The following is an 84,002-nucleotide window of genomic DNA, read 5'->3' as shown; positions in this document are numbered from 1 at the left end:
GGATCGGCGGCAGCTACGGCCTGACGCTGCTCGTCGTCGCCGTGTCCGGCATCGGCGTCGCCGCCTACCACCCGGAGGCCGCCCGCGTGGCACGGCAGGGGAGCCGCGGCCGCCACACCGCCCTGAGCCACGCCTGCGTCGACGTCTACCAAGGGGCCGTCGCCGCGCTCGTACCCTTCTTCGTGGCCGAGCGCGCCTACAGCTACGCCGCCGCGTCCGGCATCGTGCTCGCCGGATCGGCGGCAGCTACGGCCTGACGCTGCTCGTCGTCGCCGTGTCCGGCATCGGCGTCGCCGCCTACCACCCGGAGGCCGCCCGCGTGGCACGGCAGGCGAGCCGCGGCAGCCACACCGCCATGAGCTGGTTCTCCCTCGGCGGCAACCTCGGCTTCGCGACCGCGCCTTTGCTGACCGCCGCCATCGTCGCGACAGGCGGCCTGCGCGCCTCGCCGCTCCTGGTGGTTCCCGCCCTCGCCGGGGCGGCACTCTGCGTGGCCGCGCTGCGGAGCATCAGGGGCCGCGAGGCCGCCGCTCCCGAGAAGACGGTGCCGAGCCCCGTCCTCGCCGAGGACGACTGGCCGTCCTTCCTCAGGTTGTCCGGCGCCGTCGTCTGCCGCTCGGTCGTCTTCACCGGCCTCAGCACCTTCATCGCGCTGTACGTGCGCCAGCGCACCGGTGGTGGGCAAGTCGCGGGCACCGTAGCGCTGTTCGTCCTCTACCTCGGCGGCGCGATCGGCACGGTGGCGGGCGGGAGGCTCGCCGCCCGCCACGGACGCCTCCCGGTGGTGCGATGGTCGTACGCGCTGACGGTCCTCGCGGTGGCGGGCGTCGTACTCGCCCCAGGCCTGGCCTCAGGCCTGGCCTCAGGCCTGGCCCCTGGCCTCGCCCGATGGTCAGGCCTCACCCCGGAGCCGGTGCTGCTCCTCTTCGTGGCCCTCGCCTCGGCGGGTCTGTACGTGCCGTTCTCCCTGCACATCACCCTCGGCCAGGACTATCTGCCCCGCCGCATGGGCACTGCGAGCGGGGTCACCCTGGGCCTGACGGTGAGCATCGGCGGGCTCGTGAGTCCGCTCATCGGCACCCTCGCCGACGCCACCTCCCTGCGGACCGCGCTGGCGCCCCTGATCGCGCTGCCCGCCCTCGGCTGGCTCCTGCTGCGGACCCTGCGCGAGCCGAGCCAGCCGTAATCCAGCTGTTTTTCCTCACGCCTGAGGGGTTGTCAGTGCAATTTCACATTACTACGTTACGCATCACATGGTCCGACGGCGGCCATGTACGGTCCACCCGTGTTTCACCCAATCGCCGTTCTGCACAAGGCAGTTGACCGAGACGCAAGCCCCCACCTCCCCACACAGGAGCCATCGGTGTCCCAGCTACGTCCACGAAGAACCCTGCGCGGATCCGCGCTCGCCGGCGCGATAGCGGCGACCCTCTGCGTCACGGCCGTCCAGTACGGACACGCGGCCGCCCCCGCCCCCGCCCCGACCTCCAAGAGCACGGCCTCCCCGAACAGGGCCGCCGGGCCGAACCCCTTGGACGTGGTCGACCGCAGGGCGAAGGCCCCCGCCCCGGGCGCCTACAAGATCCCGGCGCCCGGCGGACTCGCGGGCGGCGGCGGCACGCCGGGCGCCCGCACTCCCAAGCCCGAGGACAGGGCGGCGACCGGAGCCAAGGGCACCCCCAAGGCCGCCCCCTGCACCCTCGACGGCGTCACCGGCCTCTCGCCCGAGCGGTTCGCCGACTTCCTCGCCGATCCGGCCGTCACCGCGGACGGCTGTCTGCGCACCCTCGTCTGGACCTGGGACCGGCGGCTCGCCCCTGTCATGTCGGACGCGCACGTCCAGGCCGTCTCCGGCCGCGTCACCCGGCTCGCGGCCGCCCACGACGGCAAGAACGGCAGCAACCTCCTGGAGATGCTCACGTATCTCCACGCCGTCGCCTACCAAGACTTCTCGCACGACGAGATCGACGTCACCGACGGCCCGACCGTCGACGCCATGCGCCGTGCCGTCGCCGCCTACGGCACGGCCCCCCGCACCTTCGACGTGACCCGCACCAACGCCGAGTCGCTGCGCGAGGCGCTCTACGCGGCGAGCGCACCCGGCCTGCGCCAGCACCAACTCCCACTGATCAAAAGGGTGCTGACCGTCATGGACGCCGCGCACCCCGAAACGGCGAAGGACGCCTCCTGGGCCGGATCCGCACTCGCCGCGCTCTCCCTGAGCTACCTCGGCGTGTACCCCGGCAACAAGGACACCGCCTTCCACGCCGCCGTCAAGGCCGACCCCTCCTACCGCGCCGCCTTCAAGGCCTTCGCGGGCCACACCCACCTCAAGGGCACCGCCAACGCCTGGGTGGTGCGCGACGCGCTGAGCGAGTACGGCAGGTTCGGCCAGATCGACGGGCTCCGGAGCGAGATCGTCTCCGGTCTCGGCGGCCTCGTCGGCGTCACCATCCGCAACTTCGGCGAGGGCAGCGCCCCTTGGTCCAAGGTCGCCCTCTGGCTCAACGAGTTCGAGGCCTGCGCGCCGTACAAGGTGTGCAAGGCGGACATCGAGCGCCGCCTCTTCCCGAGCACGTTCACCTACGACAAGGGCGGGATGAAGGTCCGCACGGCGCTCGACCGCAAGACCGTCGATCAGCTCTACTACGCGAGCAAGCAGGTCAAGGCGCAGTTCCACCGCGTCCTCGGCACCCAGGAGCCGCTGGCCGGCGACCCCAACACCGGTCTGACGACGGTCCTTTACGCCTCACGGGCCGACTACGAGAACTATCACCCGCTGCTCACCGGGATGGACACGAACAACGGCGGCGTCTACATCGAGCGCGGCGCGACCTTCTACACCTACCAGCGGCGCGTCCCGCAGGACTCGACGCTGACCCTGGAGGAGCTGTTCCGCCACGAGTACACGCACTACCTCAACGGCCGCTGGGCGGTCCCCGGCTTCTTCGGCGAGGGCCCCTGGTACGAGGGCGACCGGACCACCGCGATGGACGAGGGCACCGCGGAGTTCTTCGACGGCGCCACCCGCGACGACGGCATCAAGGTCCGCAAGTCGCTGGTCCAGGGCGTCATCGACGACACGGCGAACGGCGGCCCCCGGATGAGCGTCGACCAGATCCTGCACGCCACGTACGAAGGGGACGGCTTCCGCTTCTACGACTACGCGGGCACGTTCTTCGAGTTCCTGTGGACCGAACGCCCCTCGCTCATCAAGGAGATGTACGGGCATCTGCGCGCCGACGACCCGGCGGCCTTCGACGCCTGGCGCGACCGGCTCGGCAAGGACGGCGGGTTGCAGAGCGCGTACGACTCGTTCCTCGACAAGCAGATCGCGCGGGTCGACGAGCTGTTCGTCCCCGACACGAAGTACGTGCCGGTCAGCCGGCTGCGCGACACCACGGCCGCCCAGGTCCGCGGCTCCTTCAAGGCGACGACGGGCATCGCGCCCGAGTGCCGTTCCAACGGCGCCGCGCCGCGCCCGCGCTACACCTGCACGGGGCGGATCACGGCCCGTCTGAGTGCGGCCGGTGATCCCGACGCCGTCTTCAAGGACATGTCGGAGACGGTGGACTACTACCTGCTCGACCGGTCCCGGGCGGGCCACAACAACCTGGCGGACATGAACTGCTCGTTCGGGAAGGTGGACATCTGGTCCGACGGCCGCGGGGGCAGCGCGGACTTCGACTGCGAGGGCCCGCTGAGGGGCTGAGGCCGTAAGGGGGGGGGCGGCGCCCGGCCCGGGCCACGTGTCAGGCGCCGGCCCCCACCAGCAGCTCCGCCGCCGCGATCCCCGACACGCGGGTCGCGCCGTGCGTGATCAGATGGGCGGCACCGAGCGTGTCGCCCGCGGGCACGCCCATCTCGACGACCAGCGCGTCGGGGCGGCTGCGCAGGAGGCGGTGCAGGGTGTCGGCCATCCAGCGGTGGCGGGCCGCGTCGCGCACCACGACCACCAGGGCGCGCCCCGCCGCCGGGGCCAGCACCTCGCGCTCCAGGAGGTCGCAGGAGTGGGTGAGTTCGGGTTCCGTGAGGCGTACGGACGTCGTGCCCGGGCGCAGGGCGCGCAGGGGTTCGGCGATGCCCCAGGGAGTTCGGCCGTCGATGGCGAGGTTCATCCTCGGGGACAGCTCCACCACGTGGGGCGCCCCGGCCAGCGGCAGCGCCGTCTCGGAGCGGTACCGGACGCGGATCGCGCGGCGCGCCGCGACCAGACCGATGCCGGAGTCCCGCGCGTCGCGCGCCACGGACCGTGACCGCGCACCGGACCAGGCCGCGAAGTCGCGTACGCGGGCGCTCGCCGCGGCCAGCCGCTCCTCGGGGAGCGTGCCGTCGAGCACGGCCTTCACCAGGGCCGTGGCGAGCAGGTCGACCGTGTCCTCCCCGGCGCTCTCGCCCCCCACGCACACCGCGTCCACGCCGCCCGCGACCGCGCGGACCGTGGCGCCGTCGATGCCGTAGCGGTCGGTGACCGCACCCATCTCGATGCCGTCGGTGACCAGCAGCCCGTCGAAGCCCAGCTCCCCGCGCAGCAGGTCCACCAGGATGCGGCGGCTGAGGGTCGCCGGCAGGTCGGCGTCGTACGCGGGAGCCAGCAGATGCGCGGTCATCACCGCCCGGACGCCCGCCTCCATCGCCGCGATGAACGGCGGCAGCGCGGTGCGCGCGATCTCCTCCGCGGAGCCCCGCACCTGCGGAAGGCCGTAGTGCGAGTCGACGACCGTGTCACCGTGCCCGGGGAAGTGCTTGGCGCAGGCGGCGACGCCGGCCCCTTGCAGACCGCGGATCCAGGCGGCCGTGTGCCGGGAGACGAGATCGGTGCGGGAGCCGAACGAGCGTACGCCGATCACCGGGTTGAGGGGGTTGGAGTTCACGTCCGCGCTGGGCGCGAAGTTGAGGGAGACGCCCGCCGCGTGCAGATCGCGGCCGATGTCCTGGGCGACGCGCTCGGTCAGATCGATGTCGTCGACCGCGCCGAGGGCCAGATTGCCGGGACGCGACGAGCCCGTCCACGCCTCCAGCCGGGTCACGTCCCCCGCCTCCTCGTCGATGGCGACGATCAGATCGGGGTTCTCCGCGCGCAGGGCGGCGGTGAGCCGCGCGACCTGCTCGGGGCTCTGGATGTTGCGCGCGAACAATACGACGGAGCGCAGGCCCTCGGAGATCCTGCGGCGCACCCAGTCGGGGGCCGTGGCGCCCTCGAAGCCGGGCTGTAGCACGGAGTTGGCGAGGTGCTCCAGAGTCGGGTCACTGCTCGATGCCATGGCGCGACCTCCGAAGTTGCGGGTACGTGGGACCTGGCTCGCGGGTGCGCGGGCCGGGGCCCGTGGGGCGTGATGGGGTGAGCGGGGCTCCTGCTGATTGGTCCAGGCCAATCGGATAGTGGATATTGGCTCGTATCGATCGGGGCTGTCAAGAAGTGCGAACAGGCCGAGACGGGTGAATCCGACCCTGTGGCCGTCGAGTTGGGGAATGCTGGTGACTTCCGCTGATCGCAACCGGTGAGGGGCGAGGGCCATGCGCAGATACGAACTCGTCGGCAGGCGCGAGATCAGACTGGTCACCGATGTGGCGGTGCCGGACCCGGGGCCGCTGGAAGTGCTCGTCCGCGTCCACGCCTGCACCGTCTGCAACCGCAGCGACCTCGCCTACTTCCACTACCACGGGCTGCGCGAGCACTGCTCCCAGGGCTGCTTCGGTCACGAGATCGCCGGGGTCGTCGAGGCGACCGGCGCGGGCGTGAGCCGGGTCGTGCCCGGCCAGCGGGTCTTCGTACGGACGCCGCTCACCACCGGGTACGCCGATTTCGCGCTGGCCCGCGAGATCGCCGTGGGGGTGCTCCCCGACACCGTCCCCTTCGAGCAGGGCGCGATCCTGCAACTGCTGCCGCTCGCCGTGCACGCCACCCGCGGCATCCGCCTCGGCGACCGCGTCGCGATCGTCGGCCAGGGGCCCGTCGGCCAGCTGGCCCTGCGCGTGGCGCTGGCCCGCGGCGCCGCCGAGACCGTCGCCGTCGACCTCGACGACTGGCGCCTTGAGCGGTCGTCCGCCGCGGGCGCCGACGCGGTGCGCCGGGTGGACGGCAGCCGCGAGCAACTGGCCTCCGTCGGCGCAGACTTCGACGTCGCGATCGACGCGGTCGGCACCCCGACCACCCTCAACGCCTGCGTGGAACTCGTACGCCAGAACGGCCTCGTCGTCCTCCTCGGCACCCACCACATCGACACCCACGTCAGCGTCGACCTGGTCACCTGGGAGCGCAAGGGACTTCGGGTGCACAGCTCCGCCGAACCCGTCGACACCGCGCGAGCGGACGCGCTCGCCGTCGCCGAACGCCTCGCCCACCGCCGCGGCGCCGCCCTGCGTCTGGCCGACCTCCACACCCACACCTACCCCCTCGACGAACTCCCGAAGGCCCTGGAGCAGCTCTCCGCCAGCCGCGCCCTGTACCCCGACGGCGAGCGCGCCCCCTACGACGGGCCGCCCCGCGAGACGCTGAAGGTGGCGATCGTCCCGTGAACCCGCGTGATCGTCCCGTGCGCCCGGGCGGGCGTGGCCCCGGGTGAGGTGGGGCATCGCCGGTTACGGAGACGTCGTCACGCGCCGCGCGCTGCCCGCCCTGCGCGCGCTCGGCGAGGAGCCCGTGGCCCTGTGGGGCCGCGACCCGCAGCGCGCGGCGCGCGTCGCCGGGCGGTACGGCGTCGCCCGCTCGGGCACCGACCCGGACCTGCTGCTGACGGGCGTCGACGCCGTGTACGTCGCCACGCCCGTCGCGGGCCATGTGCCGCTCGCCCGAGCCGTCCTGGACGCCGGGCTCCCGGTCCTCGTCGAGAAGCCCCTCGCCGGGGGCCTCGGCACGGGCGGCACGCTCGACACGGGCGGACGGTGCGCGGGCGTGGCGTACTACCGCAGGCTCGCGCCCGCCGTACGGCGGCTGCGCGCGGAACTCACCGGCTGGACGCCCGAGCGGGCCCGGGTGCGGTTCCGGTGCGCCTTCGCGCCGGGCCCCCGCGATCCGATGCGGTGGCGCACCGACCCGGCCGTCTCGGGCGGCGGAGTACTCGCCGACGCGGGCAGCCACCGAATCGACCTGCTCCTCCACCTCTTCGGACGCCCGTACGAGGTGAGGGCGCGGCTCGGGGACCGCTTCCCCGCGGGCGCGGAGCGGCGGGCTGAACTCACCCTGCGCTGGCGGTCCGGGCTCCGGGCCCAGTGCCTCCTGGAGTGGGGCGGGGGCTCGCCGGTGGACCGCGTCGAGCTGACCGGAGGGGGCCGCGCCGTACTGCTGGACCCGCTCGACGAGGGGCGGCTCACGCGGTCGACCGGGCGCCAGCTCCTGCTGCCCCCGGCCCTCAATCCGCACCAGCCGCTGCTCGCCGACTTCGCGACGGCCGTCGAGGCCGGCGGGACACCGGTGTGCCCGGTGGCCGAGGCTCGCCTCGTCGACGACGTGATCGTGGCCGCGGAACGCTCGGACGCGGCGGGCGCCGAGCCGGTTCTGCTCTGCGGCTGAACGTCTCGCTTGTCGGGGTTCACGCTCCGTCGTCCGCCGACCAGGGCCGCAGCCAGCGCGGATCGGGAGTGTCGCCGCGGCGCACGAAACGCGCGTCTATCGAGAGCCGCATCGCGTCCGTCATGGTGTCCAGGGACGCGTGGATGATGTGCGGCACGTGCACCATCACGTCGCCCGCCGCGAAGTCCGCCCACAGCCAGCGGCGGCCCAGCGTGCGGGCGGTGAGTTCCAGGTCGTGGCAGATCTGGCGGCGGTCGCCCGGCCGGTCGGTGACCTCGCGCAGTGGGGCGTACTCCTCGCGCGGCAGCCGGTGGGAGCCCTCCAAATACACGAGCGCGCCCGTCCGCGGCGGGCAGTCGCCCACGGGGATCCACAGGGTGACGACGCCCGGCGAGCCCCGGTCCATGTAGTCGAAGTCGACATGGGCACGGGAGGCCCGGCGGGTGCCCCGGTGGAAGTGGCGCAGTATGCGGCGCGGAAGCATCCGCGCCTCGCCGCCGAGGAGTTGGGAGGCGAGCGCGGCGAGGGCCGGGTCGCCGACGAACCGGTCGAAGGCCGCGGAGCGCACGAACGCGTACGCCGGATGCCCCGCGACCCCGTACTCCGGAACGTGCGCGGGCACCTCACCGGAGAACACCCCGTCCTCGGGGGCGCTGCCCGCCGCGAGCAGGCCCGGCGGGAACAGTGCGAAGTACCGCCCGCGCAGCCGCAGGACCTCCGCCCGGTCGAGGAGCCCCGGCAGATACAGATAGCCGTCGGCGCGCAGCCGCGCGCGGAGCGCTGCCGGATCCCTCGGTGCCAGCAGGTCGGAGCTGGGGCGCAGCGGGCCGAAGAGGTCCGGTGTGAAGGGGACGGGTACGCCGTTCGACGACAGGTTCACGGGGGGTGTCCTTCGGTCAGTAGACGCCTTCCACCGCGTCGGCGGGCCCCTCGCCGCCCTCGGGGAACGGCCGCACGGCGGCCACCCCGTCCCAGGGGAACCACGGGTGCGGGCCGGTCCTGACCGCGCTGTCCCGCTCCAGGAGGTTCGGCAGGAAGAGGTCTTCGAGGAGGGTGGTGGCCCGGACGCGCCCGCGCTCACCGACGGCGACCTCGCGCCACGGGTCGGCCGGGTCGACGACCCGCAACACGGCGAAGGGCGGCGGCAGGTGGTAGGAGTGCCCGGCCCCGTCCGGCACACCGGGCGCCGCCCCCGCCGCCGCGTCGGCCTGGAGGGCGTGCCCGACCAGCGTGTTGCCGTAGGTGTCGATCCACCGCACACCCGCCAGGTGCTCCGCGCGCAGGAACTGCGCCTCGGCGGCGGTGCAGGAGGTCCCGCCCGTGCACACCGCCCGGACGCCGTAGGTGCGCAGGGGGCGCGGCAGCCGCATCGCCAGCTCCAGGAGCAGCCGCGAGGTGGTGAAGAGCAGCGAAGGACGCTCGGCGGCCAGCAGCACCAAGGTCTGGTCGATCAGGTGCGTGGTGTACGCGTCCGCCTCGCCGCCCGAGCGCAGCGCGGCCTTCACCCAGCGCGGATCGAAGTCGATGGCGTGCACGGCGCCCCGCCAGCTGTCCGCGAGCCCCGCCACGAAGTGCCCGTACGCGTGCGGGCCGCTCGGCGTCATGGCGAGCACGTCACCGCCCGCCACGCCGCGCGCCTCCAGCACGGTGCGGTAGATCTCCACGTCGTACGCGAGACGCGTGACGTTGACGATCCGGCAGGGCGTGCCGGTGGTGCCGCCGGTCTCGAAGACACGGAAGGGCCGGTCGCGGTAGCCGCGCGGGAGCAGGTCACGGGCGCGGGCGGTACGGAGTTCCGCCTTGTCGAAGAGGCCGAACAGTTCCAGCGCGGCGAAGCCGTCCACGTCCTTGACGGGGTCGAAGCCGAGCTTCTCGCGCCGGGCGGCCCAGAAGGGGCTCGCCGTCTCCGGTTCGAAGTGCCAGCGCATCATGCGGCGCGTCCAGGTGTCGAGGTCGGTCCCCAGCTCCGGGACGCGTCGGCGCAGCATGTCGGTCAGCGGGCCGAGGACAGTCGTCATGCGGGGGGCCTCACTTCGCTGGGCGGTGCACGAAAAGGGACTCGGCGGTGATGGTCCGCACCGCGTCGGGGGCCGCGTGGAGGACGGCGGCGCAGGGGAATAGAACCTCGTGACCGACCAGGGGATGACACGCGTACTCCTGAACGCACCCCCGGACGTGTTCGCGGACGCACTCCCGGACAGGTTCCTGGAGCAGGACGAGTCGGGGCAGCACGCAGGGAGACCCGTCCACCAGGGCGATCGGATCCCGGCGGGTGAGCATGCGGTCGCCGGGGCGCATACGGTCGTGGACCGAGCGCAGCGCGCGATGTGCCGCTTGCGGCTCGCGGAAGACGGTGAGCGGCCAGTCGGGGCCGCCGGGCGCCGGGGGGAGGGCATCGAGCGCGGCGGCGAGCGGGACCGCGAGGGCCGAACTCTGCTCGCGGTCCGCGCAGATGACGGTGCGTACGTTGGTGCAGAAGCGCCCGGAGTCGCCCGCGACCAGGGGCAGCAGCCAGGCCACGGCCTGCTCGACCGGCATGTCCGCGGGCACCAGGGCGCAGCCGCGGCCCGGGCCGTGCAGGGTGAGTGCCGGGGAGTCGCGGACCGACGCGGCGAGGTCGGCGCCGCCGTAGACGGTCTGCCGCTCGGTGCGCTTCAGCAGGCCGTGCAGCCCGCGCCGGTCGGTGGGGTAGAGGCCGATGCGGGCGGCGGGCCAGCCGACGGCGAGCAGGGCGGCGACGAGCCGGGCGGCGGAGTACGGCTCGCGTCGGCTCGGGCGCACCCAGACGGCTGCCGAGCGTTCGGCCTGGTCGAGTACGGAGTTCAGGCAGGTGAACGTGTTGCCGGGCAGCGATACGAGGGATAGCCGGCCGTCGGGGACCGGCGCCTCGCCCCGCTTCAGCAGGCCGTCGCGGAGCAGCCCGCACCACCGGTCCACCAGCGGGCCGGGCAGCCCCGCGGTCTCCCATACGAGCGCGCGGAAGTCGTCGGCGTCCTGCTCGCCGAGGCCGCCCACGAAGACACGGCCGCGGGCAAACAACTCCACCGCTGCCAGCAGCAGGTCGCGGCGGCCGACGAACGGGGGCAGCTCGGTGCGCGTGCCGTCCCACCAGTCGCGGTCGGCGTGGGAGACGATCTCCGGTACCAGCGCGAGGCCGTACGCGGAGCCTGCCGCGCCGGGCAGGGCGGCGGTGTCCAGCGATGTGCGCCACTCGCCCCTGCGAAACGCGGAGAGCACCGCCCTCACGACAGCTCGCTGCGGAGGGCGGCGACCACCCGGATCTGCTCGGCTTCCGTGAGGGACGGATACAGCGGCAGGGCGATGTGGTGACGGGCGAACCAGCGGGCCCGCTCGAACGGCCCGTCGGGGATGGCAGGTTGAACGTCCGCGCCGGTGAAGTACGCGTGGTCGCACAGCAGATGGTCGTAGACCTCACCGGCGAGGGACACCCCGTGCCGCTCCCGCAGGCGCTTCTTCAGGAGGGCGCGGTCGAACGGGCTGTCGGGGTCCAGATAGGCGAGGTACTTGTAGAAGTTGCCGCCCACCCCGGCGGGCACGGTGTGCGGCCGCATTCCCGGGATGTCGGCGAGCAGGGTGTCGTAGCGGGCGGCGAGTTCCCGGCGGGCCGCGAGGGTGTGGGCGAAGCGCTCCAGGTCCACCGTGCCGACGGCGGCGTGGAGTTCGCTCAGCCGCCAGTTGCCGCCGGGACGGTCGTGCAGCGTGGAGCCCGGGGCGCTCTTGCCGTGGTCGCGCCAGCGCCGCACCTGTTCCAGGTCGTCCGGCCGGGCGGACACCAGCCCGCCCTCGCCGCTGACCGCCACCTTGGTGGGGAAGAACGAGAAGGCGCCGAACCGTCCGAAGCTGCCTGCCGCACGTCCGTTCAGGGTGGCGCCGAAGGCGTGCGCGGCGTCCTCCACCACGGGTACGCCGCGCTCCCGGCAGTGTGCGAGGACCCCGTCGAGCGCCGGTGACACGATGCCGCCGATGTGCACCGGCAGCACGGCGGCCGTGTCGGGATAGCGGTCGAGGGCCGCGCGCAGGGCGTCCGGGTCCATGCCGAGCCCGTCCAGCTCGATCTCGACGAAGCGCACGGTGGCGCGGGCGCGCACCGTCGCCGCGGCCGTGGCGAAGAACGTGTTGACGGGCGTGAGCACGGTCCTGCCCGCCACCCCGATGATCCGCAGCGCGATCTCCAGGGCCGCCGAACCGGACGCCACGGCGGCCGTCCCCGTGCCGGTCCAGGCGCGGGACAGCTCCTCGAAGCGGGCGACCTGCGGGCCTTGGGTGAGGACGCCCGAGGCGAGGGCGGTGTCGACGCGGTCGAGTACGGCACGCCGCTCGGACACCTCGAAGTGGACGCGCTGGGCCGGGACGTCGGCGCGGGGCGGGCGGGGGGCCGACAGAGTGCGGGTGAAGAAGTCCGCCGTGTGGCCCACATGCGTGCCGTGCCCCATGGGGAGTTCATGGATCTCGACGGCAGCGGAGGCCTCGCCCGTCCCGTACGCCGATCGAACTCGGTCCGCCGCGGCGCGCGCGTCGGCCGGTTCGAGGGAGGGGTCGGCGGTGCCGTACTGGAGTTGGAGGGGCGCCGGGGCGTGTGCCGCGTAGAGGTCGGGCAGGTCGGCGTATTCGAGGATGCCGGGGAGTGCCGCTCCCTCGTGGCCGGTCAGCAGCCGCCCGTACAGGGCCGGGTAGCTGCCGAAGTGGCTCGCCGCGCAGAGCGGGAGGCCTTGGCGGGGAGTGAGGAGAGCGGTGTGCAGGGCGACGGCCGCGCCGAGGCTGTGGCCGAAGAGGCCGACGCGGCCGGGGTCGACGAGCGGATGTGCCGTGAGCGCGTCGAGCGCGCCCAGGGCGTCCCCGACGAGCGCGCCGAGCAGGGAGCGGCCGGTCAGCGCGAACGCGTGGGCGAGCAGGGTCCCTTCGTCCCGCCCGGCCCTGCGGTCGTCGTCGAGGCCGCCGCCGATGCCGTGGTCGAAGGAGAGCGTCACGAAGCCCGCGTGCGCCAGTTGCTCGGCGACATTGCGGTCCGGGTGGTCGGGCGGCACATCGCCGGTGAGCTGGTCCAGGCGGGCGTTCCTCCCGCCGATGACGAGGACGGCCGGGCCGGGGGAGCCGTCGGTGCGGGTATCGGCGGGGGCGAGGAGGGTGGCGTGGAAGGAGCCGCGTACGGGCGAGTCGAACGTCAGGTGTTCGCGGTGCAGTCCGTCGCGGACCGATGTGCCGGTGTCGGTGACGGTGAGGGGCGCTCGCTCGACGCGGGCCAACCGCTCGACGACGCGGCGGAGTTGACGGGTGCGCGAAGCGCGGTCCTCGAAGGTGTCGGCGTCGGTGGTGCGGCGCAGGGCGGGTTCGGCGGCGAGGAGCCGGCGGAGGTGACGTACTTGCATGGCGCGGTCCCGTCCCGGTCAGACGAAATCGCCGTGCAGGGTTGTGGGCACTTCCAGCGCGTACGCGTCGAGCGCCTCGTCCAGTGTGATCCGGCCGCGCTGGAGGAGTTCCAGGAGTTCGTTCTGCGGGCGGTAGAAACACGATTTGCACAGGTCGGTCCTGCGCGGGTTGGAGGCTTCCCAGGCGGCGCGCGGGCCGCCTTCGAGTACTTCGGCATATCCCTGTTCTACGACATTGCCGATGAGATAGCGGCTGTTGAGGTGCACCTGGGGGCACGGGTAGAGATTTCCGTCGGCGCCGACCGCTGTGACGAAACGGCTGTAGTGGCAGCGCTCGAATTCGCCCTCGACCTCGTCGATCTGGTCCATCGGGCCGCGGTCCAGCTTGGGCACCGAGACCTCGAAGGTGTCGGTGGAAAGAGCAGCGGCCCTGGTGAGCGACTCGGAGATCTCCGGCATCACCGATTCGATGGTGTCGTGGCCGAGCGCGCTGTAGAACTCCGGCTCGAAGCGCACGTAATGCGCTCCGGATTCCAGGGCGATATGGGCCGCCTGGAGAATCTCCCGGTAATTGCGGCGGGTGATCACGTAGTTGAAGCCGATGCGGAAGTCGGGGTCGGCCGCGCTCTCCCTGAGCCTGCCGACCGAGCCGACGAACCGCGAGAACGTCTGCTCCCGGTCCCGGGTGATGTCGTCGAAGGTCGCTTCCGTGCCCGCGTTCAGGCCGATGCGGACCCAGGTGTGGGTCTCGGCGACGCAGGAGGCGACGTCGGGGCGGCCGAGCCGCGAGCCGTTGGTGATCAGGCCGATCCGCAGCCCCGCGGCGTGCCCGGCCCGGCAGATGTCGGTATACCCCGGGTGGATGGTGCACTCGCCGCTGCCGCAGAAGGTCACGGCCCGGCCGTCGTTCGCGGCGAATGCGCGCAGCAGGGTGACCGCCTTGTCGGTGGCGATCGAGTCCTTGAACGAGAACAGGTCGTAGAACTGCTCTTCGTTGGGGGAGTGGAAGTTGCAGAAATGGCATCGCATATTGCAGGCGCCCATGATGCCGATCCGCATATGGACCGGCTTGATGTCCTGGCCCGCGACGAACCGGCGCAGTAACTCGCCGTGGGCCAGGACCTTCTGTGGTGAGTGCGCCTGATCAAGACTGACGATCGGCAGGCCTTCACGATTGTGGGGGGCCGCGCTCTTGAGGGCGCCATTGATGTCGCTGAGGTCACCGGCACCGAATGTGCTGTTCACGAACCCCCCACGCAAGGTCACTGTGCGCTTTCGCTGTTCGAGACGGTCCTTGCGACGTTAGGGAGCGCCGAGGTGACTGTCAACGGCACTGGACAACACCGGAGTCGGGGGTGTATTCGCCGCCGGCAGGCCGGGGCCGGACCGGGGTCGAGCAGCGGTCACGCCGGGGTCGCGTCCGCCAGGAACTCGGCGATCGAGGCCGAAAGGCCCTCCCTGCCCAGGCCGAGACCCGTGAGCGGACCCCTGCCGTGCTCGGTCTCGACCAGGGCCAGCAGGATGTGCTCGGTCCCGACGTGGTGGTGGCCGAGGCGCAGCGCTTCGCGGAAGGTCAGTTCGAGCACCTTGCGGGCCCCCGCGTCGTACGGTACAAGCTCGGGCACCTCGTCGGCCGTCGCGGGCAGCGCGTCCAGGGCCGCCCGGCGTACGTCTTCCAGGGCGACGCCCTGTGCCGTGATCGCCTTGGCGGCGAGGCCGTCCGGCTCGCTCAGCAGGCCCAGGACCAGGTGCTCGGTGCGGATCTCGTCGTGGTGGGCCGCCTTGGCTTCGTTGTGCGCGGCCATCACGACGTTCCTGGCCCGGGGGGTGAAGCGGCTGAAGCCCTGGTTCGGGTCGAGGTCGTTGGGCTCGTCCGGCTTCTTGGGCACGAACCGCTTCTGGGCGGCCTGGCGGGTGACGCCCATGCTCTTGCCGATGTCGGTCCAGGAGGCGCCCGAGCGGCGGGCCTGGTCCACGAAGTGGCCGATGAGGTGGTCGGCGACGTCACCCAGGTGATCGGCGGCGATGACCGCGTCGGAGAGCTGGTCGAGGGCGTCGGTGTGGACCTTCTTGATGGCGTCGATGAGGTCGTCGAGGCGGACCGTGGGCGAGGGTGTGGTGCGGTCTGCATGCGTCATGTGACAACCGTAGGTTGACAGTTGAGGGGACGTCAACCCTTGGTTGACACCGATGTGCAGGCTGAGGCTTCCCGCGACCCTGACGGCCCGAAAGGACCCGTAAGGAGCCCGTACGGAGTCCCTACGGAGGCCGTACGGAGCCCATACGGAGCCCATACGGAGGCCGCCCACACCCGAACACCCCCCCACTGTGGTGACCGCGACCATGGGGGGACCCGCCCCCTCCTCTCTAGCGTTCCGGGCATGACGAGCGAACACCCCGGCCCCGACAGCCCTTTGGTCCCGCGCGCCGCGCCCCCGCGTACCGACCGCGTGGACCTCACCGGGCGAACCGCCCTGGTGACCGGGGGCGGCAGCGGGATCGGCAGAGCGTGCGCCGAGGCGTTCGCCGCCGCGGGCGGCGTCGGCGGAGTGCCGCACGCCGTCGACCTCACCGCTGCCGACACCGTGCCCGCCCTGCCGTCCGCCGTCGACATCCTGGTCAACAGTGCGGGCACCCAGCACATCGCGCCCCTGGAGGACTTCCCGCCCGCCCGCTTCGAGCTGATCCAGCGGCTGATGGTCACCGCGCCCTTCCTGCTGCTCAGACACTGTCTGCCGCACATGTACCGGCACGGCTGGGGCCGCGTGGTGAACATCTCCAGCGTGCACGGCCTGCGGGCCAGCCCCTTCAAGTCCGCGTACGTCGCCGCCAAGCACGGCCTGGAGGGGCTGGGCAAGGTCGCCGCCCTGGAGGGCGCCGCGCACGGCATCCCGCCCGAGGACGTCGTCACGGACGTCCTGCTCGGCCGCTCCGCGATCAAGAGGCTCATCGAACCCGCCGAGGTCGCCGCCGTCGCCGTCTGGCTCTGCGGACCGCACACCGGCTACCTCACCGGCGCCTCCCTGCCCCTCGACGGCGGCTGGGGAGCGAGCTGAGCCCGCCGCGCCCCCGAGGAAAACCCTGGGACGCGCCCCCGCCCACGGTGGTTGAACGGCGGAACCACCGGCTCACCGCACCCCTGTCCGGCGAGCCGGGCCCCCATCGTCACATCCGGCCCGCGAGCCCCCGGCGCCCACCCCGGATCCCGACCCCGGACTCCAGGGTTTTCACGGTCGCCCCCGGGCCCGTACGGGTCCATGGTGGAGCCACGGTCGCGAAGCCGCGGCGGGCCCGGAACACCGGTACGGGGAGACACGGGGGAAAGGTACCGGTGGCCGGACGTACTACGGGGGTGTACGTCCGGACGGGCCGTCGGCGGACGGGGGGCGACCGTCGCGAGGGCGAGGGCGGGGGAGGGGGTGCCGGTGCGAGGCACCCCCGCTCGGGGCGCGGTGACATCCCGGACCCCACGGGTTCAGACCGCCGAGGCCTCCGTCGCCTCCGTCGCCCGCGCCAGCAACCGCACGAGCTGCGCCCTGCGATGCACACCGTCGAGCTTGCGGTAGATGTTGCTCAGGTGGAACTCCACCGTCTTGACGCTGAGGAAGAGCCGCTCCGCCACCTCGTGGTTGGTCAGGCCCCGCCCGACCACCAGCGCGACCTGCATCTCCTGCGGCGTCAGCCGCTCCAACGGGGCCCGCTCCGGGCGCACTTCGGTGCCGCCCGCCGCGTGCAGCTCGGCGGCCACGCGCGCCGCCCACCCCGTCGCCCCGAGCCGCTCGAACGTGGCGAGGGCCCGCTCCAGCAGGCGACGGGCCTCGCTGCGCCTGCCCTGCCTGCGCAGCTGCTCACCCCACGCGAACTCGGTGCGCCCCCGCTCGAAGGGCACGGGGCGCTCGGCGAGCAGCGCGAGGGAGCGCCGCATGTGGTGCTCGGCGGTGTCCGGTTCGAGCAGACCGCGGCAGCGCGCCGCGGCCCCCGCGGTGACCGGACGGTGCCCGCGCCCCGCCTCGTACTCCAGGACGTCGAGCACCTCGCGGGCCTCGGCGGTCATGTGCAGATGGACGTACGCGTCCGCGAGGTCCGCCGCCCACGTCAGATACAGGCCATCGCCCCGGCCGTGCGTGTGGGAGAACGCCCGCACCTCCTCCAGGCGGTGCACCGCCTCCTCGAAGCGGCCGAGGCCCAGCTCCAGGAGACCGAGCGCGCCGCGCGCCCGCGCCGCGTCCATCGGCAGCTCGGTGGCGGCCGCCCACTCCATGGCCTGCGCCGCGTGCCCCCGGCAGTCCGCCTCGCGGTGGAGCGCGGCCTCGGTCCTGGCGAGGGCGGCGAGCCCGCGCGGCACCTCGATGAGCCGCCCGGTGGCCTCCGCGAGCCGCACCGCCTCGTCGGCCTGCGCGAGCGAGGCGCTCCAGCGGCCCCGCCAGAACTCCACCACGGACAGCGTGCACAGCAGATGCGAGAGGAGACCCACCGCGCTGGAGGCGCGCGCGGTGTACGCGGCGCGGTCGAGCAGCCCGTGCGCCTCGTCGAGTTCCTCCGCCGCGAGGTGGCAGAGGCCGCCCACACCGGAGAGCGGATAGGGGAACGCCGGGTCGGGGGAGGCGAGGGGGCCCGCCAGCTCGCGCAGGAGCGAGCGGCCCGCGTCCGCGTCACCGCCGAGCAGCAGCACCAAGGTGCGCAGGAGCCGCACCGGCAGCAGCGTCTGGTGGGCGGAGTCGGCCAGTTCCATGGCCGCCGCGGAGCTGCCGCGGGCCGCGGTGAGGTCCCCGACCGCGAGTTCGGTGAGCGCGATGCCGCCGAGCATGACCGCGGCGAGCGCAGGGTCGACCTTCTCCGCCTCGTCGACCGCGGCCCGCAGCAGCTCGCGCGAGCGGGTCGGCTGCCCGCGCTGCACGTCGAGGTAGCAGCGCAGCTGGCGGATGTCGAGCCGAGTCCCGAGCTGTTCGGCGTGCTCCAGGGCGCGGTCCAGGATCGCGGCGGCCTCGTCGAGCGACCCGGCGGCCTGCGAGGCGCGGGCGGCGCACAGCAGCCGCTCCGCCTTGCGCTGTCCGGCGGGCGTGAACCGCGCGGCCCGCTCGTACAACCGGGAGGCCAGGGGATACGCCAGGGTGTCGGGCGCCCCGGCCGCCGCGTTCTCCAGGAGTGACGCCACATGTTCGTCCGGCTCCGCGCCCGAGGCGGCCAGATGCCACGCGTACTGCTCAAGGGCGGGTGCGGTGGCGCCTTGCAGGGAGCGGGCGATGGCGTGGTGGGCGCGGCGTCTGCGCACGGGGGTCGCGCCGTGGTAGACCGCCGAGCGGACCAGGGGGTGCCTAAAGGCGTATCCGTCCTGCTCCTCGACGACCAGGCCCGCCGCCTCGGCCGCCTCCAGCGACTCGTAGCTGAGGCCGTGCGCCCGCAGCGCCGCCTCGGTGCCGGCCAGCGGCCGCGTCCCGAGGACGGCGAGGAGCAGCATCGCGTCCTGTGCCTCCTGGGGCAGCCGGGCCACCGCGCTGCCGAACGTGTGGGCGAGGAGTGCACCGATCGGCAGGGGCGCCTGGGAGTCGCCGTCGTCGCCCGCGCCGCTCCCGGCGAGCAGGGCGGGCAACTCGATCAGGGCCAGGGGGTTGCCGCGCGCCTCCGCGAGGAGCCGGGTCGCCTCCCGTTCGGTCAGTTCGGCGGTGCCCTCCTCGGCGATCAGGCGGTGCGCGGACTCGGCGTCGAGGCCGCCGAGGGTCATGGTCTCCACGGAGGCGAGCCGGGACGCCGGCCCCGCCAGTTCGTCGCGCGAGGTGAAGAGGACGACGACGCCCTCGCGGCCGAGCCTGCGGGTGGCGAAGGCGAGGGCGTCCAGGGAGTACGGGTCGAGCCACTGCGCGTCGTCGACGGTGACGAGGACCGGGCCGTCCTCGGCGAGCGCGCCGAGCAGACTGAGCGTCCCCGCGGCCACCGCGAAACGGTCGTGAGCGCCGGCGGGGCCGAGCGCCAGCGCGCCGGTGAGCGCGGCGGCCTGGCGCTCCGGGATGCGGTCGAGGAAGTGCAGCACGGGCCGCAGCAGATCGGCGAGGCCCACATAGGGCAGGTCCGACTCGACCTCGACGCCCCGGGTGCCGAGCCGCAGCAGGTCGTGGGCCTGCCCGGCCACGTAGGTGACGAGGCTCGTCTTGCCGATCCCGGCCTCCCCGCGGATGAGCAGGGCGCCGCTCTCGCCCCCGCGTGCCTTGTCGATGAGGGCGAGAAGACGTGCGCATTCCAAGGAACGCCCCAGGAGCATGCGTTCAGCGTACCTGTGGCACCTGGCTTCGCGGAGGCGTGGAACGGGACGTATCTCGACCAGGAGCCGCGCCCAACACGTGGGAATACGCCCGTACTTGGCCCTGTCATCCGTCAGGCGCTGCCGCTAACCTCCGCGCATGATTCCCACGGTGGTCTGGGGCACCGGCAACGTGGGCCGCGCGGCCGTGCGTGCCGTCGCGGCCCATCCGGCGCTGACGCTCGCGGCGGTCGTCGTGCACAGCCCGGCCAAGGTCGGCCGCGACGCGGGCGAACTCGCCTTCCTGGGCCGGAGCTTGGGCGTGGCGGCGACCGACGACGCCGACGCGGTGCTCGCCGCCAGGCCGCGCGCGGTGGTGTACGCGGCCTCCGGCGACCTGCGCCCCGCCGAGGCACTCGACGATGTGGTCAAGGCGGTCCGCGCGGGGGCAGTAGTCGTCACGCCCGCCCTCTACCCCCTCTACGATTGGCGCGGCGCGCCCCCGGAGTTCAGGGACCCGGTCCTCGCGGCCGTCGCGGAGGGCGGCGGCTCACTCTTCGCCTCCGGGGTGGACCCCGGCTGGGCCAACGACGTACTGCCCCTGCTGCTCAGCGGGGTCGGCACCACCATCGACGCGATCCGCTGCCAGGAGATCTTCGACTACACCACGTACGACCAGGAGGGCTCGGTCCGCGACCTGATCGGCATGGGGCACCCGATGGAGTACGCGCCACCGATGCTCGCCCCCTCCGTCCCGACGATGGTGTGGGGCGGCCAGGTGCGCCTGATGGCGAGGGCGCTCGGCGCCGAACTCGCGGACATACGCGAGACGTTGGAGCGGCGCGCGCTCGACACGACGGTGAGCACGCGGACGATGGGGGAGTTCGCGGCGGGCACCCAGGGCGCCGTCCGCTTCGAGGTGCAGGGCGTCGTCGGGGGCGAACCCCGCATCGTCATCGAGCACATCACCCGCATCCACCCGTCCTGCGCGCCGGACTGGCCCTCCCCGCCCGGCGGCGGCGCAGGCGCCCACCGCGTCGTCGTCGAGGGCCGCCCCCGCATCGAGGTCACGGTCGAGGCCACCGACGAGGACGAGAACCGATCCGCGGGCGGCAACGCCACCGCCGTCGGCCGGCTGGTCAACGCCATCGACTGGCTCGTGGACGCCGGACCCGGCCTCTACGACGCGCTCGACGTCCCGCTGCGCCCGGCGGCGGGCCGGCTCGGAAGGAAGTGACCCATGGGTGAGGGCCCGCGCATCGACATCCCCGAGGGGCAGGACCCCATCGCGTACGTGTGGGGCGAGATGGTCCCCGAGATCGGCGCGGCGGCGTCCGGCTTCTCGCTCGCGGTGTACGCCCATACGACCCTCGGCCTGCGTGAGTTCGAGGCGGCGCGGCTGCGGATCGCCCAGATCAACGGATGCGTCTTCTGCCTCGACTGGCGCACCGAGCGCGACGGGCACAGGGTCGAGGAGGAGTTCGCCGACGCGGTGACCCGGTGGCGCACCACCGACGCCTTCGACGACCGCACGAGGCTGGCCGCGGAGTACGCCGAGCGGTACGCCCTGGACCACCACCACCTCGACGAGGAGTTCTGGACGCGGATGACCGCGCACTACAGTCAGGCCGAGATCGTGGAGCTGAGCATGAGCATCGGGTCGTGGCTGGCGTTCGGCCGGCTCAACCACGTGCTCGGCCTCGACACGGTGTGCGTGCTGCCCAAGCCCTGAGAGCACGCGGGTCGTGGCCCCTCACAGGTCGGCGTCGATGATCTTCTCGATGTTCCGTTCGGCGAGCGCCGTGATGGTCACGAACGGATTGACGCTGGTGTTGCCGGGGATCAGCGCGCCGTCGATGACGTAGAGCCCCGGATGGCCGTGCAGGCGGCCGTAGTTGTCGGTGGCCCTGTCGAGGACCGCGCCGCCCAGCGGGTGGTACGTGAGGTGGTCGCCCCAGGTCTTGTACGTGCCGAAGAGATCGGTGCGGTAGATCGTGCCCTCCTTGGCGTTGATCTTGTCGAAGATGGTCCTGGCGGCGTCGATGGAGGGTTGCTTCCAGGCGGTCTGCCAGTTCAGCTCCGCCCGGCCCGCCGCCGTGTTCCAGGAGAACTCGGCGCGGTGCGGGTTCTTGGTGATCGACAGATAGAACGACGCGTATGTCTCGATCCCGGTCGGCAGCGGCGCCACCTCGGCGAACGCGCCGCCCGCGGCCCAGTTGTCGATGCCGGCCGTGGGAATGGACGACTGGAGACTGCCGGTGGCGTCCCACATGTGGTTGGCGCGGCCGCACATCACGTTGCCGTTGTCTCCCCAGCCCCTGCCCACCTCGCCGTTGAGGCGGGGCAGCGCGCCGGTCGCCCTCAGCTTGACCAGGAGCTTGCTGGTGCCGACGCTGCCCGCCGCGAAGAAGACCTTGTCGGCCGTCATCTCCTTGGTGGCGACGGTGTCGCCACCGGTGTTGATCTGGTCGATGGTGACGGTGTAGCCGCCACCGGCCGCCGGTGTGACCGAAGTGACCTTGTGCAGCGGGGAGATGGTGACCCGGCCGGTCGCCCTCGCGCGGGCGAGATAGGTCTGTTGCAGCGTCTTCTTGCCGTGGTTGTTGCCGTAGAGGATCTCCCCGGCGAGCGCCGACCTGGTGGCAGTGCCCGCCTGCTCCCGCTTCATGTAGTCCCAGTCGTACACGTCGGGCACGAAGACGAACGGGAAGCCGGAGCGCTGCGCGTGCTTGCGGCCGACCCGGGCGTACTGGTAGCACTCGGCCGTCTCGAACCAGGCGGGGTCGATGGTGCTCACCCCGAGGGCTGCGTTGGCGCGCGGGTAGTAAGTGCCGTACATCTCGCCCGCGTTGACCGAGGGGAGCACGGCGGCGAAGTTCTCCCGCCGAGGCGTGACCGCCATGCCGCCGTTGACCAGCGAGCCGCCGCCGACGCCCCGGCCCTGGTAGACGGTGATGCCGCCGAACTCCTCGGCGTCCAGGATCCCCGTGTGGCGCGGCACGTCCTTGTCGAGCGGGAAACCGAGGAAGTTGCTCAGGGGCTGCTTGGTCCTGGTGCGCAGCCAGAAGGAACGGATGTCCGGGCGCGTGGTGTTGGCGAAGATCTTGCCGTCGGAGCCCGGGGTGTCCCAGGCCATGCCCATCTCGGCCATGTGCACGTCGACACCCGCCTCGGCGAGCCGCAGGGCGGCGACGGCGCCGCCGTAGCCGGTGCCGATCACCAGGGCGGGCACGCGGGCGCCGTCGAGGGCACGGGCCGGTGTGGCGTGGCCCGCGAGTGCGACGGCACCGAGAATGGAACTCGTTCCTGCCAGGAATCTTCGACGTGACAGGCCGTCAGATGTCTTGTTGTGCTGGGTCGTCGGGTCCATGTGACCTTCCTCACGTTTGGCTTAATCGCAACGAGTTCTACTGCCGCTTGCATGGGAAGTCACGTCATACCAAAAAGTAACTTCTGTCCGGTCCCCCACCCCTCATGGTGGACCCCCTACGGCACGCCCAGCTCACTCCGCAGCCGGTCCAGGAGCGCGCGGGCCGCCGGGCTCGCGGGGCCGTCCTTGCGCCAAGTCAGGGCGATGCGTCCGCGCGGGCGCGGGTCGGTGATGAGCAGGGTGCGCAGGCCCAGCCCCGTGGTCATGCCCGGGGGCAGCGCGGGCAGCACCGCCACGCCGAGCCCGCGCGCGGCGAGCCGGGTCAGGACGTCGGGGGAGGCCGCCTCGAAGGCGATGCGCGGCTTGAATCCCGCCGCGGCGCACGCCCCGTCGAGCACCCCGCGCAGACCGGTGCCGCGCGGCAGACTGATCAGCGGTCGGCCGGCCAGCTCGGCGAGCGGCACCTCGGTGCGGCCCACCGGGTGCAGGAGGGGATCGCCGGGAGCCACGGCCGCGACCAGCGGCTCGTCGACCACGATGTCCAGCGCCACGTCCGGCGGCGGCTCGTCCGCCGTCAGGCCGAGCAGCGCGATGTCCAGCTCGCCCCGCCGCACCGCGGTCAGCATCCGGTCGGAGGTGTCCTCCGTGAGGGAGATCTCCACCCGGGGGCGCGCGTCATGGAAGTCGGCGACCACGGACACCACGTCGAACTCCTGGGTGGCGGCGCCCGACACGAGCCCCAGGACGACCTGGCCGCGCAGCAGCCCCGCGAACTCGTCCGCCGTGCCCCGCGCTCCCTCGACGGCGGCGAGCGCGGCCCGCGCGTAGGGCAGCACCGCTCGGCCCACCTCCGTCGGGGTCACCGTCCGGCCGCCACGGTCCAGCAGCCGATGGCCCAACTCCCTCTCAAGCCGCTGTATTTGCGCGCTGACGCCGGGCTGCGCCACATGCAGCCGGGCGGCGGCACGGGTGAAGTTGGCCTCTTCGACCACGGCCACGAAGTACTGGAGTTGCCGGAGTTCCATAACCGACGATGCTAATGGCGAGAAGAAGAAGCTCTTGGACTTATCGCCGGGCCTTGATCACCCTGGACCCATGGGAAAGACGACCGGGAACGAGCGCCACATCCGCGCCGAGATCGCCGCAGAACGCCGCGAACTGGCCGACCTCTTCGACGGGTTGAGCCCCGCCCAGTGGGACGCCCCCTCGCTCTGCGCGGGCTGGCGCGTACGCGAGGTCGTCGCGCACATGTCCCTCGGCTTCCGCCGCTCCCTGCCCATGACGCTCCTCGACATCGTCAAGGCGGGCGGCAGCCTGCACCGCATGACGGACCGCCGCGCCCGCGCGGACGCCGCCGCCCTGCCGCCCGCCCGGCTCGCCGCATCCATACGGGACAACGCGCACCACCCCTGGACGCCCCCGGTCGGCGGATACACCTCCGCGCTGGCCCACGACGTGGTGCACGGCCTCGACGTCACCGTCGCCCTCGGCCTGGAGCGAGCAGTTCCCGCCGAGCGCCTGCGCATCCCCCTGGGTGCCGTCGACGCCAAGAGCCTCCGGTTCTTCGGGGCCGACCTCACGGGCGTCGCGCTGCACGCCGACGACCTCGACTGGTCGTACGGCAGCGGCATCCCCGTACGCGGCGCGGCGCAGGACCTGCTGCTCGTCGCGTTCGGCCGCAAGGTGCCGCCGGGCAGGCTGCGTGGCGAGGGGTGCGAGCGGTACCTCCTGAGGTGAACGAGAGGTATTTCGCGGCCGGTTGTCACAAACGGCCCTGTTGGATCCGTCATACATGCGACCTACTCTGGAGAGCGCCTGAAAGGGAGTCGCATGAGCGGAAGCATCGAGCGCACCGGGGCAAGCGGAGGACGAGGACGGCCAGGGCGCGGGGAGCGGGTCGCGGACTGGGCGGACGGGCGCCTTGGCATCAACACCCTGGCCAAGAGCCAGATGCGCAAGATCTTTCCGGATCACTGGTCGTTCATGTTCGGCGAGATCTGCCTCTACAGCTTTCTGATCCTGATCCTCACCGGCACCTATCTGACCCTGTTCTTCGAGCCGAGCATGGCCGAGGTCACCTACGACGGCCCCTATGTGCCGCTCAAGGGCCTCCAGGTGTCGAGGGCGTTCGAGTCCACGCTGGAGATCAGCCTGGAGGTGCGCGGCGGCCTGCTGATCCGGCAGATCCACCACTGGGCCGCGCTCGTCTTCGTCGCGGGCATGATGGTCCACATGATGCGGGTGTTCTTCACCGGCGCCTTCCGCAAGCCGCGCGAGGTCAACTGGCTCTTCGGCTGGACCCTGTTGATGCTCGCCATCATCACCGGCCTGACCGGGTACTCGCTCCCCGACGACCTGCTCTCGGGCACCGGCGTCCGCTTCGCGCACGGCGCGATCCTCTCGATCCCCGTCGTCGGGACCTACCTCGCGTTCTTCCTGTTCGGCGGGGAGTTCCCGGGCGAGGACATCGTGGCGCGGTTCTACCCGATCCACATCCTGCTGCTGCCGGGCATCATGCTCGGGCTGGTCGTCGCCCACCTGATCCTGGTCTTCTACCACAAGCACACCCAGTTCGCCGGGCCCGGAAAGACCGAGAAGAACGTGGTCGGCGCGCCGTTCCTGCCCATCTACATCGCCAAGGCGGGCGGCTTCTTCTTCCTCGTCTTCGGCGTACTCGCGATCATGGGCGCGGTCGCCTCCATCAACCCCGTCTGGGCCATCGGCCCCTACCGCCCCGATACGGTCTCCACCGGCGCCCAACCCGACTGGTACCTCGGCTTCTCCGAGGGGCTGATCCGGGTGATGCCCGCCTGGGAGATCAACATCTGGGGGCACACGCTCGCCCTCGGCGTCTTCATCCCGTTCGCGCTCTTCCCGCTGATCATGACGGCCATCGCGGTCTACCCGTTCGTCGAGGCCTGGGTCACCGGCGACAGGCGGGAGCACCACATCGCGGACCGGCCCCGCAACACACCGGTGCGCACCGGGTTCGGCGTCGCCTGGCTGACGCTGTACTTCGTGCTGCTGATCGGCGGCGGCAACGACATCGTCGCCACGCACTTCCACCTGTCGATCAACGTCATCACGTGGTTCGTGCGGATCGCCTTCTTCGTCGCGCCCGTCCTCGCCTTCGTCGTCACCCACCGGATCTGTCTCGGCCTCCAGCGCAGGGACCGCGAGAAGGTGCTCCACGGCCGCGAGACCGGCACCATCAAACGCCTGCCGCACGGCGAGTACGTCGAGATCCACGAGCCCCTGCCCCAGGCGGAGCTGTACCGCCTGACCGCCCACGAACAACCCCAGCCCTACGAGATCGGCCCCCTGGTCGACGCCAACGGCGTGGCCCGCAAGGTCCCCCGCTCCGAACGCCTGCGCTCACGCCTCTCCCGCGCCATGTACGGCCCCAAGGCGCAGGTGCCGAAGGCGACGGCGGAGGAGTACCTGGCGATCCAGCGGGGCGAGGGTGATCACCACTGACGGGGCAACTCGGTTAGCCTCACACGGTGATGGCATCCGAGAGCACCCCGAAGCTGCTGGCGATCAGCGACCTGCACGTCGCGTACGCGGAGAACAGGAAGTACGTCGAGACCATTCGGCCAGAGACGGACGGGGACTGGCTGATCGTCGCCGGTGACGTCGCCGAGCGCATGGCCGACATCGAGTGGGCGCTGAGCACGCTCGCCGGGCGGTTCGCCAAGGTGGTGTGGTCGCCCGGCAACCACGAGCTGTGGACGCCCAAGGACGACCCGGTCCAGCTGCGCGGCGAGGAGCGCTACCAGCACCTCGTCGCGCTCTGCCGCGAACTGGGCGTCGCCACTCCCGAGGACCCCTACCCCGTGTGGCGCGGCGCGGGCGGGCCCGTCACCGTGGCCCCGCTATTCCTCCTCTACGACTACAGCTTCCGCCCCGGCGGGACGCGGACCAAGGAGGAGGCCCTCGCGGTCGCGCACGAGGCGGGTGTCGTCTGCACCGACGAGTACTTCCTGCACCCCGACCCCTACGCCACCCGCGACGACTGGTCGCGGGCGCGCGTCAAGCTCACCGAGGAGCGCCTCGCCGAGCGGCCCGCCGGGATGCCCACCGTCCTCATCAACCACTGGCCCCTGCTGCGCGAGCCCACCCGCATCCTGCGCTACCCGGAGTTCGCCCTGTGGTGCGGCACCGAGCTGACCGCGGACTGGCACGTGAAGTACGACGCGGCGGCCGTCGTCTACGGCCATCTGCACATACCGCGCACGACCTGGCACGACGGCGTGCCGCACGTGGAGGCGTCCGTCGGGTACCCGCGCGAGTGGCGCAGGGACTTCCACCCCGACCCGCGGCTGCGGCAGATCCTGCCGGCGCCCGAGGAGCGCCAGGAGCGCTGAGGGCCGTTGTCAGTGCCTCCCCATAGAGTGAAATCACTCGGTAAGCCTGGGGAGAAGGAGCAGCAGCATGTCCGCCAACAGGATTCAGCACAAGGTGAATCACGTCGCGCTGGTAGTGGACTGTTCGGGTTCCATGCGTCCGCACGAGCATCAGCTCGTGCGCGTCGTGGACGAGTTCGTGGCGGGATTGAAGGCCGAATCGGACAGCCTCGGCCACGAGACCCGCATCAGCCTCTACTCATTCGACCACCGGGTGGAGAATTTGGTCTGGGACATGGACGTGAAGCACCTTCCGTCCATGCGCGGCCTGTACCAGGTGAACAATGGGGCGACGGCACTCATCGAGGCCTCACTGAAGTCCCTGGACGACCTGGGCCATATATGGGAGGAATACGGCGAGCACAGCTTCCTCCAGATCGTGGTGACGGACGGCGAGGAGAACGCCTCCGGCGGCGACCGGCGGCATGACGGCGACATGGCCATCCTCGGCCCCTGGCTCGACAGGATCGCGGCCAAGATGGGCGGGCTCCCCGGCCACTGGACCTCCGCGATCCTCGTCCCGAACTCCCTGGCCAAGCGCACCGCGCAGAACTACGGCTTCCCGGCCGGGAACATCGCCATCTGGGACGCGGACTCCCAGGAGGGCGTCGAGGAGGCCATCGGCACCGTGCGCGCCGCCGCCACCAGCTTCCTGCGGGCCCGCGAGAAGGGTGTGCGCGGCACAAAGAATCTGTTCGCCGTCGGCCAGGACATATCGATCGACGAGGTGCGGGCGAACCTGGAGCCGATTCCGGCGAACAAGTACCGGCTCCTGAAGGTCGACAAAGAGGCCGAGATCCGTCCCTTCGTCGACTCGCATCCGGGAGTGACGTACGAACGTGGCGCGTGCTATTACCAATTGGGCGCCCGTGCCCAGGTCCAGCCGAACAAGGAAGTCATCGTGGTGGAGAAGGACACCGACCGCGCCTATACCGGAGACGCGGCACGCAGCCTTCTGTTCGGTACGGGCATTCAGGGAACCGTCTCGGTGAAGGCGGGCAACAATCCCAAGCTGGAGGTCTATGTGCAGAGCCGCTCGGTGAACAGGAAACTCAAGCCGAATACGCGTCTGCTCATCATGCTCTGAGTTCCCAGGGGCACGGCCCGGTGCCTTCGCACCAGGCCGCCAGGTCCGCGCCGTTCACGCAGACTATTCCGCACTGCTGCGCGTATTCGAGGGCGGGGGCGGTGAAGTCGCTCGTGGTGACGAGCGCCGCCACGTCGGCGCCGTGGACGGTGAAGCACGTACCGCCGAAGCGCTGGAGGTCCTGTGAGCCGACCTTGTTGTCCTCGCCGTACCGCTTGCACTGGATGACGACCCGGCGCCCGTCGGGGGCCACCGCCAGGACGTCGGCGCCCAAGTCGCATGCCCCGCCCACCACATCGACGTCCCGGCACGCGTCCCGCGCGCACAGGTCCGCTATGGCCTGCTCGAAGGCGTCGGCGTCGAGGGCGGTGTAGTCGACGTAGTCGACCCGCGCCTCGGCAAGGACGGCTGTCGGCTCAAGGATCTCGGAAGCCTGCTCGGCCGCCTCGTCCAGAGCTTCGGCCGCGCGCCGCGCATACCTCGCCGCGGAGAAGCGGCGCCACCGGGAACGGCCAAGTAAGGCGGCGGCGAGGCCCACGGCGAGGAGTGAACCGATCCACAGGGGGCGGCTCTCGACCATGCGGGCCGCGGCGCGCGCCAGGAAGACCGCGCCGCACAGGACGACAGCCAGGAGAACGAAGAACAGGGCGGTCGCGCGCAGGTCGAAGCGCCGTTCCCGGTCCCTGCGTCGAAGGGGACGCGTGGGTACGGTCATGCCACTCCCTCACGATGAACGCCGGCGAAGATCACTCATCCACGCCTGCCCTAGATCGACATCGTTAAAAGAGCGGCCGAGCACGTGCGGGTGCGGGCACTCACCTTTCAAGGTCCTTGTGCGCCGTCTCCGGCAACCGCAGATACACCACCGACGACACGAGGCACAGCACGGCCACGTACACGGGGAACAGCCCGGGGGAGCCGATCTCCTTGAACAGGGTCCCCACGTACGGCGCCGTGCCGCCGAACAGCGCGACGGTCAGCGAGTACGGGAAGCCGATCCCGGCCGCGCGGACCCTCGCGGGGAACACCTCCGCGTTCACCGCCGCCGAGATCGACGTGAACCCGGTGAGCAGCACCATCCCGGCGCACTGCACGAGCAGCAGCGAAAGGAACGACCCCGAGAGGGACTTCAGCAGCGGCACGCTGAGGGCCGCGAAGCCGATGCCGAAGAACAAAAGCAGCGGCCTGCGCCCCACACGGTCCGAGAGCAGGCCGCCGAGCGGCTGGAGCAGGGCGAAGAACGCGAGCGAGAGCGTGCCCGCCAGCAGCGCCTGGCCCTTGCTGATGTCGGTGTTCAGCTCGGCGTACGTCGGCAGGTACGACGTCCACGTGTAGTAGGCGATGGTGCCGCCCGCGGTGATGCCGCAGATCAGCAGCGACTGGCGCGGATGCCGGCGCAGGGCGTCGAAGAGCCCGGGGCGTTCGCCCCGTTCGGCAGGGGGCTCATGTGTCTCGTACGCGCCCTGCCTGATCCAGAAGCCGGCCAGGCTGAGCAGCGCCCCGAGCAGGAAGGGCAGCCGCCAGCCCCAGCCGTCCATCTGTCCGTCGGAGAGGGTGGCGACCAGCAGTGCCGCGACGCCCGAGGCGGCCAGCTGGCCGGCGGTCGTGGAGACGTACTGGAAACTGGAGAACAGACCGCGTCGCCCCGGGCCCGCCGACTCCACGAGAAAGGTGGTCGACGCGGCGAACTCGCCGCCCACGGACAGCCCTTGGAGTAGCCGCGCCGCGACCAGCACCACCGGAGCGAGCACACCCACGGACGCGTAGGTCGGGGTCAGGCCGACCAGCAGACTGCTGGCGCCCATCAGCAGGATGGTGACGGTCAGCGCGCTCCGCCTGCCGCGCCGGTCGGCGACGGCGCCCATCAGCAGGCCGCCGACCGGCCGCATGAAGAAGCCGACGGCGAAGACGGCGAACGTGGAGAGCAGCGGCACCAGGGAGTTCCCGGCGCTCTTGGGGAAGACCTGGTCGGCGATGTAGGTGGCGAGGAAGGTGTACGCGTACCAGTCGTACCACTCCACGGCGTTGCCGACGGAGGCGGCGAGCAACTGCCGTACGGGGCGCCGCTCGCGATCGGGCTCGTGCGCGGGCTCATGGGCGGGGGAGCCGTCGGCCACCTGCTCGTCCTGCTGTGTCATGACCACGACCCTCCCCTGCTCGGCGGCGCCGCACACGTGGTGTCCGTCAGACGGACACGGCATCCCGGTACCGGCGCCGTCAGCCCTATCAGCCCTGTCAGCCGGTCGTCGGCTTGTACGCGTACACCGCCGTCGTCACCAGGCACGGCAGCGGCGGCACCACCTCGACGCGCAAGGTGCGGCGCACGGCGTCGTAGTCCACGCCCTCCGTCTCGAAAGTCCCGGCGCAGGCGCTGCGCCGCGGCGAGGCGAAGAGGGAGGTGACGCGGCCGGTCACGGGCCGCCCGTCGAGCGCGCGCTCCAGGTCGACCTGGAGCACCGGGCGGTCCTCGGGGAACAGCTCCTTGGACGCGTCGTTCGAGGCGCACACCAGCCGCGTGGCGGAGGCGAAGTCGCAGCCCTGGACGTCCCGCACGGGCTTGTCGAGCGTGATCTGCCCGGCCTGGGGGAGCGGCCCGCCGGTCGACGGCGTCGAGGGGTTGAGCAGCGGCGCGGGGAAGACCTGGAGGCGCTTCTGGTCGCCCCACTCGCCGGACACCAGCCAGCGCGCGTCCGGGGAGACGGCGGCGAAGGAGTTGTTGAGCTTCTCGCCCGCGTCGAGCTGATGCTCGTAGAGGTAGCGCTTCCCACCGGGGGTGGTGACCGCGAACATCTTCGACTTCGCGGCGTCGCCGCCCTGGTAGGCGTCGAAGGTGTGCCCGTCCGCGATGTCGGGGTCGCCGATGTGCCCCCAGCCCTTGGCGCGCAGGGCGAGCGGTATCGAGCCGAGCCCCCGGTGGAGGAGCCCGCCGTCCGCGCGGCTCGCGAGCCCCTGGCTGCCGGTGAGGGAGTTGACGTACGAGGTGCCGGACTCCTGCCAGCCGCCCGGCGGAGGGGCGGGCGCGGCCGCCGCGCCGCCGCCCGTCATCACCGCCAGAGCGACGGCACCGAACAGGGCGGTTGATGCCTCCCAAAGGGTCATCGGGGCGCTACCTCCGTGGGGGGTCGAAACGCTGCCGCGTCATCGTACGTAACGTGAGCCCCGGCGGTAACAGTCGATAACAGTCCGACAGAAGGCGGTTGAAGACGTGAAGCTGGCGATTCTCGGCGGGGGCGGTTTCCGCGTGCCGCTCGTGTACGGGGCCCTCCTCGGCGACCGTGCCGAGGGCCGTGTCACCGACGTCGTCCTGCACGACCTGGACGCCGCGCGGCTCGGCGCTGTCACCCGCGTCCTCGTCGAGCAGGCCGCGGGCGTCCCGGACGCGCCCCTCGTCACCGCGACCACCGACCTCGACGAAGCGCTGCGCGGCGCCGACTTCGTGTTCTCCGCGATCCGGGTCGGCGGCCTGGAGGGACGCGCGGCCGACGAGCGCGTCGCCCTCGCCGAAGGCGTCCTCGGCCAGGAGACGGTCGGCGCGGGCGGCATCGCGTACGGGCTGCGGACCGTGCCCGTCGCCGTGGACATCGCGCGCCGCGTCGCCCGGCTGGCCCCGGACGCCTGGGTCATCAACTTCACCAACCCCGCCGGCCTGGTCACCGAGGCGATGTCGCGCCACGTCGGCGACCGCGTCATCGGCATCTGCGACTCGCCCGTGGGCCTCGGCCGCAGGGTCGCGCAGGTGCTCGGCGGCGACCCCGACGAGGCCTTCATCGACTACGTGGGCCTCAACCACCTCGGCTGGCTGCGCGGCCTGCGCATCGCGGGCCGCGACGAACTGCCGCGCCTGCTCGCCGATCCCGGGCTCCTCGGCTCCTTCGAACAGGGCAGGCTCTTCGGCGCCGACTGGCTCCAGTCGCTCGGCGCGATCCCCAACGAATACCTGCACTACTACTACTTCAACCGCGAGACCGTACGCGCCTACCAGCAGGCGGAGCGGACCCGCGGCGCCTTCCTACACGACCAGCAGGCCCGCTTCTACGACAGCATGCGACAGCCGGCCACCCCCGCCCTCAGGACCTGGACCGACACGCTCGCCGAGCGCGAGGCGGCGTACATGGCGGAGAACAGGCAAGCGGCGGGCGTGGGGGAGCGGGCCGAGGAGGACCTGGAGTCCGGCGGGTACGAGAAGGTCGCCCTCGCGCTGATGCGGGCCATCGCGCGGGACGAGCGGGCGACGCTGATCCTCAACGTCCGCAACGGCACGACCCTCGCCGCCCTGGACGCGGACGCCGTCATCGAGGTGCCGTGCTCCGTCGACGCCAACGGCGCCCACCCCATGGCGGTGGACCCGCTGCCGGGCCACGCCACCGGCCTGGTGTGCTCCGTCAAGGCCGTCGAGCGCGAGGTGCTCGCCGCGGCCGACAGCGGATCGCGCGCCACCGCCGTCAAGGCGTTCGCGCTGCACCCGCTCGTCGACTCGGTGACGGTCGCACGGCGTCTGGTGGACGGCTACCGGGGTGTGCACCCCGGTCTGGCGTACCTGAGATGATCACGACATGAGTCCCGTCGTCTCCATCGGTGCCGCAGCCCGCCGCCCCTGCACGCTCGTCGTGTGCCGGGGCTGCTGCTGCGGCGACGCCCGCAAGAACCCCGGCATCGACCACGCCTGGCAGCTGGAGCGGCTGCGGTCGGCGGCGGCGGCCTCGCGCGGCCGGTTCGCGGTGCGCACCAGCGAGTGCCTCGGGCCGTGCGGCCAGGCCAACATCGTCGTCGTCCAGCCCTCGTACGAGGGGCGCAGGCGCGGCGGCCGCGCGGCCTGGGTCGGCTTCGTCACCGACGACGAGTCGCTGGAGCAGATACTCGCCTGGGCCGAGGCGGGCGGCCCCGGCCTCGCCGAGCCGTCACCGACGCTGGCGCTGCAACTGGTCGACCCCCGGGCCGTCTAGTCGCCTCCGGTCCGCGCCCTAGCCCGCGAGGACCTGGTCCAGGAAGCCGTGCAGGTTCTGGAGGGTCCTGGCGTTCTGCTCCTGCGGCGACAGGCTCTCCTCCAGGCGGCGCGCGAGCACCGTCGTCTTCTTTCCGCGTACGTAGAGGGAGCACGCCAGGTCCGCGCAGATGTACAGGCCCACCGAGTTGCCCTGGCGGCCCGCCGCTCCGGCCTTGGGGGCCACCAGCAGTGTGATGCCCGAGCCGGACTGCGGGGTCACGCAGACCGAGCAGATGCTGGACTTGAGCAGGCTCTTGCGCGGCCCGCTGGAGGCGCGCAGCGCGATGCCGACGGGCTTGCCGTCCCGCCACGTCACCGCGTAGCCGCGCTCGGGGGCCTTGGGGTCGCGCCAGCCCAGGAAGTCCAGGTCCTGCCAGGGGGTGTCGGCGAAGTCCGCCGGCAGCGTGAGCCTGCTCGCCTCGCCCTTGGAGCAGTTCACGAAAGAGGCGCGGATCTCTTTTTCACTGACGGGTTCCATGATCCGGAAGGTATCAACGGACAAACGGAACCGTCGTCCTATTTTTCCCTCAGCGCTCTGTAGAGCGCCCCGACCAGGTGGACGCTGCGCAGATCCTCACCGGACGTCCCGGCACCCACGCGGTTCATCGTGTACGCGTACGAGACGCGGTTCTCCGGGTCGGCGAAGGCGTACGACCCGCCGAGGCCGCCGTGCCCGAAGGCGCGCGGGTTGGGTCCCGCCTGCCCGTACTGGTTGAGCATGTAGCCGAGGCCCCACGGCCACCTCTCGGCGAGCGGCGTGACCACCCGCAGTACCAGGTCGGGCTCGTCGCCGCCGCTGTGCGGCGTGCGCAGCCGCTCCACCGTCTCGGCCGCGAGCAGCCCGCCGCCCGCCAACACCCCGTACACCGCGGCGAGTCCACGCGCGGTGGCGTGGCCGTTGGTGGCCGGGATCTCCGCACCGCGGTAGGCCGCGCCGTTCACGTCGTCGAGCGGCAGGTAGTCGAAGGCCAGCGTGGCCGGTGCCAGCGGGTGCTCGTCGAGACCGCCGACCGGGGGCGCGGGAGCCCCGCCGAGCGCCCGGCGCGAGCCGCCGAGGGTCGGTGCCATGTCCGCGCACCGCCCCTGCTCGCTCTCCGGCGTGCCGACGAAGACATCCGCGCCGAGCGGCCCGGTCACCTCGGAGCGCAGAAACGTGCCGAGCGAGACCCCGCTGACCCTCCGTACGAGTTCACCGACCAGGAAGCCGAACGTCACCGCGTGATAGCCCTGCGCGGTGCCCGGCCGCCACCACGGCGCGGTGTCCGCCAGCGCCCCGGTCACCTTCTCCCAGTCGTACACGGCACCCGGGCCCAAGGGCTCCCGGGGCGCGATCAGGCCGCTGCGGTGGCTCAGCAGCCACCGCACCGGAATGTCCGCCTTGCCCGCCGCGGCGAATCGGGGCCAGTACCGCGCGACCGGCGCGTCCAGGTCCAACTCGCCGCGCTCCACGAGCAGGTGGGCGCAGAGGGCCGTCATGCCCTTGGTCGTGGAGTACACGTTCACCAGCGTGTCGCGTTTCCAGGGGCGCGTGCCCGTCCGGTCGGCGTCACCGCCCCACAGGTCCACGACGCATGTGCCGTCGACCGTGGCCGCGACGGCCGCCCCCAGATCACCGCGCTCGGTGAAGTTCCGCTCGAACTCCTCGCGTACGCGCTCGAAACCGGGCGCGCAGCTGCCGTGGACGCGCACAGACATGGACTCTCCCAGGCGGTGAGACGAATCGGCGGAGCCCCCTCCCGTCCCCCCTCCCGCGTGGCTGCCCGCAGCATTTACCCCGCGGCACGACGAGCAAACCCCCACGCCAGGGCCGTCGGAGCGGTGTTCTTGTGTCCCGCCCACCAGAGGTTGGACTTCTCTTCACCCGCCGGTCACGATCCCTTCCGTATCGCTTGCTCCCCTTGGCACACTTCACCCGCTCGCGTCCCCCACACCACATGAGGTCGACACATTCATGACTGAACTCAACCGGCGCCGTTTCATGCAGCTGGCCGGCGGCACCGCGACCTACGCCGTGCTCAATCAGAGCATCGCCCGCGCCGCCTCCCTGCCCGCGAGGCGTGCCACCGGCACCATCGAGGACGTCGAGCACGTCGTGGTGCTGATGCAGGAGAACCGGTCGTTCGACCACTACTTCGGGACGCTGAAGGGCGTACGCGGCTTCGGTGACCCCCGCCCGGTGACGCTGCCGAACGGCAAGCCCGTCTGGAACCAGCCGAACGGCGGCAAGGAGGTGCTGCCCTTCCACCCGGACGCCGAGAACCTCGGCATGCAGTTCATCGCGGGCCTCGACCACGACTGGGCCGGCGGCCACAAGGCGTTCAACAACGGCAAGTACGACCAGTGGATCCCCGCCAAGTCCGAGCGGACGATGGCATATCTCACGCGCGACGACATACCGTTCCATTACGCGCTCGCCGACGCGTTCACCGTCTGTGACGACTATCACTGCTCGTTCATCGGGGCCACGGACCCCAACCGCTACTACATGCTCACCGGCCACGTCGGGAACGACGGCAAGGGCGGTGGCCCCGTCCTCGGCAACCAGGAGGCGGGCTACGACTGGACGACGTACGCCGAGCGCCTGGAGCAGGCGGGCGTCTCCTGGAAGGTGTACCAGGACATCGGCGACGGCCTGGACGCGGCGGGCCACTGGGGCTGGATCGACGACGCCTACCGGGGCAACTACGGCGACAACTCGCTGCTCTACTTCAACAAGTACCGGAGCGCCAAGCCCGGCGACCCGCTCTACGACAAGGCCCGCACCGGCACCAACGCCAAGGCGGGCGACGGCTACTTCGACCTCCTCACCGCCGACGTGAAGGCGGACCGGCTCCCGCAGGTCTCCTACATCGCCTGCCCGGAGGCCTTCACCGAGCACCCCAACTGGCCGGTGAACTACGGCGCCTGGTACATCGCGCAGGTCCTCGACGCGCTCACCTCCAACCCCGAGGTGTGGGCCAAGACCGCGCTGTTCATCACGTACGACGAGAACGACGGCTACTTCGACCACATCGTCCCGCCGTACGTGCCGAAGGACGCCGCGCAGGGCAAGTCCACCGTCGAGACCACCCTGGACTACTTCCCGGGCAACGCCTCCTACGCGGCCGGGCACTACGGCCTCGGGCAGCGCGTCCCGATGATCGTCGTCTCGCCGTGGAGCACCGGCGGGTTCGTGAACTCGGAGGTCTTCGACCACACGTCGATCATCCGGTTCATGGAGCGGCGCTTCGGCGTCAAGGAGCCGAACATCTCGCCGTGGCGCCGCGCGATCTGCGGCGATCTCACCTCCGCCTTCGACTTCGGCGGCAAGGACACCGACCCTGCAAAGCTGCCCGCCACCGCCGCGTACGAGCCGCCGGACAACAAGCGCCACCCCGACTACGTCCCCAAGGCGCCCACGAGGTCCACGCTGCCCAAGCAGGAGCGGGGAGCCCGCCCGGCGCGCCCCCTGCCGTACGTCCCGCTGGTGGACGGCAGCGCGGACGCGGCCGCCGGGAAGTTCACGCTGACGTTCGGCGGCGGTGACAAGGCGGGCGTCTGCTTCCACGTCCGCTCCGCCAACCGCACCGACGGCCCCTGGACGTACACCACCGCGGCGGGCAGGACGATCTCCGACACCTGGAACTCGGCGTACTCCAACGGCACGTACGACCTGTCGGTGTTCGGCCCGAACGGCTTCCTGCGCACCTTCAAGGGCCCCGGCAAGAAGGCGGGCCCGGAGGTCACCGCCCGGCACGACGGGACGACCGGCAACCTCAAGCTGACCCTGAGGAACGCGGGCAGCGCCGACGTGAACCTCACGCTGACCAACGCCTACGGCGGCACGCCCCAGACGTTCAAGGTCAGGGCGGGCGCCACCGTGTCGCACACCGTCGACCTGCGCTCGGCCAAGCGCTGGTACGACCTGACCGTGAAGTCCGACACCGACCCGGGCTTCCTGCGGCGGTTCGCCGGCCATGTGGAGACCGGCGCGGCGGGCGTGAGCGACCCGGCGATCATCACCGTCTGAGCGTCCGCGGGACCGCTGGGCGCGCGGCGGTCCACCACCCCGCAGGCTGGTACCCGGACCCCCAGGGCCACCCCCAGCAGCTCCGCTGGTGGGACGGCTCCCAGTGGACCCAGCAGACCCACCCGGCCCAGCAGGTCCCCACAAGCTGGAGATCCGCGACGCCTACGGTCAGCCGCGGATGATGCTGACCCGCCCGCGGAAGTTCATGAAGTCGCGGGTGATCGTCGAGCGCGCCGACGGGCAGCCGGTCGGCGAGATCGTCCAGCAGAACGTGATCGGCAAGATCAACTTCGCGATCGTGGCGGACGGCCGGCAGGTCGGCGCGATCAAGGCGGAGAACTGGCGTGCCTGGAACTTCGCGATCGTCGACCACGAGGACAACGAGGTCGCCCGGATCACGAAGACCTGGGAAGGCCTCGCCAAGACCATGTTCACCACCGCGGACAACTACGTCCTACAGATCCATTACCAGCTGCCCGAGCCGCTCCTGAGCCTCGTGGTGGCCACGGCCCTCACCGTCGACACCGCCCTGAAGGGCGCCACTGCTCAGGACCGGGACAGATGCAGCGTCGCCGGCTCCGCGGGGCGGCCGGGGATCGGCGTCAGGAACTCCGGCGCGGGGGCGGCCGCCGGGCCCCGCGGTGAGCGCGTCAGCACCACGACCCCGCAGGCCGCGAGCGCCGCGCCCGCCACCGCGAGGGAGATCCCGCCCGCGCCGCCCCGCAGCCGCTCGCCGAGCAGCGCCACACCGATGACCGAAGCCGCCACCGGGTTCGAGAGGGTCACCACGGCGAGTGGCGCGCCCAGACCGCCGCGGTAGGCGGTCTGCGAGAGCAGCAGGCCACCGGCGGCGAGCGCGGCGACCAGCAGCGCCACCACGACGACCTGCGGATCGAGCAGTGGCCCCGAACGGTCGGTCACGGCGACCGTCACGGTCTGCGTCAGCGCCGAGGCCACCCCGGAGGCGAAGCCGGACGCCGTCGCGTGCCGCAGCCCCGGCCGCGCGCCCGGCCGGGAGAGCACCCCGATGACCGCCGTCGTCGCGGCGGCCACGGCCAGCGCCTCGGGCACCGTCAGGGTGTCGTCCGGAGCCGGTCCCGAAGCGGTCAGGAGCAGCGCGCCGAGGCCGATGAGCGTGAGCCCGGTGCCGCGCCACTCCAGGCGCGTCACCCGGCGCCCCGCGAGCCGCGCGCCGAGCGGTACGGCGACGACGAGGGTGAGCGCCCCCAGCGGCTGGACCAGCGTGAGCGGCCCGTACTTCAGGGCGGCCACGTGCAGCAGGGCCGCGGCCGCGTTGAGCCCGACCGACGACCACCAGGTGCCGCTGCCGAGCATCCGCAGGACCCCGCTCTCCCCCTCGGCGACCCGCGAGGCGAGCCGCTCCTGGGCGACGGCGGCAGCGGCGTACGCACCCGCCGAGACGAGGGAGAGCACGACGGCGAGAAGCGTGGCGCTCACTGTCCGGCCCCCGAGACGGCCAGAGCGGGGGAGGGCACCTCCGGTGCCGGGCCGGGCCGGGGGTCCCCGGAGCGGCGTACCACCAGCGACCGGGCCGGACGCGGCAGCCGGATGACCGCGAGCGCGATACCGAGCAGCGCCGTGGCCGCGAGGGCGTCGAGCCAGTAGTGGTTCGCGGTGCCGACGATCACGAGCAGCGTCAGCAGCGGATGCAGCAGCCACAGCCAGCGCCACCGCGTCGAGGTCGCGACGATCATGCCGATGGCGAGCATCAGCGCCCAGCCGAAGTGCAGGGAGGGCATGGCCGCGAACTGGTTGGCCATGGTGTCGGTCGCGGGTTTGGCGGCGTAGACCGAGGGCCCGTACACCTGCGCCGTGTCCACGAGGTGCGCGGCGTCCAGCATCCGCGGCGGCGCGAGCGGAAAGCCGAGGTGCAGTACGAGCGCGGCGGCGGTCAGCGCGGCGAGGACCCGCCGCGTCCAGACGTAGTGCCGGGGCCGGCGCAGGTAGAGCCAGACGAGGAAGAGCAGCGTCGCCGGGAAGTGCACGGTCGCGTAGTAGGTGTTCGCGGCGTGGATCAGCGTGTCGCCGCTCAGCAGGGCGTCCTGCACGGTGCCCTCGCCGGGCAGGCGCAGCGTCCGCTCGGTGTCCCACACGCGGTGCGCGTTGCGGAACGCCTCGCCGGTGTGTCCGTTGGCGAGCTGCCTGCCGAATTTGTAGACGAGGAAGAGTCCTACGACGAGGAGTAGCTCGCGGACGAGGGGCGGTCGGGCAGATATGTCCGGCTTCCGGACGACGGTGGCGTCCGGCTCCCGGACGGTGATGTCCGGCTCCCGTTCGGCAGGCTCGGTTCGGGATTCCATCCCCCGGCCCCTTTGCGTGATGACTGGGTAGTGCGGTGTCGAGCGAGGATCACCCCGCTCATCGATACGCCAGTGTACCGATACGGCGGCGTACCGGTACACTGGCGTATCGAAGAGGGCTGATCGAGCCGATCCGGCCGCCGCACCGAGGGGAAGAGCCATGACGTCGACGTCGAGCCGCTCGAAGATCACGCCGGAGCGTGAGCAGGAGTTCTACGACGCCGTCCTCGACCAGCTCCGCGAGAGCGGTTACGAGGCTCTGACCATGGAGGGCGTGGCCGCCCGCACCCGGTGCAGCAAGTCCACGCTCTACCGCCAGTGGAAGACCAAGCCCCAGTTCGTGGCGGCCGCGCTGCGGGCCAACCGCTGTGTGCGGTTCGCGGGGATCGACACCGGCAGCCTCGCCGGGGACCTGCGCGAGGCCGCCAGGGCCGCGGGCGAGCAGTCGGGGCGGGACACGATGCTGGTCCAGGCGCTCAGCCACGCCGTCCTCCAGGACGTGGGCCTGCAACGGGTCCTGCGCGAGACGCTGGTCGAGCCGGAGCTACAGGCCATGGACGCGATCATCCGGCGGGGCGTCGAGCGCGGCGAGATCCCGGAGGGGCACCCGGCGGTGGAGTTCCTCACGGTGCAGCTGTTCGGCGTGCTGCGGGCGCGGCCGGTCCTGGAGGGCGCGCACGCCGACCAGGAGTATCTGACCCGCTTCGTCGAGGCCTGCGTGCTGCCCGCGCTCGGCCTCACCTGATCGTGGGCCCGAGTCGGTTGGATGACGCGACTCGGGCCTGCCCGCGCCGCACCGTGGGGACGGGGGCGGCGCGCACCCCCGGGCCGGACGGGGTTCCTCCTGAGCGGCGAGGAACCCCGCCCGGCCCCTAGGGCGTAGGCGATGCCTGTCCGGCTAGACGTCCTGCCCGGCTCCCGCGCCCCCGCTCGTGGAGCCCGCCTTGATGCCCTTCGCGATCTGGTCCAGGTAGGACGGCGAAGGGGCGTCGTCGTTGTCGTCGATGCCCATGCGGACGATGATGATCTCCGACTTGTCGGCGGGGGAGGGGAAGGCGAGCGATTCGACGTAACCGTCGTCGCTCTTCTCCGTGACGGCCTTCCAGCGGACGTGGTAGCCCTTCTGGCCCGCCACGGTGATGGACTTGGAGGCCAGCACCTTGTGCGAGGTGATACGGCCGTAGGTCTTGCCGCCGTACCCCTCCTTCGCGTTCTGCTTGATGTCCGCCTTGGCCGCCGCCTCGGGCGTCTTGGCGTCGATGTCGAGCTTCTTGGCGTTCTGGGAGTACGCGCTGCCGCGGGTGCACTGCTCCTGGGTGTTCCCGGGGCAGGGGATCGGGGCCGTCTGCACCCCCGCGCCGAACCTGGTGGGCCCGCCCCGCCAGCCGTCCGGTACGGGGATCTTGATGCCGTTCACCGAGTCGTTCGCGAAACCGGCCTCCTGACCAGGGTCCTCCGGGTCCTCCGAGCCGTCCGGCGACCGCGGCTCGTCGGGGGCCTCGGAGCCCTTCGGATTCTGCGGGGCGCCGCTCGACGGCTCCTTGGCCGCGGAGCCGTCCCCGCCTCCGTCGTCGTCCGCCGTCAGGGCGTACACGCCGCCGCCTATCCCGGCGAGGACGACGAGCACCACGCCGACGGCTATCGCGACGCGCAGACCGCGCCGGGGCGCGGGGGCCTGTCCCGGATGGGCCGGAAAGGCCGCCTGGGTCGGATACGTGTGCGTGCCCGCGGCCCGCACCTGATCCGTCCATACGTTCCCGTCCCACCAGCGCTCGGTGGGCGGACCGCCGGGGGTATGGCCGGGATCGGGGTACCAGCCTGGGGGAGTCATCTGCGTCATGGGCGCCAGAGTATGAGCCCCGCGTGAAAGCGGCATGAGAGGGGGCCGCCCCAAGGCGAACGATCCTCGCCGGCCTACCGCCCCCGGCTCCCATGGCCGTTGACGACCAGACGCGCCGGAGCGTCCCTCTCGGGGACCGTGTCGGGCCACCGCATACCCCGTCGCCCCGGTGTGATCGAGCCCAGCACGCTGGCGTGCCGCGCCCCCGTGCTCGTCGGGACCGTTCCCGGCAGGCCGTGCAGCGTCAGGAAGCCGAGGACCGCGAAGGCGTACGCCTCCTTCGCCACGGACGGCAGGCCCAGCTCGTCCGAGGTGCGTACCGGAGCCACGCCCCCCAACTCCTCCCGCAGGAAGGCCATCAGTACCGGATTGCGGGTGCCCCCGCCGGAGACGATGACCTCCGAGGCCCGCACCGAGCGGACGGCGTCGGCGGCCGTGCGGGCGGTGAGCCGGGTGAGCGTGGCGACGACGTCCTCGGTGGACAGCGCCTCGAACCCCTGCAACGCCGCCCGCAGATAGGGCAGATGGAAGAGTTCCTTGCCCGTCGTCTTCGGTGCCGGGAGCGCGTAGTACGGCTCGGCGAGGAGGCGGTCGAGGAGAGCTTCGTGGACCGTCCCCCGAGCGGCGATCCGGCCGTCCAGGTCGTAGGCGAGGCGACCGCCCGTCGCCTCGCCCACCGCGGCGTCGATCAGGGCGTTGGCGGGGCCCGTGTCGAAGGCCGTGCCGTCGGCGGCGGTGATGTTCGCGATGCCGCCGAGGTTCAGCGCGGCGGGGGCGCCGGGGCGGCCGCGCAGCCACATCCGGTCCACCAGGCTGACCAGGGGCGCGCCCTGGCCGCCCGCGGCGATGTCGCGTGGACGGAAGTCGGCGACCACCGGAAGGCCCGTCGCTTCGGCGATCCACGCGGGCTGGCCGATCTGAAGGGTGCCGCGCACCTGCCCGTCCGCCACCCAGTGGTAGACCGTCTGACCGTGCGAGGCCACCAACTCGGCCTCCCCGTCGCACAGTTCGCGGTCCGCCTCGACCGCGGCGGCGGCGAAGGCGCGGCCGATGGCGGTGTCCAGGCGGCAGACGTCGGCGAGCGTGGTGGTCGCGGGCGGCAGCGCGGCGGCGAGCGCGGCGCGCAGCCCTTCGTCGTAGCCACGGCTGATCAGCCCGAGGGGGGTGAGTGCCAGGCGGTCCCCGTCGAGGGTCAGATCGGCCGCGGCCGCGTCGATGGCGTCGTACGAGGTCCCTGACATGAGCCCGATCACGCGCACGTGGGGCCTCCTTCTCGGTCGGCGCACCAATGAGCTTGATCATCGCATCCCGTGGGAGGCGGGCGACGCGTCTTGTCCGAAAGCGGCACGGGGTGCAGCCGGGTAGCGGCCCCGCCCGGCCGGTGCGCCGCGCCTCCCGGGGCCACGGGACGCGCCCCCGACCGTGACCGAGGCGCGGGGCGCGTCTCCCGCGCGGGCCGTGCGCCGAGCGCCTGGCCTCTGCGCCGCCCGCCCGCCGTGCGTCGCGCGCCGCCTCTGGGCGGGGACGTGGGTGCCCCTCACTCCCATTCGGTCAGGACTTGCCCCCTCCACACCCCTGGGTCCCCCCACGCCCCGCGCAGCGCACGCGCCTTGGTGAGCCACAGGGAGAGGTCCAGTTCCGCGGTGTACCCGATCGCCCCGTGGAGCTGGAGAGCGGCGCGGGATGCCGCGTACGCCGTCTCGGTCGCCGCCACCTTGGCGGCGGCTATGTCACCCGGAGCCATCGTCACCGCGGCGCCCATCACCAAGGGCCTCGCGAACTCCAGCCCGACCAGGACGTCCGCGAGCCGGTGTTTGACGGCCTGGAACGCTCCGATCGGCGATCCGAACTGGGTGCGCTGCTTCACGTACGCCACCGTCCTGTCGAGCAGCGCGAACCCGACACCGAGCGCCTGCGCGGCGGTGGCCAGTGCGGCCCAGTCCGTCGCGTGCCGTGCCGCGGCGGTCACGGCGGGGCCCGCGGCGAGCAGTTCACCGCCGGGCAGCGGCGCGGCGAGGCGTCGCGCGGGGTCGAGGGACCGACGCACGCGCGCGTGCCCGGGGGCGAGCCGCAGCTCATCGCCCGCCACGGCCATGATCAGGCCCGCCTCCTGCGCGTCCAGCGCGTACGGCCCGCCGTGGGGCAGCGTCAGGGTCGCGCACGCCGCACCGGAAGCGAGCGCAGGCAGGAAGCGTTTGGCCGGTTCCGGCTCACCCAGCTCCGCCAGGCGGACGAGAAGTGCCTCCGCTGCCACCGTCTCCACCGCTGGACCCGGCACCGCGTGCCGCCCCAACTCCACGAAGGCGACAGTCGTTTCGACGGGCAGCGGGCCCACGCCCTCGTACGACGGCGGAACCGGCAGCGCGAAGACCCCCGCGTCCGCCAGCCGCGCCCACACCGCCCGCCCACGCGTGTAGTCACCGGTGCCCCACGCGCGCGTGGCCGCCACGGTGTCGGCCGCCGTCAGCATCGCGTCCAACGAGCGCGCGAACTCCCGCTGCTCGGCGTCGAGGAGAAACCTCATCAGCGGCGCCCCTTCGGCAGCCCGAGCAGGCGCTCGGCGATGATGTCGCGCTGGATCTCGTTGGTCCCGGCGTAGATGGGTCCGGCGAGCGAGAAGACGTACCCCTCCATCCAGTCCTGCCCCGCTGTGTCGCCTTCGGCCGGTGCGCCTTGGGCCGGTGCGCCTTGGGCCGGTTCGCCCTCGGCCAGTTCGCCCTCCGCACCCAGCAGGTCCAGTGCCGTCTCGTGGAGGGCGATGTCGTACTCCGACCAGAAGACCTTGTTGAGGCTGGACTCGGCGCCGATCCTCTCCCCGGCCGCGAAGCGCGACGCGCAGGCCCAGGTGAACAACTCGTAGGCGCGCGCCCCGATGACGGCGTCGGCGACCCGGTCGCGCAGCGCGGTGTCCGCCGGATCCGCCTCCGCCCGCCAGCGTCGCGCGAGACGGTCCGCGGAAGCGAGGAAGCGCCCGGGGGAGCGCAGCCTCAAGCCGCGCTCGTCGCCCGTGGTCGACATGGCGATCCGCCAGCCCTGGCCCGGCTCGCCGATGACGTCCTCGTCGGGTACGAAGACGTCGTCGAGGAAGAGTTCGGCGAAGGCTGGCTTGCCGTCCAGGCGGCCGACTGGGCGGACCGTCACCCCGTCCGTGTCGAGCGGGAACATCAGATAGGTGAGTCCTTGGTGCGGCTTGCCCGCGGCGCCGGAACCGGCCTCGCGGCGGGCCTCGTACCTGGCCTCGAACCCGGGCTCATACGGCGGCTCGTTGCGGAAGAGGCCGAACGCGCGGTCGGCGAAGGCGGCCCGTGACGACCAGGTCTTGTGTCCGTTCAGACGCCAACCGCCTTCCGTACGGCGGGCGGTGGAGCGCAGCGACGCCAGGTCGGACCCGGCCTCCGGCTCCGACCAGGCCTGCGCCCAGATCACCTCGCCGGTCGCCATGGCGGGCAGCACCCGCGCGCGCTGCTCGGCGGTGCCGAAGTCGAGAAGCGTCGGCGCGAGGAGACTGATGCCGTTCTGCGAGACCCGGGCCGGCGCCCCCGCCGCGTAGTACTCCTCCTCGAACACCAGCCACTTCACGAGGTCGACGCCCTGACCGCCGTACTCCTTCGGCCAGGACACCACCGACCAGCGGTCGGCCGCGAGCACGCGCTCCCACTCCCGGTGGGCCGCGAAACCCTCCTCGGTCTCCAGGGAGGGCAGCGGCACGGTCGGCACGTGCGCCGCGAGCCAGTCACGGGCCCGCCGCCGGAACTCCTCATCCTCGGCGTCGAAGTCGAGGTCCATCCACCCACCTCCCACGGCCCTTCCCTAACAAGTGTTTGGTAGATTACCTTGGGGGCATTCAAAGAGTCGAGGGTTGTCCGGAAGTCAGCAGAAGTCAGCCAGGAACCAGTACGTGCGCAGCACCCAGCAGGAGGGCCGCCCATGGACGCACCCGCTTGTCCGCCGGGACACGACCTGCTCGCGGGACGCACCGCCGTGATCACGGCGGCGGCCGGCGCGGGCATCGGCGGCGCCACCGCCCGCCGCTTCCTGGAGGAGGGCGCGCACGTCGTCATAGGTGACGCCCACCCGCGCCGCACCAAGGAGTCGGTGGCGGCGCTCGCCGGGGAGTTCGGCGCCGACCGGATCGACGGCGTCCCGTGCGACGTCACCGACGAGGCCCAGGTCCAGGGCCTGTTCGAGCTGGCGGAGCGGCGCCATGGCCATCTGGACATCGTGGTGAACAACGCCGGACTCGGCGGGACGGCCCGGCTCACCGAGATGACCGACGAGCAGTGGGACAAGGTCATCGACGTGACGCTGAACGGCACGTTCCGCTGCACGCGCGCAGCTCTGCGCCGCATGCGGGCGGACGACCGGGGGCACGGGCGCGGCGGCGTGATCGTGAACAACGCCTCGGTGCTCGGCTGGCGCGCCCAGGAGGGCCAGGCGCACTACGCCGCCGCGAAGGCCGGCGTCATGGCCCTCACCCGCTGCGCCGCGATCGAGGCCGCCCCGCACGGCATCCGGGTCAACGCGGTCGCGCCGAGCCTCGCCATGCACCCCCACCTCGCGAAGGTCACCTCCCCCGGGCTCCTGGAGGAACTCACCGCCCGCGAGGCGTTCGGGCGGTACGCGCAGCCGTGGGAGATAGCCACCGTCATCGTCTTCCTGGCCAGCGGCTACTCCTCGTACATGACGGGCGAGACGGTCTCGGTCAGCAGCCAGCACGCCTAGGCGGAGAATGACCGTGTGTCGAAACCGAAGCAGAGCACCAGCGAACAGCGGGGCACCAGCGCGTCCCAGCAGGGCGCCGACGAGCCGAAGCGGGCCGTCGGCAAGAAGAAGGCCCAGGTGAGCCCCTCGCCCGAGCGCCGCCGCGAACTCCTCGGCATCGCCGCCGACGTCTTCGCCGAGCAGGGGTACAACGCCACCACGGTCCGCAAGATCGCCGACGCCGCCGGCATGCTCGCCGGCAGCCTCTACTACCACTTCGATTCCAAGGAGTCGATGCTCGAAGAGATCCTGCGCACCTTCCTCACCGAGCTGTGGGACGGGTACGACACCGTGCTCCAGGCCCAGCTCGGGCCCCGCGAGACGCTGGAGGCGCTCGTCACCGAGTCCTTCCGGGAGATCGACCGGCACCGCGCCGCCGTCGCGATCTACCAGAAGGAGTCCAGGCACCTCGTCGCCCAGCGCCGCTTCCAGTATCTGTCCGACTCGCAGCAGCGCTTCGAGAAGGCCTGGCTCACCACGCTGGAGCGAGGCGTCGCGGAAGGCGTCTTCCGTGACGACCTGGACATCCGGCTCGCCTACCGCTTCGTGCGCGACACGGTCTGGGTCGCCGCGTCCTGGTACCGCCCCGGCGGCGGCCACAGCCCCGAGGAGATCGCCCGCCAGTACCTGTCGATGGTCCTGGACGGCATCTCCGTACGTCCGTAGAGCGGCGCGTCATCCCACGGCGCCCACGACCGAGGAGTACGCAGTCATGGCCGAGGCCTACATCGTCGAAGCGGTGCGCACCCCCGTCGGCAGGCGCGCGGGAGGGCTCTCCCGGGTCCACCCCGCCGACCTGGGCGCCCACGTCCTCAAGGCCCTCGTCGAGCGCGCCGGCATCGACCCCGCCGCCGTGGACGACGTGGTCTTCGGCTGCCTGGACGCGGTCGGCCCGCAGGCCGGTGACATCGCCCGCACCAGCTGGCTCGCCGCCGGACTCCCCGAAGAGGTGCCCGGCGTGACGATCGACCGCCAGTGCGGATCGTCCCAGCAGGCCGTGCACTTCGCGGCGCAGGGCGTCCTGTCCGGCACCCAGGACCTCGTCGTCGCGGGCGGCACCCAGAACATGTCGATGGTCCCCATCGCCTTCGCCTCCCGCCGGGCCGCCGAACCGCTCGGCCTCACCGAAGGCCCGTACGCGGGCAGCGAGGGCTGGCGCGCCCGCTATGGCGACCTGCCCGTGAACCAGTTCCACGGCGCGCAGCTGATCGCCGCCAAGTGGGGCACGACCCGCCGCGACATGGAGGGCTTCGCCCTGCGCTCCCACCAGCGGGCGATCCGCGCCATCGACGAGGGCCGCTTCGAGCGTGAACTCGTCGCGTACGGCGACGTGACGACCGACGAGGGCCCGCGCCGCGACACCACCCTGGAGAAGATGGCGGCCCTGCGGCCCGTCCTCGACGGCGGCACGATCACCGCCGCCTGCTCCTCGCAGGTCTCGGACGGCGCCGCCGCCCTGCTCCTCGCGAGCGAACGAGCCGTGCGGGACCACGGGTTGACGCCTCGCGCGCGTGTCCACCACCTCTCCGTGCGCGGCGAGGACCCCATCCGGATGCTCTCCGCGCCGATCCCCGCCACCGCGCACGCGCTCAAGAAGACCGGCATGAGCATCGACGACATCGACCTCGTCGAGATCAACGAAGCGTTCGCGGCGGTCGTCCTCGCCTGGCTGAAGGAGACCGGCGCCGATCCGGAAAAGGTCAACGTCAACGGCGGTGCCATCGCCCTCGGCCACCCCCTCGGCGCCACCGGCGCGAAGCTGATGACGACTCTCCTGCACGAACTGGAGCGCATCGGCGGCCGGTTCGGCCTCCAGACCATGTGCGAGGGCGGCGGGCAGGCGAACGTGACGATCATCGAGCGTCTCTGACCGCCCCTTCGGCCACCCTTCCGGCCCCCGCGGCGCACGGGAAGCGGACTCTCCCCAACCCCTTGTAGGACCACCTGCGCGGACCGCGCTCCACAGCGGCCCCGTCCCGGCTAGTCTCGACTTCTGTACGTCGATTGAGCGACCCCGGGAGGTAGCGCGATGACACAGGGACGGCCCGGCGGAACCTCCTGGGCCCCGCTGTGGGAGCGCGACGTCGAACTCGCCGCGGTGACCCAGGCCGTCGAGGAGCTGTGCGCGGACTCCACAAGCGGCGGAGGCCTGCTCGCCTTCAGCGGAGAGGCGGGCATCGGCAAGACCGCGCTGCTCGCCGAGGTGCGCCGTATCGCGGAGGCCCACAGCGCCACGGTCTGGTCCGCACGCGGGGGCGAGGCGGTCACCTCCGTCCCCTTCAACGTCGTACGCCAACTCCTCCAGCCCGAACTGGTCTCCCTCTCGACCGAAGCGGCCCGCGAGTACCTCGGCGACTGGTACGACATCGCGGGCCCGGCCCTCGGCATCGTCGAACCGGGCGGACGCCAGGCCGATCCGCAAGGCGTGTGCGACGGACTCGTCGCGGCGGTCTCCCGCCTCGCCCAGCTCGAATGGCCCCTCGTCCTGCTCATCGACGACGCGCACTGGGCCGACCAGGAGACGCTGCACTGGCTGGCCGCGTTCGCCCGGCGCCTGGACGAGTTGCCCGTCCTCGTCGTGATCGCCCACCGGCCCGGCGAGGCCAAGGAGGGCGGCGCGCGCCACCTCGCCTCGGTCACCGGCATGGCCCGCACCTTCACCGCCCTGCGCGCGCTCACCCCGGACGCCGCCGCGGGGCTGACCCGCGCCACGCTCGGCGAGCACGCCGACGCCCCCTTCTGCCGCGAGGTGTGGGCGGTCACCGGCGGCAACCCGTACGAGTCGGTCGAACTCCTCGCCAAGGTCCAGGACAGCGAACTGGAACCGGTCGAGAGTTCCGCGGACGCGCTGCGCGCCCTCAACCGCACGGCCAAGGGCCATGGACTGATCGCCCGCCTCGAAGACCTTGGTACGGACGTCACGCGCTTCGCCTGGGCGGCCGCCGTCCTCGGCACCTCCATCTCCCTCGACATGGCGACCCGGCTCGCCGGCATGCCCCGCGACACCGCAGAGGCATGCGCGGAACGCCTGTGCACCGCACGCATCCTGATCCGCGACGCGGAGGGCCTGGAGTTCGTCCACCCGCAGATCGCCAGCACCATCTACCGCTCGATCCCGGGGGCCACCCGCACCGCCCTGCACGGCGTCGCCGCCGCGGTCGTCACCCACGACGGCCGAAGTGCCGCCGAGGCCTCCCGGCACCTGCTGGAGGTCCACCCGGAGGACGACCCCGAACTGGTCGAGCAGTTGCGCCGCGCCGCCGCCGAACACCTCGCGGTCGGCGCGCCCGACGCGGCCCGCCGCTGTCTGGAGCGGGCCCTCAAGGAACCACCGCTGCCCGAGATCCACGCGCGCGTGCTCTACGAACTGGGCTGCGCCACCCTGCTCACCTCACCCGTCACCACCATCAGGCACCTGCGCGAGGCGCTGTCCATGCGCGGCCTCGACCAGGAGCTGCGCGTCGACGCGGTCTGCCGCCTCTCCCAGGCCCTCGTCCACAACGACCAGCTGGAGGAAGGCCTGCGGGCCATCGACGAGGAGGTGGAACGGCTCGACGAGGGACCCGCGCGGCTGCGCCTGCAAGCCGTGCACTACATGTGGGAGGGCATCCACGCGGGCGAGGAGGACTCGCCCGGACGGTCACGGCAGCTCGCCGCGCTCGCCGGCCCGCTCAGCGGCCGGGACAACTCCGAACGCGCCCTGCTGATCCTGCGCGCCTTCGACGCCATGACCCGCGGGGAGAACGCGGAACTGGTCGTCGAGCTGTGCGACCGCGCCCTCGTCAACGGCCGCCTCGCGCCGGGACTCGGCTGGACCGACACGGAATGGAGCTTCGAACTCCGCCTGATGCTCGGCGGTTCGTACGCCTTCGCGGACCGGCTCGACCGCGCCGAGAGCCTGTTCACCGAGGCCGTACGCGCGTACGAGACGGCGGGTTGGAGCGGTGGGCACCTCGCCCTCTCGCACGCCTTCCTCGGCTATGTGTACCGCAGGCGCGGGCGGCTGATCGACGCCGAGCGCTCCCTGCGCGAGAGCCTGCGCCTCGCCGACCGCGTCGGCCAGGGCCTGCCCATGCACTGGGAGGCTGCCAGCATGCTCGTCGACACACTGCTGGCGCGCGGGCACATCGACGAGGCGGGCGCGATCGCCGACCGCTACGGCTTCGCGCCGCCCTCCGCCTCCACGATCTACGTACCCGACGCGCCGTGCGTGCGCGGCAGGCTGCTGCTCGCCCTCGGGAACACGAGCGAGGGGCTTGCCGAGCTGGAATCCACGGCGAAGGCGTTGACCGCGCGCGACCAGTACAACACCGTGCTCGCGCCCTGGGCCTACGACCTCGCCCGCGCCCTGGCCCACGAGGACCCCGAGCGGGCCGCGCGCCTCGTCGCCGACGCCCGGATGCAGGCCGAGCGGTTCGGCACGGACACCGCGATCGGCGAGGCGCTGCGGTGTGCCGCCGCTCTGGAGACCGGGGCCCGCTCCGTCGCCCTCTACCGCCAGGCCGCCACCTATCTGGAGGCCTCGCCCTGCGCGTACGAACACGCGGTGGCCCGGGTCGAGTACGGCATCGCCGCGGATTCCGTGCCGGATCTGGAACGGGGGCTGGCTCTGGCGGTGAGCTGCGGGGCGGACGGCCTGGTCGCGCAGGCGCGGGGGCGCTTGTCGCTGGTACGGGGCTGAGACTGGCCGCGCCGCGCTTGTCGCTGGTACGGGGCTGAGGCTGGCCGCGCCGCGCTTGTCGCTGGTACGGGGCTGAGGCTGGCCGCGCCTTGTGCTGGGTCCGACCCCGGGCTCGGGGGTTGGCGCGGACGCCGCGGGGCTCCGCCCCGGACCCCGGTCCTCAATCGCCGGACGGGCTTATTCTTGGCTCCCCGGCCCTCCAGCTCGCCGGGCGGGATCAGTTGCGATTCACCGGTTCTGCATCGCCGGGCGGGCTCAATTTTGGTTCCCCGCTCCGACGCCGGACTGGCCCAACCTTGCGAGCCGCTCCCTCACCTCCTCCGCCTCCACCATCACCCGCTCCACCAGCTCCGCGCACGACGGAAGGTCCTCGATCAGGGCCGCTACCTGGCCCGATGCCATGACCCCCGCCTCCGGGCGGCCGTCTACCATCGCAGCCCTGAGCATCATCGGCGTGTTCGCCGCGAGGAGCATCTGGCTCCAGGTCAGGTCCTTGCCGTGCTTCATCGCGAGGCCGTCGCGCGCCATCCTCGTCCAGCCGAGACCGGAGACCTTCCGGAACGCCGCCGCATGCCGCACCGCCCGGGCCAGGGACGCGATCCGGCCCGACCTCTCCAGGGCGGCGACCAGCTCTGTACGCAGCATCCGGTGCGGGAGGCCGTCCACGCGCGTGGTGAGCGTGATGTCCTTGACGGAGGCCGCCAGATAGCGCGCCTTGACCGCGGCCGGCACCGGGGAGTCCGAGGTGAGCAGGAAACGCGTGCCCATCGCCACGCCCGCCGCGCCGTAGGCGAGAGCGGCGACCAGGCCGCGCCCGTCGTGAAACCCGCCCGCCGCGATCACCGGGATGTCCACCGCGTCGACGACCTGGGGCAGCAGGACCGTCGTCGCCACCTCGCCCGTGTGGCCACCGCCCTCACCGCCCTGCACGATCACCGCGTCCGCGCCCCACGCGGCGACCTTCTCCGCGTGCCGGCGCGCACCGATCGAGGGGATGACCACCACGCCCGCGTCCTTCAGCTCGTCGATCAACGCCTTCGACGGCGCCAGGGCGAAGGACGCGACCCGCACACCCTCGTCGACGATGATCCGGACACGGTCCCGCGCGTCCCCCGCGTCGGCCCGCAGGTTGACCCCGAACGGCGCGTCCGTACGGGACTTGACCTCACGGACGGCCGCGCGCAGCTGCTCGACCGTCATGGTCGCGGAGGCCAGGACGCCGAGCGCCCCCGCGCCCGCCGTGGCCGACACCAGGCGGGGCCCCGCCACCCAGCCCATGCCGGTCTGCACGATCGGATGCCGCACCCCGGCCAGCCGGGTCAGCGGGGTCTCGATGACGGGCGGGGTCGCCGTCACGCGCGCACCTCGCGCTCTCGCATGCCTCCCGGGTCCACCACGTCCCGTATCACCCGCAGCTCCTCGTCCGTCGGCTCGCGGGTGTGCGGGACGTCGCCCGCCGGAACGGCCAGGGCGAAACCGGTGGCTTCGCGTACCTGGCCGAGGGTGACGCCCGGGTGCAGGGACACCAGCCGCATCGCGTGATCGGGCGTAGCGAAGTCGAAGACCCCGAGGTCGGAGACGACGCGGCGCAGATCGTGGAAGCGGGTCGCCGAGGGGCCGGCCGCGGCCGCGCTGTCGTACCCGACGCCGCTGATCATGTCGACCTTCTCGACGAAGACCCGCGTCGAATGCCGCGGGATCCAGTAACTCACCGGGTTGTTGATCGTGTTGGCCGGGGCGCCGCGCACACCGAGCAGCTGCCGCCGGGGGCGCTCCCAGTCGCCGATGCACGAGATGTTCTGATTCCCGAAGCGGTCGATCTGGCTCGCGCCCATCATCACGTGCCGCCGCCCGCCCATCACCATCGTCAGATGCCTGCGGTACGGCAGCCAGCCCTCCGTCACGCTCGACGCGGAGCCGAGGGCCGGGACATCGCCGATGAGCAGCGCCTCGCCGTCCGTGAGCAACAGATCGGGGGAGAACGTCAGCTTGGCGAGGCGCGCGCCGATGGCCGGGATCGTGCCCATGGGGGACGCGAGGACCTCGCCGCCGCCCCGCCACGCCTCGGCGCAGGCGATCACGCAGTACTCGGCGCGGGTGACGGCCCGCCCCTTCGACGCGGGCGCAGCTCCGGTCGGCGTCATCGCTGCTCCTTGTGCCAGGCCTGGACGGCCAGTTGGTAGTCAAGCTCAGTACCGCCGAGGAAGCGGTCACGGAAGGCACCCCAAGCCTCGGGGTCGGCCGCGGCGGTGGCGTACGCCTTCTGGAAGGGCTCGTCGCGGTCGTAGTCGGGCACGCAGGAGGTGAAGTGCGCGCCCCTGGGTGTCTGTGTCACGCCCGTCACCGAGTGCCGTGAGATCAGCAGCGTCTGGGGCGCCGCGTGCTCGGCGAGCCCCCCGGCGGCGTCTACGAGCTGTTCGCACGAGACGTACGCGGTGTCGGAGGCCTCGCAGAACAGGTCGTCGAAGTAGGGGTCGGGGCCCAGATACTGGCCGTTGCCGAAGCGGTCGGCGCGGTTCATGTGCACCAGCGCCGCGTCCATCCGCAGGGCGGGCACCGCGACGAGCCGCTCCCCGTCCTCGTACGGCGAAGTGACCGTGCGCAGCCGGAGGTTGACCCGCAGGACGTCCGATCCGAGGCCCGCGCGGACGGGCAGGAAGGGCAGCCGCTGGGCGCCCGCGGTGAGGCCCTGCATGAACATCGCCTCGTCCAGCTCGACGAGTTCGAAGTCGCCACGCTCGCGTGCCGCCCTGAAATGCGGCTCCAGAGGGATCGAGTCGAGCGTCGTGAACGCCGTAACCAGCTTGCGGATCCGGCCCGCGGCGGCGAGCAGACCGACGTCCGGGCCGCCGTACGAGACGACGGTCAGGTCCGTGACGCCGGACCTCAGCAGGGCGCGCACCAGTGCCATCGGCTTGCGGCGCGAGCCCCAGCCGCCGATGCCGAGTGTCATCCCGCTCTCCAGGCGCCCCACGATCTCGTCGGGCGTCATCGCCTTGCCCGTCCGTGCCGAGTGCGTCATGCCCTGCCCTCCCCTTGGGGCCCGAAGCCCGCGCGGACGCGGTCGGCGAGACCGCTCAGGTTCGCCTCGAAGGTGAAGCCCTGCTCGAAGCGGTAGCTGCGGTGGACGTCGACCGGGTCGATGCCGTTGATCGCGGCCTTCGCCAAGCGCAGCAGGGAGCCGTCCTTGCGGGCGATCTCGCGTGCCAGCTCCAGGGCCGCCGCGGGCAGCTCCGGGCGGGGGACCACCTGCCACACCGAACCGTGCGCGTGCAGCTCGGCGGCCGTCACCGTGCGCGAGGTGTAGTACAGCGCGCGCATCAGGTGCTGCGGGACCAGGCGGGACAGGTGCGTGGCCGCGCCGAGCGCGCCCCGGTCCAGCTCGGGCAGGCCGAAGGTGGCGTCCTCGCTGGCCACGATCGCGTCCGCGTTCCCCACGAGGCCTATGCCGCCGCCCAGGCAGAAGCCGTGCACGGCGGCGACGACCGGCACCTCGCAGTCGTACACCGCGGAAAAGGCCGCGGCGCAGCCGCGGTTGGCGCCGATCAGCGCACTGTGGCCGCCCAGTGCGCCGTGGCCGCTGTCGCCGCGGATCTCCTTGATGTCCACGCCCGCGTTGAACCCCCGGCCCCCGGCGGCCAGCACCACACAGCGCGTGGCGGGATCGCGCCCCGCGGCGCGCACGGCGTCGGCCAGGTCGAACCACCCGCGCACGGGCAGGGCGTTGACAGGTGGGTGGTCGACGGTGACGACGGCCACGCCCTTGTCCGGGACGGAGGTGGAGACAGACATCAGCGGATCCGCTACCTTTCGACCACACGCCTTCAACCAAACATTTGTTAGTTGGAAAGGTAGCAGCGATGACTGACACCCGACAGGTGGTCGTCGTCACCGGCGGCACCCGCGGCGTCGGCGCCGGAATCGCCCGCGGCTTCCTCGCCGCCGGGGCGCGGGTCGTCGTCTGTGCCCGTAGGCCGCCCGACGAGCCGGTCGAAGCGGCGGGCGCCACCGCCGAGTTCCGTGCGCTCGACCTGCGGGACGCGGCAGCCGCCCCCGCCTTCTTCCGCGAAGTGGCCGCCGCCCACGGCACGGTGGACGTCCTTGTGAACAACGCGGGCGGCACGCCCTTCGGCCTCCTCGCCGGTACCGCCCCGGCCCGCCAGGCCAGGATCGTCGAACTGAACCTGCTCGCCCCGCTGTACGCCTCGCTCGCCGCGTACGACGTGATGCGCGCCCAGGAGACGGGCGGCAGCATCACGATGATCGGCAGCGTCAGCGGCACCCGGCCCTCGCCGGGCAGCGGGGCGTACGGCGCCGCGAAGGCGGGCCTGGAGAACCTCGCGCGGACCATGGCGGTCGAATGGGCCCCCGCCGTACGGGTCAATACGGTCGTCCTCGGCCTCGCCCGCACCGAGAGCGCCCATCTGCACTACGGCGACGACGAGGGCGTCGCGCGGGTCGCCCGTACGGTCCCGCTCGGCCGCCTCGCCGACCCCTCCGACGTCGCCGACGCCTGCGTCTTCCTCGCCTCCTGCCGCGCCCGCTACATCAGCGGCGCCGCACTGCACCTGCACGGCGGCGGCGAACGCCCCGCCTTCTTGGACGCCGCCTCCGCCAACCACTGAAGTCCCCCAGCTGAAGCCCACCGACCGAACTCCACCAAGGGAGTTGCCGTATGGCCGCAGACGCCACGTCAGCCGTTACACCGCCGCCCGCCCCTGCTGGGATCTGTGCGGGCCGCGTCGTGATCGTCACGGGCGCGGGCCGCGGTCTCGGCCGTGCTCACGCGCGCGCGTACGCGGCCGAGGGCGCCAAGGTCGTCGTCAACGACCTCGGTGTGGGACGGGACGGTTCCGGCGAGCCGGGCGGCCCCGGGGAACCCGGCGGACCCGCGCACGCCGTGGTCGAGGAGATCCGTGCCGCGGGCGGTGAGGCCGTCGCGCACGGCGGCGACATCGCGACACCCGAGGGCGCGGCCTCGCTGGTAAGGGCAGCCCTCGACACGTACGGCCGCCTGGACACACTCGTCAACAACGCGGGCTTCCTGCGCGACCGGATGCTGGTCAACCTCGACGAGGACGACTGGGACGCCGTCATGAGGGTTCACCTCAAGGGCCACTTCCTTCCCCTGAAGCATGCCTCGGGCCACTGGCGGGCCGAGGCGAAGGCCGGGCGCGTGCCGCACGCGTGCGTGGTCAACACCAGCTCGGGGGCGGGCCTCCTGGGGAGCGTCGGGCAGGGCAACTACAGCGCCGCCAAGGCCGGCATCCTCGGCCTCACCCTGGTCGCCGCCGCCGAACTGGCCTCCTACGGAGTGCGGGTGAACGCCATCGCCCCCACCGCCCGCACCCGTATGACGGAACAGACCTTCGCCGACGCGATGGCCGTTCCCGAACCCCGCGCCTTCGACGCGATGGCCCCGGAGAACGTCTCCCCGCTGGTCGTCTGGCTCGGCTCCGCCGCCTCCGAAGGCGTCACCGGCCGCGTCTTCGAGGTGGAAGCGGGCCGCATCACGGTCATGGAGGGCTGGCGCCCCGGCCCCACCGCGGACAAGGGCGCCCGCTGGACCCCGGCCGAGGCGGGCGAGGCGGCCCGAGGACTCCTCGCCGACGCGGAGCCACCGCGGCCGGTGTACGGGGCACGGTGAGCCGCGGCGGACCCTCACTCGGCCTCGGCGGCCGCGGCGAAGTGGGTACGCAGGGCCGCGGCTACGGCGGCCGGGCGTTCCGCGGGCGCCAAGTGGGAGGCGCCCGCCAGTTCCCTGAGGGACGCGCCCGGTACGGCGTCGGCGATCTCCCTGGCGTGGGCGGGCGGCGTCGCCGGATCCTCGCGGCCTGCGAGCACCAGCGTGGGCACGCCGATCGACGCCAGGGCGTCCCGCAGGTCGTACGCGGCCAGGGCGTCACAGCACGCGGCGTACGCGCCCGGATCGACGGCCAGGTGGTCCGCCACCAGGGCGGGCACTGTGAAGCCGGGGGTGAACCACCGTTGCGGCGCCGCCCGTGCGAGGTGGGACAGGCCCTCCCGGCGGACGGTCGCGGCCCGCTGCCGCCACGGTTCGGTGCCACCGAAGTGAGCCGAGGTGCAGACCGCCGCGAGGCGCGTCACGCGCTCGGGGTGGTGGGCGGCGAGGTGCAGTCCGACGGCGCCGCCGAGCGAGGCACCCGCATACGCGAAGCGGTCGATGCCGAGCGAGTCGGCCAGCGCCAGGACGAGCCCGGCGAGATCGGCGACCGTGGCACCGGGCCCGATCAGACCGGCGGGGGAGCGGCCGTGGCCGGGCAGGTCCCAGCGTACGACCCGGTGGGCGGCGGCGAGTTCGGGCGCGACCCCGTCCCACAGGGCGGTGGAGGTGCCGAGGGACGGGCCGAGGAGGAGCGGGGGAGCGCTCTGCGGACCCTCGGCGGTGTGGTGCGGCAGCTTGCCGGTCGTGTCGGTGGTCAACGTCGCTCCAGGGCGCGGTCGGTGAGGGCGGCGGCGGAGCCGGTGTAGTGGGCGGGGTCGGTGAGTTCGGTGAGGTCCACGTCCTTCAGGCCGGGCTCTTCCGTGAGGACCTGCGCGAGTGTGCGCCCCTCGGCGCGAACACGCCGGGCCGCGTCGGTCAGGAGCCGCCGCGCGCGGGCGCGGCCGAGCAGCGGCGTCAGCTCGGCGGCGAGCCGCTCGGAGACGATCAGCCCCCCGGTGAGATCGAGGTGGGCGCGCATGGCCTGCGGATGGACGCGCAGATTCTCGGCCATCTCGGCCGCGTCCCGGGCGGCGCCGCCGGTCAGGCGGAGCAGGTCGCGCAGTGGCTCCCACTCGGCGTGCCAGGCGCCCGCGGGCCGCTCGTCCTCGGCGGCCAGCGAGCCGTGCAGGGTCGCCGCGAGGGCGGGCGCGCGGCGCGCGGCGGCGGCGATGAGGGTGGCGCGGACCGGGTTCGCCTTGTGGGGCATCGCGGAGGAGCCGCCCCCCGATCCTTCCGACAGCTCGGCGATCTCGGTACGGGAGAGCGTGAGGACGTCCGCGGCCGCCTTGCCGAGGGCTCCCGCGGTGAAGGCGAGGGCGGCCGCGAGGTCGGCGACGGGGGTACGGAGGGCGTGCCAGGGCAGCAGCGGCTCGGCCAGCCCCACCTCGCGCGCGTAGGCCGTCACAAGGCGCCCACCGGCCTCGCCGACCACGCGGCGCCCCTCGCCCCGAGACAGTCCCTCGCCCTCGTACAGCCCGTCCATTCCGTACAGCCCGTCCATCCCGTACGCCCCGAACACCGCCAAGGTCCCCGCCGCGCCGCCCAGTTGCGCCGGGAGCGTCCCCCGGACCCCCGCGACCCGGTCCCGCGCGTCGAGTACGAGTGAGCGCCACCCCGCCGCCTTCAGACCGAAGGTCGTCGGCACCGCGTGCTGCGTCAGCGTGCGGCCCGGCATCACCGTGTCGCGGTGCCGCGCCGCGAGACGGGCCAGGGCGCCTTCCGCGCGGGCCAGGTCCGCGAGGAGCAGGTCCAGCGTCCGGGCGGAGAGCAGCATCAGGGCCGTGTCGAGGATGTCCTGGCTCGTCGCGCCCCGGTGGACGTAGGGCGCCGCGTGGGCGGGCACCGCCGCGGTCAGGTCCGCCACCAGGGGGATCACCGGGTTTCCGCCCTCCCGCGCGCGGAGCGCGAGGGAACGGGCGTCGAAGCGGCTCGCGTCCGAGGCCGCTCGGGTGACCGCCGAGGCCGCCTCCCCGGGGGCGAGACCGACCGCCGCCTGGGCGCGGGTCAGCGCCGCCTCCGCGTCCAGCAGCGCCTGGAGGAAGGCGAGGTCGCTCGTCGCCTCCTCGGCGGCGGAACCCGCCGGGCCGGGGGAGAACAGGCCGCTCACGGGAACTCCAGGAAGACCGTCTCGCCCGCCCCTTGGAGCCGGATGTCGAACCGGAACGTGCGCGGGGCCTCGCCGCGCGCGATCAGCGTGGCGCGCCGGTCCGCGTCCAGGGAGCCGAGGAGCGCGTCACCGGGTTCGTCCACCACGTACGCGCGCGTGTAGAGGTGATGCAGCAGCCCGCGCGCGAAGACGGCGATCGAGATGTAGGAGACGCCGCCCGGCGGCAGCGTCCGCACCGCCCAGTGGCCGTCCGCGTCCGTCGGCACCCGGCCGAATCCGGTGAACGCGACCCCGTCGCGCCCGATGGCCCGTCCCGTCACGGGGTCGCGCCGCAGCGACCCGGGCGCTCCCGTCAGCGAGCCGTCCGGGGCGGGCTGCCAGGTCTCTATCAGGGCGTCGGGGACGGGCTGCCCCGCGCCGTCGTACACGTACCCGTGCAGCGTGAGGGTGTCCGGGTGGCCGTCGGGCGCGACCTCACCGCCGCGCGGGAAGGGCAGCGCGTAGCCGTAGAAGGGGCCGACGGTCTGGGAGGGCGTGGGCAGCGGCGGGCGAGCGTGCGGGGGCATCAGTGGGGGTCGCCTTCCTCGAAGAAGGTCGCGGACGGGCCGTCCAGGACGATGTCCCAGCGGTGGCCGAGCGACCACTCGGGGACGGACAGGTCGTGGTCGTACGCGCAGACGAGACGCCGGCGCGCGGACTCGTCGGTCACCGAGCGCAGCACCGGGTCGTAGGGGAGGAGCGGGTCCCCGGGGAAGTACATCTGAGTGACCAGGCGCTGGGTGAACGCCGTGCCGAAGAGCGAGAAGTGGATGTGCGCGGGACGCCAGGCGTTGACGTGATTGCGCCACGGATAGGCGCCCGGCTTGATGGTCGTGAAGGAGTACGCACCGTCGTCGTCGGTCAGGCAGCGGCCGAAGCCCGTGAAGTGCGGGTCGAGGGGCGCGGGATGCTGGTCCAGCTGGTGGGCGTACCGGCCGGACGCGTTGGCCTGCCACAGCTCGACCAACTGGCCGCGCACCGGCCGCCCGCGCCGGTCGAGGACCCGGCCGGACACGGTGATCCGCTCGCCCAGCGGCTCGCCCTGGTGCTGTCGCGTCAGATCGCGGTCCAGGGCGGTGACGTCGGTGACGCCGAACGCGGGGCCGCTCAGCTCCACCGCCTCGGGGTCGCGCAGCGGGACCAGCGGCTGCTTGGGGTGGCGGAAGTGGCTGCTGCGGTAGGGCGGGTAGTCGCGTGGCGGATGGTGCCGGGCGGTGGAGGCACCCCGCGCCTCGGCCACCTCGGCCGCCTTGGCGACCTCGGCGTCCATCGCATCCTGGCTGAGCCCATCGGGTAGCTCGGGTGGCTCGGCGGACGGCGAGGAAGGGTTCGGGGAGGAGGAAGTGGTCAGGGTCATCTCTTGCGGCTCCTGGTGTGCGGCCATGCGTCGGTGACTCCGTAGAGGCGTGACAGCGGGGCAGGTGGGTCAGGCGCGTCGGGCAGCGGTGACGCCGCGGGTACCCCGCCTGCTCACGACGCGCCCCCGGCCGGCAGCAGAACCTCCGCCCCGGTCCTCGCGACGACCTCGTCCGCGCCGACCCCCGGGGCCAATTCGGCCAGCTCAAGACCCTGTTCCGTCACGTCAAGCACGCACAGATCGGTGATGATCCGGTCCACGCACCTCTTGCCGGTCAACGGCAGCCCGCACTCCTCGACGACCTTCGGGGTGCCGTCCTTGGCGGTGTGCGTCATGACGACGATGACCGTGCGGGCACCGTGCACCAGGTCCATCGCCCCGCCGATCCCGGTGATCATCTTTCCGGGGACCGCCCAGTTGGCGAGGTCCCCGCGCGCGGAGACCTGCATCGCGCCGAGCACGGCGACATCGATGTGGCCGCCGCGGATCATCCCGAAGGAGAGCGCCGAGTCGAAGAAGGAGGCGCCGGGCAGCACGGTCACGGTCTCCTTGCCCGCGTTGATCAGGTCCGGGTCGACCTCGGCCTCGGTGGGATAGGGGCCCACCCCGAGGACGCCGTTCTCGGACTCCAGGATCACCTCCACACCCGGGGGCAGGTGGTTGGGGATCAGAGTGGGCAGGCCGATGCCCAGGTTCACGTACTGGCCGTCGCGGAGTTCGCGTGCCGCGCGGGCGGCCATCCGCTCACGGGTCCAGGGCATCAGCCGCTCACCGTCCGCTTCTCGATCCGCTTCTCCGCCGCCTGCCCGGGGGCGAGCGCGACCACGCGCTGCACGAAGATCCCCGGCAGGTGCACCGCGTCCGGATCGATCCCGCCCGGCTCCACCAGCTCCTCCACCTCCGCGACGGTGACGCGCCCCGCCATCGCCGCGAGCGGGTTGAAGTTGCGGGAGGACTTGGCGAAGACGAGGTTGCCGTGCCGGTCGCCCCGCGCCGCCCGCACCAGCGCGAAGTCGGTCCGGATGCCGTGCTCCAGGACGTACGGGATGCCGTCGAACTCCCGTACCTCCTTGGCCGGGGACGCGACGGCGACCCCGCCCTCGCCGTCGTAGCGCCAGGGCAGCCCGCCGTCGGCGACCTGCGTGCCCACCCCGGCCGGGGTGTAGAACGCCGGGATGCCGGCGCCGCCCGCCCGCAGCCGCTCGGCCAGCGTGCCCTGCGGGATCATCTCGACCTCCAGCTCGCCGCCCAGGTACTGCCGGGCGAACTCCTTGTTGGCGCCGATGTAGGAACCGGTCACGCGCGCGATGCGGCCCGCCGCCAGGAGCACCGCGAGGCCCGAGTCCAGCGCCCCGCAGTTGTTGGACACCACCCGCAGCTCCGCGGCCCCCGACGCGTGCAGCGCCCGAATCAGCTCGTTCGGTACGCCGCTCAGGCCGAAGCCGCCGACCGCGAGCGACGCCCCGTCCGCGATGTCGGCCACCGCGTCGGCGGCCGTGGCCACCACCTTGTCCATCCGCGCGCCCCCACTCGTCCCGGCCCGAATTAGTCAGGGCACTGAGTATTCCTGTGAGGATAGGAGTGCCCTCAACTGCCTGGCAAGAGTGGGCAGCAGGCGGGATCGCGGCGGGGTATTGTTCAGTGCACCGATGAAAAGAGCCGGAGAAGCGGAGGACCCCATGGTCGCGGTGGACCTGGCCACCCACCCCGGGCACCTGGCCCGGCGCCTGCAACAGGCCCACTACCTCCTGTGGAACACCATGGTCTCCGAGGAGATCACCTCACCGCAGTTCGCGGTCCTCAACGCCCTCGTCGCCGAGCCCGGCCTAGATCAGCGCACCGTGGGGGAGCGGGTGGGACTGGACCGCTCCACCGTCGCCGAGGTCATCACCCGGCTGATCCGCCGCGAGCTGCTCGACAAGGTCCGCGACCCGCAGGACGGCCGCCGCTATCTGCTGCGCCTGACCGAGGAGGGCAGGCGCACGCACCGCAGGCTGACCGTGCGCACCGCCCGGATGAACCAGGTGTTCCTCGCCCCGCTCTCCACCGACGAGCAGACCGTTTTCTTCGACCTGATCCAGCGCGTGGCCGACGCCGCGGAGAGCCTGCGCAACCCCGAGGAGCCGCTGGCGGCCCCGCACCGCTGAAGCGCGCTCACGCCTTCGCGAACACCACCCACACCTGCCCCTTGGCGAACGGCAGCCGCTTGCCGTCGGGCGTCGTGAACGCCGTGCCGTCCTCGGGCGACGGCCGCGCCCAGCGTGCCTCGTAGGCACGCCCGTCCCGCAGGACGCGCGCCTTGCCCTCGCCGACCGTCTCGGTGAACGGTGAGACATTGCCCGACCGGTCGTGGAAGCGGGACGGCCGTACCTTCACGTACTGCACGACGACCGTGGACGCGCCCAGCTCCTTGCCGTCGGCGGCCCGCGCCCGCTCCCCGTCCAGGGCGATGCGCCAACGACCCTCGTACTCCACCCAGTCGAAGGTGAAGCTCGCCGAAGGGAAGCTGACCGTCCGGTGCGTCTCCGGAGTGCCGCCCGCCGGGGGCGGCCCGAACCGGAACCCCGTGCTCGCCAGGGCGCCCGCGCGCGGAGTGGCCTTCAGCGCCTCGGGGCGTACGAAGAGGTCGTGCGGCGCGACCCTGTCGTCGTCCCGGTAGTAGGCGTCCTCGGACGCCTTGTCCGGCGGAAGGGCGCGTACCGGCGTGCCCGCGATCAGCGGAAGCAGCTTCGACTGCGCTCCGGAGAACGCGAGCACGGGCCGGTCGAACTGCCGCAGGAGTTCGAGATCCGTCTCGCGCGCGCTGCGCACCGGCCCGATCGCGGGCGGCACCCGGGAGGCGTACACCGCCATCAGGCGGCTCAGTCCCGTCTCCACCTGTTCGGCGTACACGACGTCCGCGGCGTCCAGACCCGTGTGCGGGCGCGCGGGGCCTACGTTGTCGAGCTTCACGGCGAGGACCGTTCCATCGTCCGCAGGGGGGCCGCCCGCGGGCGTTCCCCTCTCGGCGGGCTCGTCGGGCTGCACCGTGCAGCCGGCCGCCAGGGCGGCGAGCACCACCGCCCCGGCCCGCGTACGCGTTCGCATCAACCGTCTCATGCGTACGTCATACCCCGTACGCCCCGTTTCTCGGCATTTCTCACCATTTTTCAGCCCAGGTCGAGCGCGTTGCGCAGACCGAGTCGGTAGCGGGTGCGGTCGTGGCGCTTGGCCAGTTCGATCGCCGGGGCCCGGTACAGCGGCTTCACCGTGCACGGCCGCTGATCCGATCCCGCCTGCTTCAGCAGGGCGTTGACGGCCGCGCGGGCCGAGGCGTTGGCGCCCTCCATCGTCGCCAGGTCGATGTCCACGGACACGTAGTCCCCGGAGAGGAAGAGGTTGGGGATCCTCGTCGCGGCGGAGGGGCGGTTGTGGAAGGTGCCGACGGGGTGGATGAGGAGTTCGTCCTCGTTGGTGGGGTTCGGCGTGCCGAGGCCGTCGACGCCCGGGTCGAGGAACCACGAGTGCAGCTTGCTGTCCTTCAGGACCGTCTTCCCGGTGTCGTTCAGCGCGGCCTTGAGCTGCGCCCACACCTCCTTGGCGACCTCGTCGCGCGTGCACTGCTTGGCCGTCTTGCCGTAGAGCATCCCCGGCTTGTCCCACTCGGAGATGTCCACCGACAGGCAGTCGACCGCGACGCCGTCGCCGTAGTCGGCGGGGAAGTCGCGCTCGGGCCAGTGACCCGCCTGCGCGATGCCCGTCAGCGACCAGGGCGAGTCGATGCAGTTGAAGTGCCCCTTCACGAGGGGCGGGCGCTCGGTCAGATAGAACTGGATGCCCGTCATCCAGTCCGTCTGAAGCTTGTCGCAGCGCGCCAGCTGCGGGTCCGCCGCCTTCATCGCGGCACTCCACGTCCTGCGCGCGTGCTCCACCGGCATCGCCTGCACGTAGTGATCGGCGGTGATGTCACGGCGTACGCCCTCGGGGTCCTCGATCACCGCCTTGGTGACACGGCCACCGCCGAACGCCAGTTCGCGCACCGTCCAGCCGATACGGAACTCGACCCCGAGCGAGGTCAGGTGGGCCACCCACGGATCGATCCACGCCTCGTTCGTGGGGGCGTTCAGGAGGCGGTCGGGCGGGCCGTCCGCGCCCTGGCCGAGCGCGTTGAAGACGAAGGCCTCGCCGAGCGTGCCGACCGTGCGGGTGCTGGCCTCCTCGGCCTTCGTCGCCACGATGTTGCGGGTGACGCCGATCGCGAGGATGCGCTGGTAGTCCTTCGACATCCTCTCGGCGCGCACGAAGTCCCACCAGGGCGTCGACTCCCAGTCGTCGTCGCGCCGCTCGTCGCAGCTGGTCAGGAAGACCAGGGCGCGGTTGACGAAGTACGCGACCTCGTGCGCGGGCAGGTTGAACGCGGTGTCGAGGAGGGCGGTCAGCGCCCGCGCGATGTCGTCCGGCGTGAGCTTCTCCGGCTCGCTGCCCGGCCACGGGATCGGCATGCGGATGTCCTCGCGGCCCGTGCGCGCGAACGACATCTCGCGGGGCGCGACGAGGTTGTCCCACACGCCGTTCGCGTTCCCGGGGAAGGGGATGCGGCGCATGGTGTCCGGGAGGTTGTGGTAGATCCCCGGGATGAAGCGGAAGCCGTGCTCGCCGGGCAGCGGCTTGCGGTTGCCCTTCGCGCTGTTCGGTACGTCCATGCTGCGGGCCTTGCCGCCGAGCGCCCTGCGTTCGTAGACCGTCACGGCGAAGCCGCGTTCGGCCAGCTCATGGGCGGCCGTGAGCCCCGCGACCCCGCCGCCGAGCACGGCCACGGACTGCTTGGCGCGTGGCGCGGCCGGGGTGGCCGCCGCCGCGGGCAGCGCGCCCGCTCCCACGCCCAGCGCGGCGGTCCCGCCGACCGCCGCGGCCCCCGCGACGAACCCCCGCCGCGTGCTTCCTGCGGCATCGCTGTACCCCATGCCCCGCCCCCCTTACCGTCGGTAACTGACGTGTCAGGCGCAGGAGCATACGGTCGCGGACTGGTGAGGCGGAAGAGACGCAGACGCGGCTTCATACTTTGGCGTGATTACGGTGCACCCGTGGTCACGGTGCGAAGGGGAGTCGCGCAACGACGCGTCAGCGCGGCGGTCCCAGGACATCCGTGAGCGAGTACCGCACCGGCTCCTCCAGCTGGGCGTACGTGCAGCTCTCCGGGGCCCGGTCGGGGCGCCAGGTGCGGAAGCGCGCCGTGTGGCGGAAGCGCCGGCCACCCTCCATGTGGTCGTACGCCACCTCGCAGACCCGCTCCGGGCGCACCGGCACCCACGACAGGTCCTTCTTCCCGGACCAGCGGCTCGGCGCTCCCGGCAGCCGCGCCGTCTCGTGCGCCGCCTCGTCCGCCCAGGCCGCCCACGGGTGCGCCGCTGCGGATTCCATCCGCAGCGGCTCCAGCTCCTCGACGAGTTCCGCGCGCCGCTTCATGGAGAACGCGGCGGCGACGCCCACGTGCTGCAAGGCGCCCGCGTCGTCGTACAGGCCGAGGAGGAGCGAGCCGACCACCGGGCCGCTCTTGTGGAAGCGGTAGCCCGCGACCACGCAGTCCGCCGTGCGTTCGTGCTTGACCTTGAACATGACGCGTTCGTCCTGGCGGTAGAGCAGGTCGAGCGGCTTGGCGATGACGCCGTCGAGGCCCGCGCCCTCGAACTGCTCGAACCAGTGCCGCGCCACCTCCGCGTCGGTGGTCGCCGGTGCCACGTGGACAGGGGGCGTCACTTTGGAGAGGGCCGCTTCCAGACGTGCGCGCCGCTCGGCCATGGGGGTGGCGAGCAGGGAGGCGTCCGCGAGGGCGAGCAGGTCGAAGGCGACGAAGGAGGCGGGGGTGCGCTCGGCGAGCGTCGCGACCCGCGAGGCCGCGGGGTGGATGCGCTCGGTGAGGGCGTCGAAGTCCAGGTGCCCGTCCCTGGCGATCACGATCTCGCCGTCCATCACGCAGCGCTCCGGAAGCCGCTCCCGCAGGGCCTCCACCAGTTCGGGGAAGTAGCGGGTGAGGGGCTTGCCCGTACGGCTGCCGATCTCGATGTCGTCACCGTCGCGGAAGACGATCGCGCGGAAGCCGTCCCACTTCGCCTCGTACTGCATGCCCGGCGGGATCTTCGCGACGGGCTTGGCGAGCATGGGCTTCACGGGCGGCATCACCGGCAGATCCATAGTCCGATTCTGCGGGGAATCACGCCATACCGCCCGGTGTGCGCCGAATGTTCTCCCCGCTTAGCGTGGCTCCATGGGTGAAGCCAAGGGCAAGAGCGCGGCCGTGGAGATCGACACGGGGGAACGGACCGTACGGCTGTCCAGCCCCGACCGGGTGGTCTTCCCCGAGCGGGGTTTCACCAAGCTGGACGTCGCCCGGTACCTCGTGTCCGTGGGCCCCGGCATCCTCCGCGCGCTCAGGAACCGCCCCACCACCTTGCAGCGCTACCCGGACGGGGCGGCCGGCGAGTTCTTCTACCAGAAGCGCGCCCCGAAGAACCATCCCGACTGGATCCCCACCGCCACCATCACCTTCCCCAGCGGCCGCACCGCCGACGAGATGTGCCCCACCGAGGTGGCCGCCGTGATCTGGGCGGCCCAGTACAACACGCTCACCTTCCACCCCTGGCCGGTACGCCGCGACGACCTCGACCACCCCGACGAACTCCGCATCGACCTCGACCCGCAGCCCGGCACGGACTACGCCGACGCGGTACGGGCCGCACACGAGCTGCGCGCGGTCCTCGACGAGTTCGGCGGTCTGGTCGGCTGGCCCAAGACATCCGGTGGCCGCGGGATGCACGTGTTCGTGCCCATCGAACCCCGCTGGACCTTCACCCAGGTGCGGCGGGCGGCGATCGCCTGCGGACGGGAACTGGAGCGCCGCATGCCCGACCAGGTCACCACGGCGTGGTGGAAGGAGGAGCGCGGCCCCCGCATCTTCGTGGACTACAACCAGACGGCCAGGGACCGCACGATCGCCTCCGCCTACTCGCTACGGGCCCGCCCCCACGCCCCCGTATCGGCCCCCCTGCGCTGGGACGAGGTCGACGACGCCGTCCCGGAGGACTTCGACATCGCCACGATGCCGGACCGCTTCGCGAAGCTGGGCGACGTCCACGCGCGCATGGAGGACCACGCCCACTCCCTCGAAGCCCTTCTCGACCTCGCCGACAAGGACGAGAAGGACCACGCCCTCGGCGACCTGCCGTACCCCCCGGAGTACCCGAAGATGCCGGGCGAGCCCAAGCGCGTACAGCCGAGCAGGGCGAAGCACGAGAAGTGAGGGGGGCCTGCCGGGCGGCGGGGCGCGATCACGGGTCGGCCGGCTGCTTCGGCACACTGGCCTGATGGAGCCCGATGAGGAACAGCCGTTGGCCGGAGGCAATGTCAGCGCGGGCGTCGTCCGGGTGGGCGACACCGTCCGCCGTCCCACTGGCCCATGGACCCCTGCGGTCCACGCCCTGCTCACCCACCTCCATGACGTCGGATTCCGCGCGGCGCCCCGCCCGCTGGGCATCGACGACGAGGGGCGCGAGGTCCTGACCTTCATGCCGGGAGAGGCGGTCTGGCCGGACCGCTTCTCGCTGCTGGACCCTGCTCGCCAACTGGCTCGCGTGGCACAGCTGATCAGGGACTTCCACGACGCCGTGCAGGACTTCACGCCACCGCCCGACGCGCGCTGGCAGAGGCTGATTCCCGCCGAGGGCAGCGACATCATCGCCCATCACGACCTGGCTCCGTGGAACCTCGTAGTCGGGGGCGGAGGCGGGGGCCAGGGGCAGTGGGCCTTCATCGACTGGGACGGTGCGGGTCCCGGTTCCCGCCTGTGGGACCTCGCGTACGCGCTTCACGGCTTCGTTCCGCTGTCCGCCGACCCGCGCCTGCGGCGACCCGACGCGGCGGACCGCATGCGGGGTTTCGTCGCCGCCTACGGCCTCGACGAGGCCGAACGCCGTCGGCTGGTCCCGATGCTGGGGCGCAGAACGCGTTCCATGCACGACTTCCTGCGCGAGCAGGCTGCCCGCGGTGTACAGCCCTGGGCCCGGCTGTGGACCGAAGGCCACGGCGATGTCTGGCGAAGCGATTCCGCATACATCGAGCAACGCCAAGACGAGTGGCTGCGCGTGCTGCTCGCCGATTGAGCCTGTTCCGTACGGCGGTTGATCGTGGAGGCTCATGGGGTCGGCCGCCTCGGTACGGTGTGCGGTCTCGCGCTGGGTCGGATCCTCGGCGTTGGTTGACGGGAGTCGTGCTCCCCCTTCCCGGGGTGGTCGGCAAGCAGATGCGCAAGGATGCCTCCTGACACCGTCAGGGAGGAGTGAACGCAGGTGACCGAGGAACCGCGCCCCACCCTGGAGGCCGTGGCCGCCCGTGCCGGGGTCTCCAGGGCCACCGTCTCCCGAGTCGTCAACGGCGACCCGGGAGTGCGCGAGAGGCTCGCCGAGAAGGTGCGCCACGCGGTCGACGAGCTGGGCTACGTCCCCAACCGCGCCGCCCGCAGCCTGGTCACCCGGCGTCACGACGCGGTCGCCGTGGTGATCGCCGAACCGGAGACACGGGTCTTCGCCGACCCGTTCTTCGCACTGCAACTGCGCGGCATCAGCAAGGAACTGACGGAGCATGACATACAGCTCGTGCTGCTGCTCACCGAGGGACGCGACGACTACGAACGGGTCGGCCGCTATCTGGCGGGCGGCCACGTCGACGGGGCTCTCGCCTTCTCGCTGCACCTCGACGACCCGCTGCCCGGCATCATCCGACGCGCCGGGGTGCCGACCGTGTTCGGGGGACGCCCCGGCTGGCCCGAGCCAGGGCCGGGCGAGCCGAGCGTCTCGTACGTCGACTGCGACAACCGCGGCGGGGCGCGCGAGGCGGCGCGGCATCTGGTGGGCCTCGGCCGCGGCCGCGTCGCACACATCACCGGCCCCCTCGACCAGACGTCCGCGGTCGACCGGCTCGACGGCTTCCGAGACGTGCTCGGCGACGTGGACCCGCGGCTGATCGCCGAAGGCGACTTCACGCCTGCGGGCGGGGAGCGCGCGATGCGGGAACTCCTGGACCGGGTACCGCAGTTGGACGCTGTCTTCGCGGCCAACGACCTGTCGGCGTCCGGCGCCCTGCGGGTGTTGCGGGAGCGGGGCAAGCGGGTGCCGGACGACGTGGCGGTGGTCGGTTTCGACGACATGCTGCCGGTGACCGAGCAGACCGAACCGCCCCTGACGACGGTCCGTCAGGACATCGAGGGCATGGGCAGGTTGATGGCCCGGATGCTTCTGCGCGGCAAGGCGGGAGAGGACCGCGCCGCCGAGCCGACCGGTGTGGTCCTGCCGACGGCGCTGGTGCGCAGGGCCTCGGCCTGAGGGGCCGCAAGGGGCGCGGTCAGGACCCCACGCTCACCGTGAAGCGCCGCGGGTTCCCGTCGTGGGCGGCGCCCGACACGTCCGGTTGCCCGTCGGGGCGCACGTCGTCGTACGGGAACGCGTACCCGATGGGGGAGTTGGCGTGCACCACCCGCGACCAGTGGTTGGTCACCTCGCCCCGGTAGTAGTCGGCGGCGGTCGCGCCGTTGGGCTGATCGGCATGGGTGAGCATGATGCTGCGGTTGAACCCGGCGGCGAGGCGCGCGAGGAGGCCCTTCTTGTCGTCGGGGTCGCCGGGGTTGTTGGTGAACGGGCCGTGGTTGCAGGTGAAGATGTCCTTCGACGTCGGCCTGGTGAAGGAGTGGCCGCCGTTGAACGTCAGTACGTCACCCCTGACGCGCCCGGTGAACACACCACGCCCGCCCTGGAGATCGATCCTGAGGTCGGTCGAGCGGTACTTGTCCCACACCTGGTCGACGTAGCGGTCCCACACGTCGCGGAAGGGCATCTGGTCGGGCCGGTCGAAGTAGGGCGCCATGAGGTTCTGCGGCGAGATCACCCGCAGTACGCCTCCGCCGTCGCCCCGGATGACCAGGTCGTCCCAGGGCCGGCCGTCCTTGGCCGCCTGCGCCGTGAGATCCGCGGCGATCCTGTCGACGGCCCCGTCGGGGAGCGGGGCGACGGTATGCGTGGCGTCACCCTCCAGGGTCAGCCCGATGGGCAGCGCCGTGACGAGATCGACGTAACTGATGTTGGCGTAGAGCTGCTGGGGGTTGAAGGTGAACTCGCAGAACGACCACGTGCGGCCGTAGTTGGGGTCCGCGGGGGTCGCGAAAGCGGGCTCGACGAGCGCGGGCCCGGGGTTGAGGAAGAAGTCCAGCTTGCTATCGCGCACGAAGTAGACGCGTGCCCCGTACATCTGAGGCAGGGTCAGCACTCTGGGCGGCGAACCGGCGGCGCCGAGCGGGATGGCGCAGTCGACGGGCAGCGGGGTCTGCGGCGCCGCGGGTGAGCCGGGGCGATAGACCCCGCCGTCCGGCCTGAGCAGTAGCCGGCGGCCGGTGCCCTGCTCATGGCCGGTGACATAGGCGTGCACCTGGCCCGGGAGCGACTTGTTGCGCAGGGCCAGCTCACAGGTGACGGGAGCGGCCCGGCCTGCCGCCCGGGCGCTCGGGCCGAGAGCGCTCCCCCAGAGGGGGGAGGTGAGGGCGCCCGCGGCACCGGCGGCGGTGGTCAGAAACGTTCGACGCGATATCACGGAAGGTCTCCTGCGCGGTGGTGGGGGAGGAGGGGAGCACTTCGGGGCCCACTGTCGCGGCGGGCGATGGGAGCGTCAAGAGATGTGACTGAGAGCGCTCTCAAAAATGTCACTCCTTCAGGAAATGACAACAAGCGGATTGTCAGTGGGGGGTGCCAGACTCGAAGGGACGGCAGAGAGATACGACAAAGGAGTCGATCATGCTCAGTACCCGTTTCGTCCCGGGCGCTCCGGTCTGGGTGGACATGTGCGCCCCCGACCTCGACAGCGTCAGCGCCTTCTATCGCGAACTGTTCGGCTGGGAGATCCAGCGGGGCGGCCCGGATGTGGGGGGCTACAGCCAGTTCCAGATCTCCGGCAGGACCGCGGCGGGCGCGATGGCGATGCCGGCCGACGAGGCCCCGCCCGCCTGGACGCTCTACTTCCGCGCGGCGGACGTGGACGCGACGGTGAAATCGGTCGAGCAGGCCGGCGGCGGCACGCTCTATGAAGCGGTGGACGTCCGCGACCTCGGTCGCATGGCCGGTCTCACCGACTCGGCGGGCGTGCCCTTCTCGGTGTGGCAGCAGGGAGAGCTGAAGGGCCTCGATGTCCTGAACGAACCGGGCGGCCTGGTCTGGAGCGAGCTGTACACCCCGGACGTCTCCGCGGCCACCTCGTTCTACGGCTCGGTGTTCGGCTGGCAGACCACCGAGATGCCCTTCCCCGGCGGTTCGTACACGATGGTGCATCCCGCCGACGGCACTGCGGACGACATGTTCGGCGGCATCGTGCCCCTCGACAGCGACCCCTTGGAGGACAGGGCGTACTGGCTGCCGTACTTCCAGGTGGATGACTGCGACGACACCGTCGCCAAGGTCGAGCGGTCGGGCGGCGCGGTGCGGATGGACACCGTGGACATGGCGGGCGTGGGCCGCTTCGCGAAGCTCGCGGACCCGGCGGGCGCACGGTTCGCCGTGCTGCAACCAGCCCCTCCTGGCGAGCAGATGGAGTCGTAGGCGTCGAGCGGGGCGCGTTTCGTGACGGCCTTCCTGGGGCAGCGCTTGTCGGGGAGCTGAACAGGCCGCGGCCCGGTCCGCCGACCGGGCCGCGGACCACATCGCTGACCGTGGTGAAACGCCGACCGGGCTGTCGTTGATCGTTCGTTGATCGGTTGTTTCGCGCGGCCGTGCAGTATCGATGGCATGCAGATCGACATGACGGCCCAGCCCGAACTCGCCTGGCAGGAGCAGGCGCTGTGCGCGCAGACCGGAGCGGACTTCTTCTTCCCCGAGCCCGGAAGCTCGGTGCGCGAGGCGAAGTACATCTGCCGGATGTGTGCGATGCGCCCGGCCTGCCTGGAGTACGCACTCGCCAACGACGAGCGTTTCGGCGTCTGGGGCGGCCTCTCCGAGAAGGAGCGGTACGCCCTCAGACGCGTACCGGACAGCGCGCGGTGACGTTCGCCTTCACGGGTGCGTCACCCGCGGTCAGGCGCCCCGGGCCGCCATCCGCGCCTTGCGGGCGGCCAGCCTCTCGTCGAACTTGGACGCCTCCGCGTCGAGCCCGCCCATGTAGAAGCCCAGTTCCTCCTGGGCCTTGAGGCCCTCGGGGCCGAGGCCGTCGATCTCCAGGACCTTCAGGTGGCGCAGCACGGGCTGGAGCACGTCGTCGTGGTGGATGCGCAGGTTGTAGACCTCGCCGATGGCCATCTGCGCGGCGGCCCGCTCGAAGCCCGGCATGCCGTGCCCCGGCATGCGGAAGTTGACCACGACGTCCCGCACGGACTGCATCGTCAGGTCCGGAGCCAGCTCGAAGGCGGCCTTGAGCAGGTTCCGGTAGAAGACCATGTGCAGGTTCTCGTCGGTGGCGATGCGCGCCAGCATGCGGTCGCAGACCGGGTCGCCGGACTGATGCCCGGTGTTGCGGTGCGAGATGCGGGTCGCCAGCTCCTGGAAGGCCACGTACGCGACCGAGTGCAGCATCGAGTGGCGGTTGTCCGACTCGAAGCCCTCGCTCATGTGGACCATCCGGAACCGCTCCAGCTCGTCCGGGTCGACCGCGCGGGAGGCGAGGAGGTAGTCGCGCATCACGATGCCGTGCCGCCCCTCCTCGGCCGTCCAGCGGTGCACCCACGTGCCCCAGGCGCCGTCGCGGCCGAAGAGGGAGGCGATCTCGTGGTGGTAGCTGGGGAGGTTGTCCTCGGTGAGCAGGTTGACCACCAGGGCGATGCGCCCGATGTCGGTGACCGGGGACTGGCCCTTCTCCCAGGCTTCGCCGTCCTCGAAGAAGCCGGGGAAGTTCCGGGCGTCGGAGAACGGCACGTACTCGTGGGGCATCCAGTCCTTCGCCACCTTCAGGTGGCGGTTGAGTTCCTGCTCGACCACTTCCTCCAGCGCGTAGAGCAGCCGGGCATCGGTCCAGCTGTCCGTGCTGCCGAGGTGGGGAGAGGTGATCGTCACGTGGGCTCCATACGGGGACGGGGGGTTCTTACGGGCAGTGCGAGCGGTGCACTACCTACGGTCTCGTAGGTTACGTTGCCGTAGGTTAAACCCTCCGTAAAGAGGCTGTGAGGCCGGGCCCCACCCGTGTTCCCCGTAACAAAGGCCTCATTGCTGGTCAGGCGTACAGTCCACGCAGCCGGACTGAGAGGCACGTCACACAGCCTTCGAGCTTCTCGAACTCGCTGATGTCCACCGGAACCGGGTCGAAACCGAGATCGCCGAACAGCTCCGCGCTCTTCGGGGCGCTCGACGCCATCAGCAGCTTCGCGCCGCCGAGCAGCACCACGTGCGCACCGGGCTCCTCGGGCACCGGAAGGAAGCGCGGGAACAGCGAGGCGCTGTCGACCAGCGGCTCGTACCCGATCACCGTCCCGTCGGGCAGCGCCGTCACCGCGGACTTCAGATGCAGGACCCTGGCGACGGGGACGGCGACCACGCGCGCGCCGAGCGGTTCGAAGACGGCCCGCAGCTGCCGCACGCCCTCCGCGTTGGTCCTGCCGCCCCGCCCCACGTAGATCGTGTCGCCGATCTTGAGGACGTCACCGCCGTCGAGCGTGCCCGGTCGACGGATCCGGTTCACCGAGCAGCCGAGCCGGGCGACCGCCTCCTCGACGCCCGGCGTCTCGCCCCGCCGGGCCTCGGCCCCCGGCCGGGCGATCAGCGCCACGTTCCGGAAGACCACCACCGCGTCCTCCACGAACACCGAGTCCGGGCAGTCGTCGGCGGGCTGGACCTCCAGCGTCTCCCAGCCGTGGGCGTCCAGAGCCGCGACGTACGCCTCCCACTGCCGCAGCGCCAGCGCCACGTCCACCGGGGAGCGCTCCAGGTGGGTGAGCAGGCCTTCGGCGAGACGCGGGCCGGGGCGGCGGATCAGGGCCTTCTTGCTGGGCACGGTGTTCTCCTCACGGGGGCGGGGTGGTGCCGCACATCATGCAGCGCGTTCCCCGTCCGGGCCCAGAGCGTTTCGCAGGTGATCCGCCGTGAAGGAGCCCCGCGCCCGCAGCAGCCCCTCCGGCGTCCCCTCGAAGACGATCCGCCCGCCGTGCTTGCCGCCGTCGGGGCCGAGGTCGATGACCCAGTCCGCGTGCTTGACGACGTCGAGGTTGTGCTCGACGACGAGCACCGTGTTCCCGGCGTCGACGAGCCGGTCGAGCAGCGCGAGCAGGCCGTCGACGTCCGCCATGTGCAGGCCGGTGGTCGGTTCGTCCAGGACGTACGTCGTTCCGGTGCGGTGCAACTGCGTGGCCAGCTTGATGCGCTGGCGCTCACCGCCGGACAGGGTGCTGAGCGGCTGCCCGAGCGTGAGGTAGGTGAGCCCCACGTCCCGCAGGGCGCCGAGGCGACGGCGCACCGCCGTGTCGTCGAAGCGCTCGAAGAAGTCCAGCGCACGCTCCGCGGTCATCTCCAGCACGTCCACGACGGACCGGCCGTCGACGGTCAGGCGCAGCACCTCGTCCTTGAAGCGCCGCCCCTCGCACGCCTCGCACGTCGTGGTCACCGGGTCCATGAACGCCAGGTCGCTGTAGATGATCCCGCGCCCCCGGCAATGCTCGCACGCGCCATGGGAGTTGAAGCTGAACAGGCTCGCCCTCGCACCCGTCTCCCGGGCGAAGAGCCTGCGTACGGTGTCCATGATCCCGAGATACGTCGCCGGGGTGGAGCGGCCGGAGATGCCGATGGAGGACTGGTCGACGACCACGGCGTCCGGGTGCGCCTCGGTGAACGCCTTCGACACCAGCGTGCTCTTGCCGGAGCCCGCGACGCCGGTGACCGCGGTGAGCACCCCGGTCGGTACCCGCACGCTGACGTTCTTCAGGTTGTGCAGATCGGCGCCCCTGATCCAGTGCCCGCCGGTCGCCTCGCGCGGGTGCTCCTTGACGCTCCGGAAGCGGCGCAGATGGCGGCCGGTGAGGGTGTCCGCCTGCCGCAGCTCGTCCGGGGTGCCCTCGAAGACGACGAGGCCGCCGTCGGCGCCGGCCGCGGGCCCCATGTCGACGACGTGGTCGGCGACCGCGATCACGTCCGGGTCGTGCTCGACGACCAGGACGGTGTTGCCCTTGTCGCGCAACCGCAGCAGCAGGTCGTTGAGGCGGCCCACATCGCGCGGGTGCAGGCCGACGCTCGGCTCGTCGAAGATGTACGTCATGCCGGTGAGGCTGGAGCCGAGGTGGCGCACCATCTTCAGCCGCTGGCCCTCGCCCCCGGAGAGCGTGGACGTCTCGCGGTCCAGGCTCAGATACCCGAGGCCGATCGCCTCGATGCGCTCCAGGGCCGCCACGGCCGCCGCGGCGATCGGGCCCGCTACCGGGTCGTGGACGCGGCCCAACTCCTTGATGAGGTCGGTGACTTCCATCCGGGTGCAGTCGGCGATGCCCAGGCCGTTGATTCGGCTGGCGAGCGCCGCCGGATTGAGCCGCGCCCCGTGGCAGGACGGGCAGGCGCCTTCCACGAGGAAGCCCTGCACCAGGTCGCGGGTCTTCTGGGCGAGGGTGGACAGATCGCGGTTGAGGTAGAGGCGTTCGAAGCGGTCGGCGAGACCTTCGTAGTCGATGTCCCGTGCGCCGCCGGTGTTGTCGACGCTGACCTTCCTCTTGCCGCGCCCGCCGCGCATGAGGAACTGCCGCTCGGCGTCGGTGAACCGGCCGACCGGCTTGTGCGGGTCGAGGTCGGGCGTGTTGGTGTAGGTCTGGCCGTGCCAGGTCCCCGCGGCGAACGGCGGGAAGAGGATCGCGCCGTCCGCCAGGGACTTGGTGGGGTCCAGGATGCGGTCGTAGTCGGGCCGCACGGTCCGGCCGAGGCCGTCGCAGCGCGGGCACATGCCCGACGGGTCGTTGAAGGAGTACGCCGTCGCGGGGCCCGCGCTCGGCGTGCCGTGCCGGGAGAAGAGCACCCTGATCACGGAGTAGACGTCCGTCATGGTGCCCACGGTGGAGCGGGAGTGGCCGCCGATCGGCCGCTGGTCGACGACGATCGCGGGCGAGAGATCCTCGATGGCGTCCGCGTGCGGCCGCTCGTACTTCGGCAGCCGGTTGCGCACGAACCAGGTGAAGGTCTCGTTCAGCTGACGCTGGGACTCGACCGCGATCGTATCGAAGACGACCGACGACTTCCCGGACCCCGACACCCCGGTGAAGACCGTGAGACGGCCCTTCGGGATGCCCAGGCTCACCTCCTTGAGGTTGTTCTCACGGGCCCCCGCGATGGTGATGTGGTCGTGTGTGTCCTGGTGCATGCACCCGACGCTAGGCTCAATACCCGACAGCCTCTGTCTTCTTTTCCTGGGTGATTTCCTTCAGTTCCCCGTCCAGAAGCAACCATCGCGTGATGCCGATGGACTCCAGGAACGGCAGGTCGTGACTGGCCACGACCAGCGCGCCCTCGTACGACTCCAGGGCCGTCGAGAGCTGCTTGACGCTGGCCATGTCGAGGTTGTTCGTCGGCTCGTCGAGCATGAGCAGCTGCGGCGCGGGCTCGGCGAGGAGCAGCGCCGCGAGCGCCGCGCGGAACCGCTCGCCACCCGAGAGGGTAGCCGCCCGCTGGTCGGCCTTGGCGCCCTTGAACAGGAAGCGGGCAAGCCGCGCCCGGACGCGGTTGTTGGTCGCGTCGGGAGCGTATGCCGCCACGTTCTCGGCGACGGTCAGCTCACCGTCCAGGACGTCGAGCCGCTGCGGCAGGAACCGCATCGGCACATGCGCCCGTGCCTCCCCGGCGACCGCCTCGAGTTCACCGGCGATGGTGCGCAGCAGCGTGGTCTTGCCCGCGCCGTTGCGCCCGATCAACGCGATCCGCTCCGGGCCGCGCAGCTCGAACTCGCCCTGGACGCGGGCCCCGTAGCGCAATTCGAGGCCGCTCAGGGTGAGGACGGTGCGGCCCGGGTGCACCAGGGTGTGCGGCAGGTCGACGCGGATCTCGTCGTCGTCCCGCACCGCCTCCACGGCGTCGTCGAGGCGCTCCTTGGCCTCGGCGAGCTTCTCCTCGTGCATGATGCGGTGCTTGCCCGCGGACTCCTGGGCGGCCCGTTTGCGGGCGCCCATCAAGATCTTCGGCTGGCTCCTGCTGTCCTGGATCTTCTGGCCGTAGCGCTTGCGGCGGGCCAACTTGACCTGGGCGTCGGCCAGATCGCGCTTCTGCCTGCGCAGGTCGGACTCGGCGACGCGCACCATGCGCTCCGCCGCATCCTGCTCGGCGGCGAGGACTTCCTCGTACGCGCTGAAGTTGCCGCCGTACCAACTGACCTCGCCGTCCCGAAGATCGGCGATCTGGTCGACCAGGTCGAGGAGTTCACGGTCGTGACTGACCACGACGAGGACTCCGGACCACGCCTCGACGGCCGCGTACAGGCGCCGACGGGCGTACAGATCGAGGTTGTTGGTCGGTTCGTCGAGCAGCAGGACATCCGGCCGGCGCAGGAGCAGCGCGGCGAGGCGCAGCAGCACCGACTCGCCGCCCGAGACCTCGCCCGTGGTGCGGTCGAGGCCGATGTGGCCGAGGCCGAGCTGGTCGAGGGTCGCGAGCGCGCGCTCCTCGACGTCCCAGTCGTCGCCGACGACCGCGAAGTGCTCCTCGCGCGCGTCGCCCGCCTCGATGGCGTGCAGCGCGGCGCGCGTCGCGGCGATGCCGAGCACCTCGTCGACGCGCAGGCCGGTGTCGAGGGTGACGCTCTGCGGCAGGTAGCCGACCTCGCCGGCGACCTTGACGGTGCCGTCGGTGGGGGTCAGCTCACCGGCGATCAGCTTCAACAGGGTTGATTTCCCTGAGCCGTTGACGCCGATGAGTCCGGTCCTGCCGGGGCCGAAGGCCACCTGGAGTCCGTCGAAGACGCTGGTCCCGTCGGCCCAGGCGAAGGTGAGCGACGTGCAGGTGAGGGAGGTGGGGGAGTGTGACATACAGGCCTCGCGGTTGCGTGGTGTGGAGCGCGGTCAGGGGCAACGCGTTCGAGACACCGCGGCGGGGTGAGGCCGGAAAAGAGGAAAGGCCTGCGCCGGGGGACGGGACGGCTCGTATGCCGAGGTCGCACGCGACGTGCACGGCAGCGCGGAAGCTGCGTGACGCGGTGTCTCATGACCTCAGACGAGCAACGTCCTTCTCCTATCGACGGCAACAGAACCGTTGTACACGGTAGGAATCCACCCGGGGCCCTGTCAACGCTTTATCGGCCTCACCGCCCCGCCGCCGCTCGGCGGGGCGGGCGGGACCGGCCGTTCGAAGAAGGTCTCCAGGGACACCGTCGCCTGCGTCCCGCTCACGCCCTCGATCGCGTACAGCCTGCGCAGCACGTCCTGGAGCCCCTCCGTCGTCGCGGCGCGCACCTTCACCAGGACCGCGGCGCTGCCCGCGATGACATGCGCCTCCTGGATCTCCGGGATCGCCGCGAAGGCCTCGGCCGAATCCCCCATCCAGGCGGTCGAGTCGACCATCACGAAGGCAAGGACGCCCCGGCCGAGCGCCGCCGGGTCCACGTCGATGGTGGTGCGCCGGATGACGCCCCGCTCGCGCAGCTTGCGCACGCGCTCGTGGGCGGCGCCCGCCGACAGGCCCACCTCCTTGCCGAGCGCGGCGTACGCGGTGGTCGCGTCCTGCTGGAGCAGCGCGATCAGCCTGCGGTCGATGTCGTCCACGTCATGCACCATCCCCGGTTCACCGTCCCCCGTCCACCATTTTTATGGCGTAACCATATACGGTTCTGGCATAGTCCACTTCGACTGTACGAGATTCAGTTCACCACCGCATGGGGGTAATGATGTCCGGCTCCGACGAGGCTGTGCTGTACGAGATCCTGGACGACCGGTTCCGCACCGGACGGTGCGCCAACGGAGACAGCCGCCTGGAGAAGCTGTACGGCGACTGCCGCTGGGCGGAAGGGCCCCTCTATCTCCCGGCCTGGCGCCAGCTGATCTGGAGCGACATCCCGAACGACCGGATGCTGCGCTGGGACGAGGCGACCGGCGCGGTCTCCGTCTTCCGCTCCGCGGCCGGGCACAGCAACGGCAACACGCTCGACCGCGAGGGCCGGCTGATCACCTGCGAGCAGGGCAATCACAGGGTCACCCGCACCGAGCCGGACGGCAGCCTCACCGTGCTAGCCGACCGCTACGACGGCAAGCGGCTCAACAGCCCGAACGACGCGGTCGTACGCTCCGACGGCTCGGTGTGGTTCTCCGACCCCGACTTCGGGATCACCAGCGACTACGAGGGCTTCCGCGCGGAGCGCGAGCTGGACGGCCTCAACGTCTACCGGATCGACCCGGCCACGGGGGAGGTCCGCCTGGTCGCGGACTGCTTCGAGGCGCCGAACGGACTCGTCTTCTCACCTGACGAGCGGCAGTTGTACGTCTCGGACACGCGCGGCGGCGTCATCCGCGTCTTCGACGTCCGCGACGACGGAACGCTCTCCGACGGCGAGGTCTTCGCCAGGACCACGGACGGCGTCAGCCACTTCGACAACCTCCGCTTCGACGACGGAGGGCGCCTGTGGGCGGCCGCCATGGACGGCGGGGTGCACTGCTACGACCCGGACGGGACGCTCATCGGCCGCCTGAACATCCCCGAGCCCGTCTCCAACATCGCCTTCGGCGGCCCGAAGAACAACCGCCTCTTCATCACCGCGACGACCTCGCTCTACTCCCTGGTGATGGGCATCACGGGGCTGCCGCGCGTGCGGACCTGACCAGGCCGGGGCCCGTCAGCGGCGGCTCAGCACGCGTCCCGCATCAGCTCCGCCAGGTCCTGGTCCAGGTCGACGTGGCGGTGCTCCTGGCCGACCGGCACCAGGGCCGTCGTGCGGTGCAGGAAGCGGCGGAGTTCTCCGGTGCGGATGTGGACGATCGCGGTCCCCTCGGGTGCGTGGAACTCCACGACCGTGCGGTCGAAGCCGTACGGCCGCACCCGTACGTCGCCGTCGCCCACCGCGCGCTCCACGCCCTCGGTGAGCAGTTCGCGGGCGAAGGTCCAGTAGACCTCGACGCCCTCCAGCGTCGCGGGGGCGGGGAAGCTCATCCGTACGGCGAAGGGGTCCCGCCGGTCGTAGTGGAGCGTTGCGGGAATGGTCGGCATCCGCGGCGCGGCGGCGACCAGGCGGGCCTCTACGGCTTGTTCGATGACGGTGGACAACGCCTGCTCCCTCACTGACTGCTGGACGACTGGGGTCGGCACTTGAATAGACGACGGAACGACGGGATCCGTGCACATGCGGGGTGGGCGAGACCGAGTGACCTCTGTCACCGCGACACCGTGGAGACGCCCGCGGTTCCCGGCACCCGTCTTCCGGGGGAGCCCTTCCGGCCATCTGGACGAGCCCCGGCGCGTCGGCTAGCTTCGCCCGCCATGAGGGCCATGGGGAAGTCGAAGTCGATGAGGCGCGCGGTACTTGCGGGACTGTGCGGGGCGGCGCTCGCCGGGGCCGTGCTCGCGCCGCCCGCGACCGCCCGGCCGGACGGGCGTGACCACACCCCGGGAGGGGGCCTGAGCTGGCGGCTCAAGGACAGCGGCACCGACGCCCGCTTCCGCGGCCTCGCCGCCGTCAGCCGCGACACGGCCTGGGTGGCCGGGTCCAGGGGCACCGTGCTGCGCACCGCGGACGGCGGCAGGACGTGGCGCGATGTGTCCCCACCGGGAGGCGCCGCTCTCGAACTGCGGGACGTCGAGGCCTTCGACGGCCGGCGCGCGGTGGTCCTCGCCATCGGCGAGGGCGAGGCGTCCCGGGTGCTGCGCACCGAGGACGGCGGCGCGACCTGGACGGAGTCCTTCCGCAACACCGACCCCCGGGCCTTCTACGACTGCGTGACCTTCTTCGACCGCCGCCACGGCCTGGCGATGAGCGACCCCGTCGACGGCAAGTACCGCATCCTGTCCACGGCTGACGGCGGCCGTTCCTGGAAGGTCCTGCCGAGCGGCGGCATGCCCGCGGCGCAGGAGGGCGAGGCGGCGTTCGCGGCGAGCGGCCAGTGCCTGGTCGCCTCGGGGCCCCGCGACGTGTGGCTGGCCACCGGAGGGGCGGCCCGCGCCCGGATCCTGCACTCCGCCGACCGCGGGCGGACCTGGACGGCCACCGACGCGCCGATCCCCGCGGGCGACCCGGCCCGCGGCGTCTTCGGCCTCGCCTTCCGCGACCGCTCGCACGGCATCGCGGTCGGCGGCGACTACCGGGCCGACCAGGCCTCGCCGAGGGCGGCGGCGGTCACCCGCGACGGCGGCCGCGTCTGGGCCCCGGCCGAGCGGCCGCCGCCCGCCTACCGCTCGGGCGTGACGTGGTTCCCGCACAGCCGCGCCACGGCCCTCGCGGTCGGCCCGACGGGCACCGACGTCACGAAGGACGGCGGGCGGACCTGGCGGACGGTCGACACGGGTTCGTACGACACCGTGGACTGCGCCCGTGACCGGGGCTGCTGGGCATCCGGCGAGAAGGGCCGCGTCGCCCGCCTGGAGCGCTGAGGGCGCCGGTCCGGGGGGTTACGCGGGCAGCTGCTCGCGGTACGAGGCGAGTGCCGGGACCGTCTTCGTCGCGTAGAACTCGGTGATCCGGTACTCGCAGACCCCGGCCAGGACGAACGGGTCCGCCCCGGTGATCTCCTCGATCCGCGCACGGTCGTCGGCGACCGCGATGATCACTCCGCCGTCACGCGGGTTCTTGCGCCCGGAGGCGAGGAACACCCCGGCCGCGTACTGCTCGTCGAGCCAGGCCACATGGGCCTCCAACTGCTCGTCGACGGCGGAGAGGGGCGCGGTGTAGGTCAATTCGAGAATGAACATGATCGGGAGGCTACTAGTCGGTCAGTCGGTGACGTCGATGCGGCCGTTCGCCGGGGTGGGCGCCGGGGCGGGCGCCGAAGAGGGCGTCTTGCCTCCGACGATGCCCTTGAGGAGTTCGGCGAGGTCGACTCCCGTGGTGGAGCTGAGGAGTTCGACGCCCTGGGCGACGTTGTCCGCGACCGTGCGGGACAGCTGGCTCGCCCCGTCCGTGGAGATCACCGTCATCTTGTCCACCGCGCTGAGCGGCTCGGACGCCTTGGCGACCACGCTCGGCAGGACCTCCACGAGCATCTGGAGGACCGCCGCGTCGCCGTACCGCGCGAACGCGTCGGCCTTCTTGTGCATCGCCTCCGCCTCCGCGGCGCCCTTCGCGCCGATCGAGGCCGCCTCGGCCTCGCCCTCAAGACGTACGGCGTCGGCGAGCGCGGCACGGTGCGCCTTCTCGCCCTCACCGGTGAGGCGAGCCCGCTCGGCGTCGGCCTCGGCCTGCTTGACCAGACCGATCCTGCGGGCCTCCGCCTCCTGCTCGGCCTGGTAGCGCGCGGCGTCGGCGGGCTTGCGGACCTTCGTGTCCAACTCGCTGTCGGTCAGGGCGGCCTGGCGCTGGGCGACCTTCTCCTGCTCGGTCAGGACGTCCTGCTGCCGCGCCGCCTCGGCGAGCGGCCCCGCGGCGGCGGCGCGCGCCGCCGCCTCGTCCGTCTCGGCCTTGATCTCGGCCTGCTTGAGCGCGAACGTCCGCTGGGCGATCGCGATCTCCTCCTCGGCCTTCAGCCGCGCCTGCTCGGCGGCGCGGCGCGCCACGGCCTCGGCGATGTCCGCCTCCTGCTTGGCGCGGGCGGCCTCGGGGCGCCCGAGGTCCTCCAGATAGGAGCCCTCGGTGGTGATGTCCTGGATCTGGAAGGCGTCCAGGACCAGGCCCTGGCCGGAGAGGCTGGCCTCGGCCTCCTCGGCGACCTGCCCGGCGAACGCGGCACGGTCACGGATGATGTCCTCCACCGACATCCGCCCCACTATGGAGCGCAGTGCTCCGGAGAGCACCTCCTGGGTGAAGCCGACGATGCCGTCCTGCTGCACGAGGAAGCGCTGCGCGGCGGCGCGGATGGAATCCTCGGTGCCGCCCACCTTCACGATGGCGACGCCTTCGAGGTTGGCCTTCACACCGCGCAGGGTGACGGCGCCGCGCACCGCGATCGGGATGTGCCGCGAGGACAGGTCGAGGGTGAACTTCTGCTGCACGAACGGCACGACGAAGACGCCGCCGCCGACCACGACCTTCTGACCGCTGTTGTCGGTCATGACACGGCCGGTGTCCGGATCGGTGGACGTCTTGCCGCGCCGCCCGGTCACGATGAAGGCCTCGCTGGGCCCGGCGACCTTGTAGCGGGTGATGACGACGAGCGCCAACAGGACGAGGAGTACGACGACTCCGACGACGGCGGTCAGAACTGGACTCATGGTGCATTCCCCCCTGCCGCCCGCGGACGGCAGATCGGTGACGTGATGGTGGTCGCTCGGCGGAGCGGTCGATCGGTCGGTGGGCCGCTGCGGGCCTGCGTCAGCGGTCCACGGGGCGTACCGCGACCGAGGTCGGCGTCAGGGCCGCGTCGACCCAGATCTCGGTGCCCCGCGCCACGGCGGCCGAGCTGCGCGCCGCGTACTTCACGGGCTGGCCCGCGAGGTGCAGCAACACCTCGCCGTAGCCGTCCGCCGGGATCGCGGTGACGACGGAGCCCGCCGTGCCGACGAGGTCGTCGCCGCGCGGCGTGGGCGCGGTCTGGTCGCGCATCAGGGCGCGGGTCATCCTCCAGGTGACCCAGCCCGCGCCGAGCCCGGCGCAGGCACCCGCGAAGGTGGCGGGGCCCGCGCCGAGACCGGTCGTGCCGAGCACGATCGCTCCCCCGAAGCCGAGCATCGACACGAACCCGGCGACGACCGGCAGTGAAAGGAGCCCGTCGAAGAGCCCGTCCAGCACGCCTGCGCCCCCGAAGAGCCCTTCGAGCACTCCGTCGAGGACGAGCGAGAGCGCCAGCAGCACGATCCCCGCGATGCCGAGACCCAGAAAGACCGTCATCGGATCACTTCCCCCGTCATGCCGTTCACCTCGGTACGAAGAGATCATGACATGCCGGTACGACACCTCTCATTGCCTGGTCCCGGCAGTCTTTACGCATCCTTAATGCCGGTCGGCACCGACCCGGGGTGGCCGTGGCGGCGCCGGAGAAGGGCGCCGGTACCGCCAACTAGGGCCTGTCCGGCGGATCAGGCCGTACTCGGGTGGCGGTCACCTTTCTGCGCTGGTGAGCGGGGTCTGGTGCGTCGAGATGCAAGGCGGAGGAGG

71 protein-coding genes and 3 pseudogenes are annotated in these 84,002 nt (G+C 72.1%); 30 read left to right on the top strand and 44 right to left on the bottom strand.

Features of this window, described 5'->3' with window-relative positions:
* Positions 1-86: 86 nt before the first annotated feature.
* Together IG54_RS38080 and IG54_RS0120340 are read left to right on the top strand one after the other, a co-directional pair.
* Positions 87-1,186, top strand: a pseudogene (locus IG54_RS38080) (MFS transporter).
* A gap of 177 nt (positions 1,187-1,363) precedes the next feature.
* Positions 1,364-3,712 (top strand): collagenase, encoded by a 2,349-nt coding sequence (locus IG54_RS0120340; protein WP_030786100.1) that lies wholly within the window; start codon positions 1,364-1,366, stop codon positions 3,710-3,712.
* A 40-nt stretch (positions 3,713-3,752) separates the two neighbouring features.
* On the opposite strand, the gene IG54_RS0120335 is transcribed toward IG54_RS0120340, so the two are convergent.
* Positions 3,753-5,264 (bottom strand): glycoside hydrolase family 3 protein, encoded by a 1,512-nt coding sequence (locus IG54_RS0120335; protein WP_030786097.1) that lies wholly within the window; start codon positions 5,262-5,264, stop codon positions 3,753-3,755.
* Positions 5,265-5,517: 253 nt separating this feature from the next.
* Here IG54_RS0120335 and IG54_RS0120330 point away from each other — a divergent pair, with 253 nt between their 5' ends.
* Positions 5,518-6,519 carry a zinc-dependent alcohol dehydrogenase gene (locus IG54_RS0120330; protein ID WP_030786092.1) on the top strand — a complete coding sequence of 334 codons (1,002 nt, stop codon included), beginning with the start codon at positions 5,518-5,520 and terminating at the stop codon, positions 6,517-6,519.
* A 43-nt stretch (positions 6,520-6,562) separates the two neighbouring features.
* Positions 6,563-7,513 carry a Gfo/Idh/MocA family protein gene (locus tag IG54_RS0120325; protein ID WP_030786089.1) on the top strand — a complete coding sequence of 317 codons (951 nt, stop codon included), beginning with the start codon at positions 6,563-6,565 and terminating at the stop codon, positions 7,511-7,513.
* 19 nt (positions 7,514-7,532) lie between these two features.
* On the opposite strand, the gene IG54_RS0120320 is transcribed toward IG54_RS0120325, so the two are convergent.
* The 6 genes from IG54_RS0120320 to IG54_RS0120295 all read right to left on the bottom strand — a co-directional run bounded on the left by IG54_RS0120320 (position 7,533) and on the right by IG54_RS0120295 (position 15,038).
* The gene (locus IG54_RS0120320; protein WP_030786086.1) at positions 7,533-8,393 is read right to left on the bottom strand and encodes a phytanoyl-CoA dioxygenase family protein; all 861 of its coding nucleotides are present in this window, start codon (positions 8,391-8,393) and stop codon (positions 7,533-7,535) included.
* A 16-nt stretch (positions 8,394-8,409) separates the two neighbouring features.
* Positions 8,410-9,531: a hypothetical protein gene (locus tag IG54_RS0120315; RefSeq protein ID WP_030786083.1), complete on the bottom strand. Its 1,122-nt coding sequence runs from the start codon at positions 9,529-9,531 to the stop codon at positions 8,410-8,412.
* Between the two features lie 10 nt (positions 9,532-9,541).
* The gene (locus IG54_RS0120310; protein ID WP_030786076.1) at positions 9,542-10,750 is read right to left on the bottom strand and encodes a hypothetical protein; all 1,209 of its coding nucleotides are present in this window, start codon (positions 10,748-10,750) and stop codon (positions 9,542-9,544) included.
* A gap of 5 nt (positions 10,751-10,755) precedes the next feature.
* Positions 10,756-12,900, bottom strand: coding sequence for a DegT/DnrJ/EryC1/StrS family aminotransferase (locus IG54_RS0120305; RefSeq protein WP_030786073.1), 2,145 nt, complete (start codon positions 12,898-12,900; stop codon positions 10,756-10,758).
* Positions 12,901-12,918: 18 nt separating this feature from the next.
* A complete protein-coding gene (locus tag IG54_RS0120300) occupies positions 12,919-14,145 on the bottom strand; it encodes a radical SAM protein (RefSeq protein ID WP_234336267.1) in 1,227 nt (408 codons plus the stop codon).
* 158 nt (positions 14,146-14,303) lie between these two features.
* The gene (locus tag IG54_RS0120295; protein ID WP_030786067.1) at positions 14,304-15,038 is read right to left on the bottom strand and encodes a Clp protease N-terminal domain-containing protein; all 735 of its coding nucleotides are present in this window, start codon (positions 15,036-15,038) and stop codon (positions 14,304-14,306) included.
* A gap of 243 nt (positions 15,039-15,281) precedes the next feature.
* Here IG54_RS0120295 and IG54_RS0120290 point away from each other — a divergent pair, with 243 nt between their 5' ends.
* A complete protein-coding gene (locus tag IG54_RS0120290; protein ID WP_078594299.1) occupies positions 15,282-15,956 on the top strand; it encodes an SDR family NAD(P)-dependent oxidoreductase in 675 nt (224 codons plus the stop codon).
* Positions 15,957-16,375: 419 nt separating this feature from the next.
* Here IG54_RS0120290 and IG54_RS0120285 read toward each other — a convergent pair whose 3' ends face one another.
* Complete coding sequence (locus IG54_RS0120285) at positions 16,376-19,156, bottom strand: helix-turn-helix transcriptional regulator (RefSeq protein ID WP_030786060.1); 2,781 nt, start codon at positions 19,154-19,156, stop codon at positions 16,376-16,378.
* A gap of 139 nt (positions 19,157-19,295) precedes the next feature.
* Here IG54_RS0120285 and IG54_RS0120280 point away from each other — a divergent pair, with 139 nt between their 5' ends.
* Together IG54_RS0120280 and IG54_RS0120275 are read left to right on the top strand one after the other, a co-directional pair.
* Entirely contained in the window at positions 19,296-20,372 is a 1,077-nt protein-coding gene (locus IG54_RS0120280) for a dihydrodipicolinate reductase (protein WP_030786057.1), read from the top strand.
* 3 nt (positions 20,373-20,375) lie between these two features.
* Positions 20,376-20,867: a carboxymuconolactone decarboxylase family protein gene (locus IG54_RS0120275; protein WP_030786053.1), complete on the top strand. Its 492-nt coding sequence runs from the start codon at positions 20,376-20,378 to the stop codon at positions 20,865-20,867.
* Between the two features lie 21 nt (positions 20,868-20,888).
* On the opposite strand, the gene IG54_RS0120270 is transcribed toward IG54_RS0120275, so the two are convergent.
* Together IG54_RS0120270 and IG54_RS0120265 are read right to left on the bottom strand one after the other, a co-directional pair.
* Positions 20,889-22,505, bottom strand: a complete 1,617-nt coding sequence (locus IG54_RS0120270) for a GMC oxidoreductase (protein ID WP_030786050.1) — start codon at positions 22,503-22,505, stop codon at positions 20,889-20,891.
* A 116-nt stretch (positions 22,506-22,621) separates the two neighbouring features.
* Entirely contained in the window at positions 22,622-23,530 is a 909-nt protein-coding gene (locus tag IG54_RS0120265; protein WP_030786047.1) for a LysR family transcriptional regulator, read from the bottom strand.
* A 70-nt stretch (positions 23,531-23,600) separates the two neighbouring features.
* On the opposite strand from IG54_RS0120265, the gene IG54_RS0120260 reads away from it, so the two are divergent.
* The 4 genes from IG54_RS0120260 (at position 23,601) to IG54_RS0120245 (ending at position 27,998) form a co-directional block, all read left to right on the top strand.
* Positions 23,601-24,242 (top strand): maleylpyruvate isomerase family mycothiol-dependent enzyme, encoded by a 642-nt coding sequence (locus IG54_RS0120260; RefSeq protein WP_030786043.1) that lies wholly within the window; start codon positions 23,601-23,603, stop codon positions 24,240-24,242.
* A 93-nt stretch (positions 24,243-24,335) separates the two neighbouring features.
* Positions 24,336-25,982 carry a cytochrome b gene (locus IG54_RS0120255; protein ID WP_030786038.1) on the top strand — a complete coding sequence of 549 codons (1,647 nt, stop codon included), beginning with the start codon at positions 24,336-24,338 and terminating at the stop codon, positions 25,980-25,982.
* Between the two features lie 29 nt (positions 25,983-26,011).
* Positions 26,012-26,872: a metallophosphoesterase family protein gene (locus tag IG54_RS0120250; protein ID WP_030786034.1), complete on the top strand. Its 861-nt coding sequence runs from the start codon at positions 26,012-26,014 to the stop codon at positions 26,870-26,872.
* A gap of 67 nt (positions 26,873-26,939) precedes the next feature.
* Entirely contained in the window at positions 26,940-27,998 is a 1,059-nt protein-coding gene (locus IG54_RS0120245) for a vWA domain-containing protein (protein ID WP_030786031.1), read from the top strand.
* Here the strand turns inward: IG54_RS0120245 and IG54_RS0120240 are convergent.
* The 3 genes from IG54_RS0120240 to IG54_RS0120230 form a co-directional block, all read right to left on the bottom strand.
* Positions 27,988-28,713 carry a restriction endonuclease gene (locus tag IG54_RS0120240; protein WP_030786028.1) on the bottom strand — a complete coding sequence of 242 codons (726 nt, stop codon included), beginning with the start codon at positions 28,711-28,713 and terminating at the stop codon, positions 27,988-27,990. The genes IG54_RS0120245 and IG54_RS0120240 overlap by 11 nt on opposite strands.
* Before the next feature lie 100 nt (positions 28,714-28,813).
* Positions 28,814-30,136, bottom strand: coding sequence for an MFS transporter (locus tag IG54_RS0120235; protein ID WP_078594302.1), 1,323 nt, complete (start codon positions 30,134-30,136; stop codon positions 28,814-28,816).
* A gap of 97 nt (positions 30,137-30,233) precedes the next feature.
* Positions 30,234-31,097, bottom strand: coding sequence for a hypothetical protein (locus IG54_RS0120230; protein WP_037897484.1), 864 nt, complete (start codon positions 31,095-31,097; stop codon positions 30,234-30,236).
* 106 nt (positions 31,098-31,203) lie between these two features.
* On the opposite strand from IG54_RS0120230, the gene IG54_RS0120225 reads away from it, so the two are divergent.
* Together IG54_RS0120225 and IG54_RS0120220 are read left to right on the top strand one after the other, a co-directional pair.
* Positions 31,204-32,544 (top strand): 6-phospho-beta-glucosidase, encoded by a 1,341-nt coding sequence (locus tag IG54_RS0120225; RefSeq protein ID WP_030786019.1) that lies wholly within the window; start codon positions 31,204-31,206, stop codon positions 32,542-32,544.
* Positions 32,545-32,551: 7 nt separating this feature from the next.
* Entirely contained in the window at positions 32,552-32,941 is a 390-nt protein-coding gene (locus IG54_RS0120220; RefSeq protein WP_030786016.1) for a (2Fe-2S) ferredoxin domain-containing protein, read from the top strand.
* Positions 32,942-32,959: 18 nt separating this feature from the next.
* Here the strand turns inward: IG54_RS0120220 and IG54_RS0120215 are convergent, their stop codons facing one another.
* Both IG54_RS0120215 and IG54_RS0120210 read right to left on the bottom strand, forming a co-directional pair.
* Positions 32,960-33,460, bottom strand: coding sequence for an FBP domain-containing protein (locus IG54_RS0120215; protein ID WP_030786012.1), 501 nt, complete (start codon positions 33,458-33,460; stop codon positions 32,960-32,962).
* 38 nt (positions 33,461-33,498) lie between these two features.
* A complete protein-coding gene (locus tag IG54_RS0120210; RefSeq protein WP_030786010.1) occupies positions 33,499-34,677 on the bottom strand; it encodes a serine hydrolase domain-containing protein in 1,179 nt (392 codons plus the stop codon).
* Positions 34,678-34,933: 256 nt separating this feature from the next.
* Here IG54_RS0120210 and IG54_RS0120205 point away from each other — a divergent pair, with 256 nt between their 5' ends.
* Complete coding sequence (locus tag IG54_RS0120205) at positions 34,934-36,991, top strand: phosphocholine-specific phospholipase C (protein ID WP_030786008.1); 2,058 nt, start codon at positions 34,934-34,936, stop codon at positions 36,989-36,991.
* Positions 36,988-37,526: pseudogene (locus IG54_RS40350) on the top strand (phospholipid scramblase-related protein); the annotation flags it as partial. The gene IG54_RS0120205 and the pseudogene IG54_RS40350, both read left to right, overlap by 4 nt.
* An 11-nt stretch (positions 37,527-37,537) precedes the next feature.
* On the opposite strand, the gene IG54_RS0120195 reads toward IG54_RS40350, so the two are convergent.
* Positions 37,538-38,449, bottom strand: a complete 912-nt coding sequence (locus tag IG54_RS0120195) for a DMT family transporter (RefSeq protein ID WP_030786002.1) — start codon at positions 38,447-38,449, stop codon at positions 37,538-37,540.
* Complete coding sequence (locus tag IG54_RS0120190; protein ID WP_030785999.1) at positions 38,446-39,312, bottom strand: phosphatase PAP2 family protein; 867 nt, start codon at positions 39,310-39,312, stop codon at positions 38,446-38,448. Before IG54_RS0120190 ends, IG54_RS0120195 begins: the two co-directional genes overlap by 4 nt.
* Positions 39,313-39,472: 160 nt before the next feature.
* On the opposite strand from IG54_RS0120190, the gene IG54_RS0120185 reads away from it, so the two are divergent.
* Positions 39,473-40,057 (top strand): TetR/AcrR family transcriptional regulator, encoded by a 585-nt coding sequence (locus tag IG54_RS0120185; protein WP_030785996.1) that lies wholly within the window; start codon positions 39,473-39,475, stop codon positions 40,055-40,057.
* A gap of 153 nt (positions 40,058-40,210) precedes the next feature.
* Here the strand turns inward: IG54_RS0120185 and IG54_RS0120180 are convergent, their stop codons facing one another.
* The 4 genes from IG54_RS0120180 to IG54_RS0120165 form a co-directional block, all read right to left on the bottom strand.
* The gene (locus IG54_RS0120180) at positions 40,211-41,152 is read right to left on the bottom strand and encodes a DUF2510 domain-containing protein (RefSeq protein ID WP_030785993.1); all 942 of its coding nucleotides are present in this window, start codon (positions 41,150-41,152) and stop codon (positions 40,211-40,213) included.
* A gap of 74 nt (positions 41,153-41,226) precedes the next feature.
* Entirely contained in the window at positions 41,227-42,411 is a 1,185-nt protein-coding gene (locus IG54_RS0120175; protein WP_030785990.1) for an anhydro-N-acetylmuramic acid kinase, read from the bottom strand.
* Between the two features lie 278 nt (positions 42,412-42,689).
* Positions 42,690-43,676: an acyl-CoA dehydrogenase family protein gene (locus tag IG54_RS0120170; protein WP_030785987.1), complete on the bottom strand. Its 987-nt coding sequence runs from the start codon at positions 43,674-43,676 to the stop codon at positions 42,690-42,692.
* Positions 43,676-44,938: an acyl-CoA dehydrogenase family protein gene (locus tag IG54_RS0120165; RefSeq protein ID WP_030785985.1), complete on the bottom strand. Its 1,263-nt coding sequence runs from the start codon at positions 44,936-44,938 to the stop codon at positions 43,676-43,678. Before IG54_RS0120165 ends, IG54_RS0120170 begins: the two co-directional genes overlap by 1 nt.
* Positions 44,939-45,079: 141 nt before the next feature.
* Here IG54_RS0120165 and IG54_RS0120160 point away from each other — a divergent pair, with 141 nt between their 5' ends.
* The 4 genes from IG54_RS0120160 to IG54_RS0120145 all read left to right on the top strand — a co-directional run bounded on the left by IG54_RS0120160 (position 45,080) and on the right by IG54_RS0120145 (position 50,594).
* Positions 45,080-45,874, top strand: a complete 795-nt coding sequence (locus IG54_RS0120160) for an SDR family oxidoreductase (RefSeq protein ID WP_030785982.1) — start codon at positions 45,080-45,082, stop codon at positions 45,872-45,874.
* A gap of 117 nt (positions 45,875-45,991) precedes the next feature.
* On the top strand, positions 45,992-46,579 hold the full coding sequence (locus IG54_RS0120155; protein ID WP_030785980.1) for a TetR/AcrR family transcriptional regulator: 588 nt from the start codon (positions 45,992-45,994) through the stop codon (positions 46,577-46,579).
* Between the two features lie 46 nt (positions 46,580-46,625).
* Positions 46,626-47,783 (top strand): acetyl-CoA C-acetyltransferase, encoded by a 1,158-nt coding sequence (locus IG54_RS0120150; protein ID WP_030785978.1) that lies wholly within the window; start codon positions 46,626-46,628, stop codon positions 47,781-47,783.
* Between the two features lie 159 nt (positions 47,784-47,942).
* Positions 47,943-50,594, top strand: coding sequence for an ATP-binding protein (locus IG54_RS0120145; RefSeq protein ID WP_030785976.1), 2,652 nt, complete (start codon positions 47,943-47,945; stop codon positions 50,592-50,594).
* A gap of 255 nt (positions 50,595-50,849) precedes the next feature.
* Here IG54_RS0120145 and IG54_RS0120140 read toward each other — a convergent pair whose 3' ends face one another.
* From IG54_RS0120140 to IG54_RS0120125, 4 genes are read right to left on the bottom strand one after another with little or no spacing between them, the layout of a single operon-like run.
* On the bottom strand, positions 50,850-51,929 hold the full coding sequence (locus IG54_RS0120140; protein ID WP_051819710.1) for an NAD(P)H-dependent flavin oxidoreductase: 1,080 nt from the start codon (positions 51,927-51,929) through the stop codon (positions 50,850-50,852).
* Positions 51,930-51,946: 17 nt separating this feature from the next.
* Positions 51,947-52,738 carry a CoA-transferase subunit beta gene (locus IG54_RS0120135; RefSeq protein WP_030785971.1) on the bottom strand — a complete coding sequence of 264 codons (792 nt, stop codon included), beginning with the start codon at positions 52,736-52,738 and terminating at the stop codon, positions 51,947-51,949.
* Positions 52,735-53,616 (bottom strand): CoA transferase subunit A, encoded by an 882-nt coding sequence (locus IG54_RS0120130; RefSeq protein ID WP_030785968.1) that lies wholly within the window; start codon positions 53,614-53,616, stop codon positions 52,735-52,737. Before IG54_RS0120130 ends, IG54_RS0120135 begins: the two co-directional genes overlap by 4 nt.
* Positions 53,613-54,386 (bottom strand): enoyl-CoA hydratase family protein, encoded by a 774-nt coding sequence (locus tag IG54_RS0120125; RefSeq protein WP_030785958.1) that lies wholly within the window; start codon positions 54,384-54,386, stop codon positions 53,613-53,615. Before IG54_RS0120125 ends, IG54_RS0120130 begins: the two co-directional genes overlap by 4 nt.
* Before the next feature lie 68 nt (positions 54,387-54,454).
* Here IG54_RS0120125 and IG54_RS0120120 point away from each other — a divergent pair, with 68 nt between their 5' ends.
* Together IG54_RS0120120 and IG54_RS0120115 are read left to right on the top strand one after the other, a co-directional pair.
* Positions 54,455-55,219: an SDR family oxidoreductase gene (locus tag IG54_RS0120120; RefSeq protein ID WP_030785955.1), complete on the top strand. Its 765-nt coding sequence runs from the start codon at positions 54,455-54,457 to the stop codon at positions 55,217-55,219.
* A gap of 50 nt (positions 55,220-55,269) precedes the next feature.
* Positions 55,270-56,241: an SDR family oxidoreductase gene (locus IG54_RS0120115; protein ID WP_051819709.1), complete on the top strand. Its 972-nt coding sequence runs from the start codon at positions 55,270-55,272 to the stop codon at positions 56,239-56,241.
* A 26-nt stretch (positions 56,242-56,267) separates the two neighbouring features.
* Here the strand turns inward: IG54_RS0120115 and pcaD are convergent.
* The 6 genes and pseudogenes from pcaD to IG54_RS0120085 all read right to left on the bottom strand — a co-directional run.
* Positions 56,268-57,038, bottom strand: a pseudogene (pcaD, locus tag IG54_RS0120110) (3-oxoadipate enol-lactonase); the annotation flags it as partial.
* Positions 57,035-58,426 carry a 3-carboxy-cis,cis-muconate cycloisomerase gene (pcaB, locus tag IG54_RS0120105; RefSeq protein WP_030785946.1) on the bottom strand — a complete coding sequence of 464 codons (1,392 nt, stop codon included), beginning with the start codon at positions 58,424-58,426 and terminating at the stop codon, positions 57,035-57,037. The gene pcaB and the pseudogene pcaD, both read right to left, overlap by 4 nt.
* Positions 58,423-58,992: a protocatechuate 3,4-dioxygenase subunit alpha gene (gene pcaG / locus IG54_RS0120100; protein WP_030785943.1), complete on the bottom strand. Its 570-nt coding sequence runs from the start codon at positions 58,990-58,992 to the stop codon at positions 58,423-58,425. The genes pcaB and pcaG overlap by 4 nt, the downstream gene beginning before the upstream one ends.
* A complete protein-coding gene (gene pcaH, locus IG54_RS0120095; RefSeq protein WP_037897481.1) occupies positions 58,992-59,735 on the bottom strand; it encodes a protocatechuate 3,4-dioxygenase subunit beta in 744 nt (247 codons plus the stop codon). The genes pcaG and pcaH overlap by 1 nt, the downstream gene beginning before the upstream one ends.
* A gap of 200 nt (positions 59,736-59,935) precedes the next feature.
* Positions 59,936-60,583 carry a 3-oxoacid CoA-transferase subunit B gene (locus tag IG54_RS0120090; RefSeq protein WP_030785938.1) on the bottom strand — a complete coding sequence of 216 codons (648 nt, stop codon included), beginning with the start codon at positions 60,581-60,583 and terminating at the stop codon, positions 59,936-59,938.
* Positions 60,583-61,338: a CoA transferase subunit A gene (locus tag IG54_RS0120085; RefSeq protein ID WP_030785936.1), complete on the bottom strand. Its 756-nt coding sequence runs from the start codon at positions 61,336-61,338 to the stop codon at positions 60,583-60,585. The genes IG54_RS0120090 and IG54_RS0120085 overlap by 1 nt, the downstream gene beginning before the upstream one ends.
* Positions 61,339-61,501: 163 nt before the next feature.
* Between IG54_RS0120085 and IG54_RS0120080 the strand changes: the two genes are divergently transcribed.
* Positions 61,502-61,969, top strand: coding sequence for a MarR family winged helix-turn-helix transcriptional regulator (locus IG54_RS0120080; protein ID WP_030785934.1), 468 nt, complete (start codon positions 61,502-61,504; stop codon positions 61,967-61,969).
* Positions 61,970-61,976: 7 nt separating this feature from the next.
* Here IG54_RS0120080 and IG54_RS0120075 read toward each other — a convergent pair whose 3' ends face one another.
* The 3 genes from IG54_RS0120075 to IG54_RS0120065 all read right to left on the bottom strand — a co-directional run bounded on the left by IG54_RS0120075 (position 61,977) and on the right by IG54_RS0120065 (position 65,993).
* Entirely contained in the window at positions 61,977-62,909 is a 933-nt protein-coding gene (locus IG54_RS0120075; protein ID WP_030785931.1) for a DUF3048 domain-containing protein, read from the bottom strand.
* Between the two features lie 62 nt (positions 62,910-62,971).
* Positions 62,972-64,765 (bottom strand): hydroxysqualene dehydroxylase, encoded by a 1,794-nt coding sequence (locus IG54_RS0120070; RefSeq protein ID WP_030785928.1) that lies wholly within the window; start codon positions 64,763-64,765, stop codon positions 62,972-62,974.
* A gap of 157 nt (positions 64,766-64,922) precedes the next feature.
* Positions 64,923-65,993, bottom strand: coding sequence for an ATP-dependent DNA ligase (locus IG54_RS0120065; protein WP_030785925.1), 1,071 nt, complete (start codon positions 65,991-65,993; stop codon positions 64,923-64,925).
* Between the two features lie 73 nt (positions 65,994-66,066).
* Here IG54_RS0120065 and ligD point away from each other — a divergent pair, with 73 nt between their 5' ends.
* The 3 genes from ligD (at position 66,067) to IG54_RS0120050 (ending at position 69,175) form a co-directional block, all read left to right on the top strand.
* Positions 66,067-67,098 carry a non-homologous end-joining DNA ligase gene (ligD, locus tag IG54_RS0120060; RefSeq protein ID WP_030785922.1) on the top strand — a complete coding sequence of 344 codons (1,032 nt, stop codon included), beginning with the start codon at positions 66,067-66,069 and terminating at the stop codon, positions 67,096-67,098.
* A gap of 64 nt (positions 67,099-67,162) precedes the next feature.
* Positions 67,163-67,957, top strand: coding sequence for a phosphotransferase enzyme family protein (locus IG54_RS0120055; protein WP_030785919.1), 795 nt, complete (start codon positions 67,163-67,165; stop codon positions 67,955-67,957).
* 186 nt (positions 67,958-68,143) lie between these two features.
* Positions 68,144-69,175, top strand: coding sequence for a LacI family DNA-binding transcriptional regulator (locus IG54_RS0120050; RefSeq protein WP_030785916.1), 1,032 nt, complete (start codon positions 68,144-68,146; stop codon positions 69,173-69,175).
* Between the two features lie 19 nt (positions 69,176-69,194).
* Here IG54_RS0120050 and IG54_RS0120045 read toward each other — a convergent pair whose 3' ends face one another.
* Positions 69,195-70,433, bottom strand: a complete 1,239-nt coding sequence (locus IG54_RS0120045; protein ID WP_030785913.1) for a glycoside hydrolase family 64 protein — start codon at positions 70,431-70,433, stop codon at positions 69,195-69,197.
* 200 nt (positions 70,434-70,633) lie between these two features.
* On the opposite strand from IG54_RS0120045, the gene IG54_RS0120040 reads away from it, so the two are divergent.
* Positions 70,634-71,431 (top strand): VOC family protein, encoded by a 798-nt coding sequence (locus IG54_RS0120040; protein ID WP_030785910.1) that lies wholly within the window; start codon positions 70,634-70,636, stop codon positions 71,429-71,431.
* A gap of 186 nt (positions 71,432-71,617) precedes the next feature.
* Positions 71,618-71,872, top strand: coding sequence for a WhiB family transcriptional regulator (locus IG54_RS0120035; RefSeq protein ID WP_030785908.1), 255 nt, complete (start codon positions 71,618-71,620; stop codon positions 71,870-71,872).
* Between the two features lie 30 nt (positions 71,873-71,902).
* On the opposite strand, the gene IG54_RS0120030 is transcribed toward IG54_RS0120035, so the two are convergent.
* From IG54_RS0120030 to IG54_RS0120010, 5 genes are all read right to left on the bottom strand, one after another.
* Complete coding sequence (locus IG54_RS0120030; protein WP_030785905.1) at positions 71,903-72,874, bottom strand: acyl-ACP desaturase; 972 nt, start codon at positions 72,872-72,874, stop codon at positions 71,903-71,905.
* A gap of 157 nt (positions 72,875-73,031) precedes the next feature.
* A complete protein-coding gene (gene ddaH, locus IG54_RS0120025; protein WP_030785902.1) occupies positions 73,032-73,808 on the bottom strand; it encodes a dimethylargininase in 777 nt (258 codons plus the stop codon).
* A 36-nt stretch (positions 73,809-73,844) separates the two neighbouring features.
* Complete coding sequence (locus tag IG54_RS0120020; RefSeq protein WP_030785899.1) at positions 73,845-76,148, bottom strand: ATP-binding cassette domain-containing protein; 2,304 nt, start codon at positions 76,146-76,148, stop codon at positions 73,845-73,847.
* 16 nt (positions 76,149-76,164) lie between these two features.
* Complete coding sequence (locus IG54_RS0120015; RefSeq protein ID WP_030785896.1) at positions 76,165-77,802, bottom strand: ABC-F family ATP-binding cassette domain-containing protein; 1,638 nt, start codon at positions 77,800-77,802, stop codon at positions 76,165-76,167.
* A 255-nt stretch (positions 77,803-78,057) separates the two neighbouring features.
* Complete coding sequence (locus IG54_RS0120010; protein WP_030785893.1) at positions 78,058-78,534, bottom strand: Lrp/AsnC family transcriptional regulator; 477 nt, start codon at positions 78,532-78,534, stop codon at positions 78,058-78,060.
* Between the two features lie 122 nt (positions 78,535-78,656).
* Here IG54_RS0120010 and IG54_RS0120005 point away from each other — a divergent pair, with 122 nt between their 5' ends.
* The gene (locus tag IG54_RS0120005) at positions 78,657-79,583 is read left to right on the top strand and encodes an SMP-30/gluconolactonase/LRE family protein (protein WP_030785890.1); all 927 of its coding nucleotides are present in this window, start codon (positions 78,657-78,659) and stop codon (positions 79,581-79,583) included.
* A gap of 26 nt (positions 79,584-79,609) precedes the next feature.
* Here the strand turns inward: IG54_RS0120005 and IG54_RS0120000 are convergent, their stop codons facing one another.
* Positions 79,610-80,026 carry an SsgA family sporulation/cell division regulator gene (locus IG54_RS0120000; protein WP_030785886.1) on the bottom strand — a complete coding sequence of 139 codons (417 nt, stop codon included), beginning with the start codon at positions 80,024-80,026 and terminating at the stop codon, positions 79,610-79,612.
* 213 nt (positions 80,027-80,239) lie between these two features.
* Between IG54_RS0120000 and IG54_RS0119995 the strand changes: the two genes are divergently transcribed.
* Positions 80,240-81,346 (top strand): WD40/YVTN/BNR-like repeat-containing protein, encoded by a 1,107-nt coding sequence (locus IG54_RS0119995; protein WP_420712267.1) that lies wholly within the window; start codon positions 80,240-80,242, stop codon positions 81,344-81,346.
* 18 nt (positions 81,347-81,364) lie between these two features.
* Here the strand turns inward: IG54_RS0119995 and IG54_RS0119990 are convergent, their stop codons facing one another.
* The 3 genes from IG54_RS0119990 to IG54_RS0119980 form a co-directional block, all read right to left on the bottom strand.
* Positions 81,365-81,664 carry a YciI family protein gene (locus IG54_RS0119990; protein ID WP_030785873.1) on the bottom strand — a complete coding sequence of 100 codons (300 nt, stop codon included), beginning with the start codon at positions 81,662-81,664 and terminating at the stop codon, positions 81,365-81,367.
* Between the two features lie 21 nt (positions 81,665-81,685).
* Entirely contained in the window at positions 81,686-83,119 is a 1,434-nt protein-coding gene (locus IG54_RS0119985) for a flotillin family protein (RefSeq protein ID WP_030785870.1), read from the bottom strand.
* 100 nt (positions 83,120-83,219) lie between these two features.
* Positions 83,220-83,735, bottom strand: a complete 516-nt coding sequence (locus IG54_RS0119980; protein WP_030785867.1) for a hypothetical protein — start codon at positions 83,733-83,735, stop codon at positions 83,220-83,222.
* Positions 83,736-84,002 lie beyond the last annotated feature (267 nt).

It is taken from the genome of Streptomyces sp. NRRL S-920 (assembly GCF_000717945.1).
GTDB lineage: Bacteria > Actinomycetota > Actinomycetes > Streptomycetales > Streptomycetaceae > Streptomyces > Streptomyces alboniger.
This window is presented reverse-complemented; position numbering and strand designations above follow the sequence as displayed.

Bases quoted from the DNA above. Each gene is read 5' to 3' on its own strand.
- IG54_RS0120235 (WP_078594302.1), bottom strand. From the start codon at position 30,136: ATGACACAGCAGGACGAGCAGGTGGCCGACGGCTCCCCCGCCCATGAG.
- pcaG (WP_030785943.1), bottom strand. From the start codon at position 58,992: ATGCCCCCGCACGCTCGCCCGCCGCTGCCCACGCCCTCCCAGACCGTC.
- IG54_RS0120190 (WP_030785999.1), bottom strand. From the start codon at position 39,312: ATGGAATCCCGAACCGAGCCTGCCGAACGGGAGCCGGACATCACCGTC.
- IG54_RS0119980 (WP_030785867.1), bottom strand. From the start codon at position 83,735: ATGACGGTCTTTCTGGGTCTCGGCATCGCGGGGATCGTGCTGCTGGCG.
- IG54_RS0120080 (WP_030785934.1), top strand. From the start codon at position 61,502: ATGGTCGCGGTGGACCTGGCCACCCACCCCGGGCACCTGGCCCGGCGC.
- IG54_RS0120005 (WP_030785890.1), top strand. From the start codon at position 78,657: ATGTCCGGCTCCGACGAGGCTGTGCTGTACGAGATCCTGGACGACCGG.
- IG54_RS0120260 (WP_030786043.1), top strand. From the start codon at position 23,601: ATGGGAAAGACGACCGGGAACGAGCGCCACATCCGCGCCGAGATCGCC.
- IG54_RS0120135 (WP_030785971.1), bottom strand. From the start codon at position 52,738: ATGACGCCGACCGGAGCTGCGCCCGCGTCGAAGGGGCGGGCCGTCACC.
- IG54_RS0120250 (WP_030786034.1), top strand. From the start codon at position 26,012: ATGGCATCCGAGAGCACCCCGAAGCTGCTGGCGATCAGCGACCTGCAC.
- IG54_RS0120275 (WP_030786053.1), top strand. From the start codon at position 20,376: ATGGGTGAGGGCCCGCGCATCGACATCCCCGAGGGGCAGGACCCCATC.
- IG54_RS0120055 (WP_030785919.1), top strand. From the start codon at position 67,163: ATGGAGCCCGATGAGGAACAGCCGTTGGCCGGAGGCAATGTCAGCGCG.
- IG54_RS0120145 (WP_030785976.1), top strand. From the start codon at position 47,943: ATGACACAGGGACGGCCCGGCGGAACCTCCTGGGCCCCGCTGTGGGAG.
- IG54_RS0120255 (WP_030786038.1), top strand. From the start codon at position 24,336: ATGAGCGGAAGCATCGAGCGCACCGGGGCAAGCGGAGGACGAGGACGG.
- IG54_RS0120305 (WP_030786073.1), bottom strand. From the start codon at position 12,900: ATGCAAGTACGTCACCTCCGCCGGCTCCTCGCCGCCGAACCCGCCCTG.
- IG54_RS0120220 (WP_030786016.1), top strand. From the start codon at position 32,552: ATGAGTCCCGTCGTCTCCATCGGTGCCGCAGCCCGCCGCCCCTGCACG.
- IG54_RS0119995 (WP_420712267.1), top strand. From the start codon at position 80,240: ATGAGGGCCATGGGGAAGTCGAAGTCGATGAGGCGCGCGGTACTTGCG.
- IG54_RS0120270 (WP_030786050.1), bottom strand. From the start codon at position 22,505: ATGGACCCGACGACCCAGCACAACAAGACATCTGACGGCCTGTCACGT.
- IG54_RS0120160 (WP_030785982.1), top strand. From the start codon at position 45,080: ATGGACGCACCCGCTTGTCCGCCGGGACACGACCTGCTCGCGGGACGC.
- IG54_RS0120215 (WP_030786012.1), bottom strand. From the start codon at position 33,460: ATGGAACCCGTCAGTGAAAAAGAGATCCGCGCCTCTTTCGTGAACTGC.
- IG54_RS0120240 (WP_030786028.1), bottom strand. From the start codon at position 28,713: ATGACCGTACCCACGCGTCCCCTTCGACGCAGGGACCGGGAACGGCGC.
- IG54_RS0120070 (WP_030785928.1), bottom strand. From the start codon at position 64,765: ATGGGGTACAGCGATGCCGCAGGAAGCACGCGGCGGGGGTTCGTCGCG.
- IG54_RS0120170 (WP_030785987.1), bottom strand. From the start codon at position 43,676: ATGAGGTTTCTCCTCGACGCCGAGCAGCGGGAGTTCGCGCGCTCGTTG.
- IG54_RS0120020 (WP_030785899.1), bottom strand. From the start codon at position 76,148: ATGCACCAGGACACACACGACCACATCACCATCGCGGGGGCCCGTGAG.
- IG54_RS0119985 (WP_030785870.1), bottom strand. From the start codon at position 83,119: ATGAGTCCAGTTCTGACCGCCGTCGTCGGAGTCGTCGTACTCCTCGTC.
- IG54_RS0120295 (WP_030786067.1), bottom strand. From the start codon at position 15,038: ATGACGCATGCAGACCGCACCACACCCTCGCCCACGGTCCGCCTCGAC.
- IG54_RS0120315 (WP_030786083.1), bottom strand. From the start codon at position 9,531: ATGACGACTGTCCTCGGCCCGCTGACCGACATGCTGCGCCGACGCGTC.
- IG54_RS0120125 (WP_030785958.1), bottom strand. From the start codon at position 54,386: ATGTCTGTCTCCACCTCCGTCCCGGACAAGGGCGTGGCCGTCGTCACC.
- IG54_RS0119990 (WP_030785873.1), bottom strand. From the start codon at position 81,664: ATGTTCATTCTCGAATTGACCTACACCGCGCCCCTCTCCGCCGTCGAC.
- IG54_RS0120230 (WP_037897484.1), bottom strand. From the start codon at position 31,097: ATGACCCTTTGGGAGGCATCAACCGCCCTGTTCGGTGCCGTCGCTCTG.
- IG54_RS0120040 (WP_030785910.1), top strand. From the start codon at position 70,634: ATGCTCAGTACCCGTTTCGTCCCGGGCGCTCCGGTCTGGGTGGACATG.
- IG54_RS0120130 (WP_030785968.1), bottom strand. From the start codon at position 53,616: ATGACGCACTCGGCACGGACGGGCAAGGCGATGACGCCCGACGAGATC.
- IG54_RS0120245 (WP_030786031.1), top strand. From the start codon at position 26,940: ATGTCCGCCAACAGGATTCAGCACAAGGTGAATCACGTCGCGCTGGTA.
- IG54_RS0120185 (WP_030785996.1), top strand. From the start codon at position 39,473: ATGACGTCGACGTCGAGCCGCTCGAAGATCACGCCGGAGCGTGAGCAG.
- IG54_RS0120180 (WP_030785993.1), bottom strand. From the start codon at position 41,152: ATGACGCAGATGACTCCCCCAGGCTGGTACCCCGATCCCGGCCATACC.
- IG54_RS0120280 (WP_030786057.1), top strand. From the start codon at position 19,296: ATGATTCCCACGGTGGTCTGGGGCACCGGCAACGTGGGCCGCGCGGCC.
- IG54_RS0120285 (WP_030786060.1), bottom strand. From the start codon at position 19,156: ATGCTCCTGGGGCGTTCCTTGGAATGCGCACGTCTTCTCGCCCTCATC.
- IG54_RS0120210 (WP_030786010.1), bottom strand. From the start codon at position 34,677: ATGTCTGTGCGCGTCCACGGCAGCTGCGCGCCCGGTTTCGAGCGCGTA.
- IG54_RS0120150 (WP_030785978.1), top strand. From the start codon at position 46,626: ATGGCCGAGGCCTACATCGTCGAAGCGGTGCGCACCCCCGTCGGCAGG.
- IG54_RS0120015 (WP_030785896.1), bottom strand. From the start codon at position 77,802: ATGTCACACTCCCCCACCTCCCTCACCTGCACGTCGCTCACCTTCGCC.
- IG54_RS0120090 (WP_030785938.1), bottom strand. From the start codon at position 60,583: ATGCCCTGGACCCGTGAGCGGATGGCCGCCCGCGCGGCACGCGAACTC.
- IG54_RS0120265 (WP_030786047.1), bottom strand. From the start codon at position 23,530: ATGGAACTCCGGCAACTCCAGTACTTCGTGGCCGTGGTCGAAGAGGCC.
- IG54_RS0120330 (WP_030786092.1), top strand. From the start codon at position 5,518: ATGCGCAGATACGAACTCGTCGGCAGGCGCGAGATCAGACTGGTCACC.
- IG54_RS0120035 (WP_030785908.1), top strand. From the start codon at position 71,618: ATGCAGATCGACATGACGGCCCAGCCCGAACTCGCCTGGCAGGAGCAG.
- IG54_RS0120165 (WP_030785985.1), bottom strand. From the start codon at position 44,938: ATGGACCTCGACTTCGACGCCGAGGATGAGGAGTTCCGGCGGCGGGCC.
- IG54_RS0120065 (WP_030785925.1), bottom strand. From the start codon at position 65,993: ATGGATCTGCCGGTGATGCCGCCCGTGAAGCCCATGCTCGCCAAGCCC.
- IG54_RS0120120 (WP_030785955.1), top strand. From the start codon at position 54,455: ATGACTGACACCCGACAGGTGGTCGTCGTCACCGGCGGCACCCGCGGC.
- IG54_RS0120075 (WP_030785931.1), bottom strand. From the start codon at position 62,909: ATGCGAACGCGTACGCGGGCCGGGGCGGTGGTGCTCGCCGCCCTGGCG.
- IG54_RS0120205 (WP_030786008.1), top strand. From the start codon at position 34,934: ATGACTGAACTCAACCGGCGCCGTTTCATGCAGCTGGCCGGCGGCACC.
- pcaH (WP_037897481.1), bottom strand. From the start codon at position 59,735: ATGGACGCCGAGGTCGCCAAGGCGGCCGAGGTGGCCGAGGCGCGGGGT.
- IG54_RS0120115 (WP_051819709.1), top strand. From the start codon at position 55,270: ATGGCCGCAGACGCCACGTCAGCCGTTACACCGCCGCCCGCCCCTGCT.
- IG54_RS0120290 (WP_078594299.1), top strand. From the start codon at position 15,282: ATGACGAGCGAACACCCCGGCCCCGACAGCCCTTTGGTCCCGCGCGCC.
- ligD (WP_030785922.1), top strand. From the start codon at position 66,067: ATGGGTGAAGCCAAGGGCAAGAGCGCGGCCGTGGAGATCGACACGGGG.
- IG54_RS0120085 (WP_030785936.1), bottom strand. From the start codon at position 61,338: ATGGACAAGGTGGTGGCCACGGCCGCCGACGCGGTGGCCGACATCGCG.
- IG54_RS0120335 (WP_030786097.1), bottom strand. From the start codon at position 5,264: ATGGCATCGAGCAGTGACCCGACTCTGGAGCACCTCGCCAACTCCGTG.